Raw genomic sequence first — 115,343 nt, forward strand, 5'->3', positions numbered from 1 at the left:
ATTCAAAAGATCCGATTGTAACCAACGCGATAAAAAACCAAATTTTAAAGGTTTTGGGAGAGAGCCATTGGTAACATGACGGCGGAATGTTGAGACACTCATATGAAGCAGTTTTGCACTTTCACGGTCTGTTAAAAGAATATCATTTTCTGTCATACTAAAATCCTTTCAAAAGTAAAAAAATGAGAACAAATCATAACTATTTATTAACCACATTTTGGTTCATTTTTGAAGGTATTTTATTTATAGAAAACAATATTTTATCATAGTTTTTCTGATGTGATAATTTATGACTCTTATTGAGAAAGAATGAGAGAAAAGAGAGCTAAAGTTATCCACAGATCATGGGGTTATTCACCCCATATCTTAAGATTGACCCGTGACATAAGCCGCCCATTTATCCATATAAACGCTGCGCTGTTCTAAATAGTCAGTCCGACGATAGGCACGCTCTACTTTACCGCCTACTGTATGACTTAGAATAGTTTCTGCGACTTCATAAGGGGCATCGGTTGTTTCAGCGAGCCAATCACGTAAACTAGAACGAAATCCATGGGGGCATGCCTCAATTTTATTGTCTCTCATATATTGAGCCATACAATTTGCAGCGAGGGGACCCCGACCGGTTGCAGAAAAGAAGAAATCATTGCGAGAAAGCAAGCGCGCTTGTTTTAAGATTTCTAATGCTTCTGATGATAGAGGCACGCGAAACTCTTCTGTAGTATCACGTCGACCTTTCATATTTTCAGCAGGGATTGTCCAGATATCGCCATCAACTTGGTCTTTATGAATATGACACAAAGGGTTGGTACGAACGCCTGTCAAAATAAGCAAACGCAAAGCCAGTTGTGTTAAGGTTGATGCTTCGCAAAGTGTTTTATAAAAGGCAGGGACATCTCTCCAATCCATAGCTGGAAAATTTTGCGTTTTATGGCGTTGTTTACCTAAGAGAGCGCGTGCTTTTTCTGTTGCTTGTAAATCAACATCCAAACCCAAAGCAGCCGCATGTTTGAGACAAATATTAAGGCGGGTAAGAGCTTTATCAGCTGTTGCTGCTTTTGTATGCCAAATGGGAGCAAGTGTATTGCGTATCTCTGTTTGTGTAATCTCTGAAACGGGGAGGCAACCTAATTTGGGGAGAATATGGAGTTTTAAGGGTAAAAACCAACGCCCATCTTTACCATCTCCTTTTAGTTCAGCTTTACGGCTTTCAAAAGCATCCAACGCGATATCTTTTAAATAATGGAGATTACTTATTTCCTCACGCTTTTGTTTATTGCGTTCTTTAATGGGGTCACGACCTTCACGAAGAACAGAGCGCCACCCAGTTGCCAATTCACGGGCTTGTTTTAAAGAGACATCTCTCAAGGCACCCAAGCCCATTTCACGGCGCCGCCCATGAATGGTAAAACGGTAAATCCATTGAGCACCTCCATCTTTACGCTTATGAAGTAACAAGCCGGCACCATCATTATATTTGCCAGCTCCCAATGTTGCGACAGCCCTTGCATTAAGACGGTTCATAAGAGCCATTTTTAGTCCTTTCTTATACAAATTTTATCCATACACTCATCCCACTTGTTATGTACAAATGAGTGGTTTTAGTTGATTCAAGATAAACAGATTTGAAATGAGAGAATCTTACGTTATTCGGGATTCTAATTCAATATGAATAACGCTATATTATCATTATAAATCAATGTGTTATCTGAGTTCTGATCAACATCATAAGTTTGCCTTGGAATGTAAGGACCATGTTTCTTTAGAGCCTTTGTTATCATCAGAGCAGCAAGGAACGCCGGTTTGTTACAGTTATTTTGATAGGAAATTACATCTTTATCCCACGCCGGATAAAGTCTATCAGATTCAACTCATTCTCTCTCCATTGCGTTTATCAGAGATAGATAGTGTCGATGAGGAGCACCCATGGTTTGTGCACGCGTTTGATTTGATTAAGGCGCGTGCAAAATACGAACTTTACAAGAATATCTTGAAAGACCCCGATTGTGCAACGGCAGCTTACAATGACTTTAACGAACAGTTGCATGAATTGCGTGCAGAGACGTCTCAACGTCATAACGTGACCAGAATAATACCAACGGATTTTTAAGATGGTTTATTTTCCAGTAGCCGATTACAGACCAGATGTTTCGGTCGTCAACGGTAGCTTTACGGATAGCCTTGTGAATGTTTTACCGGCTGATGGCTGTTACATTCCGATGCCTAGTGCAATGGTTGTGTCTCATGCTTTGGAAGAAAAGCCTTTGGGGTGCATAGCGTTTAGAAGTGGCAATGGTGTTAAGATAATCGTAGGAGGCAAGCAAAAGCTTTACAGTTATGATAGTCAAACCAAGGGTTGGAAGGACATAAGCCAAAGTGGTGTGACTTATCAAGCAAATGAAGAGAATAAATGGTCGTTTGCTCTTTTTAAAAACATGGTTATTGCGGTGAATAAAAATGATAAACCGCAAGTTTTCAAGGTCCTTAGTTCTGAACGGTTTGAAGATTTAGAAGGAAATCCACCGAAAGCGGGATTGGTGAAGGTTTGGGGACCTTTTGTTTGTTTGATGCAATTGACAGATAATCCCAATCGCATTCATTGGTCTGGAGAAGGCGATGAAACTCTATGGGAGACTCAATATAATGTTAGTGGTTATATGGATTTCCAAGATGGAGAATACGTTCAGGGGGCAACAGAAACAACCAATCCCCTTATTTTTCTTCGTTCTGCTATTTATGCTGGTTCTTTGACGTTAGGTTCCAAGAGCCCGTTTGCTTTTCAAAAGATCCAAGACAAGCGTGGAGCGCGCAGTGCAGCCTCTATAGCGTGTCGAGGGAGTGATGCTTTTTTTGCAGGTGATGGTGGTTTTTATCAGATGAGTTTGGATGGTCAACTTTTACCGATAGGTTTTGAAAAGGTTGATAGAACGGTTTTTAAAACATTTGATAAGTTTGCTCTTGATGAGATGCAAGGGGTTATAGACCCCATTGATAACCGGATTTACTGGTCCTTAAAGAGAGGCAATAACGAGCAAACGACCTTTGTCTATGATTGGGGATTGCAGAAATGGTCGACGCTACAAGGGAAGCCTTTCACGTTCTTTCCAGTGTTTACGACAGGTTATACTTTAGAACAGTTAGATGAGATTTCGATCAATCTTGAGGCATTGCCGGCTTCTTTAGACAGCCCTCGTTGGCAAAGTGGCGCGCCAATGCTTGGTGCTTTTGATGATAACAATCGGCTTGTTATGTTTACGGGAGCCCCGATGGAGGCAACGGTTGTTTCACAAGAGATGGGGGCACCGGATGGAAGTTTTAACTTTATTACGAAGATGTTTGCCGAAGTTGATACGACGGAAGGTCTTTTAAGCATTGGAGAGCGTCGGCTTCGCAATAATCAGACGCCGATCATATGGCACAAGGAGAGGGTGTGTTCGTATGTCACGGGTGCTTATCACGGTCGTTCGCGCAATCGTTATCACCGCTTTAAATTGCGTATTCCTGAAGGCATTCATTGGAACCAAATCACAGGATTTAATGTGGATTTACGTCCTTTAGGCAGAGGGTAATGGCAAAAGTCTTTTTGACCACGTCTTGGGATATGGAGCGTATAGCGCCTTATCTGGAAGACATCATTGCATCCTTTAGAGAGTATGTAGAGCGTTTCAAACATGAAATCACGTTGCAGGAACTGATTGAAGCGATTTGCAGTGGCAAGAAACAGTTATGGCTTGTTTTGGATGATGACGAACGCTTTTTAGCGGCATTCACGACCCAGATACAGCAGACAGTTTTAGGAAAGAAGCGCGCACTGATTTGTGAATGTAGTGGGAAGGGCGTTCTTGATCAAGTTGATAATTTGAAATTTGTAGAGGATTGGGCGCGTGAGAATGGTGCTTCTGAAATGGAGATCTTGGGTCGTTTAGGTTGGAAGCGTGCACTAACCAAGCAAGGCTATAGCATAGGTATGCTTTATTATAGGAAGGAATTGTGACATGGGGAGCAGTAGACCAGCAACGACAGAACAGAAGCAGGTGCAGACAAGCGCCCCTCCTGCTTGGATGCAGAATGTCTTTAAGCGTGGGGGTGCAGATGCGTATAACATGTATGACACAGGGATGGGTGGTAATGTTTATGGGGGACCTCGTGTTGCACCTTTAAGTGCTCCAACTTATCAAGCAATTGGAGGTCTTGGAGCTATTCCTCATCAGTATCAGAATTATATGAATCATTTGATGAATACTCCAACATCGTCTGCGAGAAACCTTAACTGGATTGCATCTGGTGGTTTGATGGGACCGAATTCTCAATTTGATGAGGAACTTAAAGAGGGCTTAAGTGAAATAAGAAATAGTATTAATCGACAGTTTTTAGGGAGTGGTCTTTATGGCTCTAGTGCGCATAACAATGAGTTACAGAGGGGGCTTAATGATGAATTAGCTCGTATCAAGTATCGCCAGCGTGATAGAGATTTACAGCATATGATGCAAGCCAATTCGATGATTGATCAACTGAATGAGAACCGCTTAGGCATGATAGGCAACTTATTCCCCTCTTATAATAACGCATATTCGAATATGTTGCAGGGGTCATCTGTTCTTAATGACTACAATCAACGCCTTGTTGATGCCAATAGAGAACGTTGGCTGGAACAAGACAATAGCGGCTGGAATAGGTTGAATATGCTTATGAACGCCGGTCATGGCTTTGCAAGGAATTACGGCACGACGACGAATAATGTGTCAGAATCTAAGATGCATGGTAACGACCCTTGGCAGAATGCTATGATGGTGCTTTTTGGATTAAAGAAGGCTGCGGAAAAGGCAGCAAATGCTGCCGTTTAGTTTGAATAATCTTAGAAAAAATAAATAGTTAAAGGGAAAGTAATGGTTTTTATAGATTTTGACCCGAGATATAAACATTTCGAACTCAAACGAAAAAAAACGACAACAGAGCGATTGCAGGAAGGAATAGATGAAAGTCAAAGACTGGATAAAGATAGAAAATTACCATTTATTCCTCAAGTACCAGTTCTCCCTAGTATGATTTCTATGAATAATCCATATGATGTGTATCACGGTTCTCTAGTTCCGATAGGCTCTATTTATCCTAATGAGGAAAATAAACCTTCGTTTCCAATTCCAAGAGAAAAAATTCCACCTAGTGTAGGAAATCATGCATCTGTTGTAACAGAACCAGTGACACCACAAGAACAGAATTCTAAACCAGAACCTAGTTTTTGGGATAAACTTTCTCGTTTTTCACAGTCTGATGTTAGTAAAAATATTGATGATTTTCTTATGGGGGCGATAACAGCAAGTCCAAATTCATCTGGATGGCAACTTTTTGCCAAGGGGCTGAAGAACTTGCATGAAGGAGATAAACAAAGAGGACAGGTTAACCAGACTGTCGAGTATCTGAAATCTAAAGGGTACAGTGAGGAAGAGGCGCGGTTCATAGCTGGAAATAGAGATGCGTTGAATGCTTTTCTATTACAAAAAGTGAACGGTGGAAATAGGAATTCCCAATTTACCAATGACGGTAGGATGCTTGTGGAAGATCCGAATGCACCAGGTGGATATAGATATATTATGGTTGAAGGTGGTAAATCGTATGAGGAAGCTGAACGTGCAAAAGCTCTATATGCAAATAATATAGTACGGAAAAGTATTTTATTGAAAGATCTCACATATCTTGATGAGTACCTTAAGGAAAAAGGTGGGTATGCAACAGGTCTGATTGCTTGGATTAAAAGCATTGTTCCTGGATTGAAAGAAAATGGTGCAGATAAAGTCGTGAAATCAATTAAGGAACGTATAGCAAGTGATCGTATAGACGAACTGAAGCAATTATCAAGGACAGGAGCGGTAGGACTTGGAAATGTCAGTGATAAAGATCTTGACATGCTAAAGCATTCTTTAGGTGAACTAAGCATTGATATGAATGTAGAATTATTTACGCGGAATCTGAATCAAATAAGAGATGTTATTTCAAGACTATCGCCTGAAGCAAAAGCCTATTTACTAGGTGAAGATGCTAGTCGCTCCTCTGCTAATCAGTCATCACAAGGAGGAAGTGCAAATTTGCCAACTATAAGTAGCAGAGAAGATATTAAAAAACTTGCTATTGGAGAAAGAGTATCCATACCAGACGGTAACTATATATATGACATTATTAGGGATAGATAAATGGTTCATCATAATAATACTCATCAAGATTTTCCAGATTTTGGTCCTGGAATAAGAATTATACGCCGTATCCCTAAAGAGGAATACGAAACATCGGTAGAGGAACCATTTCCAGATTTTGGTCCTGGAATAAGGGTTATACGTCGTATCCCTAAAGATGAATACGAAACATCATTCCAACATCCCGAAATCACGCAAAGTGAAGCTTTTTGGAACTCTTTAAAGCATGGATTGAGTTTTAATTTAGATGATGAGATTGCGGGGATTACAGCGGCAGGACGTGATTCTGATGATCAGTGGGCAATAAGTGCTTTTTTGAATGGGCTTTACAACTATTGGACTGGAGATAAGAAAACCATAGAAAAATATGAGAAAGAAGCCAATAGAATACGTGATTATTATCGTAGGATGAGTGATCAACATTATTGGACTTCTTTTGCTGGAAATGCTTTAGGGGCGGCAATTCCTTCCCTTGCGACTTTAGGAGGAGGATTGTTAGCCTCAGGAGCACGCCTTGTAGCGCCTACACTTGCAAGGAATCTTGGAGGATCAACGTTAGGTCAAGCCTTTTTGAAAGCAGGTCAGTTACCCCCAAGTCGATTTGCAAGTCCATTTTTAGGCATCACGAACAAAACAACATTACCTCATTTGCTTAAAGTAGGTGCAGCATCTGGTGCATTACATGGCGCAGGAGAAGGCGAAGGACTTTTAAATACACTTCAAACCACGGCATCTGGTGGAACTTTAGGAATGGGCGGGGCATTGGCTGGAAATCTTGTAGGCAGTATGCTTGGTTCTACTTTTGGTGGAATACGAAGACTTTTTTCTCCTTCTCATACGAAAGAAGGTGTTTCAAAAGATACGTTAAGAGCAATCAGTAAACATTTAGGCAATGAAGCTTCTGAAGAGCTAGGAGAATCTTTTAAAAAAGCAGTTCCTACCGATTACGTAGCTGATCATAGTCCTTTTTTACAGGATCTTGTTTTTGATATCGCGAAAAGAAACCAAGGGGCTTATCTTGATTTAACCAAGAGAGCTGAACAGAGAGCGCTGGGAGGAGGGGAGCGTATTCATCAGGCGGCTGATAAATACTTTGTTCCTCGTCAAAATGTTACAGGTTTAAAAGATGATCTTATCGCGATTAGGAAAGCAGAACCACATACTCTTTACGAAATAGCTCAAAAAACACCAATAGGAGAACAGCATTATGGTGCTCTTAATGAATTAATGAAGCGTCCATACTTCAAACAGGCTTATAAAGGAGGGCTACAGGAATTCACGAGTGGTGGCAAAGAAGTCAGTTCGTTTTCTTCTGAAAAATTTAATCTCCTTAAAGAAAAACCCAACATGGGAGTTCTCCATGAAACGAAGGTTAAACTTGGTCTTATGAGAGATGAAGCCGAGAAGATAGGAGATAATAGTAAAGTTCATACCTTAGTTGGCATTCAGAAAAAGTTATTAGAGCTTATGGATGATATATCGCCTAAATATAAGAAGGCACGATCATTGTATCACCAATATAGTTCACGTTTAGATGCCATGGATGAAGGTTCCAAAATCCTTAGCAAGTCGGTTAATAAGGATGAGTTCAGTAAAATCTTTGATGAATTACCAAAGGCACAACAAGAATACTTTAAAAAGGGTTCAAGGGCAGAACTTTTACAAGGTATGGGTCAAACAAAAGATGAAGTATCCAAGGCAAAGGAGATTTTTGGTACGAATGATCTGTATAAACGATTTGCAAAGATTTATGGAGCCGATAAAGCTTCTGCGGTCAAGAAGGTTGTCGAAAAAGAAGCTAATTATGCAGATTTTTATAACAGAATACCAGGTCGTGTAGCGGATGAAAAGATATCTTTTATGCATAACGTCAATATGCCAACGGGTAAACATGATGCAGCTGTACAATTAGCAAAAGCTGCTGGGAAGTCTGCTTGGATTCCTTTCAAAGAGGCGGCGTTTAGAGAGCGTCAACGGATTGAAAAGGATGTTGTCAAATTGTTAACAGGGGGGACACAGATTAAGAATGATCAAATTGTAGCTCTCATTCAACGCATGGTGAAAGCGCATCATAATGGATATGTCACGAAAGAGTGGGTGAAAAAGCGTTTTTCTGATTTGTTTAGATTAAGTGGAAACGAGGTTGTGAGGATGTTTAATCGATGACCCGTTATAGTCCTTCAGTAGATCAAGCGATCCGTCAAGCAGCAGCGCGTTATGGTTTGCCAGAAAGCTATTTGTACCGTGTTGCGCAAGTGGAAAGTGGAGGCAATCCGAATGCAAGGAATCCCCGTTCTTCGGCGGGTGGGTTGTATCAATTTATAGACAGCACCGCCAAACAATATGGTTTGCAGGATCGTTTTGACCCCATGCAAGCGGCAGATGCCATGGGGCGGTTGACGCTTGATAATCGCAATCATTTAAGCCGCCTTTTGGGAAGAGCGCCTAGTGAAGCGGAGTTGTATTTAGCCCATCAACAAGGTGCAGGAGGAGCCGCGCGTCTTTTGCAAAATCCCCATGCCAATGCGGCGCAAATTGTTGGCAGCAATGCGGTTGGCTTGAATGGTGGAAACAATGCTATGCGTGCAAGTGATTTTGTCAACCGTGTATTACAGATGTATGGTGGGCAGCCTCATAGAGCAAGTCCTACAGCGCATGGTGGCATTAGAAATAGAGACAACTTGTTAGAGGTTTTAAGGGCATTATTAGCATCACAAGAAGAGGCTTCGGAAGAAGAAGAGAGTGATGAAGATGATAATCCTTTGATGACGCAATTCATGCGGGCGTTTTACGGACCATTTTACCGGAATTAGGATTCACGAGAAATGTCAACGATTTATGATTGGTCGCTTAGAGCGGCGGATAATACGCGTTCTGATAATTTGATTGATTGGTCCGAAGGACAGTATCCTAGCAGTGTGAATACGAGCGCCCGTGTGATGATGCAGCGCGTAAAGGAATACTTGTCAGACACGGGTGGAGAGCTTGAAGGCATTGTGACAAATGATCATGTCCAACAAACGAGTGTGATAAGACTTGCAAGCACTTCACAGTTTTTAGAGTATAAGAATGGTATCGTTTTGCGCTTTATGGCGACGGGCATGAATGTTGGAGCGACCACGATTGTCTTAAATGCTTTAGATGGCAAGCCGGTTTATAAGGCAACGGAAACGGGTTTATCGCTTTTATCAGGGGGCGAAATCCAACAGGGGTGCATTTATACATTGTTTTATAATGGAGATCATTGGCATCTTGTTAATCCTACCTCTATCCCTTTAGAAGAAGAAAGCAGTCTTTATCCCACGGGTTTTATAGGAACGTTTGGAATGCGTGGGATTCCAAAGGATTGGTTAATTTGCGATGGGAAGGCTTATTTACGTCGTGATTATCGTGATTTATTTGAGACGATAGGAACGGTTTGGGGAGAGGGGGATGGCGTTACGACGTTTAATGTTCCCGATTTTCGAGGAATGTTTTTACGGGGGCTTGATGGAGGGCGCAATATTGATGAAGGGCGTTCTTTTGCAAGTGTGCAAACAGATTTAATCGAGTCGCATCAACATCAAGGACAGAGCCTTTCGATGTCTCATTTTACCAGCAACGAAAACTTTTGGGATGGGAATACGACAGATGTATTGGGCTATCGTCTAGGCTTGTTTGGGGGGAGCTCTCTAGCGAATTTTATGGGCATAGAGCGTGAGAATTTAAGGAGTCACGTTGCAAGTCCTTATACTTTTGATGAGAGCCAAGAGGTTGTTTTGGAGAGCACTGGTGAAGGCGAGACGCGTCCAGTTAATGTGAGTGTTCTGTTTGCGATTAAGACATGAGGTGTAAGATGTCGACGATCTATGATTGGTCTTTAAATGCCTCCTTGAATGCCTATTGTGATGATTTAATAGATTGGTCAAAAGGACAACGACCTAGTAGTCTGAATAATAGTGCTCGTGTGATGATGCAGCGTGTGCGTGAATATTTATCCGATACGAGTGGTGTGATTGAAAGCACTTTTACGGTTGATGCTGAACAGCAGACGACGTTGATAAGACTTCAAAGCCAATCGCAATTTTTAGAGTATAAGAATGGGATATCAATTTGTTTTAAAGCGAAGGGTAAGAATGTTGGGGAAACCGCAATTGCCTTGAATGATTTAGCTGCTAAACCTGTTTATAAGGCGACGGAATTAGGCATTCGTGCATTATCTGGAGGTGAACTTCAAAGGGGGTGCATTTATAGCTTGATTTATAGGGATCATGCTTGGCAAGTTTTAAATCCTACGCCTCTCTCTTTATCACAAGCACCGGTTATTCCCATTTATCCGACAGGGACGATAGGAATTTTTGGAATGCAAGTTTTGCCAGAGGGCTGGTTACCCTGTGATGGGAAGGCTTATTTGCGCAGTGATTATCCTGCTCTTTATGAAGCGATAGGGATCAGGTGGGGAGGCGCTGATACTTGGAACAAGTTTAACGTTCCCGATTTGCGTGGTGTTTTTTTACGAGGTGTTGATGATGACCGCGAGATAGACCGCTTTCGTTATCTTGGCACTTTACAAAATGACGCTATGAGAAAGCATGATCATAGTGGTCAATCCTTTACGATTTTGAATGATGAAAATCAGGAAGAGAGTTGGCATGGTGATATGACGATCATCTGGGGATATGTGTTGAATGACCAGCAAAGGTTGAAGCTTGCTGAACGTTTGGGCGTGAGAGCAGAGGATATACGTGTGCACCATAAGCTCGCCTTTCCCCATTCCCACCTTCACATGCGTGATGTTGCATTGGCAAGTTCAGGTATAAGTGAGACGCGTCCGATTAATATAAGTGTTGTATTTGGAATCAAGACGTGAGGTTCAGATGTCCACGATTTATGATTGGTCTTTAACGGCATCTGAGAATGGTGGGGCTGATGCTTTAATTAATTGGTCAGAGGGACAGCACCCTAACACGGTTAATAATAGCGCTCGTTTTATGATGCAACGGGTGCGTGAATATTTATCGGATACGGGCGGCGTACTTGAAGGGATTGTGACGGTTGATAATAACCAAAAGACGAGCGTGATAAGGCTTCTAAGCCAATCGGCATTTTTAGAGTATAAGAATGGCATATCGGTTTGTTTTAAAGCGAAGGGTAAGAATGTTGGGGCGACAACAATTGCTTTAAATAATTTAGCCGGTAAGCCCGTTTATAAGGCGACAGAAACCGGTTTATTAGCCTTATCGGGAGGAGAGATACAAGATGGCTGTCTTTATACAGTTGTGTATGATGAAGAGCTTACGGGTTGGCAAGTTCTCAACCCGACAAGGGGCAAAGTTTCTTCCTTAAAACGCTTACCCACTGGTCTGATAGGGCCGTTTGCAATGGAACGCTTGCCGGATGGTTGGTTGCCATGTGATGGGAAGGCTTATCCGCGGCTTGTCTATTGGGACTTATTTTGTGTCATAGGAACGACGTGGGGAGAAGGAGATGGCGTTACGACGTTTAATGTTCCCGATTTTCGGGGGCTATTTTTACGGGGACTTGATAATGAACGCAATTTAGACCCTTGGCGTTCTTTTGCAAGTATACAACCCTGTTCTTTAAAAGCGCACGAACATTTTATAGGTCCGGAGTCATCAGAAGGTCTTTCTTCTCGAAAAAAACGAGATGTTTCTTCTTCTGAAGCTCACTTGCAAAGGCGCAAGAGAGCTATAGACGAAGAGTGTGTAGGTTTGAGTGGGGATGCCTTGGAAAGGTGTAATCAAGAATTTGACCAAATAGCAGGAAGTCCACAGGTAGAGCTTCCATTTTGGTTTACAGAAAAAGATAAGCCGCCGCGTTTACCTTGGTTTATCAGGAGCCCCTTTGAAAGCTTTTTAAGTTTTTCGATGCCGATTAAAGAGGGCATCTATGACAGAGCGCATCATGAACATCACCTTATGGCAGAGAGGGTTGGTGGGGTTGAAACGCGCCCCGTTAATGTGAGTGTAGTTTATGGGATCAAGACATGAGGAGTTGAAATGTCATTAAAACCGTTTGCGATATCAGAGATTAGCGACCCGTCTCAAGTACGGGTCGTTTTGTATTCGGGGGAAGTATTTGTACATGCGCCGCTTAATGGCGTTTTTGATTTACTGAAAGCAGCTTTGAAAACGGAGCTTAATGGTTCACTGAAAGATTTAGAGAAGCGCTTAGAAACCTTAAGAGAAGAGTTTGAAGATTTGAAAGAGTGTTCATTGGATGAAGCCCTCTGAATGAAGGAATAAAGCAGATGAAGATACCCGATCATGAACATGAATATTTGATACCTGTCGCGACGAGAGAAGAAATGATAGCAGGAACTTCTCAAGACAGTGTTGTTGTTCCGAAGCTTTTAGGGACGGCATCTTTGTATTCGTATGAAACCTTTGCGCCGTTAGAGCAGGTTGTTAATGCAAGGCAAGAAGCAGAAAAAGCCATGGCGCGTGCGAATGGGGCGCAACAAACAGCAGATCAAGCGAAAACTATAGCAGACACAGCAGCGAGTTCAGTTACTGTAGCTTCTGAAGCCAAGACGACAGCAGAGACAGCTTTAGAGCAGGCAAATACGGCATTAACAGTATCCAATGCCGCCAAGACAACAGCAGAGGTATCGAAAACCTCTTCAGAAGATGCCAAGATGAAGTCAGAAGCGGCTGAGAGGTTAGCGCAAGAAGCCAAGCGTATTGCGGATGATACTAAAGGTGCAGCCGATAGAGTGGCGACAACGGTCACGGAAAGCTCTCAAAGAGTGACACAAGTTCAAAGCACAGTAGAGACAGCTTTGACAGAGGCAAGAGAAGCCAAGGCAACGGCAGGAGATGCAAAAACACTTTCCGAACAAACCAAGAGCGCTTTTGATGATGCCAAGCAGGTGATGGGCGAGGTGAAGAATGTTGCAGAAACAGCAGCAACGAACAGTGGGCAAGCTCTCACGACAGCTTCTGAAGCCAAGATGACAGCGGATAGAGCCTCTTCGGTAGCCGGTGATGCAAAAGAAACGGCGTCTAAAGCCCTGTCGGTCGCTCATGGTCTTAAGCAATCGGTTGATCATGTCAAGAATACAGCTGAGGGAGCCAAAAGGACAGCAGAAGGAGTAGAGCAGAGGGCTTTAACAATAGAAGACGTTGCTACACAAGCCAAGACTAAAGCTGGTGAAGCCAAACAATTGGTTGAAGAAGTTAAGACGACAGCGCATTTAGCAGAAACGTTAGCGAATAATGCAAAGCAGTTAGCGGATAGTGCAAAAGACACAGCGGTGGAAGCGAAGAATAAAGCAGAGGATGCTCATGTCCTATCGCAAGAAGCTAAGAGCACAGCAGAGACGGCAGAAGAGAAAGCCGCAAGAGCCGAAAAGAAGGCAGATGATGCGACAGTTACAGCTTCTGAAGCCAAGACTATGGTGCAAGAAGCAAAACAGGCGTTAGAGACATCAACAGCGCAACAAGATGCTTCAGAAGCACTGTCTCAAGCCGCTGAAGCGAAGAAAGTAGCAGATCAGGCAGCAACGTTAGCCAATGAAAGTAAAACGACAGCTGTTGAGGCAAAAGGTTTAGTGGAGGAAGTAAAACAATCGGTAGCGACAGCGACAGCAACAGCAGAAAGCGTAGCTAAGGAAGCTAAAGTAGCATCAGAAAGCGCTGTTACAGTGGCGAATACAGCGAGGACCACAGCAGAAGAAGCCAAGAGTGCAGCGGATACAGCAACAGCAACGGCTCATCAAGCCCAACAGAGTGCAGAGGAGGCTACAAAAGTAGCTTTGGAAGCGAAAGCGGTAGCAGAGTCTGCGGCGCGTTCAGGAGAGACGGCAGGGCAGGTTGATGCAGAAGCGTTGAAGGGCATAGCACAAGAGGCGAAGCGTAAAGCGGAAGAAGCCGAGAAAATAGCACAAGAAGCCAAACAGACAGCAGGTTATGCCAAGCATGATGCGGAGCAAGCGCGTAGTGAGGTGGAAAATGCAAAAAGCACAGCGAATGCAGCGTGGAATAAAGCCCACAAAGCGAATGAAACAGCAGATAGTGCTAAGCTTACAGCAAGTTTAGCAGAAACGGCAGGCGAAGAAGCCAAGAAAATAGCGGAGAAAGCCAATAACTACGCGTATGAAGCAAAAGATGAAGCCGAAAAAGCCAAGGAAATAGCCAATAGTGCAAAATATGCAGCAGGAGAGGCGCAAAAGGCAGCTGAAACAGCGGGTAAAAAAGCCGCGTCTTTAGAAGCAGCCGCAGAAGAAGCCGAAAAAATAGCTAAAGAAGCTAAACAGACAGCTGGTTATGCCAAGCATGATGCGGAGCAAGCGCGTAGTGAGGTGGAAAAGGTAAAAAGCACAGCGAATGAAGCGTGGAGTAAAGCTTACGACGCGAATGAAGCAGCCAATAACGCTAAGACTATAGCAAGATTAGCAGAAATGGCAGGCGAAGAAGCCAAGAAAATAGCGGAGAAAGCCGATGACCGAGCGTATGAAGCCAAGAATGAAGTAGAAAAAGCCAAGGAAATAGCTAGTAATGCAAAATATATAGCAGGAGAGGCGCAGAGGGCAGCCGAAACAGCGGGTAAGAAAGCCGCGTCTTTAGAGGAAGAAGCGGAAGAGGCACAAAAAATAGCCAAGGAAGCCAAGGAGTCTGCTGGTTATGCAAGACATGACGCGGAGCAAGCGCGTAGTCAGGCAGAAAAGGCAGAAAAAACAGCAAATGAAGCGTGGAGTAAAGCTTACGACGCGAATGAAACAGCAGATAATGCTAAGACTATAGCAAGTTTAGCACGGATGTACTCAGATGAAGCCAAGAAAAAAGCCGAGTCGGCAGATTCACAAGCCTATCAAGCCAAGAGCGAAGCCGAAAAAGCCAAGGAAGTAGCTGATAGAGCGAAAAGGACAGCAGAAGAAGCTAAAACAACAGCCGATACGACGAAACAAGAGCTTGGAGGTATCAAGAGTTCCCTAGCAACGGCAACAACAGCCCATACAGTAGCTTCACAGACAAAAGTGCTAGCGGAAGAGGTAAACAATTTACTGAAACAGTCCAATTTAACGGTTCTTTCAATTTCCACACCGTTTCTTGTTGCGAAAGGCAAAGCGGAATTAACCTTGAAAAAAGGAACACGCATAACCTTGGCATTAGGCAATGATATTTTAGTTGCAAGTTATACGGCAGATACAAGAATAAGCGTTCCTCCTCTTTCGGTGGGCAAAGATTATTATGTTTATTTGGTTTCTGATGGAGGACAGTCTCATAAACTTGTTTTATCAGAAAACTCTACGTATCCAAGGGATTACACAGTGAGTAATTCACGAAAGATAGGAGGGTTTCATACGCTCTGTGCGGATGTTGGTACGATTTCCGGTCACCCATTGTCTGGTTATAGAGCAGGGGATATTTTACCCAATTCAGTTTGGTGTCTCAATCACCGCCCGCATAGTTCACCAGAAGGAATGGTTTATGACCCCTCTACAGATCTTTGGGTTGATATTTATCTTCAGTCAGGGACGGGTCACAATACCCGCTCGGCGTATAATGTTCCTATTACGACGAACCGTCTACAAACAGATCACATATCCGATATGCTGCGTGTTAGGAAGGCTTTGCTCAATAATACAGAATTTGCCTCCGCGATGTATGGAAGCAATGAAGGTGGTGGGATTCAAGGCAAAAAAGCACCTTCACCAAAACATTCTGGAGGTTATAAGAATACGGCAAATATACGGATGGTTTCGCATATCGGTTGTGAAGATGGTTGCGGTTATGTTTGGCAATTTGTGAAAGATGTTTGTTTCATGCAAACGGTAACTGGAACCTCACCAAATGTACAGTTTAAAAAAGATATGTATGCATTGTTGGCTGGTGGAGACTGGTCAGATACTACGAATATCAATCCACATCTGCGTGCAATCATTATACGGAATGCCATTTATGAATCGGCTGGCGCCCGTGGCTGTAGTTATCCACGGCATTTTATTTAGGAGGGGTAGATGATAGATTATCCAGAGCATTTAAATAGCAAAGAAGATTATATGAATATGCTTTCCTTTGATAAGGCTGAAACCGTAAGGAGGTTAGAGGTTCTTTTAGAGACGCGTTTTTATTGGGTTTTAGTCAAGGAGTTAAGTGAAGGAGAAGAGGGGATTGAAGATGACACGCATAAGGTTTGTCTAACAACAACCATACCGTTTGATTCAAATGGTGATTTTGTAGAAAAGCGTTGTCAGTATGAATTACAGGAAAGCGAATATGCGCCGCTCTTTCAACTTGGCTTTCGTGTTGAAGAAGTCGAGCAGCTGATCAAAGAACATAGCCAATAGAGATCATAAGAAAACATTTTTATGCCGCCTCACTTTTGTGGGGCTTTTTTTATGGAGCGTCAGATGAGAAAGATATCGAAAGAAGGATTAGAGCTTATCAAACAATGGGAAGGTTTGCGTTTAGAGGCATATCGAGATACGGCATGTGTCTGGACGATTGGTTATGGCCACACCAGCAATGCGGGGAACCCCCTTGTCAAAAAAGGCATGTGTATTAGCCAAGAGCAAGCAGAAGAAATCCTTTGTGAAGACTTAAAGCAATTTGAGAAGACGGTAGAGGAATCGGTCACGGTTTCGTTAACGGATTGCCAATTCGCGGCATTGGTCTCATTTTGCTATAATGTAGGAACAGCTGCTTTTCGCAAGTCAACATTGTTGAAGAAGCTTAATCAAGGGGATTATGAAGCCGTACCTGTTGAATTACAGAAATGGAATAAGGTGGGTGGGAAGCCTCTTGCGGGTTTAGCCAACCGTCGAGCAGCAGAAGCAGGATTATGGGTAAAAGGGTCTTATGTTTCTTCAAATTATCAAAGGGTAGAAACGAAAACGGCAACCGGACTTCTTAAAATAGAAGCACTTGCCCCGATTATAGGGTCTTGTTCTGGTTTTGGTGGCTTGTTAGCAGGCAATGGACCTGTGCAATGGGCATTAGCAGGCATCATGGTTTTAGCGGCTGTAACGGGCATAGTGATTGTCGCCAAGCGGTTTCGGGAGCAACGCTTATGATTTTTTGGCTAAAGAAATATTCTCTGATGTTTACAGCGGCTTTAGCCGTTTTTTTTATGGCTTTAGCCAAGGCGTTTCACCTTGGCAAGCAAAGCGAAAGGCAAAAGCAAACAGAGAATGCTTTAAAGACAGCAACAACGCGGCTTGAGGTGGAAAATGAAGTTAATCAAAAAAGTGATGCTGGTGTGCGCTCTGAACTTTCTCGTTGGGTGCGCGGCAAATAGGTCTGTTTCTTGTGGTGGCTGGTTGCCCATTTATTTGGATAATAAGGATGTTGCGGTCATCAGTTCCAACCTTGCAAGAGATATTTTGAAGCATAACAAGCAGGGAGCCCATTTATGTGGTTGGAAAGATGGTCAAGAAACGAAGCAGCAAAGATAAAGATCTTACAGAAAAAGAACAACAGCTCCTTCACGAGATGATAGAGACCTATCAAGGTTTAAAGATGATGTCACGCATCATGAAATTGATAGCCTTCATTGTCTTTATGTTTGTAATAGATTTTTCCCGTTTTGTGGACGCCATAGAGAATAGCTTCTCACATCTTAAAAGATGGTTAACCAAAAGTTAAATATCAAATCTCTCCTTTAAAAATATGATGAAACAAGAATTTACACAAACATTGTTTGCGTGGATGGGTGGTAAACACTATCTGCGTAAGAAAATTATACCGATTTTAAATAATATTGACCATGAAACCTATGTTGAACCGTTTTTAGGCTCTGGTGTTATTTTCCTAAATAAAAGACCAGCAAAATATTCCGTTATTAATGATTTGAATGGAGAGATCACGAACCTGTTTCAATGTGTTCAAAATGACTTTGATGATTTAGCCAAACGACTAGAATGGTTTGTTTGTTCAAGACAGTTGTTTTTTGAACTTGCGGCGATTGATCCAGAAAGCCTTTCCAAAGTTGAAAGAGCCGCACGTTTTTTGTTTCTCCAACGTTGTGTGATGTATGGGAAAAAAGATTATGTCTCTTTTAGTTTTGGAAGGAAAAGAACGGCAGAGTTTAATCCCGAAAAGCTGTTATCAAGGATGAGGCGTGTTAGACAGAAGCTTCTTGATACGACAATCTTAAATTTGTCGTGGGAACGGGTTATCGAGCTATTTGATGCACCCGACAGTTTATTTTACCTAGACCCGCCTTATCTAGTGAAGAAGAAGTGTTACAGCTCTGGGAATTTTGTTGAAGATGATTTTGTGAGTATGGCAAAAGTTCTCAAAAGCATACAAGGCAAATTTGTCTTGAGTCTAAATGATTGTGATGCGGTTCGAGAGATCTTTAAGGATTTTGACTTTTTAGAATTAGAGACCCTTTGGACCTCTGGTTTTGCTAAAAAACCACCCCGAAAAGAACTCTTGATTCGTAATAATTGAAGAAAATCATAAAAAGATTTGTTAGAATCAGAAGAAATATTTCTTCTCTAATAGGACTTTTTATATGGTTACATCTTTTGGTAAAATTTTACGGAAACTTCGCATTGATCACTCCGAACGCCTTTTAGATATGGCTAAAAAATTAGACATATCTGTAGCATTTTTATCTTCTGTCGAGATTGGCAAAAAATCTGTTCCTGTAGGACTGGAGGAAAAGATAATTGAACTCTATGCTTTAGATCAAGAGGTAGCAGAAATTTTGAGAAGAGAATCGGATGCTTGTCGCAAAAGTTTTACAATCAAGACTTCTGATCCGTTGAGAGGTGAAGCTGTTGGCATGTTTTTTAGAACTTTAAAAGATTTTTCACAAGAGGATTTAGAAGCATTCAAAACATTATTAGAGATGATTAGCGAAGCGCAAAGAAAAGAAAATGCTACTGTTGTAGAGAAATGTTAGAAAATCCTATTCCCTAACTTTTATTTACGCGTCCCTCACTTAAAAAAACATATGAAGAATCAACAGCTTAATAGGAATATAAAGCTATATGGTGGGCGATGAGAGACTCGAACTCCCGACATCCTCGGTGTAAACGAGGCGCTCTACCAGCTGAGCTAATCGCCCAATGCAATGATCAGCAATTGAATGGAGACTCTTTAAGGAAAAATTTTTCTAAACGCAAGAATAAAGATGGTATTTGATAATTTTTTTTAAAAATGCATAATCCTTCTTGACATAAACGCGTGAACCCCTTACACGACCGCTTGTACCAAATTAAATTGGTTCGAAAAAAATGCGCGGGTGTAGCTCAGTTGGTTAGAGTGCTGGCCTGTCACGCCGGAGGTCGCGGGTTCGAGCCCCGTCACTCGCGCCATTTCTTGATTCCTTATGAAATTTCCTTTTTTTAAGTATCCATATGCTATAAGTGAGGTGGTGGAGTATTTGATTGGGGGATAAATATGTTTTTTCTTTCTTTTTATATGGTTTATAAGAATAGGGCTTGCGTCTTTCTTTGCTCTGCGTTACCTATGCCGATAAGAAAAGTATCGCTCTGTATGCCTTTGAAGCAGTATGAATAGAGTTAATAGAGCGATTGTTAAATTTGTCTGTTTGGTCTCGCAATATTGAATCATTGTGTTAACTCAGGCATTTCGTTACGATGGAAGAGGGTTATGGCTTATTTATTGAGCTCTTACTTACCAGTCTTGATTTTCATTATTGTGTCAGCGGTTATTGCTGGAGTTTTGTTGATTACACCTTACATTGTAGCATATCGTTCCCCCGATCCTGAAAAGTTATCGGCTTATGAATGTGGGTTTAATTCATTTAGTGATGCACGCATGAAGTTTGATATTCGTTTCTATTTGGTATCAATTTTATTTATTATTTTTGATCTTGAAGTTGCTTTTCTTTTTCCTTGGGCTGTTTCATTCGAATCAATAGGTATGTTTGGCTTTTGGTCGATGATTGTATTTTTAGCGATTTTGACTATTGGATTTATATATGAATGGAAAAAAGGAGCTCTTGAATGGAATTAAGATCTAATAATTCAACGATTACAGCTCCAAAACCAAAAGGAATCATTGATCCAAATACTGGTGGGCTGATAGGATCTGATGATAAGTTTTTTCGTGATATCAATGCTGAATTATCAGATAAGGGTTTTTTAGTTACCTCGGCAGATGCTTTGATTACTTGGGCACGTACCGGTTCTTTAATGTGGATGAGTTTTGGTTTGGCTTGTTGTGCTATCGAAATGATGCAATGCTCAATGCCTCATTATGATAATGAGCGTTTTGGATATGCACCACGAGCTTCACCCCGCCAGTCCGATGTGATGGTGGTTGCTGGTACGCTCACAAATAAGATGGCGCCTGCTTTAAGGAAGGTTTATGATCAGATGCCTGAGCCACGTTATGTGATTTCTATGGGGTCATGTGCAAACGGTGGGGGATATTATCATTATTCCTATTCAGTAGTGCGGGGATGTGATCGTATCGTGCCTGTCGATATATATGTTCCAGGGTGTCCACCTACAGCAGAGGCATTATTATACGGCATATTGTTGTTACAGAAAAAAATCCGTCGTACCGGATCCATAGAGCGATAGAGAGTTTTCTTGTCATGGTGGATGAAACATTGGTTGAACTTGCTGCTTATTTGGAAAACAAGTTAAAAAATAAGCTTGAAGAGACTGTTCTTGCTTTTGGTGAATTGACCATTGTGGCGCGTCTTGATGCAATTATCGATGTCTTAATGTTTGTTCGAGATGATTCTCGCTGTCAATTTATTAATCTTACAGACATTAGTGGTGTGGATTATCCTTCTCGCGATAAGCGCTTTGATGTTTCTTACCAATTGTTATCTCCTCGTGAGAATTTACGCTTACGTGTAAAGGTTCGTACTGATGAAAATACTCCTGTTGCTTCAGCTTGTACGGTTTATCCTGGTGCAGAGTGGTATGAACGAGAAACGTATGATATGTATGGGATTTTATTTTCAGGACATCCGGATTTGAGACGGATTTTAACAGATTATGGGTTTGAAGGATATCCTTTACGCAAAGACTTTCCTGTGACAGGATTTGTTGAATGCCGTTATGATAATGAAGCAAAGAGGGTGATTTATGAGCCTGTTGTTTTGCGCCAAGAGATGCGTAATTTTGATTTTCTGTCTCCTTGGGAAGGAGGACAGTATACTTTGCCACGTGATGGAAAAGCAGATGAAAAAAAATAATATTGGTTTTGATAAGGCATTATATTAGAGTACTGTATTTCTTAAATAATTAAATATTTTTTAGCGTGATAGATTTTTTTGATATTTGATATGAAGTTTTTTAAAAAGCAAGGGGTTGATTGTGGCTGAGGTCAATGTTCGAAACTTTAATATCAATTTTGGTCCGCAGCATCCTGCCGCGCATGGGGTTTTGCGCATGGTTCTGGAGTTGGACGGTGAAGTTGTTGAGCGTGTAGATCCACATATTGGGTTGTTGCATCGCGGTACTGAAAAATTAATGGAAACAAAGACTTATCTTCAAGCGGGTCCTTATCTGGATCGTTTGGATTATGTTGCTCCTATGAATCAGGAACATGCCTTTGTTCTTGCTATTGAAAAGTTATTAGATATTAAAGTTCCTAAAAGAGGGCAATTAATACGTGTTTTGTTTTCTGAAATTGGGCGTATTCTTAATCATTTGCTTAATGTAACGACACAGGCAATGGATGTTGGCGCTTTAACACCACCGCTTTGGGGGTTTGAGCAACGTGAAAGGTTGATGATTTTTTATGAGCGTGCCTGTGGTGCTCGTCTTCATGCAAATTATTTTCGTCCCGGTGGCGTGCATCAAGATTTACCAGAATCTTTAGTTGAAGATATTGGTGATTTTATTGATCCATTTCTTGTTTCTCTCGGAAAACTTGATGCGCTTGTGACCCCAAATCGGATTTTTAAGCAGCGTAATGTGGATATTGGCGTTGTAAGTATTGATGAAGCTTGGGCACGCGGTTTTTCTGGGGTTATGATTCGTGGAGCTGGTGTTCCATGGGATTTGCGTAAAAGTCAGCCTTATGAATGTTACGATGAAATGGAATTCGATATTCCTGTAGGTAAAAATAGCGATTGTTATGATCGCTATCTTATTCGTATGGAAGAAATGCGTCAATCAGCGAAAATCATGCGCCAATGTGTGGAGCGTTTACTGAGTACTGAAAAAAATGGACCGATTTCGAGCTTGGATCGCAAAATCGTACCACCGACGCGGAGTGAAATGAAAAGCTCGATGGAAGCACTGATTCATCACTTTAAACTCTATACGGAAGGTTTTCATACACCTCCTGGAGAAGTATATGTTGCTGTGGAAGCTCCGAAGGGTGAGTTTGGTGTTTATCTTGTTTCTGATGGGACCAATAAGCCTTATCGTGTCAAGTTGCGTGCTCCTGGGTTTGCTCATCTCCAAGCTATGGATTTTTTAACCAGAGGTCATATGTTGGCAGATGCTACAGCTATTTTGGGTTCGATTGATATTGTTTTTGGGGAGGTTGATCGCTAATGTCCGTACGCCGTCTTGCAGATGATGTTTATCAGCCGGCTGAGTTTTCTTTTACAAAAGAAAATCAGATATGGGTACAAAATACCATAAAAAAATATCCTGTAGGGCGTCAGCAGTCTGCTGTAATTCCATTATTAATGCGCGCTCAAGAGCAAGATGGTTGGGTGACACGTGCTGCGATTGAGCATATTGCTCAGATTCTTTCCATGGCTTATATCCGTGTCTTAGAAGTTGCTACTTTTTATACTCAGTTTCAGCTTAAGCCTGTTGGAACAAAAGCGCATATTCAAGTTTGTGGTACAACGCCTTGTATGTTACGTGGTTCTGATGAATTGATTAAAGTTTGTCAGAAAAAAATTCATCATGAACCTTTTGCGACCAATCAGGATGGAACCTTATCATGGGAAGAGGTAGAGTGTCTTGGTGCTTGTGTTAATGCTCCGATGGTTATGATTTTTAAAGATACTTATGAAGATCTTACAGCTGAACGCCTTGAAGAAATTATTGATGCATTTGAAGCAGGTGAAAGTTCTGAGATAGCGGTTGGTCCACAAAATAGTCGTAAATCGTCGGAACCGATTAGTGGTTTAACTTCTCTTATTGATGATGAGAAAGAAAAAAAGATCTCTCAAGTCTTCACCAAAAAAGGATAAGGAAAGAATGGGAACATAATTAAGTATTTTTCTTGAAAAAATATTTTATTATTCTACCCATGATGGCAACATTTAACGAAAAGTAAGAAGTCTTGAAAAGATATTTAAAAATTGCATTTGAGGAAAAGCGGAAAATGCTATGGGTAATAGAAAAAAGGTGAGGTATGTTAGCTGATAAAGATCGTATCTTCACCAATATTTATGGCTTAAAAGACAAATCATTAAAGGCTGCGATGTTGCGTGGGCATTGGAATGGTCTGAAAGAGATGATTGACAAAGGTCGTGATTGGATCATTGACGAAGTGAAGGCATCGGGTTTACGCGGTCGTGGTGGTGCTGGTTTTCCTACTGGAATGAAGTGGTCCTTTATGCCAAAGCAGAATGATGGGCGTCCTCATTATTTGGTTGTCAATGCCGATGAATCTGAACCTGGAACTTGTAAAGACCGTGATATTTTACGTCATGACCCCCATACTTTGATTGAAGGATGTGTAATCGCTACTTTTGCTATGGGAGCCAATGTTGCTTTTATTTATATTCGTGGTGAATATATTCGTGAACGTGAAGCGCTTCAAGCTGCCGTTGATGAGTGCTATGATGCGGGGTTACTTGGCAAAAAAACGAAATATGGGCATGCTTGTGATATTGTTATTCATCATGGAGCTGGTGCTTATATTTGTGGTGAAGAAACGGCTCTTCTTGAAAGTCTTGAAGGAAAAAAGGGGCAACCTCGGCTTAAGCCACCATTTCCTGCCAATATGGGGGTTTATGGCTGTCCAACAACAGTAAATAATGTAGAGTCTATTGCCGTTGTTCCAACGATTTTGCGGCGGGGTGCTTCGTGGTTTTCATCAATTGGACGAGCAAATAATGTTGGAACAAAATTATTTATGGTTTCAGGGCATGTTAATGCACCTTGTACATTTGAAGACGCTCTTGGTGTTTCATTCCGTGAATTAATTGAAAAACATACGGGTGGTGTTCGTGGTGGATGGAATAATCTTTTAGCGGTTATTCCAGGGGGGGCTTCTTGTCCAGTCGTTCGTGGTGAGGATATGATCGATGCGATCATGGATTTTGATGGGATGAGAGATGTCGGGTCTTCTTTTGGCACAGGGGGAATGATTGTTATGGATAAATCAACCGATATTATCAAGGCAATTTGGCGTATAGCTGCTTTTTTCAAGCACGAGAGTTGTGGACAGTGTACACCGTGTCGTGAGGGGACGGGGTGGATGATGCGTCTTTTAGGGCGTATGGTTGAAGGAAGAGCGCAAAAACGCGAGATTGATCTTTTGTTTGAAGTGTCTAAACAGGTTGAAGGACACACTATTTGTGCGCTTGGTGATGCTGCCGCATGGCCTGTACAGGGGTTGATACGTAATTTTCGTCCGGAAATCGAGCGTAGAATTGATGAATACACGCGAAATGTAGTCCAAAGCAAAAATATTGCTTTAGAAGCGGTTTAATAACGGATTTTGTTCTAAGAGCAACCGAATGCAAATTTTAAGTGGGTTATCCGCAGGTTGGATGGGTGATGATAAATATCAAAGTTGATGGCAAAGAGATTGAAGTTCCTGATTACTACACGTTGCTTCAGGCTGCTGAGGCGGCGGGTGTTGAAGTGCCACGTTTTTGTTTTCATGAATCTTTATCAATTGCTGGAAATTGTCGTATGTGTTTAGTTGAGGTTAAGGGTGGTCCTCCAAAACCTCAGGCTTCTTGTGCTATGGGGGTTCGTGATTTACGAGTAGGGCCTAACGGTGAAGCACCTGAAATTTTTACCAATACGGCGATGGTAAAAAAAGCACGTGAAGGTGTTATGGAATTTCTTCTCATTAATCATCCTTTGGATTGTCCAGTGTGTGATCAAGGGGGAGAGTGTGATCTTCAAGATCAAGCAATGCTTTATGGACGAGATTGTTCTCGTTATACAGAAAATAAACGTGCTGTAGAAGATAAATATATTGGACCTCTTGTCAAAACTGTTATGACACGATGTATTCATTGTACACGGTGTGTTCGTTTTACAACGGAAGTTGCAGGTATTTCTGAGCTTGGTTTGATCGGTCGTGGTGAAGATGCTGAAATTACGACGTATCTTGAAAAAGCTATGACATCTGAATTACAGGGAAATGTTATTGATCTTTGTCCAGTGGGAGCTTTAACTTCAAAACCTTATGCGTTTCATGCCCGTCCGTGGGAATTGGTAAAAACGGAATCGATTGATGTGATGGATGCGCTTGGTAGTGCTATCCGTATTGATAGCCGCGGCCGTGAAGTTATGCGGATTATGCCGCGTACGAATGAAGATGTAAATGAGGAATGGATCTCTGATAAAACGCGTTTTATTTGGGATGGATTACGGACTCAGCGGCTTGATAAGCCATATATACGCAAAGATGGAAAGCTTCAACCTGTCAGTTGGACAGAAGCTTTTGCAAAAATTAAAATGGTGATCTCTAAAATTTTTCCAGAAAAAATTGGAGCCATTGCTGGAGATCTTGCTTCTGTTGAAGAAATGTATGCCCTTAAAGCATTATTGAGCTCTTTGGGCTCAACGCTTTTTGATTGTCGTCAAAGAGGGGGGGCTTTATCGCCAGAGTTTGGACGCTCGAGTTATATTTTTAATCCTACAATTGTAGGTATTGAACAGGCTGATGCACTGCTTATTGTGGGATCTAATCCACGTCATGAAGCAGCTGTTTTAAATGCGCGTATTTTAAAGCGCCAACGGATGGGCAATTTTCCTATTGCATTAATTGGAGAGAAAGTCGATTTACGTTATCCTTATTCTTACCTTGGATCTGGGAGTGATACATTAACGACACTTATTCGTGGAGAGGATGTTTTTTTTAATGTCTTAAAAGAAGCGAAGAGGCCCCTTATTCTTATCGGAGAGGGGGCTGTTTCAGGAAATGAAGGTTTATCTGTTTTAAAAAGTCTTGCTAAATTAGCTGATAATATTGGTGCTCTTAGTGAGACATGGAATGGGTTTGGGGTTCTTCATAATGCAGCATCGATTGTTGGAGGGTTAGACATAGGCTTTACTTCTAAGCTTGGGGTTGCAAATATACTTAAAACCTGTGAAGTTCTATTTTTGCTTGGTGCTGATGAAGTAGAATTAGCCAATACAAAAGCTTTTACAGTTTATATTGGGAGCCATGGTGATAATGGTGCACATGCTGCTGATGTTATTTTGCCTGCATCTGCTTACACTGAAAAATCAGGGCTTTATGTGAATACAGAAGGACGTGTTCAAATGACAAATCGGGCTGGTTTTGCTCCAGGTGAAGCAAAAGAAGATTGGGCTATTTTGCGTGCTTTATCGGATATTTTAGGACAAAAACTCCCTTTTGATTCTCTTCCTCAATTAAGGCAATGCTTGTTTAATGATTATCCACACCTTTGTGCTGTTGATGATATAGTGCCTTCTGATATAAGTGGTCTTAAGGCGCTTGGTTCAAAAATGGTTTCTCTCGAGAGTCAAACATTTACTTCTATGGTTAAAGACTTTTATTTAACAAATCCGATAGCACGTGCTTCTGCTGTTATGGCTAAATGTTCATCTCTTGCAAAAAATCGTTCTACGCAAACTGTACTGTAAAGTAAGGGCAAAGGAAAAAGAATAATGATGTATGATTTCTTTATGACTTGGCTGTTGCCATTACTCATTATAATCGGAAAAACACTTCTTCTTTTGGTCGTTCTTTTGATCTTAGTTGCTTACCTTCTTTACGCAGATAGAAAAATTTGGGCTGCGGTACAATTGCGTCGTGGACCAAACGTTGTTGGTCCATGGGGATTGTTACAGTCTTTTGCAGATTTAATTAAATTTGTTGTGAAAGAACCTATTATCCCAGCAGGTGCAAATAAGGGGGTTTTTCTTTTGGCTCCTTTTATTTCAGCGACACTTGCTTTATCAACTTGGGCTGTTATTCCTGTCAATGAGGGTTGGGAGGTTGCGAAGATTAATGTTGGCTTGCTTTATATTTTAGCTATTTCATCTCTTGAAGTTTATGGTGTTATTATGGGGGGATGGGCATCAAATTCAAAATATCCTTTCTTAGGAGCTCTTCGTTCGGCGGCACAAATGGTTTCTTATGAAGTTTCCATTGGTTTTGTGCTTGTGACCGTTATTTTAGTGAGTGGTTCGTTGGATCTTACAACAATTGTTCTTAAACAAAGTCATGGTTTTGGTACAACTCTTGGTCTTCCTTTTAACAGTTTTCTCGATTGGAATTGGTTGGTCCTTTTTCCAATGTTTATTATATTTTTTATTTCTGCGCTTGCAGAGACAAACCGTCCTCCATTCGATTTGGTGGAAGCAGAATCTGAACTTGTTGCTGGTCATATGGTAGAATATTCTTCAACGCCTTACATGCTCTTCTTTTTAGGTGAATATGTTGCGATTGTTTTAATGTGCGCATTAACAACCATTCTATTTTTAGGCGGTTGGCTGCCTCCTTTAGATGTTTGGTGGCTTAATTGGGTTCCTGGTATCATTTGGTTTGTTTTAAAAGTCTGTTTTGTATTTTTTTGGTTTGCTATGGTTAAAGCATTTGTTCCACGTTATCGCTATGATCAGCTCATGCGGCTTGGTTGGAAGGTTTTTCTTCCTCTCTCACTAGCAATGGTTGTGATAACTGCTGCTTTTTTAAAGTTTACGGATTTCGTTTAAGAGGAGATTTTACGATGTCAGGTTTCATTCAGGCGGCAAAGTCACTTCTTCTATTGGAATTTGTGAGTGCTTTTTTCTTAGCTATGCGCCAATTTTTTTCACCAAAGCCCACGATTAATTATCCTTATGAAAAAGGTTTTGTATCTCAGCGTTTTCGCGGTGAGCATGCATTGCGTCGCTATCCAAATGGTGAAGAACGGTGTATTGCTTGTAAATTATGTGAAGCGATTTGTCCTGCTCAAGCGATTACAATTGAAGCTGGGCCACGGCGCAATGATGGTACACGTAGAACTGTCCGTTATGATATCGATATGGTTAAATGTATTTACTGTGGTTTTTGTCAAGAAGCTTGTCCGGTTGAGGCTATTGTCGAAGGTCCAAATTTTGAGTTTGCGACGGAAACACGTGAAGAACTTTATTATGATAAAGAAAAGCTTTTATTGAATGGAGATCGCTGGGAGCGAGAAATTGCTCGAAATATATTGATGGATGCGCCTTATCGTTAAGTGTATCGTTAAATGAGGTGTCGGATATTTTTCCGATAAATTGTAATCTGGTATGAAGTTTATACCAATTGTTTGAATAATTAAGGAGAAGCCTATGCTAACAGATCTAGCGGCGGCATTTTTCTATTTGTTTGCTTTTATTATGCTAACAAGTGCAGTTATTGTTATTACAGCACGCAATCCAGTGCATTCTGTTTTGTTTTTAATCCTCGCATTTTTTAATGCAGCAGCTTTGTTTTTACTTGCAGGGGCAGAGTTTTTAGGGCTTATTCTGCTTGTTGTGTATGTTGGAGCTGTCGCTGTTTTATTTTTATTTGTCGTTATGATGCTTGACGTTGATTTTGCTGAGTTAAAGAGTGGAACTCTTCGGTATGCTCCTATTGGAGCTCTTATTGGTGTTATTATCGCTGTAGAATTGATTGTTGTTTTTATGAGTAGCTATTTTTCTCCAATCTTGAGAACGCATGTTACGCAACCAATGCCAGATTTAGCCCAGCGAACAAATACACAAGCATTAGGTGATATTCTCTATACGGATTATGTTTTCTATTTTCAAATTGCTGGAATGATTTTATTGGTTGCAATGATTGGAGCTATTGTTCTAACACTTCGTCATAAATTAGGAGTAAAGCGGCAATCTATTGCGGAGCAAGTTTCTAGAACGGTAGAAAGTGCTATTGAAATCAAACAAGTTGAATCAGGCAAAGGTATATAAGGGGGCTATGTAGATGTATATTGATATTACACATTATCTCACTGTTTCTGCTTTGATGTTTACAATTGGTATTGCTGGAATTTTTCTCAACAGAAAAAACGTGATTATTATCTTGATGTCCATTGAGCTTATATTGCTTTCAGTTAATCTCAATTTTGTTGCATTTTCAGCATTTCTTCATGATCTCGTTGGTCAGGTATTTGCTTTATTTGTCTTAACCGTAGCAGCTGCTGAAGCTGCCATTGGTTTAGCAATTCTGGTCGTTTTTTTCCGTAATCGTGGTTCCATTGCGGTTGAAGATGTTAATGTAATGAAAGGCTAACCAGTGATGTATTATACGATTGTCTTTCTTCCGCTTTTGGGTTTTTTAATTGCTGCACTAGGTGGAAAAACGATAGGAGATCGTGCGAGTGAATTGATAACATGTAGCTTTATGGTTGTTGTTGCCATATTATCGTGGATAGCATTTTTCAGTACTGCACTTGGTCATATTCCAGCGATTGATGTATCGGTATTACATTGGATGACTGTTGGTGACTTAAGCTTTAATTGGGCTTTACATGTTGATGCATTAACAGCTGTCATGCTTATTGTTGTAAACAGTGTTTCGGCATTGGTGCATATTTATTCAATTGGTTATATGCATCATGATCCTTCAAGGTCTCGTTTTTTTTCTTATCTTTCTTTATTTACATTTATGATGCTTATGTTGGTCACATCCAATAATTTGATTCAGATGTTTTTTGGATGGGAAGGTGTCGGACTTGCTTCTTATTTACTCATCGGTTTTTGGTTTCAGCGCGATTCTGCTAATAAGGCCGCAATGAAAGCTTTTGTAGTTAACCGTGTTGGAGACTTTGGTTTTCTCTTAGGAATCTTTAGTATTTTTGTTTTGTTCCAATCGGTTGATTTTGCCTCTATTTTTGCAAAAGCTGCCGACAAGAGCTTTATACAAAATGTGACATTTTTAGATTGGCAATTTGATGGGCAGACGGCAATTACCATTACATGTCTTTTATTATTTATTGGTGCGATGGGAAAATCCGCACAATTTCTTTTACATACTTGGCTGCCTGATGCAATGGAAGGACCAACCCCTGTATCAGCGCTTATTCATGCTGCTACGATGGTAACGGCTGGTGTTTTTATGGTTGCGCGTATGTCACCAATTTTTGAACTTTCTTCGACTGCTTTGACCGTGATTATTATTATTGGTGCAACAACAGCGTTTTTTGCAGCAACTGTGGGGTTGGTGCAGAATGATATTAAGCGTGTTATTGCTTATTCTACATGCTCTCAACTTGGTTATATGTTTGTGGCATTAGGTGTTGGAGCTTATGGCGCTGCTGTCTTTCATCTTTTTACGCATGCTTTTTTTAAAGCCTTATTGTTTCTTGGTGCAGGTTCTGTGATTCATGCTGTATCTGATGAACAAGATATGCGAAAAATGGGTGGGTTACGCAAACATATAAAGGTCACCTATTGGATGATGATGGTCGGGACTATTGCCTTGACCGGTGTTGGAATTCCAGGAACACTTTTCGGGACTGCAGGTTTTTTCTCAAAAGATGCGATTATAGAGTCTGCTTTTGCATCTCATAATATTGCTTCAGGATATGCTTTTTATCTTCTTGTTTTTGCTGCCTTTTTAACAAGTTTCTATTCATGGCGGCTTATCTTTATGACATTCCATGGTAAACCACGGGCAACAGTTGATGTGATGCATCATGTTCATGAATCGCCTCCAGTTATGTTGATTCCACTCTTTCTTTTATCTATTGGAGCAATATTTTCTGGTGTCGTTTTCCAACCTTACTTTTTTGGTGAGTTGTATAATGCTTTTTGGAAGGGAGCATTATTTACAAGCAGCCATAATCACATTCTTCATGATGCCCACCATGTCTTTAATTGGGTAAAATGGTCGCCATTTATAGCGATGCTTCTTGGGTTTATCTTAGCTTATTTATTTTATGTTTCTATCCCATCTCTTCCTAAGAAAATGGTTCGTATTATGCCAAGAACATATAACTTTCTTTACCAAAAATGGTATTTCGATCAATTATATAACTTTTTGTTTGTTCGTCCTACCTTTAGAATTGGTTCTTTTCTTTGGAAAGTGGGAGACGGTAAGATTATTGATGGTCTAGGTCCTAATGGTATTGCAGCGCGTGTTGTTGATATTACAAATAGAGTTGTTCGAATGCAAACAGGCTATCTTTACCACTATGCATTTGCAATGCTTATCGGCGTTGCATTGCTCATTACATGGATGATGATCGGGGGCGTAAACTAATGACCGATTGGCCTATTCTTTCTACGGTTACATTTTTGCCGCTTGTTGGTGTGCTTCTGATTTTGTTTATCAAAGATGATAGTGAAGTAGCACGCCATAATATACGTAATGTCGCATTTTTTACGACTCTATTTGTTTTTATTATTTCTTTAATTATTTGGATAGGATTTGATTCTAGCAACCAAAATTTTCAAATGGTTGAAAAATCCAGTTGGTTAGGGGGGGGTATTAGCTATCATATGGGGGTTGATGGTATTTCTATTCTTTTTGTTGTTCTCTCGGCTTTTCTTTTGCCTTTCTGTATTTTAGCAAGTTGGGAGAATGTTAAAGAGAGATTAAAGGCTTATATGATTGCGTTTCTTCTTCTAGAAGTTGCGATTATTGGCGTTTTTTGTGCTCTTGATGCAATGCTATTCTATGTTTTTTTTGAAGGCAGCCTTATTCCAATGTTTATCATTATAGGTGTATGGGGAGGAGCACGTCGTGTTTATGCAAGTATAAAGTTTTTCTTATATACTTTACTTGGTTCAGTGCTTATGCTGGTTGCTCTTATGGTTATGTATTGGGAGGCTGGGACACTTGATATACCAACTTTACTCAATTATCAGTTTCCTGCTCATATGCAAATATGGCTATGGCTTGCATTTTTTGCTTCTTTCGCAGTTAAAATGCCAATGTGGCCAGTTCATACATGGCTCCCTGATGCTCACGTAGAAGCACCGACAGCGGGTTCCGTTATTTTAGCTGGTGTCTTACTCAAATTAGGTGGGTATGGTTTTCTTCGTTTTTCTTTGCCTATGTTTCCTATCGCTTCAGCAGATTTTGCGCCTTTTGTTTTCACATTATCGCTTATCGCTATTATTTATACATCACTGGTTGCACTTGTTCAAAGTGACATCAAAAAACTTATTGCTTATTCTTCAATAGCGCATATGGGGTATGTGACAATGGGTATTTTTGCTGCAAATGAACAGGGGATACAAGGGGCTATTTATCAGATGCTATCCCATGGAATTGTTTCAGCAGCATTGTTTCTTTGTGTTGGGGTTATCTATGATCGCTTGCATACACGTGAAATTTCAGCGTTTGGTGGTTTAGTGAATAATATGCCTAAATATGCTGTTGTTTTCTTAATTTTCACTATGGCAAATGTTGGTTTGCCTGGAAGCTCAGGATTTTTGGGTGAGTTTTTAACCTTAATAGGTGTTTTTCAAGTAAATAAATTGGTTGTTGTTTTAGCAACAACAGGTGTTATCTTATCGGCAGCCTATGCCCTTTATCTTTATCGGCGTGTGGTTTTTGGTTCCTTGGATAAAGAGAATTTAAAAGTATTAATAGATCTTTCTTTAAGAGAAAAATTCCTCCTTTATCCAATGGTTATTCTTACAATATTCTTTGGTATCTATCCAACGCCTATTCTTAAGGCAACGGCGTTTTCCGTAGAAACCCTCATCAATAAACTGCACTAGATAAGGGAAGAATGCACATGCAAACTGAAATAATAGCGCAATTAGTCTTAATTCTTCCAGAGCTTTTAATTGCATTAGGAGCTGTCGTGCTACTTATGATTGGTGTTTATTCCAATACACGTGCTTCTTTAACAGTGACAGGTTTAGCCATGGCACTTCTTGTGGCAACCATTATTATTCTTATAGTTTTTCCGAAAAATGGTTCATTTCAAACCAATGCGCTCGTTATCGATTCCTTTAGTCGTTATATGAAAATTTTAATGCTTATTGGTGCACTCTTTTCTCTTATCATGTCTGTTGGTTTTGCCAATGCACAAAAGTTTAATATATTTGAGTTTCCAGTGCTTGTTCTTTTAGCAACCCTTGGAATGATGTTTATGATTTCAGCGGGTAATATGCTGTCGCTTTATATGGGGTTAGAATTGCAATCTTTAGCTTTATATGTTTTAGCAGCGATTAATCGTAATAATGTGAAATCTTCTGAAGCCGGTATAAAATACTTTGTTTTAGGAGCATTATCTTCAGGGTTGCTTCTTTATGGTATTTCTTTACTTTATGGTTTTACCGGTCAAATTGGTTTTCACGAAATTGCTCTTGCTTTAAAAGGTAAGAATGTACAATTGGGGGTCATTTTTGGAATTGTCTTTATTTTAGCTGGTTTGGCTTTCAAAATTTCTGCTGTTCCATTTCATATGTGGACACCTGATGTTTATGAAGGAGCGCCCACACCGATTACAGCATTTTTTGCTGGTGCCCCTAAAGTTGCTGCAATGGCTTTAATCATCCGTATTATTGTGATGACCTTTATTCCCCTAGGGCGTGTTGATAACGTGATGCCTGCATGGCAACAAATTTTGGTGTTCATGGCGATTGCATCAATGATACTGGGTGCTTTTGCTGCAATTGGTCAAAATAATATTAAGCGCTTAATGGCTTATTCGTCGATCAGTCATATGGGCTATGCACTTGTTGGTTTATCTGCTGGAGATATGCTAGGAGTAAAAAGTGTTATTCTTTATATGACGATTTATCTTGGAATGACGATTGGTTCATTTGCCTTTATTCTTGGAATGCGCTCTCAGAATGGCAATGTTGAAAATATTTATGATCTTTCAGGGTTAGCAAAGACGAATCCTTTTATGGCTGTTGTGATGACAATACAGCTTTTTTCTTTAGCAAGCATACCTCCTATGGCTGGTTTTTTTGGAAAGTGGTATACATTTTCTGCGGCTGTCCACGCTGGACTTACTCCACTTGCTGTCGTGGGGATGATAGCGTCTGTCGTTGGGGCTTTTTACTATTTGAGAGTCATTAAAATTATGTGGTTTGATGATGCAAAAGCGCATTTTGTTGCTTTATCGAATGAGCTTCAGTTTTGTCTTGGTCTTTCTGTATTCTTTATTTTATTTTACGCGCTTTTTGGAGTTTGGTTCGCTGAGCTAGCAGAAAAAGCAGCAACAGCATTGTTTTAATGAATATGGTTTATACTTTATCAGATTTTGCACAAAAACAGGGATACACTGTTGAAGCGTACGATAGTGTTGATTCAACAAATCTCATTGCGCAACGAAAAGCGAAAACTGGTCATCAAGGTAATCTTTGGATTGTTGCACAAGAACAATCACAGGGAAGAGCAAGAAGAGGGAGGACTTGGTCTAGTCCAAAAGGGAACCTTTATTCTAGTCTTTTATTAATTGATGATATTGTTCATCAAACTGCGGCTCAACTTGGCTTTGTTGCTGGAGTAAGTGTGGCAGAGGCAATAAAACAATTGATAAAAGAGGAAAAGCAGACAAACAATATTGTGAGCTTAAAATGGCCAAACGATATTTTTCTCAAAGGAGAAAAAAGCTCTGGAGTTTTGCTTGAGATTTTAAAATTGTCATCACAACAATATGCCTTGGTTATTGGTATTGGAATAAATGTGAAATATAATTATGAAGATGCACCTTATTCCACTTCAAGCTTAAAGAATATCGGTTTGCATATTGATGCAGAACAATTATTTACGGTTTTGACGGAGTGTTTTTCTAAAAATTACCTTCTTTGGAAACAACCAAAAGGATGTGAAATAATCCGAAAAAAATGGCTTTTATATTCCGCTCACCTTGGAAAACATGTCAAAGTGGTGAATGATGAAAAAGTCATTGAGGGTATTTTTGATGGTCTTGATAGTGATTTTAACTGCATCATAAAGCGAAAAGACGGTCAGACAGCCATTATAACAGCTGGAGATGTTCATTTTGGTTCCGCTGATTCTATTAATGCAGGTCGTTATTGAAAAATTATTTTACCATCAGATACCTTAATGATTTGGGAGATGTTTATGGTTGCAGCCAATAAGAATGAATTTGTTTTTTTACCTCTGGGAGGTGTAGGTGAGATAGGGATGAATTTAGCTGCTTACGGATTTGGTCCCCAAAGTCTTCGTGAATGGCTGCTGGTTGATATGGGGGTTAGTTTTGCTGGTTCTGAATTACCAGGTGTCGATCTTGTTTTGCCTGATATTCGTTTCCTAGAAAGTGAAAAACATAATATACGGGGTCTTGTTTTAACACATGCACATGAAGATCATTATGGGGCCGTTCTTGATTTATGTCCAAAGTTACAAGTGCCAATTTACTGTACGCCTTTTACGGCAGGGTTATTGGAAACTAAAAAACAATTAGATTTTGAATCTCAAAAAATTTTACTCAATATTTTTCAAGCTGGTGATTGTTTTCAGGTAGGTTCCTTTGCTGTAGAGGCTATAGCCGTTAACCATTCAATACCAGAATCTGTATCTTTAGCAATTACAACCTCTTTGGGGACTGTGATTCATACTGGTGATTGGAAAATTGATCATACCCCTTCACTCGGGGCTGTAACCGATGAAAAAAGATTTCGTGCTTTAGGCAAAAAAGGTGTTTTAGCATTACTTTGTGATTCCACAAATGCATGTCGGGATGGTATATCTCCATCAGAGCAGCAAGTTCAAGCCAGTCTTTCTGAGATTATTTCCAAAGCTGAAGGGCGCGTTGCGATAGCAACTTTTTCTTCTAATATTGGTCGGATACGTTCTATTGCTCTTGCAGCTGAAGCTGCTGGACGTAAGGTGCTTGTCATTGGGCGTTCCCTTAAGCGAAGTATTATGGTTGCACAAGAGCTTGGTTATATGAATGGTTTAGCGCCATTTGTAACGGAAGATGATTATGGCTATATCTCGCGAAAAGATCTTGTTTTAATTGTCACTGGGAGCCAAGGTGAGCCATGTGCAGCTTTGGCTAAACTGTCACGTGATGGAATGAAAAATATTGCACTTTCCGCTGGTGATACCGTTATTTATTCATCACGAAGTATTCCAGGAAACGAAAAAGCGATTATTGAGGTACAAAATCGTTTCATTGATTTGGGTATTGAAATTATTACGAATGAAGATGCGCTTGTTCATGTTTCAGGCCATCCACGTCGTTCAGAACTTTTACAGATGTATGATTGGATAAAGCCACAAATACTTGTCCCTGTACATGGGGAAGCAATGCATCTTAAGGCTCAGGCAACTTTAGCACGTCAAGCAGGTATTAAAACTGTTACGGATATCAGAAATGGACATATTTTACGCCTTGCACCAAAGCCTGTAGAAGTTATTGATCAAGTTCCTGTTGGCCGCATCTATAAGGATGGTTGCTTAATTGGAGATGAAGATGAATTAGGGATTCGTGAGCGCCGCAAACTAAGTTATGCTGGTCATGTTACTATTTCTCTCCATATAAATAGTAAGCATGAATTATTAGGGGATATAGGTCTAACAATATTAGGGTTACCTGAAAGTAATGGAAAGGGGAAAAGTTTAAAAGATATTCTTTTAGATATCGTAGAAAATACAGTTTATAATATCCCACGCATGAAACAGAAAAATAATGAACTTATTCGAGAGGCAACACGACGTGCAGTGAGAGCGGCTGTTCATGAAATTTGGCAAAAAAAACCTATCTGTACAGTTTTTTTACATCGGTCAAAATAAAGAACTTTCATATTACGTTATTTAAAAAGAGAAGAGCATTTTTATTTTATTGCTAAATAAGAAAAATAGAGAATAAAGCACAATAAATTTTTAAATGATAAGATCGTTATATTTGCAAGTATTCAGAATGCGGCTATAGATGAATAGAGAGTGTGATAAATTGTTCCGATATGATAGATCTGATTAGGAGTTAATTATTTCAATGCGTCTTTCTCAATATTTCCTTCCACTTTTAAAAGAGAATCCTAAAGAAGCAGAAATTGTTTCTCATCGCTTCATGTTGCGCGCTGGAATGATTCGACAACAAACATCAGGGATTTATTCTTGGCTTCCTTTGGGAAAAAAAGTGCTTGATAAAGTTTGTAAAATTATTCGTGAAGAGCAAGAACGTGCGGGTGCAATAGAAATATTGATGCCTACAATTCAGTCTGCTGATCTTTGGCGTGAAAGCGGTCGTTATGATGATTATGGTTTGGAAATGCTCCGCATTAAAGATCGTCAAAAGCGTGATTTACTTTATGGTCCAACCAATGAAGAGATGGTAACAGATATTTTTCGCTCTTATGTTCGTTCTTATAAAGATCTTCCGCTGAATTTATATCATATTCAATGGAAATTTCGTGATGAAATTCGTCCACGTTTTGGTGTGATGCGAGCACGAGAATTTTTAATGAAAGATGCTTATTCTTTTGATCTTGATTATGAAGGCTCTAAAACATCTTATAATCGTATGTTTGTTGCTTATTTACGCACTTTTTCTCGCCTGGGATTAAAAGCAATTCCTATGCGTGCAGATACAGGTCCAATAGGGGGGGAACTCAGTCATGAATTTATCATTTTGGCTGAAACAGGAGAGAGTGCTATCTTCTGTGATAAACAGTTTCTTGAACTTACCGTTCCAGATAGTTCAATCGATTTTAGTGATAAAGCTGTTTTAGATGATATTGTTAAGCAATGGACATCTTGTTATGCAGCAACGGAAGAAATGCATAATGAAGAGGAGTGGGCTAAAGTTTCTGATCATAATCGTCTTTCAGCGCGTGGTATTGAAGTAGGTCATATTTTCCACTTTGGTACTAAATATTCTGCTCCAATGGGAGCAAAAGTTATGGGACAAGATGGAAAAGAGCATGTGGTCTCTATGGGATCTTATGGTATTGGGCCTTCGCGTCTTGTTGCGGCCGCTATTGAAGCTTCTCATGATGAAAATGGTATTATTTGGCCAAAGTCGATGGCACCGTTTGATTTTGGGATTATCAATATGAAACCCGATGATGAAAAATGCACACAGGCATGTGAGTTTCTCTATCAGGGATTAAAGGAGGTTGGTTTTGATCCGTTATTAGATGATAGAAATGAACGTCCTGGATCAAAATTTGCAACAATGGATTTGATTGGTTTGCCAACGCAAATCATTGTTGGCCCTAACAGCATTGCACAAAATGAAGTTGAAATTAAAGATCGAAAAACAGGAATAAAAAAATCTCTAAAGGTTGAAGATGTGCTCAGCCAACTTTCTATAATTTAATAGGAAATGTTATGAAGAGGCTGAAAAACAAATGCTTTTCATCTTATGAGTGGATGATCGCTTTTCGTTATATGATTCCCAATAAAAAACATGTCGTTGCATCTGTTATTTCAATTATTTCTCTTATTGGGATTATGTTGGGCGTATTTGCTCTGGTTGTTGTTATGGCGGTGATGAATGGCTTTCGTACAGAACTTCTCAATCGTATTCTTGGTATGAATGGGCATCTTATTATTCAAACAGTTGATTCTGGTTTTTCTGATTATAAGACTCTTATTTCTTCTTTAGAAACTACAAATGGTGTGAAGTTTGCTTTACCTGTTATTGAAGGTCAAGCGCTTGTTCAAGGTGAAGTTCAAGGTGGCTCTGGCGCGTTAGTTCGTGGTATGCGCAAACAAGATCTAGAAAAGCTTAAAACAGTCTCTCAAAACATTAAATTAGGATCGATTTCTCGGTTTGATCAAGAAGAAGGTGTTGCAATTGGAAGTGGCTTAGCAGAAAAATTAGGACTGACAGTTGGAAGAGATATTCGTATTATTACTCCAGATGGTGATGAGACTCCTTTTGGCGTTACCCCACGTGTGAAAGCTTATAAAGTCGTTGCTATTTTTGAAGTTGGTATGTCTGAATATGATTCAATATTTATCTTTATGCCTCTCCATGAAGCACAAATGTTTTTTAATTTGGGAGATAAGGTTCAGTCTTTGGAATTATTTCTAAATGATCCTGATGCTGTTGATCAAATAAAACCTGTTGTAGAAAAAGCAGTTGAACAACAGGTCTATTTAATTGATTGGCGTACACGCAATCAGGCTTTTTTTTCAGCCTTACAGATTGAACGAAATGTTATGTTTTTCATTCTTTCTCTGATCGTTCTTGTTGCTGCTTTAAATATTATTTCAGGGCTGATTATGCTTGTAAAAGATAAAAGTCATGATATTGCAATTTTACGCACGATGGGGGCTCAACAGAGTGCGATTTTGCGTATATTTATCATTACAGGAATGATGATTGGTTTTATTGGAACTATATTGGGTTTAGTTTTAGGTGTTATCGCGACCGCGAATATTAATCATATCCAAGATTTTATATCTTGGTTATTTAATGTCGATGTTTTTAATCCTCAACTTTATTTTTTAACAAAATTGCCTGCACAAATTGAGTGGAAACAGACCATCTTGGTTGCTATGATGGCTTTATTCTTGTCGTTTCTTGCTGCTCTCATTCCGGCATGGCGTGCTGCTAAGCTAGACCCCGTACAAGCTTTGAGGTATGAATAATGACAGCTATTTTAGAGCTTGTAGAGATTGAAAGACACTTTTTCGAGAGCCATAAGCCGCTCATTGTTTTAGATAAAGCGAATTTTATTCTTAATCGTGGAGAGCTTGTCGCACTTGTTGCACCATCTGGTGCTGGAAAATCAACACTTCTTCATATTGCTGGATTATTAGAAAAACCAACAGCTGGTGATGTGATGTTACGGGGTGTTTCTTGTGCAAAGCGCTCTGATAGTGAGCGAACAGCTATAAGACGGAATGATATTGGTTTTGTTTATCAATTTCATCATTTACTTCCAGAGTTTACGGCGTTAGAAAATGTCATGATACCGCAAATGATAGCAGGATTAAAAAAATCTATAGCAGAAGATCGTGCGCGCAAATTATTGACGTATCTGCGTGTTTCTCATCGTGCGAACCATCGTCCCTCAGAGTTATCGGGAGGAGAACAACAACGTGTTGCTATTGCACGTGCAGTAGCAAATGGCCCTTCGGTTCTTTTGGCTGATGAACCTACAGGAAATCTTGATCCAGTAACTTCAGCTTATGTCTTTCAAGCTTTATCTATCCTTGTTCGTCAGTCGGGTCTTTCTGCTCTTATTGCAACACATAATTACGCTTTGGCTAAGCAAATGCATCGTCGAATTACACTTAAAGAACAAAAGATTATAGAACTTCCTTAAAGCAAGGTACAAATTTTATACGACTAATTGAATAGTTTATATTACTTTATTCAAGGAGATTTTTTATGACAGTTTTTGTCGTTGACAAAAATCAATTAGATGCTCGTCGTCGTCGATTGATTTTTCGTGCATGGCATCGCGGTATTCGTGAAATGGATCTCATTTTTGGACATTATGTCGATGCTCATATTACTGGGATGAATGATAGAACGCTCTCTGAGCTTGAGTATATTATGTCTTTTGATGATCGTGATTTGCTGACATGGATTACTGGAGAAATTTTGCCCCCCTCTGAGGTTGATAGTCCACTTTTTCGTGATATTGCCAATTATCGTACTTGCTTAAGTTATTAATCCAGATGCCTATATTTAAAAAAATTGTTATTCCCAAAAATAATTCTGTTCGTATGATTTTAGATGGCGTTACTGATGGATTTGAAGCCTTTGCGCTTGCTAAATTAAGTTCAGAAATTGCACAAGGTAAACCGCTCCTCTATGTTGTCCGTGACGGAACAAAAATTGTGCATTTACAACAAGTTTTAAATTTTATTGAGCCCAATTTACCCGTACTTCAATTTCCTGCATGGGATTGTTTGCCTTATGATCGTGTGTCACCAGGAATTGCTGTTATGGCACGTCGACTATCAGCATTGGCACACATAGCAAATTTACGTAAAGATCCACATCCTGCAATTATATTAACAACAGCAAATGCGATTATGCAAAAGCTACCTCCTCGTGAAATGATAGAAGCTCAGCTTATTCACGCACGTGTTGGCCAGCGCAATAACATGGGAAATCTTATTCAATTTCTAGAAACCAATGGTTTTGAACGCGTTACGGTTGTCCGTGATGTTGGTGAGTTTGCTGTAAGAGGAGGAATACTTGATATCTTTTCTCCGATGGATGTTGAACCTTTACGTCTTGATTTTTTTGGAGATACCCTAGAAAGTATCCGCGTATTTGATCCAGAAAGTCAAAGGACAACAGGCCAAAAAACTGAACTTTTATTACAGGCAATGAGTGAGGTTGTTCTTACACCAGAACGCATCAGTCGTTTTAAAAGCAATTATACCCGTACATTTGGTGTATCACAAAAAAATAACATGCTTTATGAAGCAATTTCTCAAGGTCGGCGTTTTGCCGGTATGGAACATTGGCTTCCATTTTTTTATGAAAACCTTGATAGCTTTTTTGACCATTGTGGCAACTTACCGATAGTTTTTGAGCATCTCATAGAAGAAGTCTTCATTGAGCGCTATCGTCTTATTGAAGACTATTATAACGCGCGCAAAGAGCGCGAAAATGATGAAAAAAATTCTACTTCTTATCATCCAATAGATCCTAGTCTTTTTTATTTAACGCCAGAGCGTGTTTTGGAAGGTGCGCAACAATCTTCGCAGCGTATTGATTTTTCGCCTTTTAATGTTCCACAAAGTTTGGAACAAACTGTTATTCACACCAATGTTAAACAAGGATATGATTTTGTAAAAGAGCGTAATGCGCAGGAAAAAAATGTTTTTTCAAGTGTTATTGATCATATCGCATCTTTACGCACTGCTGGTAAAAAAGTGCTTTTAGCGTGTTGGAGTGAAGGATCTCTCAATCGTTTGCTACAAGTTCTCGACGAGCATGGATTGAAAAAAATAGATGTTGTAAAATCCTTGCAAACTGTCAAAGCAACCCCACGAGATCGCATATTAGCAGCTGTTATCATGATAGAACATGGTTTTGAGGCTGAAGATTTGGCTATTATAGCAGAGCAAGATATCCTTGGCGATCGTTTTATAAGATCACCAAAGCGGCGTAAGAATAATACAAATTTTATTTCTGAAATTTCTGCTTTAAATTCTGGTGATATTATTGTGCATATCGACCACGGTATTGGCCAATTTGTTGGTCTTAAAACCATCAGAACCACTGGAATTTTACGAGATTGCCTTGAAATTAGATATGCTGGAGGTGATTTACTCTTTTTACCTGTTGAAAATATTGAGCTTCTCTCACGTTATGGCTCAGAAGGAACAGAGGTAACTTTAGATAAATTAGGAGGTGTTGCTTGGCAAGCACGTAAAGCTCGGCTTAAAAAACATTTATTGGAAATGGCAGGGCAATTAATCCGTATAGCTGCAGAGCGTATGACTCGTGCTGCGCCTGCTTTACTTCCACCAATTGGACCATTTGATGAGTTTGTTGCTTGCTTTCCCTATGAAGAAACGGAAGATCAAATGAATGCAATTGATGCTGTTTTGGACGATCTAGCCTCAGGTAAGCCGATGGATCGCTTGATATGCGGTGATGTTGGTTTTGGAAAAACTGAAGTAGCTATTCGAAGTGCTTTTGTTGCAGCATTAAATGGATATCAGGTTGCTGTTGTTGTACCGACAACTTTGCTTTCACGTCAACATTACAAAACATTTATTTCGCGTTTTCAAGGATTACCGGTTAAAATTGGACATGCTTCGAGGCTTGTAAAAGCGAAAGAACTTGCACGAGTAAAAAAAGGTGTTTCAGATGGTACAATCGATATTGTCATTGGAACCCATGCATTATTAAGTGGTGCAGTTAATTTTTTACGGTTAGGCCTTCTTATCATTGATGAGGAACAGCATTTTGGTGTCAAACACAAAGAGCGTTTAAAAGAGCTTAAAAGTGATATTCATGTTCTCACACTTTCAGCAACTCCCATACCACGCACTTTAGGGTTAGCTTTATCGGGTGTACGTGAACTTTCATTGATAACAACCCCTCCCATTGATAGAATGGCGGTTCGTACTTTTATTTCACCCTTTGATGCACTTGTTATACGAGAGACCCTGCTTCGAGAATATTATCGTGGTGGACAAAGTTTCTATGTTTGTCCTCGTATTTCTGATCTGGCTTTTGTAGAAGAATATCTCAAAACACATGTGCCAGAACTGAAATTCGTTGTGGCTCATGGACAAATGCCGGCTGGACAACTTGATGATATCATGAATGCATTTTATGATGGACAATATGATGTGCTGCTATCAACAACCATTATTGAATCAGGTCTTGATATTCCAACAGCCAATACCCTAATTGTGCATCGTGCTGAGATGTTTGGTCTTTCTGCCCTTTATCAGTTACGTGGTAGGGTAGGACGTTCAAAACAACGTGCGTATGCTCTCTTTACATTTCCTGCTGGTAAAGTTTTAACAACTGCTGCTGATCGTCGTCTTAAAGTGTTACAATCTCTTGACACCTTAGGGGCCGGTTTTCAATTGGCAAGCCATGACATGGATATCCGCGGTTCAGGAAATTTTTTAGGTGAAGAGCAATCGGGGCATATCAAAGAAGTTGGATTTGAACTCTATCAAAAAATGCTTGAAGAAGCTGTTGCTGAATTAAAAGATGGAGAGCTAAATGAAGATAAGCAATGGTCACCTCAAATTTCCCTTGGTACAACAGTGATGATACCAGAAAGTTTCGTGCCTGACTTATCATTACGTATGGGACTTTATCGTCGTTTAACAGAGCTTGATGGTTTAGAACAAATTGATGAATTTGCAGCGGAGTTAATTGATCGCTTTGGTCCTTTGCCCCTTGAGGTTCAACATCTTCTTAAAGTCTTTCATATTAAAACATTGTGTCGAAAAGCACATGTAGAAAAACTAGATGTTGGACCAAAGGGGATTGTCATACAGTTTCGTAATAACTATTTCGCAAATAGTGTTGCTCTTGTTCAGTGGGTGGGAAAACAAGGTTCAATGGCAAAAATTCGACCAGATCAAAGTATTGCTCTTATTCGTGATTGGTCCTCAGCGGATGAAAGGCTTGTTGGAGCAGCGAATATTATGACAAAGCTTGTCGAAATGGCAGAACAACATTCTGTTTAAAAAATTTCTTTATTGTTTCAGAGCTGTTACTCATTTTTATAAAATCATTCTATAAAAACAAACAGTTATTGATTTTGTATAAGAATAAAATTTAAGTTTATAATAAAGAACCCTTTATATATTTATTTGGTTTTTATTATATACGTATTGATATAATGAAGAAAATAGATTAGACGGTTGGACCGCATTAAATAGCACTTGCATATAATAAGCTAATAAGCTCCTGTAAATTTTTTAGAAAGAAAAAATTTAGGTAAAGATAGCATGCTTTCTTCATTACAAAAGTGTCTAACTATCGTCTTTTTATTACTCACTTTGATATATGGCGTAAAAAACGCTCACGCTGAGTTTAGCTTAACCGAATTATCTCTTTCTGGTTTAACGCTTGATGAGAAATATAAGCGTATTAAAGAAAGACTACAAGTTATTGAAAAGAGGATGAAATTCATTGAAAAGACATTTGCTGATTTAACACTTTCGCAAATACGTTCTCATAATATAGAACATGATAAGCTGCTACAAGAACACGGAGACCTTAATGAAGAGCGTTATAAGCTTTCTTCAAAACTAAGTGATTTAGCGCAAGAAATGGAGAATTTAGCATATAGAGCGCATAGGGCAAGAGAGTATAGAGTAGGAGAGTATGAAAGAAAATTAAGTAAAGCAACAGAATATCTAAGGTCTCGAAGCGCTTCTGAATTAGGAATGAGTGATGATACAGCAAATGTAGAAACTCTTAACGATAGAGCGATTGATGAAACGATACGACTCTATCCCTTTATGGTTCTTTCTTGTAAAATTCAAGAGAGTCTGTTGGACAGTGATATAGGGGATTTATTACGGAAAGATTTTGGTTGGAGGAAAAAAGATTTTAGATGGGCAAAAGATGCAATCAATTCAATAGATCCTGAATTAATAAAGCACTTTGAAGAACGAATGGTGATTAGTGTCTCAGATTTTGAAGAAGAGATAATTAGTGGTATAAAGGATATGGTGATGCGCAATCCTTCGAATGTAAAATCTGCTCCTTTATTATGTAGAAGCACGAGAGAAATATATAATATAATGCTGCCAGAAAAGAGAAAGAGTATTATGAATCGTATGCGTTCTCATGTTGAAGAATTATTCAATTAAAAATTTACTCATATAAATACAGAAAAATTAAGCTGATATACTAAACAATAGTTAAAACATATTAGTAATAATATATTTTATTTTTTGAGTTATTACTTATTATTTATAATAAAGTAATCTTATACACGTAATATATTATCTATTGTTCTTATCATATAAGATTATATATATATATATTAAATAATAAACTCATATATCTTTTTATGTTTTCTTTTTATGCATAATTTTTTGTGCTTGTAGTTTTTTATTTTTATCTGATTAATTATTTTAATGACGATACATCTCATATCATAAATATTGTTTCATTAATACGATAAGAGAAATATTTTATAGCTCTAAATTGTGTTATATAGGGAAACAAAATGATACTTTGAATTCATTTTTTCTTAAAACTTAAATCATTAACGATTTATATCTTTGATGTTGTGAAAGCTGAAAATAATTTATCATTTTAGAAGCTTCTTTTATTTGAGAAATAACTTAAAATAAATTGATAAAAGCTACATTTTTTATTCACGTTATAAAGCTGAGAGATGATATTTGTACAGAGGTGCAATAATAGATGTATAATATATAAGCATAAATTTATTATGGCTTTGGGCACGTGAGATGATTCATAGGGGGGTATTCCTTTGTTCAGTAGTTTTATCTATAAAACTAACTCTGCTTGTGATGTACAAGTGGATAAATTTTATTGATTCAATATAAGAGAGGTTTGCGCTATTCAGATCTTTCATACAATATAGAAATAGAAAAAAGATAAATTATTATTATAAATTAATATGTTATTATATTTTAAGAAAGTTTATTATAAATAAAATATTTTCAGCAGTTATAGATTTTCTCTCTAAGAAAATGTGTTGTTTAATTAAGAAAAAAGCACTTCTTTAGTAACGTATTTTTAAACTAAACTTTTTAGTTAAACGCTATAGAATATAAAATTTTTATTACAAAAGCGTATCACCATTGTTTTGTAAACAAGGGCAGAAGATTGTTCATTAGCAAAAAGTTCTCTTACAATTATGCAGAAATTTTAGACAATCAGTGGTTTTAATTCATTAAATGTTTCAATAATATCGTAGATGATTTTGTTTTTGTGTATCACACGAGGCACATAAGGAAAATAGTAAAATTTATCTGATATTTTGGAGCTTCATGCATTGCAACAACCTGTTGCTAAGGCTCTATAAGCTTAACATGAAGAGTAATAAATGTAAAAAGTTTAATTAGTAAGTTTTTTAGAGTAGTATTAGACTTTATTTTAATTAATATTGCAATATTGATTCGTTTGTGTAATCTTAGTTTAAATGCACAGAGGTATTTTATAGATAGATTATATCAAATACCAATGTGATGAAGAGGGGAATTATATGGGTGTATAAAAATAGAATGGCTCATCGTATTTTTTCTCTAAATTTGACTTTTTTTTTTATATTGAAGTAAAAATAGTAAAATTAATTGTTATTTCATTATAATTTAATAAATTTAAGTTGGAATTACATTTAATATTTTTTTTAAAGTTACTTAAGAGCGCGTTGAAAGGATTAACTTAATCATGTCGCATAAAAATGTTTATTCTGCTGTTTCAGTATTAGTTGGAGCCGCTGCCCTTTTTCTTATAGCTGGTATTTCTGCAAATGCGCAAACTTTATCACAAGGTTGGTACAAAGTTTGCAGTAAGCAGCATGATGTTGATATTTGTAATACAATGAATACTGTATTATCGAATACGGGACAACCTTTAACGGCTTTTAATCTTGTTGAAATAAAAGGGAAGCAAAATGAAAAACGTATAGGTATTCAAGTACCTACTGGGCGTTTTTTGCCAGAAGGTGTTCACATTAAAATCGGTGACGAGTTCTCTAAAAAAATTCCTTATATTATTTGTAATGGACCAAGTTGTATTGCTAATGATGTCTTAGATGATAAGCTTATAGCAGCTATGAAAAGTGGAACAAAAATGGTTGTAACCACAGTTAATTTTCGTGGTTCAGCTAATCCTATTGAATTTTCTCTTAATGGGTTTACAGCAGCCTATACCGGTCCTGGTATGGAGGAAAAAGATTTCCAACAAGAACAAATAAAGCTGCAGCAAGCCATTCAATCAAAGCAAAAAGAAATTGAAGAGCGTATGCGGGCTGAGCAAGAAAAAGCAAAACAAAAGTAATAAACCCACACTATAGAATTGGTTGAAACGTTTTCTATAATTGTTTATTTGAACCGCCACAGTTTTCTGTGGCGGTTTTTTTAATCCTTAATTTTTCGAAAGAATTCTGCGTTTCCACCAACCAATACGTTCAGTTTTGGAAGAATCATTAGGCGTTGATGAAATAACAACGGATTGATTAATTGTTTCTTCAATTTGGGAAGGAGAGGTTTCTACAACTTCCTCCATCTCGATTACAGTTTCTTGCTCTAATATTTTTTGTATTTGCGTCTCTTTAGAAGATGATTTTTTACGTGTTCCACGTGTTGATTTTTTACTCTTTTCAAGAGCTTTATCTTCTACCTCATGAATAGATTTGTCTGCTTTTTTTGTTTTAGCTTTACGCATCGAACTGGTTGTAGGTTTTTCTTCAAGAGATTTTTGTTCTGCAACATTTTGATCATTCTCTAAAGAAAGCTGATTTTCTACTACTTTTGAAGAACGTGTTTTACGTTTTTTAGGTTTAATACTTGTATCAATTTTTTCAGATTCACCCTGTTGTTGTATATCTAGAGCTTGTGTATTATTTGTTGTTTCTTCAAGTTCAAAAGATTTAGTAGGCGAAATACGACGTTTGCGATGCGCTGCTTTAATTTCTGCCAAAGCTTTCTTAGCAAAATCTCCCACTGGTTCTGCGTAAGGAACGCGAATCTGATGAAAACTATTATCTTGATTGCGTCGACCACCACGACGTCCTCGACGACGTCCTCGACGATAAGAATCATCATTCAAAGTATCTTCTTTTTTATGAACGTTGGAGAGAGAATGATCAGTAATTTCACCGTGACGATTTTTGCGCCTACGCTTTTGGTTTGTTTCAATGGGAGAAGGATTTTCAATAGATTCACTCTTTATGAAAACAGAATCTTCAATTTCTTGCTCATTGGCATCTTCCAATGAAGATCGAGAAATGCTCTCTGCTATTGAGCCTTTAGAAATAACAAGATGTTGCGTTCCAATACTATCATCTGCTTCAATACTAATATTAAGCTTAAAACGAGCTTCTAAATTAACAAGAATGTTGCGTTTATGATTTAATACATAAAGCGCTGTTGCTACGGGTGTGCGCACGATAATATTATATTGCGAATTATGAAGAAGATATTCTTCAATTGAGCGCATGACATGTAACGCAATGGATGATTCAGAACGTATATTTCCTGTTCCTGCGCAATGCGGGCAGGGCTGTGTTGTACTTTCTAAAACCGATATGCGAATACGTTGACGACTCATTTCTAAAAGGCCGAAGTGTGAAATATGACCTACTTGAATACGAGCACGATCGTTTTTTAAACAATCTTTTAATTTTTTTTCGACCAGCTTCACATTGCGTTCTTCAAGCATATCAATAAAATCAATCACAATTAAACCAGCAAGGTCACGCAAGCGTAATTGCCGCGCTACTTCTTCAGCAGCTTCAAGGTTAGTTTGTAAGGCTGTCTTTTCGACAGAGAATTCTTTCGTGGAGCGGCCAGAATTTACGTCAATAGCAACAAGTGCTTCTGTTTGATTAATAACAAGATAACCACCAGATTTTAAAGAAACTTGTGGTTGCAACATTTTATCAAGTTGAATTTCAATATTATTTCTTGCGAAAATGGGTGTAGGATCACGGTAAGGTTGCACAACTTTTGCATGACTTGGCATGAGCATACGCATAAAGTCTTTCGCTTCACGATATCCTTGGTCTCCAGAAACAAGAATTTCACTAATGTTCTTATTGTAAAGATCTCGTATAGAACGCTTGATGAGATTGCTTTCTTCATGGACAAGGCATGGCGCCGTTGACTCGAGTGTCAAAGTGCGAATAGTATCCCATAACCGCATAAGATATTCATAATCACGTTTAATTTCAGCTTTTGTTCTATTGGCACCAGCAGTTCGTAAGATAACGCCCATACCTTTTGGAACAGCTAATTCTTTTACGATTTCTTTAAGACGCTTACGGTCTTGTACGTTCGTAATTTTTCGTGAAATACCACCACCACGTGCTGTGTTGGGCATTAGAACAGAGTAACGACCTGCTAGAGATAAATATGTTGTAAGGGCAGCACCTTTATTACCACGCTCTTCTTTGATAACTTGTACCAACAAAATTTGACGTCGTTTAATGACTTCTTGAATTTTATACTGGCGCCCTTGTTTTCTTTGATAAATTGGGAGCTCTTCACGGATGTCCTCAGCACCGACCATTTCGATCTCATCATCAGAGATATCGGCATTTAATGCTTCTTCTGTATTATCAATTATTGTCGCTTCAGATGTGATGTCACTTTCAATATCGGCTGCTATGACATTGTTTTTTCCATTTTTTTTTGTTCTTCTGGAGCGTTTTTTATTTTTAGTTGCTTCTTCCGTAAAGGTATCTACAGAATTTTCTCCTATAGCTGCTTTTTCCTCTTCTTCAAGAAGAGCAAGTCGATCAGCAATAGGAATTTGATAATAATCAGGATGAATTTCAGAAAATGTTAAAAAACCATGTCGGTTTCCACCATATTCAACAAAAGCTGCTTGGAGAGACGGTTCTACACGCGTAATCCGTGCGAGATAAATATTCCCCTTGAGCTGTTTTCTATGTTCTGATTCAAAATCAAGTTCTTCAATTTTGTTGCCGTGAACAACAACAACACGAGTTTCCTCCGGATGGGAGGCATCTATAAGCATTTTGTTTGACATAAGTTAATATCCTGAAGGCGACATGCACAATTTTATTCAAACGAACGCTATAACTATTCGTAAACATAAAAGGCTGTCTGCCATAAAAGGGAGGTACCAGAAAAACAGGACGGAACACCACGTGCAGAGGCATGACTGCATTTACACCATTTCTCATCATTATTTCCATCTGTTTTTTATGACTCATATTTCTTAAAAGTCTCCGGTAAAATAATCTTTAAAACAGTTCGGATATCCGAACCAACGAATCTTAAGTAATGCAATCCTAATATTATAACATAGAAATTTTTCATCCATAAAAAAGTCTCAACGCATAATAGGCAAAAAACCTCTAAAGACAACTTAATATGAGTTACAGATAATTTAGATGACTATTATCAGCTAGGAAGCATAAATATTCTTTTATGTTGATATCATGCGTTTGGCAAGTAACAATGTAAATCATGTATAATTATAATATCTTTATGACCTTAATTTCGTTTTTGGGTGTTTATTTAGCTTTTATTGAAAAATAGAGAATAAATTGGTGTATCATTTTATATAACCAAGATAAATTATTACAAAGGTAATGTAGAGTATTTTGCTTATGATAAGAGTTTTTTTTACCAAAAAGCTGAAAACAGCTTATGGGGATGTTATTGTGCTCGTCACATACTTTTTATTATCTTTTTTTCTACTCCAAACCAGTGTTCAAGCCGCAGATCCTCTGAGACTTATTAATTTTCGAACCATTGGTGATAGTGTTCATACGCGTATTATTGCGGTTTTTAATTCAAAACCAAATGTTCGTTTACAGATTTTGGACAGGCCAGCACGTTTGGTTATCAATTTACCTACAATTGACTTTTCGATGCAAAATACGCCTTTAAAGAAACGGAATACATTATCCGTTATGCTTTCAGATGTACGTTATGCTTTCTCTGATATACAGACTTCACGCATTATTTTGACAAGTAAAACGGCTTTTGTGGTTGAAAAAAATGTCGTAAAAAAATTAAATAATGGTTTATGGCAGTTGCTGATTGATATTCGTAAAAGTACACAGGAAAAATTTGATGAGATATTAAAAAAACAGCAAAGAAGCAATTTTGATACAAAAACACAGTTAATGCCAGCATATAATTTCCGTGTTGTTCTTGATCCTGGTCATGGTGGTATTGATGGTGGTGCACGGGGTGTTACTGGAATTTTAGAAAAAGATGTGACTTTAGACTTTGCGCGTGCATTGCGAGACGAATTACAAAAGGATTCTCATATTACCGTTGCTTTAACACGAGATTCCAATATTTTTTTAAGACTAAGTGAAAGAGTTAAAAAAGCGCAAGAGTTTGATGCTGATCTTTTTATATCTATTCACGCGGATACGATTGATTTACATTCTCTTCGCGGTGCTACAGTGTATACCATATCAGACAAAGCCTCTGATGCCATTGCAAAATCTTTAGCTGAAAATGAAAATAAAGTTGATTTGCTTGATGGTTTGCCTGCAGATGAAACGCTCGAAGTTACAGATATTTTGATGGATCTTACACGACGTGAAACACATACATTTTCGGTTAATTTTGCAAATAGTGTTATTTCAAGTTTATCAAAGAATCATATTAACTTGATTAATAACCCACATCGGTATGCTAATTTTCAAGTTTTAAGAGCTTCAGATATACCCTCAGTCTTGATAGAGATAGGTTATTTATCCAATAAAGAGGATGAAAAGTTATTAAATGATCCTCATTGGAGAAAACAAATGGCAGCCTCTATTGCTCATTCTATTCGTCAATTTGCTGATTATAGGCAGAAAATGATACAGCCTCTTTAAATTTGTGAGAAAATAGAGTATCAGTATGGGCTTCTAGTGTACCTAGTATAAATAAAAGATAGAAAACAATTTCTCTTGATCTCAATCTTGTGGTGATATCCACTTGGTGTGTTTGAAGTAACGTATTTTTTCTTTAATTAATTCTTAAGAAAGCGATAGCCGTTTTTATGATGATTTTTTTAAGATATCTTCTTCGTTTTTTTATTGCTATTGGACTTTGTGGTGCAATAACGTGGGGTGTTATGACCAGTGGTCAAGCAAATGCACTCCCTGATTATGAAGTTCTTTCACTTTATGAGCCGCCGGTAATGACCCGCGTCCATGCTTCTGATGGCCGTCTTATGGCAGAGTTTGCAACAAAACATCGCCTCTATTTACCGATTCAATCAATACCAAAGCTTGTTATAAATGCTTTTATTTCGGCTGAAGACAAAAACTTTTATCATCATTTTGGTTTAGATCCTGAAGGACTTTCTCGAGCTTTGATCAATAATATTCGTAATATTGGTTCTGGAAGACGTCCAGAGGGTGCATCAACTATAACGCAACAAGTCGCTAAAAACTTCCTTTTAAGTTCAGAAACAACGTTAGAACGTAAATTTAAGGAAGCTATTTTAGCAATGCGTATTGAGAAAACTTATTCAAAAGATCATATTCTCGAACTTTATCTCAATGAAATTTATCTGGGTCGTGGCACTTATGGTATAGCAGCTGCTTCTTTGACTTATTTCAATAAATCCGTCAATGACCTGACGCTAGAACAATGTGCTTATTTGGCTGCTCTTCCAAAAGGACCAGCAAATTATGATCCATTTAAGAATACACAACGTGCTATTGATCGGCGTAATTGGGTTATAGACCGGATGATTGCAAATGGATATGTAACGCGTGAACAAGGTGAAAAAGCGAAAGCTAAACCTTTAGGAGCGACAATACGTGGGAGTGATAGCTATGTTTTTGCGGCTGATTATTTTACTGAAGAAGTACGGCGTCGTTTAATACATCGCTATGGGGCTAAAACACTTTATGAAGGTGGGCTTTCCATTCGTACAACGCTTGATCCGCATTTACAACTTATTGCGCGACGTGCTTTGCACGATGGATTAATTAGATTTGATCATGCGCAAGGATGGCGTGGAGCTTATGCGCATATTGATGAGAAAAGTGATTGGGGGACAGAACTTGCAAATATCACAGGGCTAAGTGATGTTCCTGAATGGCGTTTAGCTGTTGTTCTTTCTACTAATCCCAACAAAGTAGAGATTGGTTTACAGCCACAGCGCGAAGCTTCAGGTATATTATCAAAAAAACGGGAAATTGCTGTTTTATCTGAAGCTGATTCAAAATGGGCACTCCATGTTGTAAAAGAAAATGGTTATCGAAAAACTGTTCAGAGCTTATCTCATGTTCTGCAAGTTGGGGATGTCATTTTTGTTGAAAAACTACCCAATACAAATAATACTTATCGTTTACAACAAATTCCAAAGGTTGAAGGTGCAATTGTTGCTATGGAACCTCATACAGGGCGCGTTCTTGCTATGGTGGGAGGATTTTCTTTTGCCGCATCTGAATTCAATCGTGCAACCCAAGCTTATCGCCAACCGGGGTCTGCTTTTAAGCCTTTTGTTTATGCAGCAGCTCTTGATAACGGATATACACCAGCATCCGTTGTTTTAGATGGCCCCATTGAAGTTCGTCAATATAATGGTGAAGTTTGGCAACCCAAAAATTATGGAGGTACCTTTGCAGGACCTTCAACGTTGCGTTATGGTATTGAGCGTTCTCGTAATCTTATGACAATACGGCTTGCCAATGATATGGGAATGCCTCTTGTCGCTGAATATGCAGAACGCTTTGGGATCGTAGATAAATTGCAGCCTTATCTTCCCATGGCTTTAGGGGCTGGCGAAACAACAGTATTACGAATGGTTACAGCTTATTCAGTTATTGCCAATGGGGGACGCTCTATTAAACCTTCTCTGATAGACAGAATTCAAGATCGTTATGGGAAGACAATTTATCGTCATGATGATCGTATTTGCGAAAATTGTAATACGCATTCATGGAATAATCAAAGTGAGCCCACATTGATTGATGAAAGAGATCAAGTTCTTGACCCTATGACGGCTTATCAGATTACATCGATGATGGAAGGGGTTGTTCAGCGTGGTACTGCGGCACGTTTACGTTATCTTAATCGACATATTGCTGCTAAAACAGGAACAACCAATGACTCTAAGGATGTCTGGTTTATGGGATTTACTCCTGATATTGTCGTTGGTATTTTTGTCGGTTATGATCAACCAGCTCCGTTAGGATATAATGGAACAGGAAGTTCATTAGCTGCGCCTATTTTTGGTGATTTTATGGCAGATGCTCTTAAAGGGAAGCCAGATGTTCCCTTTAAGATGCCAAAGGGCATGATTTTAATGCCAATTAATCGAAAAACAGGAATGCTTGCCGAAAGAGGAGATCAAGATGTTATTATAGAAGCATTTAAACCAGGGACTGGTCCTGCTGATATATATCAAGTTATTGGGAGTACAAATTCTTTTCAAGAAGGTGTTCCTGCAGTAACGACTTCTCCACAAGTCAACAAAGCACTTGAAAGTGGGACAGGTGGGCTGTATTAATCGACAAAATCTCCTTTTGCCATGAGTCATGGTTTTTATCTCTTTTTTACAATGTCGGTTCTGTAAATAGAGTGATAGAATTGTACCATTTTCTGATAGCAGCTATTAAATTTGTATAAAATGCTAAGAGACACAACCAAAAAGAGTTTTTAAAAATACGGTGTTAAATTATGCGAGCAGAAATAGAAACATTAGTTGATGAAATCCAGAAAGCAATACAATTGCTAAGGGGGCATCTTTGACTGGGATCAATCACTAAAGCGTCTCGAATATCTTAATCAAAAAGCAGAAGATCCATCATTATGGGATGATGCACAACGAGCACAGGATATGATGCGTGAGCGTCAACGTCTTGATGATTCAATCAATGGTCTTTTATTATTTACAAAAACACTTGAAGAATGCATTGAGCTTATTGCGATGGGCGAAGAAGAAAGTGATGTTGAAATTATCGCTGATGCAGAAAGATCAATACGTAATCTTAAAAATGAGATAGATAAAAGGCAAATTGATGTACTTCTTTCAGGAGAAGCAGATCCGAATGATACCTATTTAGAAGTTCATGCTGGAGCAGGGGGAACAGAAAGCCAAGATTGGGCTTCTATGCTCTTACGTATGTATATGCGCTGGGCTGAACAGCATGAAATGAAGGTTGAAATTTTAGAAATTCATGATGGAGAAGAAGCAGGAATAAAGTCAGCGACTATTCTTGTAAAAGGGCATAATGCTTATGGAATGTTAAAAACAGAATCAGGCGTTCATCGTTTAGTGCGGATTTCTCCATTTGATTCGAATGCAAAGCGCCATACCTCTTTTGCAAGCATTTGGGTTTATCCAGTTATTGATGACAATATTGAAGTTGATGTTTCAGAGGCAGATGTGCGTATTGATACATATCGTGCATCGGGAGCAGGAGGACAACATGTTAACACGACAGATTCTGCTGTTCGCATCACGCATATAAAAACGGGTATTGTTGTTCAATGTCAAACAGAGCGCTCTCAACATAAAAATCGCGCTACGGCTTGGTCGATGTTGCGTGCACGGCTTTATGAAGAAGAGCTTAAAAAAAGAGAAGAAGAAACCAATGCTGCTGAATCTTCTAAAACAGAAATCGGATGGGGACATCAAATTAGATCTTATGTTCTTCAACCCTATCAGCTTGTCAAAGATTTGCGTACAGGAATTGAAAATACGGATCCACAATCCGTACTTAATGGTAATTTAGATGCATTTATAGAGGCAGCACTCGCACGGCGCATTTATAGACAAGACAAAAAAATTGAGGATATTCGTTAATTATATATCCTTCCTTCAAGCCATGTAGATTTTTTCTTAAGCTGTTCATTTTATTGATGTTGTGATGTTACGATAGTCCTTGATACTTTAAAGGTTTAAAGAGGGATTTTCTTTTTTCTTTCTTCATTTTTTTTCTCACACGCCAATTCTGCTTATGATATTGCAAGTGATAGGAAGAATCTGAAATAAGAAAAATTTGGGATATTCGGGGGACTAATATAAATGTAAAACAATTCATTATCCTTATAAATCAATATATTGTAAAAATTGAATCCGTTGAAAAACTAAAATCAATTAAGGAGGATAACTTTTGCTTTTTAAGGCAAATCAAACACTCAATTTACAAGTTACCATTATGATATAAAAGTGTTGCAGTAGCTAAAACATTTTCAGCATGCCCAGATACGCTTACTTTACGCCATTCTTCTGCTATTATTCCATTTGCATCAATTAAAAAAGTGCTCCGTTCAACTCCCATATATTTGCGTCCATACATGCTTTTCTCAACCCAAACACCATAAGCTTCGAGGGTTGTTTTTTCTTCATCAGAAACCAAGATGACATCAAGTTCATGTTTTACTTTAAATTTATCATGTTTTTTTACATTATCTGGAGAGATTCCAATAACAGAAACACCGATTTCATCAAATTTCATCTTTAATTTTGTGAAATCAAGTGCTTCGCTTGTGCAACCACTGGTGTCATCTTTTGGATAAAAATATAAAACAACAGACTTTCCTTTAAAGTCAGAAAGACATACCATCTCTCCTCCATCGCGCGGCAAATTAAAATCAGGAGCAAGAGCACCTTTCATTGGTCTTGTCATTATTTTCATCTTTCTTTCTTGTGTAACAGGTATAAGATATCAGAGTACACAGAAGAAAAGAACTATTCAACTCTCTAGAATATTATTGTTTTGAAGAGACCTTTATTTCCTAACAAAACTCGCCCTATCACAACAATTGAATTGAAAGAACAAGGTCGACAACATAAACAAAACAGCAAAAGATTATACTGGTTTCATCACAACATGTTTTTTCTTACCAAAAGAAAGTTTAACGGTTCCTTCTGCACTGACATCCCCTTCAATAATAAGATGTGTTTCATCCTCAATAATTTGATCATTTACACGGACCCCCCCACCTTGAACGTGTCGGCGTGCCTCACTATTAGATCTAGCGAGTCCTGCTTGTACTAAAAGAGTGAGCAATCCAACACCTTTTTTTAATTCTGAGGCATTAATTTCAACAGTTGGAAGATTTTCTCCTAGAGTTTTTTCTTCAAACGTCTTGCGAGCTGTTTCTGCTGCTGCATCAGCAAGAACACGTCCATGCAACATTGCTGTAATTTCTGTTGCAAGAATTTTTTTTGCTTCGTTAATTTCTGTCCCTTGTAATAGAGAAAGTTTAAGAATCTCATCCATTGGCAATGGAGTATAGAGCTTTAGAAATCGTGTTACATCAGCATCTTCTGTATTGCGCCAGTATTGCCAAAATTGATAAGGTGAAAGCTTATCCGCATTCAGCCATACAGCCCCATTCAATGATTTACCCATTTTGGCACCGGAAGAGGTTGTCAGCAATGGTGATGTTAACGCATATAATTGCGGTGTTCCTAAACGATGCCCTAATTCGATTCCGTTAATAATGTTGCCCCACTGATCAGAGCCCCCCATTTGCATACGCAATCCATAACGTTTATAAAGTTCAACAAAATCATAAGCTTGCAGAATCATATAATTAAACTCTAAGAATGACAAAGAGTGCTCACGCTCAAGTCTGAGTCTAACGGAATCAAATGACAACATACGATTGACAGAAAAATGTTTTCCTACATCACGCAAAAATTCTAAGTAGTTTAAATTGCATAACCATTCCGCGTTATTCACAATACAAGCATCGGTTTCTCGGTCACCGAATGTCAAATAGTTAGCAAATACCTTTTTAATACCATCAATATTTTCAGCAATATCATTTTGTGTCAGAAGGCGTCGCGCTTCATCTTTGAAAGAAGGATCACCAATCAATCCGGTTCCTCCACCCATTAAAGCAATGGGGCGATGACCTGTTTTTTGTAACCAATAAAGCATCATAATCTGAAGAAGACTTCCAGCATGTAAACTCGATGCTGTTGGGTCAAATCCAGTATAAGCGCTTACAGTTTCTTTTGAAAAAAGATCATCTAAGCCTTTTTCATCTGAAATTTGGTGGATAAAACCACGTTCGCTCATAATGTGTAAAAAATCAGATTTAAAGGCAAACACAGATTTAATTTCCTAATTTAAGAGTGCATTATTTTATAGAATAGGCGATTATATAATGAGTTATTAATGCGTTATCTATCATAACTGACACACACCTCACAAGAGAAAGAGACATATTGGTAACATAAAGATAATAATACAGGTATTATTTCCTTTTTACGTTAAAAAAGAGACTTATCAGTGATAGAAAACAGGTATGCTGTTATTCTCATTTCTATCCTGAAATAAAATTTAGAAAAATTTTAAATGCAAACTGAAAAAATTACTTTGTTATGATCAGAAACGACTTTTGCTAATTTTTTATAAATCTATCGTATTTTCCTAAGTTAGTGAAAGTATTTCAGGAGGAGGAGCGAGAAGTTCATTGGAGATATGGTTATCCAAATAGTGGGCACATCGCTCAATAAGTTCTTCATGACATCCACTGAAAAAGTGATTAGCCTCTTCTAATATTTCTTGTGTGATGATGATACCTTTTTGTGTTTTTAATTTATCGACAAGTATTTGAACATCTTTTGGAGGGGAAACTTTATCGATACCGCCATGAATGATAAGCCCAGAGGAGGGACAAGGTGCAAGAAATGAAAAGTCATAAACATTAGGCTGAGGGGCAACTGAGATAAATCCCTCAATTTCCGGTCGGCGCATTAAAAGCTGCATACCAATCCATGCTCCAAATGAATATCCTGCTACCCAACAATTTTTAGAGTCTGGATGTTGTGTTTGCACCCAATCGAGAGCAGCAGCAGCATCTGAAAGTTCTCCTATTCCATAATCAAATTCACCCTGACTACGACCAATACCACGAAAGTTAAAACGTAAAGTTGTAAATCCACGTTGTTGGAACATATAAAAGAGGTCATAGACAATTTTATGATTCATAGTTCCACCAAATTGGGGATGAGGATGCAAAATAATCGCAATGGGTGCATTTTTTTGTTGTGAAGGTTGATAACGTCCTTCGAGCCGACCCGCAGGACCGTTAAAAATAATTTCTGGCATAAAATGCTCCTTAAATGCAATAAAAGGCTTTCATTGATCTTGGTCGACTTTTACCATAGAATCTCTTAAATAATTATTAGATATTCTTTTTTTAGTGCACTTTTCAAGAAAATTGCGCTATTTTTTTAATCAATTCATAAGATTAATGATTGCGATGTAAAATGGTTATAAAACGCCGATATTTTGATCATAACGCAACAACACCACTCAAAAAAGTGGCACGAATAGCGTTACTGGAATCTTTAGAAATATTTGGTAATCCATCATCTGTTCATAAGGAAGGGCGTGCGGCTAAAACTTTGTTGCAAAAGGCTCGTCGGCAAATCGCTGAAAATCTTAAAACAGATCCAGATCACGTGGTATTTACCTCTGGTGCGAGTGAAGCCGCAATGACTTTGTTAACACCCTTTTACAATATGGGGAATGCAAAAGTTAAATTTTCTCGTCTTTACCTTGGAGCGACTGAACATCCCTCTGTGGCAGAGGGAGGACGTTTTTCTAAAGAGTTGATAAGCGTCATTGCTGTTGATCAAGATGGGCTCATACAACAAGATAAATTAACATCACTCTTAACGGTTCATGATAAAACAAAAGGTTTACCTCTTGTTGCTATTCAAGCTGCAAATAGTGAAACGGGTGTTATTCAACCATTAACAGAAATCGCCGCTATTGTTCGGGATTTAGGAGGCACTCTTATTGTTGATTTGACACAATATGTAGATAAAAATTTTGTGGATATTAATCAGCTAGGAGGAGACTTTTTTATATTGTCTGCACATAAAGTTGGCGGTCCGAAAGGAATCGGTGCTTTTGTTTCATGTGGTAATCTTCTCATGCCACACCCTCTTATTATTGGGGGAGGACAAGAAAAAGGTCTCCGTGGAGGAACAGAAGCATTGCCCCTTATTGCTGCTTTTGGGGCAGCAATAACTGATTGCTTCACACAGGAGGAAATAGAACAGTTAATATATTTACGCAATAAATTAGAAAATGGACTACAAAGAATAAGTAAAAATGTTGAGATTTTTGGCAAAAGAGTTCAACGTTTGCCAAATACAACTTACTTTACCGTGAAAAATATAAAAGCTGAAACGATGCAAATTGCTTTTGATTTAGAAGGGTTTTCTTTATCATCCGGCTCTGCTTGTTCTTCGGGAAAAGTAAAACAAAGCAAAGTGTTGGAGGCAATGGGGTATCATGTTCCAAATGGTGCCATTCGCATTTCGCTAGGGCGTGGCACAACTTCTGAAGATATTGATGATTTTCTGTCGTTTTTTTCTCAAATTATAAGCAGGAAAAAAGGGGAAGATTTATCATCAGAAAGTTATAAAAATTAGAATTATTTTAAAAATAAAATAAGTTTGATTGAAATTTTTGCACTTTACCTATAGCCTAGAGATAACTTGCTTACTTTAATCTTGTAAAAAACAAGACTTTAGTTACCGGTTTTTGACGCCAAAAAATGGAGAAAATTTATGCCGGCAGTACAAGAAACGATACGCCAAGTACGTGAAATAGATGTTGACCAATATAAATATGGTTTTGAAACCAATATTGAAACCGATAAAGCTCCAAAAGGCTTAAATGAGGATATTATCAAATTTATTTCCGCTAAAAAACATGAGCCTGAATGGATGCTAACATGGCGCTTAAAGGCTTACCGCCGTTGGCTGACGATGCAAGAGCCTCATTGGGCGCGTCTTGAATATCCTAAAATTGATTTTCAAGAGCTTTATTATTATGCTGCTCCAAAAAATCATACAGGACCAAAATCTTTGGATGAAGTGGATCCTGAGTTATTAGCAACATATGAAAAACTTGGCATTCCCCTTAAAGAACAAGAGATTTTGGCAGGAGTAAGAAAACAGTCTGATCCCTCCACTTTTGATGACAGTATGTCTGTATCGGGGCAGGTGGCTGTTGATGCAGTCTTTGATTCTGTTTCTGTTGTAACAACATTCAAAAAAGAGTTGGCACGCGCCGGTGTGATTTTTTGTTCTATTTCAGAGGCGATTATTGAACATTCTGAGCTTATGAAAGAATATTTAGGAACAGTTGTACCTATAAGTGATAATTATTATGCGGCCTTAAATGCAGCTGTCTTTACAGATGGTTCATTTGTTTATATTCCCAAAGGGGTTCGTTGTCCTATGGAGCTTTCAACTTATTTTAGGATTAATGAACGTAACACTGGCCAATTTGAACGAACATTGATTATCGCCGCTGAAGATTCCTATGTTTCTTATCTTGAAGGGTGTACAGCACCCCAACGTGATGAAAACCAACTTCATGCTGCTGTTGTTGAGCTTATTGCCCTTGAAAATGCAGAGATTAAATATTCTACAGTACAAAATTGGTATCCTGGCGATAGAGATGGAAAGGGTGGTATTTATAATTTTGTGACGAAGCGTGGAGATTGTCGAGGTGATAGCTCTAAAATTTCATGGACACAAGTTGAGACTGGTTCTGCGATTACTTGGAAATATCCATCTTGCTTACTCCGTGGTAATAATGCGCGTGGAGAATTTTATTCTATTGCCGTTGCAAACGGTCATCAACAAATTGATTCCGGTACAAAAATGATTCATTTGGGAAAAAATACTTCCAGTCGCATTATTTCCAAAGGTATTTCTGCAGGTTTTTCAAATAACACGTATCGAGGACAAGTCACAGCTCATCGAAAAGCACAAAATGCGCGTAACTTTACGCAATGTGATAGTTTGTTAATCGGGAATGATTGTGGTGCACATACAGTTCCTTATATTGAAGCAAAAAATGCAACAGCTCAGTTTGAACATGAAGCCACAACATCAAAAATTTCTGATGACCAACTTTTTTATGTTATGCAGAGAGGAATTCCCGAAGAAGAAGCTATCGCATTAATTGTAAATGGTTTTGTAAAAGAGGTCATTCAAAAACTTCCCATGGAATTTGCTGTCGAAGCACAAAAGCTTATTGGTATTAGCCTTGAAGGTAGTGTTGGATAATTTTATTTAATTAGATAAATAGAAGACTTTATGTAAAAAGGCTGTAACAGTAGCATATAATGCTAAAAATGACCTCTATGCTAATTACAAAAGTAGATGGATGCTAAGGCAAAATAATCCGCATCTGTATCTGAAAAAACAGCCAAAACAGGATTAAATTATGTTAGAGATAAAAAATTTGCACGCCCGTATTGCTGAGACCGATACAAAAGTTATTCGTGGTTTAAACTTGACAGTTCAAGATGGAGAAGTTGCCGCTATCATGGGACAAAATGGAGCCGGAAAATCAACTTTGTCTTATTTACTTGCTGGTCGTGATGATTATGAAATAACAGAAGGAGATATTCTCTATAATGGGCAATCACTTTTAGAAATGGATCCAGCAGAACGTGCTGCATATGGTGTTTTTCTTGCATTTCAATATCCAATGGAAATACCAGGGGTAGCAACAATGGAATTTTTAAAAGTTGCGATGAACTCTCAACGCAAAGCACGAGGTCACGAAGAACTTAAAATTCCTGAATTTATAAAATATGTTAAAGAAGTTTCAGCCAAACTTGAAATAGATATGGATATGCTAAAGCGTCCATTAAATGTAGGTTTTTCAGGTGGAGAAAAAAAACGCGCTGAAATTTTACAAATGGCACTTCTTGAACCTAAACTTTGCATTTTAGATGAAACGGATTCTGGTTTAGATATTGATGCACTAAAAATTGTTGCAGATGGTGTTAATAAACTTCGGGATTCAAAACGTTCATTTTTGGTGATTACCCATTATCAACGGCTACTTAATTATATTATTCCTGATACGGTACATGTTCTTTATAAAGGACAAATTATCAAAAGCGGTGATAAATCCTTAGCGCTTTATTTAGAGGAAAATGGGTATGCTGATCTTATCAGGGAAGCGGTTTGAGGTTATTAAATATGAATGCACAGCAAAACTTGTTAGCGGTTGAAGAAAATATCCTCAGTAATTTTAATCAGTATGTAAACGACTTACCTGGTGATAAAGCTGTACAGGAAATCCGCAAGAAAACTATTGAGCAGTTTCAAATGACACGGCTTCCTTCCCGTAAAATCGAAAGATGGCATTATACCAATCTGCGTACCTTACTGAAGTCTATTAGCAATTTTTCAAAAGTTCAAGACAATCAATTGGTTGATGCATTGCTTTCAGAAAGTGCTGTTTTCTCCATAAACAATGGAAAAACATCGATAGAGTCAAAGGTAGACAATATTACAGTAAAACGCCTTTCAGACGCATTAGAAGATAATTCTGTGCAGATAAATCAAAACATTTCTGATGAAGATTTTATTGGACAGTTAAATACAGCTTTTGTTACAGATGGTTGGCTTTTTCACATCCCTGAAAATACAAAGTTAAGTATCCCCATTGAATTACAAAATATACAAATGGGGGGACAATCTCATATTTTTTCGGATATAAAAGTTGATAAAAATAGTCAAGTTATGTTTATTGAACATCAGGTTGGCAATGATAAAGATACCTTTGTCAGTTCAATATTTTCATTAAGTATTGCTGCTGATAGTGATGTTACGTGGATTCTCATTCGCAATCGTGATTTTAATTCTACACAATTTGGTCGATTTTGTGCTGTTCTTGATCAAAGAGCAAAGTTATCACTTTATGTCATTAATATAGGGAGCCAATTAAATCGCCAAGAAATCGATATTGAATTACAGGGAGAAGAATCTAATTTTCAATTACGCGTCATAAATTTATTATCAGGACAAACACATAGTGATCTTACAATGACTGTTCGTCACGTGGAAGAAAAGTCAACATCAACCGAAATTATACGCAATGTGGTTACAGATAAGGCTGTTGGTGTTTTCCAAGGAATAATACGTGTTTCTCAAAAAGCGCAAAAAACAGATGCACGCATGGCTTGTAATAGCCTTATTCTTTCAGATGATGCAGAATTTAATGCAAAGCCTGAACTGGAGATTTTTGCTGATGATGTTGCGTGCGGTCATGGTGCAACAGTTGCTAATATTAATCATGATTATCTTTTTTATCTTATGGCGCGTGGTATCCCATTTAAAACGGCTCGTGCACTTTTGATTAAAGGATTTATCTCTGAGCTCATTGATGACATCAAGCAGGATAAGATTCAAATCGTTTTGGAGAATATCATTAGTAAATGGCTTGAAAAAAATGTTTAAGGTAGAAAAAATGGAAAATAACGTACAAACATTTACTTATAATGTCGAAGAAATTCGGCGTGATTTTCCTATTTTACACCATCAAGTTTATGGAAAGCGATTAGCATATCTTGATAGTAGTGCTTCTGCCCAAAAACCAATGTCAGTACTCAATGCAATGAATAATTATTATCACTATAGTTATGCTAATGTGCATAGGGGAATGTATTTTTTAGCCAATATAGCAACACAATCTTATGAAAATTCTCGTGAAACCGTTCGTGTTTTTCTAAATGCTCAAAAAGCTGAAGAAATTGTTTTTACGAAAAATGCAACAGAAGCTATTAATACTGTTGCTTATGGTTGGGCGATGCCAAAACTCAAAGAAGGTGATGAGATTGTTCTAACGATCATGGAACATCATTCAAATATTATTCCTTGGCATTTTCTCCGTGAACAAAAAGGTGTTAAACTTATTTTTGTTCCTGTCGATGAAAATGGTGTTCTGCACATTGAAGATTTCCAAAAGGCTTTAAGCGAAAAAACACGGCTTGTTGCTATAACGCATATGTCCAATATATTAGGAACTGTGCCTCCTGTTAAAGAGATTATTAAACTAGCACATCAAAATTCTATTCCGGTTCTTGTTGATGGTTCTCAAGGAGCAGTACATTTAACCGTTGATGTGCAAGATCTCGATTGTGATTGGTATGTCTTTACAGGTCATAAGCTTTATGGTCCCACTGGTATTGGTGTTTTGTATGGTAAAGAAGATAGATTAGAAGAAATGCGTCCTTTTCAAGGGGGAGGGGAAATGATCGAGGAGGTAACAACCGATAAGGTGTTTTATAATGCTCCTCCTTACCGTTTTGAAGCAGGTACCCCTCCTATCGTTGAAGCTATTGGATTAACTGCGGCTATTGATTATATACAAGAGAAAGGTCGTAGCACGATTCATGCCCATGAGAGGTCCCTTTTAGCTTATGCGCAGGAAAAACTTAAAATGGTTGAGTCATTGCGTATTTATGGTCATTCTCCCAATAAAGGAGCTATTATATCATTTACAATTGAAGGAATTCACGCCCATGATATCGCTATGTTTATTGATAGAAAAGGGGTTGCAATACGTGCGGGAACTCATTGTGCACAGCCTTTATTACAGCACTTTGGTCTAACATCTATTTGCCGCGCATCGTTAGCCATGTATAACACTAAAGAAGATATAGATCAATTGGTAGAAGCATTGCAAGAAACAAGGACATTTTTTAATGGCTGAATTAATTGAAGAGCGTCATTCTCCAGAATCTGTTGAAACTGTAAGTGAAGATAAAAAATCTTACATATCAGCAATTCCAGCAGATGAAATTGATCGTATGACGAATGATATTATTGCTGCTCTTAAAACAGTTTATGACCCAGAGATTCCTGCTGATATTTATGAGCTAGGACTGATTTATCGTATTGATATTGAAGATGATCGTTCAGTAAAAATTGAAATGACTCTTACAGCACCGGGATGCCCTGTTGCTGGTGAAATGCCGGGGTGGGTAGAAAATGCAGTCAGTGCAGTTGAAGGGGTTTCGTATGTTGAAGTCACTATGACTTTTGATCCACCATGGACACCTGATTGTATGTCAGAAGAAGCTCAAATTGCTGTCGGATGGTACTAAAAGTATTGTTAAGAGACTCTAATTTAGCCATTCATGAATAAGCTGTTTACTTTTCACAAGCATTTGAATTTAAGGACGATCTCATGAGTTATAATAAAAAAAAACTAGAACTCACTTGGATTGGAAAAGAAAAACGCCCAAAACTAGAGCCTCGTATCTTATTAGAAGATCTTGAAAAATCTTATCACGCTTCGCATCAAATATCATCCCAAGATATTTTTGATAATAAGCTTATTTTTGGTGATAATTTGCTCGCGCTCAAAGCGCTTGAGAAAGAATATACGGGGAAGGTAAAATGTATCTATATCGATCCGCCTTATAATACAGGCAATGCCTTTGAACATTATGAAGATGGTTTAGAGCATTCCATATGGCTCAGTCTTATGAGAGACCGGCTAGAATTGTTACATCATTTACTGGCGGATGATGGTGCGCTTTTTATGCAGTTGGATGACAATGAAATACATTATGCTAAAATACTGTGTGATGAGTTATTTGGACGTAATAATTTTGTTGCTAATCTCATATGGCATAAAAAAAGAGGAAAGGACAATTCTTCTCGTTATTTTAGCACAACCCACGATCATATCTTAGTTTATGCAAAAGACTTTTCAAAATTTTATATTAATCGAATTGAATTAGATGATGTAACAAAAAAAGCATATGTAAATCCAGATAATGATTCAAGAGGTGCATATCGTATTCTTGGGTTGTGGGCTAGACAGCAAGGCGGATCTGAATATGAATACACCACCAAAACAGGGAAGTTTTTTTCTAAACGCCTTTGGCTTGTTAATCTAGAGAGTATGCAGCAGTTAGATAAAGAGGATCGCCTTCTTATTAAAGGAAATAATTTATACCGTAAATTTTTTCTTTCAGAAAATAAAGGAAGTATTCCAGAAACTATTTGGATAGGTCTCTCCAATAATGCAAATGCTAAAGATGAATTAAAAAAAATATTTATTAATCATGAAGTAGAATTATTTAATACTCCGAAACCTGAACATCTTCTTCAAAGAATTATTAAGATATCTACAAATCCCGGTGATCTTGTATTGGATTCTTTTGCGGGTTCCGGCACAACCGGTGCTGTTGCTCATAAAATGGGAAGAAAGTGGATTATGATTGAACTTGGTGAACATTGTCACACCCACATTATCCCTCGTTTAAAACAAGTCATTGATGGAACTGATCAAGGGGGAATTTCCAAAAGTGTCAATTGGCAAGGTGGCGGTGGATTTCGCTATTATCGCCTTGCACCTTCTCTGTTACAAAAAGATCCATGGGGACAATGGATTATTAGTCGCGAATATAATGCTGCGATGCTTTCAGAAGCAATGTGCAAACATATGGGATTTACCTATGCACCTGATGAAAATCATTATTGGATGCAAGGGTACTCAACCGAAACAGATTATATTTATGTCACAACAAGCGCTATGACCCATGAACAACTCCGTATAATGAGTGAAGAGGTAGGCTCTCATCGCACGTTGCTGATTTGTGGTACAGCCTTTGATACAAAATCAGCATCCTTTGAAAATCTGACACTCACTAAAATCCCCCGTGCAGTGTTAGAAAAATGCGAATGGGGAAGGGACGATTACAGTTTAAATGTAGCCAATCTTGAACCAGTGATTGTGGTAAAAGAAAACAACAAAAATAAAGATATTGCGCAAGCAGAATTAGATTTATTTGAATAGTATATAAAAAGCGGAGTTTTTCATGAACACTATTGAAAAAAGGATTTCTGCTCGCTTATCGTTACGTGATCCTCAACGTGAATCTTTAAATATTTTGGTAAAAATCTTAGAAAATATAGAGCTTTCTAAAAATGCTGATTTGGTTGCAGAGTTAGAAGTGATAAAAAATCTTTATCCTTCTGTACAAGATTTTGAACGAAACTTTCCCTCTTTTTGTTTTGCCTTAGCAACGGGTGTTGGAAAAACGCGACTTATGGGGGCTTTTATTAGCTATCTTTATTTAACAGGTCGCAGTCGCCATTTTTTTGTTTTAGCGCCAAATTTGACTATTTATGAAAAGTTAAAACAGGATTTTAGTCCCCAAAGTCCGAAGTACGTTTTCAGTGGAATGAGTGAATTTATTGCCAATAGACCCGTTATTATTACAGGTGAAGATTATGAAAGTGGTAAAGGTATTCGCGTTGATGAACACCATTTTGAAGGACAAAAGCGTTTGTTTGAGAATAGAGATACGGCCTTTATCAATATTTTTAATATTTCTAAAATTAATACAACAGATAATAAAAAAGGCGCACTAAAATCTAGTATTCCGAGAATTAAACGCTTACAAGAAACGATTGGTGAAAGTTATTTTGATTATCTCGCAAATCTTCCTGATTTAGTTTTGTTAATGGATGAAGCACATCGTTATCGAGCTTCTGCTGGTGCGGCAGCAATTAATGAGTTAAAACCTGTTTTAGGAATAGAGCTTACAGCGACACCAAAAACAATAGGTGCAAAACCCGTAGATTTTAAAAATGTTGTCTATAGTTATTCACTTGCAGAGGCTATGAGGGATGGTTTTGTAAAAGAGCCTGCTGTTGCTACACGTAAAGATTTTCAACCTCAAAATTATACATCTGAACAATTAGAACATATCAAATTACAAGATGCAATTCATGCCCATGAAAACGTGAAAGCAGATTTAATTGTCTATGCAAAAGATTATAACAAAAAGTTCGTTAAGCCTTTTATTTTAGTTGTCGCTCAAGATACAAATCATGCACAGAAATTGCGTGATTTATTGGAATCAGATGATTTTTTTGCAGGAGCTTATAAGGGAAAAGTTATAGAGATTCATACAAAACAGTCGAATATAGAAGAAGATCAAAATATTCAAAAGCTGATTGCAATTGAAAATTCTTATGACCCAACAGAAATTGTTATTCACGTTAATAAATTAAAGGAGGGGTGGGATGTTACGAATCTCTATACTATTGTACCGTTGCGTGCATCGGCTTCAGAAATTTTAACAGAGCAAACAATTGGGCGTGGATTGCGTTTGCCTTATGGGTATAGAACAGGCGTGGAAGTTATTGATCGTTTAACAATTATTGCGCATGATCGTTTTCAAGATATTATTGATCGTGCAAACGATCCAAACTCAATTATAAAAAAGCATATTGAGATTGGAACAGGGGGTGATATATCCTCTGAAAAGACAGATATAGTGACAGTTCCAAGTCAAGTAGAAGCTTTATTGATGCAAACGATGGTAACACGTAATTCCGATATAAATGGAGCATCTTCTGATTTACAAGGTATCATATTACGTAATACAGATTCCCCTACATTAACGCCTGAGGAGCAAGAAATTGTAGCGATCGCGTGGGATCTTATCAAAGAGAATGATAAATTGCCAAGTTCTCAAATGCTTTGTTCTGCACAGATACAAGAAAAAATTGCTAATAAAGTTATGAATATTAAGCCTTCATCACAAAAGTCTCTTGTATCAAAAGTGGTGACAATTCTGACAAAACAATTAACAGAACTGATAATAGATATTCCAAATATTATACTCATACCTTCGCGTGATGTTACTTATGGTTTTTATGATTTTGATTTAAAAAATCTAGAAAGCTTAAATTTTCAACCTGTTAGTAAAGAACTTTTAATTCGAGAATTGCGTACCCATAAAAGCATTTTTCTTACTTCTAAGAATGAATATGTAAAAGAGCCTTATCTTGAAAACTACATCATTCGTGGTTTGATTGATAATGACTTTGTCGATTATGATAACCATACGCTCTTATTACGAAAATTAGCTAGTCAGATAGTAGAACATTTCCGATCTTATTTACCCAATGATACAGCTGTTGAGAACGTATTAATTCACTATCAGCACAAGCTTACTAGTTTTATTGTTGCGCAATTAAGAGAACATCAATGGGAAACGCAAAAAGATTATGCGGTTAAAGTTACACGAGGTTTTACAACTTTATCACCTATCCATTATGTGTTACCGCAAGGGACGTCTCCTCTTGATTTTCGTAATATTCCTGCCATTAAAAGTGATATTAAAAAACTTGTATTCAGCGGCTTTAGAAAATGCTGTTATCCTTTACAAAAGTTTGATTCAGTAGAAGGGGAATTACGATTTGCTCAAATATTAGAGGATGATGCACAAGTCTTGAAATGGATGAAACCCGCTCGAGGTTTTTTCAGAATAGAATATGATAAAGGATCGACTTATGAACCGGACTTTGTTGTAGAAACGAAGGATGCCAAATATCTTTGTGAGCCTAAAAAAGCCTCTGAAATGCAAAATCCTATTGTTTTAAAAAAGAGAGAAGCTGCAGTTCAATGGTGTTGTCATGCAACGCGCTATGCGGCGACTTATGGCGATAAAAAATGGTATTATGTTCTTATTCCCCATGATGCTATTAAAGCAAATAGTAGTTTTGAAGGTTTGTGTGCAGAGTTTACCATTTCAGAATCTATACTTGAGAGCTCGTAACTTTTTGCTTCAAAAATAAAACACATAAGTTTTTTAATTGACGGGTGTGAGGTTCAATCAAATGTTTGAATAATTATTTTTAACTTTTTTCTAACGACGTTAAAATAAAAAGAAAAGTGTATAGAAAAGTTATACAAGATTATGCTTTTGTATGGGGATTTGTAGCACATTTACAATTTTTTATAAAAGTACAATCTTATTTTCGTTATGTGAAAAGATCTTTGAGTTATAGTCATAAATTAAAAAAATATTTTGATTTTATTGAGTAATTTGATAAATGTTCTTTTTTTAAAAAACTTAAACAGTTTATTGTTCTTTCATTTAAAACGCCTGAATATAATGAAATACCCAGAGGATAAAAGGGGGAGTTTTTCATATGACTTTAAATTTAACAAACACTGTTTTTAATTTTTTAAAGAAAAACCCAACGAAAAAGTTTACAGCTCGAGAAATTGCTCAATGGATATTTGAAAATTACCCAGAGAAATGCCGCCAAAAACAAAAGCATTCAACGGCGATAATCAATCCCCTTAATAGTGATGCAGCTCTTATTCAGCAAATTGTTGCTGAAATAGGATCGCAGCGCCCTCAATTACAAAAGCGTTATTCAGAAATTAAAACCACTGAAGGACGACCGCGACAATATTATTTTACTAAACAAACAGATAGTGCTGAAATTGACGCAATAGAGGACAATGCAAAGAGTAGAACAGAAGGTGGCTCTGTTAAAGAGCATGATCTTTATCCGTTATTATCTAAATTTTTATGGTCAGAGCTTGCAGTTTATAGCAAGCGCATTAATGAGAAATGTTCTCGTAATAAACATGGTGCAGGCGGAAATAAATGGCTTTATCCAGATCTCGTAGGGATGCAAGATTTAAGCAAGGAATGGAATCGTGAAATCAAAGACTGTGTTTTGCAATATTTTGATAAAAAGACAAAGCTTTGGTCTTTTGAAGTAAAAATTCTCATCAATCGTTCAAATTTACGAAAAGCATTTTTTCAAACAGTTAGTAATTCTTCATGGGCTAATTTGAGTTATTTAGTAGCTAGTGAAATTGAAGGAGTTGATACATTAAAAGAGCTTCGGATGCTTTCAAGTTTGCATGGAATTGGATTTATAAGACTTAATAAGGAAAACTCTTCCGAGAGTGAGATCTTAATTCCTGCCAAAGAACGTAGTGATATTGACTGGGATACTGCTAATAGATTAGTGGAGGAAAACAAAGATTTTCTTGATTATATTAAGCTCATTCGTCAATTTTATCAAACTGGTGAGATGCGTCCTCTAGATTGGGATCATATGTATCTATGAGGGGTATTTTTAAAAAGACTCCATTGTTTAAAAGCCCTTTTTTCAGGGTGATGAAAAATTACTCTAACTATTTTGTTTGACTTATTATATTGATATTGTATCAATTAAATTTTTTTCGCGTACCTCATGAGTGGGGTTGAGTCGGGGAAGAGTAAAAATTCTGTTTTAGGCCTGTTCTATTTTGTGCATTGGGCATGATTCCATTAGATACTAGACTTAATGACTATAATTTATTACAAATTTGCTACTTTAGAGAGTGAAATTCGACTTTTTTGCTTTGTTTATATCAAGCATTAAAAATATTACTTTCTCATATTGAAGTCTTCTTACGGAGAATTTACACTACTATTTCTTTAATTTCTACTGCTGTTCATTTTGATTATTATTAAGTTTTTTATTATCCGAAGTAAACATTCAAAAATATTAATTTTATAAAATATTCACACAGTTTACTCAATTTCTTGAAATAGATTTAGAAAATAAATTTTTCTCACATCTTATAGTAAAGGGGTGTACTATCACAGTTTGCCACAATACTCTCTTTATTTTTCAATAATACCGCACGCTAAACGTGCACCACCTCCGCCAAGCGGTAATGGTTTATCTGATTGATTATCAGCCCCTAAATGAATGACTAAAGAGCGCCCTTTAATTTCAGAGATTTTTTTTAATCGTGGAGCAAGAACGCTCATTATGGCATATCCGTGCTTATCAACATAAAGTGCTGGTAAATCACCAAGATGACCATTGACATTATAAGGTCCTAAATGTTTTCCGGTATGTTCTGGATCATAATGTCCACCTGCGCTTCCACCAATTATGCCATCTTTTGTATCACATGAAGGATTCACATGTACGTGAAAACCATGCATCCCTTCTGATAAAGTAGATAAATTAGGGATGAAAATCAAACCGTACGTGTTTTCTTCAATTTTAATGCTACCAATAGCCTTTTTGAAATTGTTATCTTCTAATTTATAAATATTTACTTGTGTTGATAGTGCTAATACAGAATTTTTATGAATTAAAAATGCCATAAAAAACAATAATGATAATAATATTTTTTTCATAAAATACCTTTATAATTATTTTTAAATAGATTATTATCTATAATTAATAATCTATATTAATAATATATTATATAAATGTCTTAAATTGAACTTTAACAAAAATAATTTAAATAGAAATATTAGTTATTAGAAAGAGCAAATAAATTAAAGTATGTTTATATATATATTTCTAAACATAACTTTCATTTTTTGATCTATAAAAAATGTAGCTTCCATAGACTGATAATTATATCTCGCTTACATTTCTTCAAGAGATGCTTTACAAAATCTACTTTTTTGATGTATAATAAAGAATTAAGCAAACAGTTTTAATAAGTTAGATGTTATTTCATTTATAATATGATAATCGTTTCATCAAAAAAAAGAACATATAATTTGTTGATGATTTAATTGTTTTTCATAGAAAAAATGACGAGAAATTTCTATTCATTATGAAATTTATAAGAGAAAGAATTATTATGATTCATATAAATTTCCCATAAAATACAGCATATACCGACACTTCCTCCCATTCCTGATCCTATCAGTGCTCCTATTATTATTCCGGCAGAAAGTGCTACTCCTATACCCATTGCGATAACTGGACCAAATCCTGGAAGAGCAATATAACCATAAGCTGAAAGAATTGCCGCGATAGCTCCTGATATGCTTCCATTTAAACCGCCAATGAAAGCAAATTCTTTAATAGAATGGCAGCACTTTTTTAAATTTTTTTTCTTACGGCTGTAAAAAGAAACGTTGCTGTAAGTTTTAAAATCAATCATATTCTTTTCTTTCATTTTGAATGCTAACTGTTCCTGAATAGTCAACGGATACGAAAAAATGGGACTTTTTAAATTTTACTAAAGCACGCCAGATGCCATTGTCATCTAAACGCAATCGTTTAATATTCTCAAAACCATTTTGCATAAGACAATTTTTAACTTGTGAAGCAGTAAATGAGTTTTGACCTATTTTAGTGACATTTTGAGTAGAGCTATAGGTAAAGGTTTGACAATAAGGAAGGTGAAAAACTTCACTTATTGAAGTAGTGACTATCAACGAGACACATACAATCATTATAAAAAAAGTACTTAATTTCAAAAATTTATTTAGTGTCATCTTGTTACCATTTGTTAAAACAACACTTCATTAACCTCTGTGTTACTAACAGGTTCCAAAGATGATTTTATTTTTAATATTATACTTAATAATAAAAAGATTTTAAAATCTATTGATTAAATAAAACTGTTTTTTATTATTTATTTTCTTATTAAAATTAATATTATAAAATAACTCTTTAAAAACGGTATTATTTTTCATTTTCTTTATAGTGCAAAATTTAACAGATGTGATTTAGCAAGATATCTTTACAATTTAAGCTTTAGTCTATAATTAAGTTTTATCTTATTTCATATCAATATGCTAAATATATATAATAATTTTTTCTTTCCTAGAAAGAACAAAGATATTTTTCGCATCAGTAGGGCTGTTTTGATGATTTTGTTGGAGATATTTGCATAATTTCCTTGAATCCATAACCCGGATACATTCCTTCGCGCATAAATAAATTACGTAATGGTGGGAAACTATGTAACAAACCAAGCCCAATGCTTCGTATGATATGAACAGGCAACATATGAGAAAGTAGAGCAGAGTTCAGTGTATGAACAGCTCCACTTCGGATTAATATATCTGGTTTGCGACATTTGTTATAATGTGCAACAATCATTTCAGAGTTAGAATTGGATATTTTATTAGGTAAAATATCAATTAAAGTTTGGACATCACGGAATCCTAAATTCAATCCTTGTGCCCCAATAGGGGGGAAAACATGAGCGGCTTCACCGACTAAAATTGTTCGATTAGCAGCAAAATGACGAGAAAGAAGTCCGAAAAGCGGCCATGCTTGAATTGATGTTTCTAAGCTTAGCTTTCCAAGCATTGATTGCATTTTGTTTTCGATCATTTTTGCAATTGTTTTTGGTTCTGTATTCAATAATTCTTCAGCACGGGAAGGATGAACAACCCATACAAGACTAGATCTTCGTCCTGGTAGTGGAACCTGTGTAAATGGACCGTGTTCTGTATGAAATTCGGTTGATGTATTTTGATGAGAAAACTCATGAGAAAAGTTGAGAACAAGTGCTTTTTGTGGATAATTCCACTGTTTGACACTTATCCCTGCTGCGGCACGTGTAAGAGAGTGACGTCCATCAGCTGCAATAACAAGTGGTGCTTGAATGACTCTACAATCAGCAAGAGTAATACATACATGTTTTTTTGTGTGATGAACAGATTTGGCTGCAGAAACAAATCTTGTAATATTAGGCGTATGTGTAACAGCATCGACTAAAGCACTGTTCAATTTTACATTAGGTATATTATAGCCAAAAGCTTTTTCACCAATTTCAGCAGAAGAAAAATGCACCGTAGGAGCATGCACAATTCTAGAAGTTATATCTATAATTCTCATGGAAGATAAAGCTGCTGCATGTTTTTGAAGATTATCCCAAATATTGAGTTTTTGAAGCATGCGTATTGCAGGCATCATAAGAGCAGTTGTCCGTAACTCATCTGTATGAGCAGGGGGCCCAACAAGAAAAACAGAAAGCCCCTCATGTGCAAGACTCAGCGCCGCTAACATTCCGACAGGGCCTGCACCAATAACAGCAATATCTTTATGCTCTTCCTTTTCAAATATCACAATGACTTGAACCTTTCTCCATTGAGAAAATATTTTAACATTTCCAAATGATCGCTCTCTTTTTATTATATGAAGCTCTTCTATTATAGTATGTAATAAATAATGCGATATAAAAAAGTAACCTTTTTATGATTTTTTAAAATGCTGAGTTATATCATCGGTAAAAAATGGCGTATTGATAGATGGTTGAAGACTTTAAAAACGAGGATAAGAAAAACTTGAAACGTAAACTAACAAAGAAAATCAAAACAAATGCTAAATTATTACGCCATAAAAAAGTAACAATGCCACAAGCAAAGGCCTTTTCTGTTCATTTACTAACAGCTTCGGGATCATTTTTAGCGTTTCTTTCTCTTATATCAGCCTCTCAAAAAGAATGGACAGCTATGTTCTGTTGGCTTGGGCTTGCTCTTCTCGTTGATGGTATAGATGGACCAATTGCACGTAAACTTGATGTTAAATACGTTCTTCCAACATGGTCTGGAGAGCTGTTAGATAATATTATTGATTACGTGACTTATGTCTTAATTCCTGCCTTTGCACTCTATCAAAGTGGTTTTATGGGGGTAGGGTTATCATTTTCATTGAGTGCAATTATTGTTATTTCATCTGCTATTTATTATGCAGATACTAGTATGAAAACCAAAGAAAATTTTTTTAAAGGATTTCCTGTTGTTTGGAATATGATGATTTTTACGCTTTTTGTCGTCAGACCAGGAGAGTGGATTACTTTTATCATTATTGTTTTATCGGCGATTATATCTTTTTTGCCAATTTATTTTATTCATCCAGTAAGAGTCCTTCGTTTACGTAGGGTTAATTTTCCCATTTTTCTCTTATGGTGTTTTTTTGGTATTTCTGCCTTCTTTTATCAACTAGAGGCTCCCTATTGGGTTAAAATAGGAATTTCGGTAACAGGAATTTATATATATTGTATTGGTGCAATCATGCAAATATTTCCTCAACTTGGGGAAAAAAATATAAAAAAAACAATGAAATAGTTGTTTTAAGAAGGGTGTGAGATGCAAATTAATTTTGGAGCAGATGATGATATTTCTTTTACGAAAGAAGGGCGAGCTGGTATTATAAAGCTCACACGTCCTTCAGCATTAAATGCTCTTAATCAACGAATGGTTTCAGCTTTAAAAAAAGCTCTCAGAATATGGGAAACAGATGATAATGTTTCTTGTGTCTTAATTGAAGGGGAGGGGCGTGCTTTTTGTGCTGGTGGAGATGTTGTAGAAATCTATCATATGGGGAAAAGTGTTGCTGCTTGTCAATACTTTAGGGATGAATATAGCTTAAATGCTTATATTAAACATTTTTCAAAGCCCTACATTGCTTTCTTAAACGGTATTTGGATGGGAGGAGGGGTCGGTATTTCTCTCTATGGTTCGCATCGAATTGTTACAGAAAATACAGTTTTTGCTATGCCAGAAGGTGCGATTGGATTTTTCCCAGATGTAGGTGCAAGTTTTTTCTTACCATCTCTTCCCAATCATTTTGGCATCTATCTTGCATTAACGGGCGCACGCATAAAGTGGGGAGATTGCTTAAATTTAGGATTAGCAACACACGCCATTGCTGAAACTGAATTCGATATGATTAGAAAAGCTGTTATTGAGCAAGGAGATCCCACTTTAGCTTTAAACGAGCGAGCAATTACAAAAGACTATGAAACAAGTCATGAAATACGTTGTATTATTAACAGTTGTTTTAGTGCCCATAGCTTAGAAGAATGTCTTGAGTTGCTACATAAAAAAAGCAATGAAGATGTTTTATTTGCTAAAGAATGTTATGATATTTTGCAGTCACGTTCCCCGACAAGTTTAAAAGTTATCTGGAAACAAATGAAACAAAATTCATCTCAAACGTTGGAAGATTGTATGAAAATTGAAAACCGCATAGCGCATCATATGATTCATTCACATGATTTTTATGAAGGTATACGTGCTATGTTAATCGATAAGGATAAAAGACCTCAATGGCAGCCAGATAAACTTTCAAATGTGACAGATGAAATGGTAGATTCTTACTTCCAACCTGTTGAACAAGAGTTATTATTGTGAAAAATAATTCTCACAAACATATTTCAAAAATCAATTTAATCTATAACTGTTACTTACGGTTTTTGGCACTTATTTGCTTAGTTCTAGGTATTTGTTATTGGATACGCCTTGTTGGTGTTTTTCCAGGTATTCTATGGCGTTTTGATCTTATGCCTTGGCAGTGGCAATTTGCATCAGTTATATTGGCTATTCTCTATCCTATTGCCTTAGTTGGACTTTGGATGTATTCACTATGGGGCATCATTGTGTGGTGTATTGCAGCATTGATTGAAGCAATAACAATGTATTATTCCGATTTTATTTATCAGCCATTTGTATCATTATTTCATGGAATATTGTTTTTAGCTTTTATAGCACTACAAATTGTGATGATTTTTTTTAAAAGAGTAAAAAATAAAAAACATTGTGATTGAAATTTTCGAGCCAGAATAACAGGCTCGATTTTCAATCTTAGCTAACTTAAGTAGCTCATTTTAAAGATTCGTTCTTCAAAGCGCTGATGCTAGATATACTTCTTCTATAAAGTTCCATAATATATATTATGCGATAATATGATGCAGAAGATAAATCCTTTATCCAAAAAGAAAACCCTACTTTAAAACATCATCATAATATTTATATCATACAATTTACTTTTAAAATAAAATTTGGTCTTTAAGGTATATTCCTTAAAGACCAAAAATAGTGATAATGAAATTACGTATAATAAAATAAGGAAAATTATTGCATTATTTTACAACGTTTCATACGTGCAAGATCACTCAAAACAGCATTACGATTGTTTAAAGCCGAAATTTCATTACTTTCACTGGATTTAGTATCCATAAAAAACAAAGCAGGTACAAATACAACACTTGCTGCTGCTAAAGCCACGTTCTTATTTCTTGCTTTAGAACGCTCTGCAATTGTATCATTAATCTGACGTTTATTAGCAAAAAACTCCCGTTGAATATCGGCACAACTCATTGATCCGTCATGTAATGTTGTCGTTGCAATATTTTTTTCTAAACGCCCCCCACATGCTGTTAAGGAAACCGCTAAAACCACAATACATACACCCCGCTTAAAATTCTTATACATAAAAGCCTCATTTTTGACATAAAAAACACTAAATATGTCAGAAATGAAATAAAATAAAGGATAAATTTAAAAGTATTTTATTTAACTTAAAATATTGCGCATAATAAGCTTATGCATCTGTTTCAAAAGTAAGACCTTGATATGCAGGTTTTACATAGGATGGAACGTAATTTATAACCTTATTGTAATCCAGCGATCTGTCCATATGTGTGAGTATTGCTTGTTTTGGCTTTAAATATTCTATCCACTGTAATGCTTGATCAACAGAAAAATGACTCGGATGGGATTTAAATTGAAGAGCTTCAATGATGAGAACATCCAAATCCATTAATTTGGATAAAGTTTTTTCAGGAAATTTACTAACATCCGTACAATAGGCAACATTCCCAATCCGAAAACCTAAGGAATGAATGTTTCCGTGGTGTTGTAAATGTGTATTGACGCTTATTTCTCCGCCCTGCCCCTGAATAATAAATTGGCTATCTTCATTGATAAGATGCTCTTTTAAAATGGGAGAATAAGATGAATCTTTTGGAGTTTGAAAACAATATCCGAAAGCACTTTTGAGATGCTCTAGTGTAAATCTGTCGGCATAGATATCTATTAAACATTTTTGTGCAAGTGCATAGCTGCGTAAATCATCAATACCGTGGATATGGTCTGCATGAGAATGCGTGTAAAGAGCAGCATCAAGATGGCTTACACGCGCATCGATCATTTGTGAGCGAAAATCTGGACCTGTATCAATAACGATCGTTGTTTTGCCTCCTGAAGGTTTAATACGTTCAACTAATAAAGAACTTCTGTAGCGTTTATTTTTAGGGTTATTCGGATCACATGTTCCCCAATCACCATTAGGTCTTGGCACTCCTGGAGAAGGACCACAACCTAATATTGTAAATCGGTATTGATCACACATATCTTTTGCCTTATTTCATTTTGCTAAATAAACGAAAAGCATTACGCGTTGTTATTTGAGCTGTTTCTTCAATGCTTAAGCCAATTGTTTCAGCCAAAACAGCTGCTGTATAACATACAAAAGATGGTTCATTTGTTTTGCCCCGATGGGGACTAGGTGCTAAAAATGGAGCATCTGTTTCCACTAACAAATGCTCATGGGGCACAATTTTTGCTATTTCACGGATTTCAAATGCGTTTTTAAAAGTAAGAATACCTGAAAAAGAAATATAACCACCAAGTTCAATTCCAGCACGAGCAAGTTGCATTCCAGACGAATAACAATGAAGGATAAAGGGAAAAGCTCCTTCTTTTGTCTGTTCACGTAATATTTTCTCCATATCGATATCGGCATTGCGTGAATGTATAACAAGAGGAATCTGTGTTTCTCGAGAAGCAATGATATGTTCATGAAAAACTTTCTTTTGCTCTTCTGGAGTAGAATAATCATAATGATAATCAAGTCCCCCTTCCCCAAACGCAACAATTTTAGGGTGATTCGAGAGCTGTATAAGCTCTTCCGCTGTAATATTTTGTTCTTCATGCGCATGATTGGGGTGTGTTCCAACGGAACAAAAGACTTGATCATAGCTTTGCGCAATGGCTAACAGCTTATCTAACTTATAAACATGGGTTGAAATTGTTATCATACGTTTAACGTCAGCATCTAAAGCCCGTTGGATAACATTATCCAAATCTTGTGAAAAATCTTCAAAATCAAGATGACAATGTGTATCAATCAACATGATGAGTATCTTCTTTCTTCAAGATATAACGAGGAAAAATTGGTTCTGGTGGTGGAAGATCAAGCCCTTCTTGAATTTTTGAATGACTTATATGATACAATAACCGATCATCTTCAGCAACCGCAAGGCTATCAAGAAGTTTCGCTGCTGATTGGGGTATGAAAGGCAAAAGCATAATTCCTATTCTCCGCAAGATTTCTACAGTTATATAAAGAACTGTAGAAAATCGCTCTCGATCATTTTTACGTAAACTCCAAGGTTGTTCGTTGGCAAAATAGCGATTGGCATCTGCTACAATTGAAAAAATAGCTGAAAGTGCTAAATGCATACTATAAGAAGACATAGCTTGGTGTACAGTTTCAAGTACTTGAAGAGATTGTTCTAAAAGCTGTTTATCTTGAGCTGAAAATGAAGCTGGTTTCGGGACTTGTGCATTACAATTTTTGGCAATCATAGACAAACAGCGCTGTGCTAAATTACCAAGATCATTAGCAAGATCAGCATTAATACGGTTCACAAGGCTTTCATGACTATAACTACCATCTTGTCCGAATGGCACTTCACGGAGAAGAAAATAACGGACCTGATCAAGACCATAGTGTTCAACCATTTCAAAAGGATCAACGACATTTCCAATAGATTTTGACATTTTTGCACCACGATTAAGTAAAAAACCATGTGCAAAAATATTTTTAGGCAATTCAATTCCAGCAGACATTAAAAATGCCGGCCAATAGACTGCATGAAAACGAATAATATCCTTACCAATAATATGCGTATTTGCAGGCCAAAAATCACGTTTTTTTGAATTTTCATTGAAAAAACCTATTGCTGATAGATAATTTGTAAGCGCATCAACCCAGACATACATCACGTGCTTTGGATTCTCAGGAACAGCAATTCCCCAGTTAAAACTTGCGCGTGAAATAGAGATATCTTTTAAACCTGATTTGATAAAACTTATAATTTCATTACGCCGCTCAAATGGAGCAATAAAATCAGGATGTTTTTCATAATATTCAAGAAGAGCCTTTTCATAATGAGAAAGTCTAAAAAAATAACTTTCTTCTTCATTCCATTCAACTGGAGAGCCTAATTCCTTCTCACGACGGATGTTGTCTGGTCCAACTTCCGTATCTTTTTCTTCATAATAGGCTTCTTGGCGAACCGAATACCACCCCGTATAACGACCGAGATAAATATCGCCATTTGCTTCCATCTTTTTCCAAATTTCTTGACAAGCTTGATAATGGCGTTCTTCTGTCGTACGGATAAAATCATCGTTAGAACAATTTAATACTGCAAGCATTTTTTGAAACACCGCACTATTATGATCTGCAAGCTGCTGAGGTGTCATGCCTAATGCAGCTGCGGTTTGTTGCATCTTGAGACCATGCTCATCTGTACCAGAAAGAAAAAATACATTTTTTCCGTTTAACCGTTGAAAGCGGGCTAAAACATCGCTTGCAATTGCACTATAAGCATGTCCAATATGTGGAGCACCATTAGGATAAAAAATGGGAGTTGTTATGTAATATGTGTCACGCATGTCATACTCGTTGTAAAACGCTATAAATAAAAGATATTATGACAATAACGTTTGTTTATCGCATTGTCACGGAAAAACTAATCCTCATGAATGATCTTATGAACTTTAAAAAGCAAGTTAATAACAAACTGCTTTTTATCGAGATTAAACAGTTGTATTTCCTCTATTTCTTGATGAATCTCCCGCCATTTTTCCGCATATTTTTTTGAGAGAAATAAGTCTCCCTTTTCAACGAGCATGATAGCTTTTTTTTGAATTTTATTAAGAATTTCATCACAAAATTGTTGAAATTGGAATGTAGAAGAAACAGATGAAAATGTTTGTGCAAGAGTATGTACAATCATTGCGTTACAAACAGGTTTCTCTAGGAGAGCATCAATTGTTTTAATAATTTCAAAACCGCCATGGCAAACAAGTAAAGCAGCTTTTCGAGGACTTCCTTTAGATTTTTCAATAATCATTTCAATTGTTTTCTCATCAGGTAAATCCTGATTGGCGAAAATATGTGTAATGACTTTTTTCATTTCATCGTTATTCAAGGGACGAAAAGAGATTTTTTGACACCGTGAATGGATTGTTGGAAGCAATTTGCCAGAAGAATGCGCGATAATAACAAATAACGTTTTTGTAGGTGGTTCTTCAAGTATTTTAAGAATTGCATTTGCTGCATTTCTATTCATATCATCTGCAGAATCAACAATAACTATACGCCATCCATTTTCTTGTGATGTTCGGCTTAAAAAATGCATAATATCACGGATATCATCAACGAGTATTCCTGTTTTAAACTTTTGCGTTTTCACATCAAATCGACGTGAAATATACAAAAGACCAGGGTGACTTCCTTGTGTAATTTGGCGCCATGGGGTAGAATAAGGATCGGGTTTCAAGAAAGCACTCTGTTGAAAACTTAAAATGTTCCAAGCAAGATGAAAGGCTAATGTAGCCTTTCCAATCCCATATTCTCCTTCAAATAATAATGCATGATGTAAACGCTCTTCTTTAAGCATTTGTGTCAAAAAATGACGCACATCCTCATGACCAAAGATAATATTGTTCTGGGATGGTGATAAAATTGTATCAATATCATCATATTGGCGTAAGGTATTTACATTACTCATGAAAGCTGATCCAACAATACCTGATGACAAATATTTTTTATTTGATGAGCAATGGCTTCCACTGAGCCAGTGGCATCAATAACTCGAAATCTATGGGGTTCCTGTTTGGCCAATTGAAGAAAAGCCTGACGCCTTTGTTCTTGAATTTCCAACAGATCTTTTTCAAAATAATCAATTTCTTCTGTTTTTTTTCTTCGCAAATTTGCACGCTTCATACCACACATTGCAGGCATATCTAATAAAAATGTTAAATGAGGCAAAATACCATTGAGCGCAATACACTCTAAAACAGAAAGAAGAGAAGAACTGACGGTATCATTGAGTCCTTGATAAACGCGTGTAGAATCAATAAAGCGGTCACATAAAACGATTTTACCTTTTTGCAAAGAAGGTGCGATAACCTCAGTAACATGGTCGACACGTGCAGCTGTAAACAAAACAGCTTCAATCAACGGTCCATACTGTCGCGCCTGCCCCGACAACAAAATATGCCGGATTGCTTCTGCTCCTGGTGTTCCTCCTGGTTCTCGTGTTGTGACAACATCATAACCTTGGTGTGAGAGAGACTCAGCAAGTAAAGAAATCTGCACCGTTTTCCCTACCCCGTCCCCTCCTTCAAATGTAATAAAATAACCTGACACGTATGATCTTAACCTTATTAGCGCGTAACTACAAATATTTTCGTAACCATCCAATTGTTATTTCATAGAATGCATTTTTTACTTTTGCAAAGAAACTTCCTTCCTGAACATTCATTCCGGCAAAAACTGGTTTTTCCAGAAGAACCTTTTTATCTTCTAAAATTTGAATAACGCCAACTGATTGCCCAGAAACGATGGGAGCTTTCAATGGACCATGATATTTAATTTTTGCTTTAACATTTACTTTTTTTTCATTCGAAAGCATAAAACTTATTGGTGTTTTAACAATGAGTGGAACAAAATTTTGTTTACCACCATAAACAGAAGCACGACCAACCGTTTCTTCTTTTGTAAAAATCGTTTTGAGATCAAAAGCCGTCATTCCCCATTGAAGAATGCGTTCTATTTCTTTTGTATATTTTTTACCATCTTGCAAACCATTGATTGCTAAAAAAAGACGTCGATGATTTTTAGAAATGGTGGCAACCATTGAAAAACCTTCTTTTTCACTGTAGCCAAAACCAAATCCTTCTACACCAATTTCCTTAGAAATAAGAGGATTTTTATTACGTTGAAAAATATTATTCCATGTAAAATGAGGCTCACAATAAAGTGCATAATAGTCCGGATATTCCTGAACAATATGACGTGCTAATATAATCATATCACGCACAGTTACAAATTGTCCCTCTTCGGGTAACCCTGTTGCATTAACAAAATGACTCTGAGATAACCCGATTATTTTTGCGCGCTGATTCATCAACTTTGTGAAATGAGCTTCATCTCCCGATATTCCTTCAGCAAGAATAATAGCAGCATCATTTCCATTCACAATAATTAAACCACGCAACAGATCAGAAACACTGATTTCTGTTTTTATCTTTGCAAACATAGTGGTTGTACCGGAAGGTGCTCCACCCTTGCGCCAAGCATTTTCACTGACCTTAAATTTCTGCGTACTTTTTAATAATCCTTTTTTTAATTGATGAAATACAACTTCTGCTGTCATCAATTTTACTAATGAAGCAGGAAAAAAAGGAATAGCACTTTGTTTTTCATAAAGTATTGTCTCTGTATCATCATCGAGTAATAACAATTGTGAAGCAGAAATTTGAAAATCTTCTGCTTTCCCCCACGTGACAAATACCAATATCCCCCATAAGGTCAATAAGATCCTTAATATTGTGTACATAGCTGCTCCTCCCATCCCAAAGATCAACATAAAAAATCTTATATAGGAAAAAACTTTTTTATTTCCGCAAATTGAGGAATTATTGATGACTCAAGAAAAGATTTTATTTTTATTCAGCGTTAGTAAAAGTAAAATGATGCACTTCTTATATTCCACCTAGATTCAATTTTATGTTTTAAAGCATGAGAGACAAAAAAATTTTTTTATTTGTTGTTTTATATTGATAGTAGATTGATTTATTATGATAAATTATAATCTTTTAACGTGTATCTGATTCAAAATACTGTAAGATTCTTTCGTTATATTTCCTCTCATATTGAATTCAATAAAATCGCTTGCTTACGCATCATAAGTAGGGTTCGTATATAGATAAAAATTATTAAAAAAGAGAGTAAAAATACTTCTTATCAACCTCTCAAGTGTTAAGAATTATCGCATAAAACATTGGGGCTTGCAAAGTGTATGACGGTGTCGGTTTATATCTTCATAAGTGTGAAGATGGTGATATCTAAAGGCGTTACAGTTATGCCATTCACAGGCGCTGTCGTAAAATAGACCTGTAGCGTGTTGAAGTATGTCTCTTTTAAATAAGTTCGCGAATTGGCAATGTAAGCGTATTTTGTTTGAGACGCTCTGTTTTTCGTGAGGGAACTTACTCCATTAAAGAACATGATAAACAAAAGCATGAGGTAATATATAATCTCTTCATAAGATATTACCGTGGATACTTTGGAAAGATGCAAGGCCGAATCAAAATAAAATATTTTTTTACTTGTTAAGCTTTTTGTTCCTCTCAAATTGATTGTACAGTTGTTTTGGAGATTACACAAACAGACTGATACAATAATCTACCTTCGTCTAGCAAAAGCTATTACAGTAAGAAAAGTACGCGCTTTATTAAGCAAGCAATATCATAAAACGACGAATAGACCAGCAATGGAGTAGAAAGGCCGTACTGAATTTATAATAATAGCACCCCATCACGCTTTTTGAAAAGGACAACGCGCTTTAAGATGAAAATCTTACACTAAATCCGTAAGTTCTTACCTTTTTTACTAGAAAATTATATAGATAAAAAATCAATGCATTTTTTCTTAAAACAGTTGTAGCCAATTGACCTTTGTTTTTTTGTTTAGCTTATTTATAGAAGCAACTTGATCAAATGGTATCGGCTTATCAACCATGATAGGACCAATTTCTGGCAATTTAACTGCAACAGTTTTATTACGTTGTTCTTGTTCAACAGCAGCTGCTTTAGCTAATTCTTTTTTGTTTCCTGTATTGCGCTGCTCTTTTAACAAAACAGTTTCTCTTTTTTTCGCAATATTTTCCGACGCTAATGAATATGGGGCAGCATTTCCAGGAGTATAAGAGGACATTAAATATGCACCATCATAATAGCCAACAGGTGCTTCAGCAATATATTCTACTTTAACATCTGCAACACCCCTATCTACATACCCCAGTATTGTCGCAGCTTGCCTTGATAAATCAATGATTCTGTCTTTCATAAAAGGTCCGCGATCATTCACTCTAACAACGATTGAAGATCCATTTTTCAAATTAGTGACACGAGCATAGCTAGGTAAAGGCATTGTAGGATGAGCAGCAGTCAAAAGATTCATGTCATAAATTTCACCGTTGGCAGTTAAACGTCCATGAAAATCTGAACCATACCATGATGCTTCGCCAACACGTTTATAAGTTGGATCACTTTGAGGATAATACCACTTTCCTTTTATTTGATAAGGTTTACCAACAATCGCTCGTCCACGCTTTTTTTCTTCCGATTGATTCTTCTTATTGGAGACTTGTTTAGGTAGTACAGAAGTGTTTACGTTAATTGGTTTATTATGATAGGAATCTTTTATTGAAAAATTCATAGTTTGGCTTGCGCAACAAGATACCAGTGACTGAGAAATGACGATCATAGAAAACAATTGAAGTGTTGGTTTAATCATAAAAGTAAATTTCTTTTTTCTATTTGAAGGCATCTATTCAGTCCACTTATTTCTGTTAAGTACTACTGTAAAAACCACGTCACGCTTTTTGTACGCAACGGAAGAATTTACGTTTTTAAATGATTCCCCTCGCGCATATACCACTCTTGAATTGGCCCCTTCTATCAAGAAATTAACGTATTGTTAACCTTTTTATGATCTTCATAAGAAATAAATGTACTATAGTAGATGTTAAAAAGAGTAAAAATTAAATAAATCAACATCTTATAGAAAAGTCATTTCATAATATAAAGTGTGAATAAGTGGTGATTTTAGCAACTTGTTTTGCGAATCATGTAATGCAGTGGGTATTAAAAAATCAACCTATAGATTGAGAAAATTAGAAACCACATGTGCTGCCAACGCAGGTACAATCCTATCGTAATCTTAAAGCTCTTTTTTGTTGGACAGGAGACAGCATAGCATCGCTCTATTCCAAAACAGCTGATAGAAAATGACAGGTTATAGAATCAACAAAAAACTTCAAAAAGAATAAAAACAAGAAAGATTCTTAAATTTTTTATAGCCTATTGATATTAATTTAAATTTGGTGAGCGCGCAGGGATTCGAACCCTGGACCTACTGATTAAAAGTCAGTTGCTCTACCAGCTGAGCTACGCGCTCTCATACAAGCTATCTAGTTTGCACACTATCTAATTTGTAGAAAGTGAAGGGAACATACGGTTGACTTTCCATTTGGTCAACACCTTTTGGAGAAAAATATTATTATTTTCTTCAATTATCAATAATTTTTCGTTTTCACCCCTTTACTTCATCATTGTATAAGTACTCTTTAATCTTATTTTTGAAGTTTCAATAAAGGAAAAATTTCACTGCAAAATATTGCATAGATTCGAAGCGTTAAAATTATGAGAAATTACCCCCTTCCCCTCACATGGATTGTTGAGCATAATGGGTAGAGAAGAAAAAATACCTTTTATTATAATATTATTTTTTATATCTTTATATCTTAGTGTTCAATTTTCAAATATAAATACAGATTTATAAGATAATATATTGATTTATAATAATTTATCATTTTTTCACTTGAGTGATAAGTCTCAAATACTGTAAGCTTATCTCATTTCAAATCTTTTTTATATTGAAACAATAAAAAGCATTTTCTTGACCAATATAAGTGAGAGAATAAAACTATAAAAAAGAAATGAAAATACCTTTTATGCCTCCTTTCAATAATCAAAATTTATCGTAACATTAGGGTTCATGAAAATAGTATATAGCAGTTGACACGTTAGACCTGAAAATGGAACAATGAGCAACAATGGCATTTTGAGAGTATAATTTTATTTATGCATAATGAATATATAACGAAAGCCAGTTTATCCTATAGAATAAAGTAGATATGAAGCAAAAATTTAGTCTCATTGAAAATATCCCGAATGACTATAAATTGTGTTCACTATTAGAGCTGTAGATAATTTTACTAAGAATAAAAAAGCAGAAATAATATGCAGTATGTAAAATGATTTTAAATACCCATAGAGAGTTCTAAATATATAGAATGCCTTCTATTTAACTTTTTTATATCAGAAATTACAAAACATGTAGATATATTTTTAGAAGAAAAGGATAATACTGGTCATAAAATTTGGTGTTAGATAATTCAGTCAGAACTATAAAGTATTTTATACATTATTTAATATTAATGTAGCTATATAGTATATAAATAATAATTTAAATATATCTATAAATAAACATATTACTTTATTAAACTATAAGATCAAAAACAAAGAAAATAATTTTGATTTGGCGATAAAAATTGTAAAAGTGTTATATATACATGTATTTTTACTTTACTAATTTTTATTATTTTGATTGGAATATTGAATGCTAACATGTAAACAGTATGAGCTACTCTTGTTTATTCATAACCATATAAAAGAAACTGGTGTTCCTCCTTCTTTTGAAGAAATGAAAAATGCATTAGAACTTTCTTCAAAGTCTGGTATTCATAAGCTCATTATAGCCTTAGAACAAAGAGGTTTTATACGTCGTTTGCCCAATCGTGCTCGTGCTGTGGAGGTAATTCGACTTCCTGAGAAAATAACATTTAACCTTTCTTTAGCACGTAAAATTTCTCCCAGTATAATAGAAAGAAATAAAAGGGAAATATCAAAAAGCTTGAGTCCCTTTGATGAAGAAGAAAAAAAAAATATCACCATTCCTATTATGGGACGTATTTCTGCAAGCGTACCCGCCTCTGCTATACTGCAGCAAATAAACAGCCTTTCTCTTCCACTCGATATGGTTAATACAGGTGAGCACTACGCATTAGAAGTTAAAGATGATTCTATGATGGAGGCTGGTATCTTTGATAAAGATACGATCATTGTGAAACGTCAAAATACAGCAATAACAGGTGAAATTATTGTTGCGTTTATTGATAAAAAAGAAGCAACATTAAAACGTTATCGACGCAAAGGAGCTTCTATTGCATTAGAAGCTGCAAATCCTCATTATGAAGTACGGACATACGAATCCGAGCGTGTAGAAATACAAGGCAAACTTACCGGACTTATTCGCAAATATTAAAAAATAAACCTTATAGTACGTGATATATATCGCAATAAGAAGCTGTTGAGTATTTTTTTATTGTGCCACATGCAATTGACTTCTTCTCCACAGCCAAAGGATGCCCCCAATTCGGTTTATAAACAATCCAGATCCTTATCGAGCGGATTTCACTTTCCCTTCCCTCCATGTTCTTCACTTATGCAAGGCTTGGCAAGTAAGCTTTAAAATATTCACCACGTACTTTGAAAAGAACTTGAATGCTTTTAAGAAAGCAGCCTTATATCCTCGTCCTCAATGATGGAATTTTACGATATAATAAGACAAAATTGTATGCATGCATAAAAACACATAAAATTTTGTAGAAAAAAATCAAATAACTTTGTAACAGACTGTATTGCATAGGTATAAAAATAAAGAACATTATTTTTATATTAATAAAAGCGTAACTCAATCATTCATAGTAATTGTAGGATCATCATGGTAGTACCTCGTATTAGTTTTGTCTCCCTCGGATGCCCAAAAGCACTCGTAGATTCTGAGCGAATTATTACACGCCTTCGCTCCGAAGGGTATGAGATTTCACGTCAACATCAAGGAGCTGATGTCGTTATTGTGAATACCTGTGGTTTTCTTGACTCGGCAAGGAAAGAATCATTAGCCAATATTGATGAAGCTCTTAAAAAAAATGGAAAAGTTATTGTAACAGGGTGTCTTGGTGCTGATCCTGATGCTATTCGCCAAACATATCCTAATGTATTGGCTATTACAAAACCGCAAGCTTATGAAAGCGTTATAGAAGCTGTTCATACAGCAATTCCTCCAATTCATGATCCTTTTCTTGATTTAGTTCCTCCCCAAGGTATTCGTTTAACACCTCGCCATTACGCCTACTTAAAGATTTCTGAAGGATGCTCTAACCAGTGTAGTTTTTGTATCATCCCTACTCTGCGTGGTAATCTCACTTCACGTCCCATCAGCGATGTTCTTCGTGAAGCTGAAAAACTCGTGCAAGCGGGTGTAAAAGAACTTTTGGTTATTTCACAAGATACGAGTGCTTATGGTGTTGATCTTAAATATCTCGAAAATTCTTGGAAAGATCGTACAATCAAAACGAAATTCTTTGATCTTTGTCGCGAACTAGGCGATATGGGTATTTGGGTACGTATGCATTACGTTTATCCTTATCCCCATGTTGATGAAGTTATCGAACTTATGGCTGCAAAAAAAATTCTTCCTTATCTGGATATTCCTTTTCAGCATGCATCACCGGCTGTTTTGCGTCACATGAAGCGTCCCGCACTTATGGAAAAAACAAACCGTAGAATTGAAAAATGGCGGAAAATCTGTCCAGATCTTACTTTGCGATCAACATTTATTGTTGGTTTTCCTGGTGAAACGAATGAAGATTTTAATATACTTCTAGAATGGCTAGAAGAAGCAAAAATTGAACGCGCTGGGTGCTTTAAATATGAAGAAGTAAAAGGAGCTGCCGCAAATGATTTGGGATTAGAAAATATTCCTGAAGAGGTAAAAGAAAACCGCTGGCATCGTTTTATGGCAAAACAACAACAAATTTCTACATATCTTTTAAAGAAAAAAATTGGAAAAAGACTCCAAGTTCTTATTGATGAAAGTCAAGGAAAAGTTGCCAAAGGACGGAGTCAGTACGATGCTCCAGAAATAGATGGTGTTGTCCATATATCATCACGACGCCCACTGCGTGTTGGTGAATTTGTCACCGTTAAAATCGAACAATCGGATGCCTATGACCTTTATGGTATAGCCGTTTAAAAATTTAACTCCTTCTCTGTCCTCAATGATGAAGATTTCTATCAGCATTGGTTTATAAAAGGTCGGCTACTCACAATCGAACTTGATCACTTATGTAACTCACTTCATGAGAATTTACGAGCAATTCTTGCCCTGAGTGTTGCTATACACTCCCAAAATATCAAGCAGTTATATATTCTCTTAATTTAATACCTTAAATGACGGTGATGGCGGCGCAACAGAATAAAATAAAATCCACAAGGTTCACTATTTTTAATTAACAAAAGAGCAAATCAACAATCGTACTATTTTCCTATTTTTGATATTGCGACAGTCATTGGTTAGTGAAAGAAAAATTTTTTCAAGAGAGTTTGATGCACACGAGAATTTCCTTTGTGATATGCAGGCAGATGTTTTTTATAGATGCAATATAAGAGAATTTGAAACAAAACAATCTGACGTATCTAAATTAAAAAAAACAATAAATTATCATTATAAATAAGTATCTTATCTTAAACTCTTTGAACGTATTTTTTTTAAATATCTAATTATTATTAACACGTTTTAAAATCAAAGAATTTCTTATCAAGCAAATGACTTGGGCGTACATTTGTTAAAGCGCGAATCATCGTATCTTTACGTCCTGGCATTTGTCTTTCTATATTTTTCAGCATTTCTTTCATGGCATTACGTTGCAAACCATCTTGACTACCGCAAAGATTACAAGGAATAATCGGAAATTGCATTGCTTGAGAAAATTTTTCCATATCTTCCTCAGCAGCATAAACAAGAGGACGTAACACAAAAAGATCTCCTTCATCATTTTTAAGTTTTCCAGGCATGGCAGCTAATCGGCCACCGTGAAACAAATTCATAAAAAATGTTTCTAAAACATCATCACGATGATGACCTAAAACTAATGCAGAACATCCCTCTTCACGTGCAATACGATAGAGATTACCACGTCGTAATCGAGAACAAAGTGAACAATATGTCTGCGACTCTGCCAATTTATCTGTAACAATGGAATAAGTATCCTGATATTCAATACGATATGGAATTTTATAAGAACTTAAAAAGTCTGGAAGAATATGCTTAGGGAATCCTGGTTGCCCTTGATCAAGATTACAGGCAAGTATTTCAACGGATAAAAGACCTCGCCACTTTAAGTCTAAAAGAAGCGCTAATAAACCATAAGAGTCTTTTCCACCCGATAAAGCAACAAGCCATTTTTCTCCTGTAGAGAGCATAGAAAAATCATCCAAAGCTTGTCGCATATGACGTAAAAGTCGTTTGCGTAATTTATTAAATTCTACGCTTGAAGGAGCAACACGAAACATTGGATGACAATTATCTGCTTCGCTTATTAAAGGATCATCTCTCCCTTCGTTTTCTTCTATTACTTGATATTCAACTGGAACATCATTCATAATACCATATCCTGCACAATAAACAGCTCGTTTTGCAAAGATAAAAAAATATTAAAGCAAGCTTACATTTATGTTTTTTGAATTTATAAATTAGATACACAAAAAAGAAATGGAACTATACAAATTTATGACTATAAAACATAGCAATAAACTTAATATAGAACCATTTACAAAAAGAACTTATTAACTTCAAATATTGTAAGAATAACACAATATTTTGAAGTTCTCATACTAGAAGAGAGAAACAATTTCTCTTACAGAAAAATTATCGAGAATAAAATTCAACAACCAAATTAGGTTCCATTTGCACAGCATAAGGAACATCTGCAAAAGCAGGAATACGCGTAAAGGTTGCTTTCATCTGTTTATGATCTGCTTCAATATAATCAGGGACATCACGTTCTGCCAATTGCACTGATTCTAACACTAAAACAAGTTGTTTCGATTTTTCCCGAACCTCAATAACATCACCTGGTTTACAACGATAAGATTGAATGTTTGTGCGCCGCCCATTGACATTAACATGACCGTGATTGATAAATTGGCGAGAAGCAAAAATCGTAGGTACGAATTTTGCACGATAAACAACAGCATCCAAACGTGATTCTAACAGACCGATAAGATTTTCGCCAGTATCGCCCCGTCGACGAGCAGCCTCTTCATAGGTTTTATGAAATTGTTTTTCTGAAATGTCTCCATAAAACCCTTTCAATTTCTGTTTAGCGCGCAACTGCACCCCATAGTCAGAAAGTTTTCCTTTACGACGCTGTCCATGCTGACCTGGACCATAATCACGACGATTGACAGGAGATTTTGGACGACCCCAAATATTTTCTCCCATACGACGGTCAATTTTATACTTTGTTGTTTCGCGTTTACTCATCGCATTTCCTTACAAAATAAAACACGAGATCTTAAGACCCCAAGGAAACGCGCCCTCCTCTGCCTTTAAATACTAAAGACTGACAGAATACCTTAACACATCAATATGCAAAGTTATCCACGGGACACGTCAATTAATGCTATTTTCTTGAAAAAATAGCCAGATCATCATTATTGGTCTCGTAACCCAAAGTCAACTCCTTTCATGAGTTTTAAGCCAAATCCTTTAAACAAATTCTCCGTTAAAGAAGTGATATTTTTCGATGTCAACAACGCAAAATCTTGATATTTCTTTATATATTGATGGTGTATTTCTCCCGACAATGGTAATAAAGATCTGATATGTTTGGCGATCGCTTTCGCCGGATCAATCCACTCAACGGACCATAAAGCATGTTCACGAAAGAAATTAATCAAAAAAGGATAATGTGTGCAGGCTAAAACAATAACATCCGTATATTGTCCATTTTTTTCCACAAAACATGGCAGGATTTCTTTTCTTAACTCTTCTGAATCGATAGATTTTCCCCGTAAATAATCTTCAGCAAGTCCAGCCAGCTTTTTACTTCCCACAAGCTGAACATGACACTGTCCAGCAAAAGAGTTAATTAATTCATTTGTATAAGCACGTTTAACTGTTCCAGGAGTCGCTAATACGGAAATAAAACCAGATTTTGTTTGTTCTGCAGCTGATTTAATTGCAGGAACCGTTCCTACAAAAGGGACATGAGGAAAATTCTGTCGTAAATCTGCTATCATCAGTGTAGAAACAGTGTTGCAAGCAATCACACATAAAGCTGGATTGTAGCGTGTCAAAAGATTTGTAAAAATCTTCAAAATACGCTCTTTCAAAATATTTTCTTTCCAATTTCCATAAGGAAATCCTGCATCATCAGCAACATAGATAAATTGCATTTCAGGAATAAGAATACGCGCTTCCCTAAACACTGTTAAACCACCAATACCGCTATCAAAAAAAAGAACAGGTCGTTCATCCATTAGTTTTCACACTTATTTTTAATTTTTTTACGATCACGTTCCTCAGGTGCTCTACTCCCCCGTGGATACTGTGGCGAAAAATGATCCAAAGAAGATATAATGCCTCGCAATAAACGAACCTCAGGTTCACTAAAGTTAGCGCGCGTAAAAACAGAGCGCAAATTTGCAAGCATTACTTCTTTGCGTTCTGGGGGTCTAAAATACCCACGGATATTCAAAGCCTCTTCTAACTGAGATAAAAAACCATGAAATATTGTTTTATTTGCAGGTTCCATCTCTGCGGCACGAAATGCCGTATCGCTGACATTCTCTAAACCAGTTTTCATCCATTCGTAAGACATTAAAAGAACCGCTTGCGCAATATTAAGTGACGCAAAAGCAGGATTAACTGGAAAAGTAATAATTTCATCAACAAGGCTGATTTCATCATTTTCTAGTCCCCATCTCTCTCTTCCAAAGACAATACCTGTCTTATGTCCGATACTTTCACGCTGACGTAATACGCTTGCTGCTTCGACAGCACTTTTTACAGTTTTAAATCCACATCTTTCACGTGCTGTTGTGGCAAAAACATAGTGTAAATCTGCAATTGAATCACGCAATGTGTTAAAAATCACAGCGTTGTTAATGACATGATCAGCTTTACTTGCAGCAGCTCTAGCTTTTTCATTTGGAAACATTTCTCGAGGATTGACTAATCGAAGCTTAGAAAGCCCAAAATTTGCCATTGCCCTTGCGACCATACCAATGTTTTCAGGAAGCTGCGGTTCAACTAAAATAATAATGGGACCATTTGTTAAATTTTCACGATTCTTATTCGTTCCTGCCATCAATCTTACCTAGTTTCACTTAAACTATCTCCCTCTCCACTATTTTTTACGAAACCTTTTTCACAATACTCTAATGCTGTTTAATAATAAATTATAGACAATGTTATCTTTTCATTCAAAGATAATAGTTTCTAAACCTAATAATAAATTTTAAAAGCCATTAAAGTGAACGATATCGTAGCGTTTTTTACATCAATTTTATCTACTTTTAATAGGAAACAGCCCCTGCAAATCATAATCTCAGTTGAATTATGAAATCATAAATCCTAAAAAGGGATATGTACTTTATTCCCAAACTTTTTCCTGCAAAGCTTATCCGTCGTTATAAACGTTTCCTTGCAGATGTTCAACAAGATGATCAGCATGTCCTCACCGTGTCTGTACCTAATACAGGATCAATGCTTGGATTAACAGCTTTCAACTCCAATATTTGGCTTTCTTATCATAACGACATCAAACGAAAATATGCCTATCAATTAGAAATTATTGAAGCCGATAATACTTTGGTTGGCATTAATACTTCTTTACCCAATAAGCTTGCGTTAGAGGCAATTCAAAACGGATTACTACCAGAATTAAGTGGATATAAAACAATTTTAAAAGAACAACGCTATGGGACACAATCACGAATTGACTTTCTTTTACAAGATGACATTCTTCCTGATTGTTACCTAGAAGTCAAAAATGTTCATTTTATTCGTCAGAAAGGATTAGCAGAATTTCCTGATAGCGAAACAAAACGTGGTGCACGTCACCTTGATGAGCTCATAGGAGTTGTACAACAAGGAAAACGAGCTGCTATGCTTTATATTATTCAACGAGAAGATTGCACAGCTTTTACAATTTGTCATGATCTTGATCCACTCTATGGACGTAAGTTTGATTTAGCATTAAAATCAGGGGTAGAATGTTATGCTGTAAAGTGTCATGTAAGTGTAGAAGGCATTTTTCCGATTCAGAGAGTAAAAATAGAAAATAGAAGAAACAATGACTGAGTATATCGAATATAATAAAATCCCTTTAAAATTTAATGGAAAAATCCGCATTTTCGATGATTATGCTTTTGCTAAAATGCGTGAAGTTGGTCGTATTGCTGCAGAATGCCTTGATGCGCTTACGGATATTATTAAGCCGGGCGTTACTACGCAAGAAATTGATGATTTTGTATTCGTTTTTGGTGCTAAGCGAGGAGCACTTCCTGCTGATCTAAATTATCATGGATACAGCCATTCATGCTGTACATCTATCAATCACGTTGTCTGCCATGGCATTCCCAATAAAAGACCTTTGCAAGAAGGTGATATTGTAAATGTTGATGTAACCTTTATCCTTGATGGTTGGCATGGGGATTCAAGCCGAATGTATCCTGTTGGAAAAATTAGGCGTGCAGCAGAACGCTTGCTAAAAATAACCTATGAAAGTCTTATGAAAGGAATCGCTGTCGTTAAGCCTGGAGCAACGACAGGTGATATCGGGGCAGCCATTCAACAGTATGCAGAATCTGAACGCTGTTCAATTGTGAGAGATTTTTGCGGACATGGTATCGGCCAGCTTTTTCATGATGCTCCCAATATCCTCCATTATGGAAACCCTGGAGAAGGAGTCGAATTAAAACAAGGTATGATGTTTACAATTGAGCCTATGATTAATCTTGGTAAACCACAAGTTAAGATTTTATCTGACGGTTGGACTGCTGTTACCCGTGACCGTTCTCTGACAGCACAATATGAACATACAATTGGTGTGACAAATGAAGGATATGAAATATTTACGCAATCTCCTAAAAATATTTTTTATATTCCAAATTCGCATACCTAACGCAACGTAGAGATGTTATGGCTAAAAAATTAAATCAAAAGGAAGGTACTCAAAGTAATCACTTTGCATTAACATCGAGTTCTCCACTCACCCCAGTATCAGAAAGAAAAAGTGAAGAGCCTCAGAAAAACGCACAGCTTCATAAACATTATCAAGGACATCGTGAACGTCTTCGGAAGCGCTATTTAAAGTCAAAAGGAAATGCAATTGAAGATTATGAGTATCTTGAATTATTGCTTTTTCGCACAATACCCCGTGCAAACACAAAACCCATAGCTAAAAATTTGATAGCGCGTTTTGGTTCATTAGCTGATGTGTTGGGAGCGGATATTCACCGACTTCAAGAAATTCCAGGATGTGGTCCCGCCACTGCAATTGATTTAAAAATTATTTCAGATGTTGCTGGACGTCTTGCTCGTGCGCAATTGTTTAAACGCGATATTTTTTCATCATGGGATAAAGTTTTAGCTTATTGTAAAGCTGTTATGGCTCACGAAACACGTGAACAATTTCGTATTTTGTTTCTTGATAAGAAAAACGGCTTGCTTGCTGATGAGGTGCAACAAACTGGAACCATTGATCATACCCCTGTTTATCCTCGTGAAGTTATTTCTCGCGCTTTAGAGTTATCCGCCTCAGGACTTATCTTAGTCCACAATCACCCTTCTGGCGATTCCACCCCCTCTGATGCAGATATAACAATGACATATAGATTAAAAGATGCAGCAAATGCATTAGGCATTATTATCCATGACCATCTTATTATTGCACGAAATAACCATACGAGCTTTAAAGCGTTAAAACTTATATAAATCTTATGGGATAAAAAAGACTTCATTCAACTATGAATAACGAATCAATTTTCTAAATCAATATCTAATATAGCCATTGAGAAATTATAGGAGAGCTCTTCTTCATCTTCATCTCGATAGATAATGCCTAAAAACTCATCTCCCATATAAACCTCACAAGAATCACTCTTTTTAGGCCGTGCTCTGACTTGCAATGCTGAGTTTTGGAATATATTTTTAAAATAATTATTAAGTTTTTTTATTTCATCAGCATTCACTATGCTCTCCTGTTTTTTGAAACGATTAAAATAATTGCGTGTCGCGCAAATAAGACACTCTTATGATTCTGTAAAGTCAGTAAAAAAGCATAATCTGAATATTTACTTAATGTTACATATATTTACAACGTTCTTTATAAATTTATAAAGAACGTTTACAAAAAGAGTCTATCATTATTAAATATACCCGTATAGATTAAAAAATGGCAAAAAAAACTGTATATTTTTAATAATTTTACTTTATCTCCAATTTTAGCATCTGTATTTAGAATGCATATTCGTAAGAATAAATTGATCAATAATTTATAATTTTGTTCCTTTTATAAAAAATATAAATAACAATATTTTTTTTATTTAAAACTACATTTTTTAGCAAAAAATATTTATTACATCATTCAAAAATAATTCTTTTTAATAACTTTTAAAGTATAATTATCTAATCTTAGAAGAGTTACATCTCTGAAAAATATACAAAATAAGCTAATAAGAGTTTATTTTTCTTTTCATTCTTTATAAAAACTTATGTCACAAAAGAAAGATTTTTAAATAAGCTTTTTTAATTTATACGAGATAAAAATATTGGGTATTTCTGTAAATTCTAAAAGCTATGAAGAATTCTTATTTTATAGGATAACGAGAAAGAAAATCGATAACACCTTTTTTATAAACTTTATCGCCTACAGCAAGCATATGATCTCGATCAGGAATTGATATAGCTTCACCACAAGGCAACAAGGCTGCCAATGGCTCTGCAGCACCGCCAATTTCATCTAATGAACCAACAGCAACAAGTGCTGGTTGTTTGATTTTGTAAACTTCAGACGCCGTTAACTCCTGTTTTGATGTAATGATACAAGCAGCAAGAGCACGTCTATCGCTTTTCGTTTGATCTGCAAATTTACGGAACATTAAACCGCGTGCATTGGTAATGGTGGAAATATCTTCTGCTAAAAGGGCCTCAGCAACAGGCTCCCAATTTCCTGCTCCCGTCACCATACCAATACCTAAACCACCAAAAATAACACTGTGTACATATGTTGGATGCAAAAGAGCCATAAAAGCACTAATACGAGCCCCCATAGAATATCCCATAACATGAGCTTTAGATAACTCTAAATGCTGTAGTAACTTTACAGCGTCGCCAGCCATAGCTTGAGGTGTATAAAAGACAGGATCATAACTTTTAACTGAATCTCCGTGACCGCGATTATCAAGAGCAATAACACGATATCCTGCTTCAGTGAGAATACGAAACCAACCCGTTGCATACCAATTCACCCGTGCAGAAGATCCAAAACCATGGATCAACAAAATAGGCGCGCCCTGCCCTTCTTCTCGATAAGCAAATCGCAAACCATTATATTCAAAAAAACGAATATCTTCAGCGGTCATTTTTTATTGCACTTTCCACAAAGTACAGGATGAATAACACGTTGCCCTTTTTGTATCTTTTTTTCAGAAATTTCACCAGCGTTAATCTCAAGTGCAAAAGCTGCAGGAACTTCTGATGAAATGGTCTTTGTTGAAAATGGAGAAGTATTTTCAACAATCGATACAATAATTCCCTCAGAGTTTAAAAAAATCATATCTAAAGGTAAAGGGGTATTTGCCATCCACATAAAAATTTTCTGCTCATCTCCCGATTGAGAACTTTTTAGCTGCTTAAAGAGCATTGCACGATCGCGTGGAAAATCAGTTCGATACATTAAACCAGCTGCTGCTTGAGATGGCGTAAAAGCAATCTCTACCTTATAAAAAACCGGACCTTGCTTTGTATGTATTTCTAGAGGAATCGGATGCACAGGAATCTCTATGGGCTCCTTTGCTACAACAACACGCATATCTAGCATAAAAAGCATCACCAATAAAACAATATGCCCCTTTTTAAAAGGCTTTAACATTCTTGTCTCCACCACAGAAAAATTTTAAATTTTGTTTATAAAATAAAAAGTACCAGAGTTTAAAAGTCAAAAAACAAGAGAATTGCTTCCTTGTTATTTTCTAGTTTCTTTCAACGTAATATGCACAATTTCCTTCATTTGGTTTATAGATTCACGAGAGCTATATTTTCTTTAAAAATCTACTTCTATAGCAATTTATGAAACAATCACCTTTAAAAATACAGAAAACATACTGATTTCACTCGTGAAATTTAATGCGTAGCTAAAGGAATGCCTATATCCGGATAAATCTCTGCTGTCATTAAACCTTTTTCTCCTTTACCAAAACGTACAAGAACAACTTGACCGGAACGAAGCTCTGCTAAACCAAAACGGCGCAATGTTTCCATATGAATAAAAATATCTTCCGTTCCTTGCCCACGGCTAAGAAAACCGTATCCTTTGTCACGATTAAACCATTTAACAATTGCTCGTTCTAGTCCACTTTCTGGAGTAACAACAACATGGGTACGGGCTGGAACTTCTGATGGATGAATTGCTGAAGAACAATCTATGGATTTCACCTGAACGCACTTTAATCCTCGTTCAGTTTTTTCCACAGCACAAATGACTTTAGCTCCCTCCAAAGCTGTTTGAAAACCATCCCTTCGCATTACTGTAACATGCAATAATATATCGGGGAAATGAGGTAAATCAGGTACAATAAATCCATACCCCTTACTACCATCAAACCACTTAATGACACCACTGATTTCGATAATCTCCCCACAAGCACCTATACTATCCTCAGATGGGGAACAATCCTTTAATGCATCCTTACTCGTCATAATAACGTGATCCTGTAGCTTATAAATTGTACGATATTGATTCTCTAGGTTTAAGTAAACATTGCTCTTGTATCAACACGCAAGCCCCAAGATAAGATTTCCCCACATTGTCGTATCTTCTATGTTAATGCCAGAGAATATCAACATGAATATTTATAAAACTATTTGATTGTACACTTTACATACCTTACAAGAAGTGCCCTACAAAAGAGGTCATATAAAAGTTTTTTTACATAATGATATTTTGATTAATGTGTAACTTGCATGATGAAGAAGTTCAATATAAGGTGAAAAAACGACAATTCAATTAAGGAAAATGCGCAATGCAATTGAAGAAAATCCTTACGATAATCGCAGCATTTATGGCATTTACAGCAAATGTTTATGCGAGTGAACCTATTAAGATTGGTGTTTATCTTCCATTAAGTGGTCAAAATGCATTTGGAGGTCAGCTTGAAATTAGAGGTATAGAATTAGCCCATAAAAAAGTTCCAGAAATTTTAGGACGTAAAGTAGAACTTGTTATTATTGATAATAAGTCTGATAAAGTAGAAGCGGCTAATGCTGTCATGCGTTTAACAGCAAGTGAAAAAGTGAGTGGAATCATTGGTAGCTATGGTTCTTCGCTCTCGTTAGCAGGTGGTGAAATATCTGAAAAGGCAAAGACTCCAACCATTGCAACGTCCTCAACAAGTCCCCTTGTTACACAGGGTAAAAAATATTACTTTCGTGCTTGCTTTATTGATTCCTATCAAGGAGTAGGAATCGCAACTTATGTAAGCCAAACTTTACATGCAAAAAAGGCTGCTATCCTTAAAGATATTTCAAGCGATTATGCTATTGGTCTTGCAAGTTATTTTACGCGTGCTTTCAAAAAATTAGGTGGTGAAGTTATCTCAAATTTAAATTATAATTCTGGAGATCAGGACTTTTCAGCTGTTCTCACGCAAATTATCGCCCAGAAACCTGATATCTTATTCATTCCATCTTACTTTTCTGAAGGTGCTATCATCATGAAACAAGCACGAGAATTAGGGGCTAAGTTTCAAATTATGGGTGGAGATGCTATGGATAATCCAGAAACCATTACGATTGCAGGAAAAGCTGCAGAAGGTTTCTTACATACGACACTTCCCTATAGTGAGGATATGCCAAATATGTCAGTAGCTGCGCAAGAATTCACAAAAGAATGGAAAAAAGCTTACCCTGACAAAGAACCAAATATCAATTCTGTTTTGGGATACACGAGTTATATGATGTTCATGAAGGCTATTGAAAATGCTGGTAGCACTGATCGTGAAAAAATTACTATCGCACTTAGCCAATTAAAAGATTTTCCTACCCCCTTTGGGGATATGTCAATGGATAAAAATCATAATCCTAAAATTCCTATTGGTATCATTAAAATACAGGATGGAAAACGTGTTTATTTAGAAGAAGTTAAACCTGCTTTTTAATTAAAAAGTTGTACTTATTAAAATGCAAAAATTGGTTGAGGATCTTTTTCTCAACCAAAAACTTAGAAATTTCTTATTGTCCTATGTAAATTAACAAATGTGGAAGGATGAGAGATGAGCACTGAAATGTTCATCCAGTACTTTTTTAATGCACTGGCATTGGGATCTCTTTATGGGCTTATTGCTATTGGCTACACCATGGTCTACGGTATACTGAGACTCATTAATTTTGCTCACGGTGATATCTTTATGCTGGGAGCATATTTTGTTTTCTTTTCCACAATTGGCTTTATGCCTGCTTGGGCAGCTTTTCTTCTTTTGTTCCTTGCTGCTCTTGTTTATTATTCGGTCTTTATAGGCTTTAAAAGGCGTCCTCCAATTTATTGGATTGCTACTTTTTTAATTCTTGCGCTAGAATTTGTTTATTATTTTAAAATTTCCCCACAAGATTTTACACCGATTTGGGTTTTAGCTCTTTGTTTTTCCATTTTTATTACAAGTGCTGTGGGTGTTGCTGTTGATCAATTTGCTTATAAACCTCTACGCCATGCTCCGCGCATTTCGGCACTTATCGGTGCAATCGGTGTTTCTTTTTTTATTGAAAATCTTGCTACTGTACTCTTTAGTGGTGTGCCGAAAGGTGTACAACAGCCAGATTTTCTTGTAACACCATTTTTATGGCATCTAGGATCAGGAGCAGATGGTATCATCAGAATTGCTCCCATGTCTTTGATCGTTCCCTTTGTGTCATTAATTCTTATTTTATTACTATTATGGATTATCCATAAAACAAAACCGGGTCTTGCTATGCGCGCAATCTCCCATGATATTGAAACAACACGTTTGATGGGTGTGTCTGTCAATAAAGTTATTGCGTTTACATTTGGAATAGGCTCAGCTCTTGCCGCCATAGCAGGCATTATGTGGTCTTTACGTTATCCTCAAATTCAGCCTTATATGGGTGTTCTTCCTGGTCTCAAAGCATTTATCGCTGCTGTTATCGGAGGTATTGGTTCGATACCAGGTGCAATGTTGGGAGGATTGTTATTAGGGTTTATTGAAATTATGATTATCGCATTTTTTCCCGCGCTATCTGGATATCGAGATGCCTTCGCTTTCATTTTATTGATTCTGATTTTATTGATATTGCCCACAGGATTAATGGGTAAAAGAAGTCAGGAGAAAATCTAATGGCGAAGTCAGCGACAACTGTTTTATCGTGTATAAGTATTTTCGTTTTTATAGGTTTTTTATTTTATGCTGATAGCCATTTTAATGACTATACGCTTCGTATCATAAATCTGATTGCTATTAATGCGATATTGGCAATTTCGCTTAATTTGATTTACGGTTTCACAGGTATGTTTTCTCTTGGACATGCTGGATTTATGGCTATTGGTGCTTATGTTTGCGCAATTTTACTTCTTTCCCCTGAACAAAAAGAAATGATGTGGATTCTTGATCCTATTGCTGAACCATTATACCATTTACAGTTACCTTTTTTTATCGCTGTTGTTGTAAGTGGTTTGTGTGCTGCAGTTGTAGGTTTATTGATTGCTTTACCAATATTGCGTCTTGGTGGTGATTATCTTGGAATTGCAACATTAGGTTTTGCAGAAATTATTCGCATTGTCATTACGAACGCAACATCGCTCACAAATGGCTCTTTGGGAATCAAAGGAATACCTCAAAATGCAACATTATGGTGGAACTACGGTTGGCTAGCATTTACTGTTCTCTTTATTGTCCTCTTACTGCAAAGCAATACTGGTAACGTATTACGTGCTATCCGTGATGATGAAATAGCTGCGAAAACTATGGGAATTAACGCTTTTTTCTACCGTAGTTTTTCTTTTACTGTTGGAGCGTTTTTTGCAGGTATAGGTGGCGCATTAATGGCGGCTCTTATTTCAACCATTGATCCAAAAATGTTTAATTTTCTTTTGACTTTTAATATTTTGATGATTGTTGTTGCTGGTGGTCTCGGTTCAATTACAGGGAGCATTATTGGCAGCATTATTATTACAGTAATGCTTGAATGGCTTCGTATTATTGAAAGTCCATTTGACTTAGGTTTTATACATATTCCAGAAACCCCAGGACTTCGTATGGTTGTTTTTTCTCTTTTATTGCTGGTAATTATTTTGTTTTGGAGAAAAGGGTTAATGGGACAACGAGAATTCTCATGGAATGGAATTTATAGCTTTTTGACACGCAAAAAGCTTTCTAATACTGAGGGAAAGCTATGAACGACAACATCCTTTCACTCAATAATATTGTAATGCGTTTTGGCGGATTAGTTGCTGTAAATAATGTTAATATGGCAATTAAACGAGGAAGTATTACTGGGTTAATTGGTCCCAATGGTGCTGGAAAAACAACAGTTTTCAATATGATTTCTGGATTTTATGCTCCTACAAGCGGCATCATTCTTTTTGATGAGAAAAAAATTTCTGGAGCGTCTCCTTATATTATCTGTAGAAGCCATATTGCCAGAACATTTCAAAATATTCGTCTTTTTTCAGGGTTAACGGTTTTGCAGAATGTTATGGTAGGAGCGCATGTTCGACAAAAATATCCTTGGTTTTCTTCAGCTCTATTTTTTTCAAAAGCAATGAAAGAAAAGAAGGAAGTTTATAAAAATTCCTTGGAGCTCCTTGAACAGCTACAACTTGATCACCTTGCCAATCAATCGGCAACAGCTTTACCTTATGGTGTGCAACGACGTCTAGAAATTGCACGCGCGTTAGCCACAAAGCCCAAATTGCTTCTTCTTGATGAACCTGTTGCTGGCATGAATCCACAAGAAAGTGAAGATCTTAGAAAATTCATCGCAAAAGTGCAAAAAGACTTTGATCTTACAATTCTTCTTATTGAGCACGATATGAAAGTGGTTATGGGGCTTTGCCAACATATTTTGGTTATGGAATATGGCTGTTGCATTGCCAATGGTACACCAGATGAAATTCGTAATAACCCTAAAGTTATTGAAGCTTATCTTGGCGGAGATGTTTATGGATATTCTTAAAATAAAAAATCTTTACGTTCATTATGGCGCCATTAAAGCTGTCCAAAATCTTTCTATGTCCATAAAGCGGGGCAGTATTGTCACTTTAATTGGAGCCAATGGTGCAGGAAAAAGCAGTATTGTACGTTCTATTACAGGACTTAATCGCTCTGTTTATGGAGAAATTACCTATAATGGCAAATCTATTATTAAAAAATCACCAGAAGAGATTTTGCGATTAGGGATTGCTCTAAGTCCTGAAGGACGACGTATCATGCCCCATCTCACTGTTTTAGAGAATCTTCATCTAGGTGCTTATATTCGTCACGATAAGCAGGGAATTTCCCGTGATATTGAATGGATATTTGACCTTTTTCCGCGCCTACGTGAAAGAGCAAAACAGTTGGGAGGAACAATGTCAGGTGGTGAACAACAGATGGTTGCTGTGGGCCGTGCACTCATGAGCAATCCTGATATGGTCATATTAGATGAACCCTCGTTGGGGTTAGCGCCACTTCTCGTTCGAGAAATTTTTTCTATTATTCGAAAAATTAATGATATGGGAAAAACTGTTCTTCTTATTGAACAAAATGCATTTGCTGCACTTTCCATAGCTGACTATGCTTATATTTTAGAGGTAGGACATATTTTATTTCACGGTGAAGGAAAAACTATGCTCTCTGATTCGCGTGTTAAAGAAGCCTATCTTGGTGGATAAAGACTACGAATTAAGGAAATAGAGCTCATTCCCTCCACCTTCTAAAAAAGCATTTCTCATAAGGATGAGAAATGCTCCTTTGTGAATTTTGACTATTACATCCACCATTTTTCTGCACTGAATATTCCTGCTTCTTGTTCAATAATATGCGCTATCTGAAAAATGACTTCTTCAGAAAAAGGTTTACCAATCAATTGCAATCCTAGAGGTAAACCATTTGATGACAGACCAGCAGGAACAGAAATTCCTGGTAAACCAGCCATATTGACTGGTACCGTAAAAATATCATTAAGATACATTGCTACAGCATCAGTTTTTATTTTTTCATCAGCAATACCAAAAGCAGGTGTTGGTGTTGCTGGTGTCAAAATAGCATCAATGCCTGAAGCAAAACATTGATCAAAATCACGTTTTACGAGTGTTCTTACTTTTTGAGCTCTTAGATAACAGGCATCATAATAACCAGATGAAAGGACATAAGTCCCCACCAAAATACGCCGCTTAACTTCATTACCAAAACCAACAGAACGTGTATTTTCATACATCTCAATGATGTCTTTTCCAGGCATGCGCAAACCAAAACGCACACCATCATAACGCGCTAAATTAGAAGAGGCTTCTGCAGGAGCTATAATGTAATAAGAAGGTAGAGCATATTTTGTATGAGGCAAAGAAATATCCTTAATCTCAGCACCTGCTTCTTTTAACCAATTTATTCCTTTTTGCCAAAGCTCAATAATTTCTGGAGACATTCCATCCACATGATATTCTTTTGGAATACCTATTTTCATTCCTTTGATTGATTGACCAAGATAACTTTCATAATCAGGAACTGGTAAATTGACGGAAGTAGAATCTTTTTCATCAAAAGAGGCCATTGATCTGAGTAAGATAGCACAATCACGAACATCTCTGGCAACAGGTCCAGCTTGATCAAGAGATGAAGCAAACGCGACAACGCCCCATCGCGAACAACGTCCATAAGTTGGCTTTATTCCTACAGTTCCAGTAAAAGCTGCTGGTTGACGTATTGAGCCACCTGTATCTGTTGCTGTTGCCCCAGCACAAATTTGTGCAGCAACAGCGGCAGAAGATCCTCCCGATGAACCACCGGGTACGAGTTTTTCATTCGAGCCTTTTTTTCTCCATGGACTAATAACGGGGCCATAATATGATGTTTCGTTGGATGAGCCCATAGCAAACTCATCCATATTAAGTTTTCCTAACATCACAGCACCGTCTTGCCATAAATTAGCTGTGACAGTTGATTCATAGTGCGGTTTAAAACCATCAAGGATATGTGAACAGGCTTGAGTATGAACACCATAGGTTGCAAAAAGATCTTTAATCCCCAAGGGGATTCCTTCTAAAAGCCCTCCCTGCCCTTTCGCTAAGCGACTGTCTGATTCAGCAGCCATTTTCATTGCCTGTTCTGCTGTTATTGTTACATAAGCATTCAAAATTGGATTAGCTAATTCTATTGCTTGTAAATAAGCTTCCGTTAATTCTGTTGCTTTGAGATTCTTCTTTGTTAAAGCATCACGAGCTTGCGCAATTGTGAAGGTTGTTAAATCAGTCATATTGGTTCTCAAATTTCAAAAATATAAAAAATTACTCAACAATTTTTGAGACAAGAAAAAAATTTTCTTCTGTAACAGGAGCATTGGCTACAATATCTGCTGCTTTATCACCATCTGTAACACTATCTTCACGCATTCGTAGAGTCATCGGCATCACAGATGTTAATGGCTCAATTCCACTGACATCAACTTCATTCAATTGTTCTACAAAACCTAAAATAGCATTGAATTTTTTTGTCACAGGTTCTATCTCATCATCGTGGAGGGCAATCCTTGCTAAATGTGCTATCCGCTTGACTGTCTCTTGATCAACAGACATACTCTTTACGCCTTTCTGCTTTTTTGTTTATTTATTGATCTTTATTCTGGCTATACAAGGCTGCACTTGTAAGTGCAAGAATATTAGATAACATGAATAAAGAATATAACTATAGATCTGAAACATTAAAAAACGTATTATTCCCTTATGACTGTTATTAATATAGATGAAGTTATAACACATCTTTTGCCTAAACAAACAATAGCAGGCTTAGATTTAGGGACAAAAACTATCGGAATTGCCATTTCTGATATGGGGCTGACTGTCTCAAATCCACGTCCTGTACTACAGCGAAAAAAATTTACAGAAGATGCTTACACACTTATTAAAATTTTTGACCGTGAAAATGTAGGCGTTATTATCATTGGCTTACCTCTTAACATGAATGGAAGCAGTGGCTCTCGTGTTCAAGCAACCAGAGCTTTTGTGAGCAATATGAAAGCTTATACAAAAATTCCATTTGTTTTTTGGGACGAACGTTTATCAACAATTGCTGCGGAACGGTCTCTTTTAGAAATGAATGTATCGCGCGCTAAAAGAGCAAGCCGTATTGATTCGGCAGCCGCCGCTTTTATATTGCAAGGTGCTCTCAATAGAATTCAACACTTTCATCATATGGAAGGATAGAGGACATTGAGCAAATGCCCTGCATTATATCGTGCAATGAGCATCCCGTAAGAAGATCTCCATTGTCCCCCAAGGCGGCTTTCCATATAGGCATTTGCAACATGTTCTATGTCTGTAGAACGTAATGCTGCTGCTGCTGCTGCATAAGCTACCTGTTCAACAAAAAACCTTCCTGCACCTTCATTTGCTGATGCCATATCACCTGCTGACTTAATGATTTCAATTGCTCGGGGTCCCGCTGGCCCAATATCAAGAGCAATTTTTTCCAACAATTTCTGAAACAATCCCGGTGCTTTTTCAGCAATAAGAATGGCATCCTTTACCAATTGATTAGCAGAACTATTTCTCACAATTCGCGCAGGCCCATTATGCAACATTTGTGATAATGGATTATTCTCTATAAAACTTTCAATACCAAGTTGTGCAATAATTTCACCAATAATAGGCACAACCAATTGACTTACATGATAAGCAATAATAGGTGTCATAATACGGGCAAAAGCGGCTTCAGAACGGTCATTTGCTGCATTGTCAAATGCTCTCGCTAAACGCAAAACCAATGCTTGTGAGGCAGCTATATCTAATGCAATATCTGCAAAAATACGTTCTGTCAGTGGAGGTAAAGGCTGATTGGGCATTTTTTTCCGGAAAAAATCTATACCAAATTGAAGAGCCGCTCGTAAAACACCTGCCGATATGACAGATTGATCGAAACGCATCATCGTCTCGATATCTTTAATAACTTTAAGCCCTTCTCCAGCATTTCCCAAAAGCCAGCCATAACTGCCTTGGAAATCGACAACCCCCTCTGGTGTTAAAAGTTCTCCAGAACGCTGAATTAAATGACGAATCGATATAGATCCATTTAATGCGCCATTTTCTTGTATGCGTGGAATAAAAAAACAACTTAAATGACCATTTAAATCTGCACTAACAAGATATCCGTCAGCGGTAGGATTAATAACATTGGTTTTTACAACATTTAAACGATATAGATCACGTTCCATACTTTCATCGAAAGAAATTTTCTTAACACTTGGAAAATTGAAAGCGTATTTTTCAATATCGTCAAATGCACAAGTTAGAGAAGCAGCCTTTTTATGATGAATAGGCTTTGATGAAGAATCATATTGGCGTGATAAAAGTACATTTTGCCATTTTTTGAAGAGCTCAATATCACTAATTAAAACAGCAATAGCTGCACTCGTTATGATAACTTCATTCAAATGTCCTGTTTCTAAACCAGCAGATAAAGCTAAACGAATCGCACGCGCTTGATAGCGTACTCCATTTTCTGAACTCGCATTTTCCCAAAGTGAGGTAACCAAACCTGCTTGTCTAGAATATTGTTGAAGAGCTTGATAGGAAGAATGGATCTCTAATTTTTCCGTTGGTTGCCCCCATTCATCATTATAGCATAATAAAGGCTTATAATGATTCGCTAAGCAAGAAAGTTTCCATGCTTCTCGACTCGCGGCAAAATCCCCTATTTCTTCAAAACTTGCTAACAAAAACTTAGGCAAAGTAGAAGCAATACGAAACATAAGCGTATCGCTAAGAAATGTATTTTTTCGACGAGTATTTTGCGCAGATACAGCACTCATAGGTATATTCCTACATTCAAATCATTCATATCATAGACTATTTGTCTTTTTAGAGTTAAGAAACATTTATCATATTCAAACAAATGCTTGTTTAACCTGTTTAGAGAGAGATAAAGAAGAATGCTATGATTCAAGATAATTTTTTTCCACTTTTCCCTCATCAACATCTTTTAGCTATTAAAGATCTGAGTGTACAAGATCTTAATACATTGCTTGATCGTGCAGAAGCAAATGTTATCCTTTCTAACAAAATTGATAAAATAAAATCTACTTTGCATGGACGGACTCAAATTAATCTCTTTTTTGAAGCCTCTACGCGAACACAATCTTCTTTTGAATTAGCGGGTAAAAGGCTAGGTGCACATGTGATGAGTCTTGCGATCGGCAACTCATCTGTAAAAAAGGGAGAAACATTACTTGATACAGCTACAACTCTCAATGCAATGAAGCCAGATATACTGGTTTTTCGCCATAACAGTGCAGGAGCGGCAGCTTTATTAGCGCAAAAAGTTGATTGTTGTGTTATTAATGCAGGTGATGGTGCTCATGAACATCCAACCCAAGCTTTATTAGATGCTCTAACCATTAAAAGGGCAAAAGGTCGTATTGAAGGATTAACTGTTGCGATTTGCGGAGATATCTTACACTCACGTGTTGCCCGTTCCAATATCTTGTGTCTTAATGCTTTGGGTGCTCGTGTTCGTGCTGTTGCTCCCTCAACACTCTTACCCGCAGAAATCGCTCATATGAGTGTTGAGGTTTTTAACACGATGAAAGAAGGTCTTAAAAATGCTGACGTTATCATGATGTTGCGCTTACAGCATGAACGGATGACAGGCTCTTTTATTCCCTCTACGCGTGAATATTTCCATTATTTTGGCTTACATAAAGAAAATTTAGCCTATGCCAAAAATGATTCTATTATTCTGCATCCTGGCCCATTAAACCGTGGTGTAGAGATTGCATCCGACATAGCAGATGGACCACAAAGTATGATTCATACACAAGTAGAAATGGGAATTGCAGTGCGTATGGCTGTCATGGAGGCTTTATTAGATTCACGCGCAAAGATCAGTGGAGAAAAAAAATGATAAAACCAATTGTTTTTCAAAATGCTCGTATTATTGATCCTTCGCGCACAATCGATGAAATTGGTACAGTTATTGTTGAAAATGGACGAATTATAGCCGCTGGAAAAGAAGCTCTGAATCAGGGATTCCCTGAAGAAGCAGAAGTTATTAACGCACAAAACAAAGCAATTCTCCCTGGACTCGTTGATGCGCGCGTTTTTGTTGGAGAATTAGGGAATGAGCATTGTGAAACAATTGCATCAGCAAGTCAAGCGGCCGCAGCAGGTGGTATTACTTCCTTTCTTATGATGCCAAACACGCATCTAGTTATTGATAATATTGCTCTGATTAAATTTATTACGCATACAGCACAGGAAATCTCATTGGTCAATATTTATCCCGTTGCTTCAATCACACAAGGTTTCAACGGACAAGAAATAACCGAATTTGGTTTGCTCAAAGATGCAGGAGCCGTTGCTTTTAGTGAAGGCAAAAAAACACTTCAAAATTCATCTGTTATGCGGCGTGCAATGACTTATGCACGCGATTTTGATGTTCCATTGATGCATGAAACGCAAGATAAAGATCTTACAGGGCAAGGTGTGATGAATGAAGGACTGCTTGCCAGTTGGCTTGGTCTTTCTGGCATCCCTCGCGAAGCAGAAGTTATCCCACTTGAAAGAGATCTGCGATTAGCAGTATTAACGCAAACACGCTATCATGCCGCTCAAATATCGACAGCACTCTCTGCTGATGCACTTCGTTTAGGTAAAAAACGCAGTGAGAAAATTTCAGCGGGTGTATCTATTAATCATTTATCTTTCAATGAAAATGACATTGGTGAATATCGCACCTCTTTTCGCTTAATGCCCCCATTGCGTACAGAAGAAGACCGTATAGCAATGATTGAAGCAATAAAGGATGGGACTGTAGATGTTATTGTCTCTTCTCATGATCCTCAGAGTATCGACAAAAAACATTTACCATTTAATGACGCGGCAGTTGGCGCTATTGGTATGGAGACCTTATTGAGCGCAGCCTTACGCCTTTATCATGATGAGAGCCTATCTCTTCTACGGATAACGGAACTTTTGTCAACGGCGCCTGCAAAGCTCTTTGGACTCAATGCAGGAACACTCAAAAAAGGTGCTCATGCAGACTTTATTGTGGTTGATCTTGAAGAACCATGGGTTGTTTCGAAAGAGAAGCTCTATTCACGTTCAAAAAATACCCCTTTTGATAATGCACGTTTTCAAGGACGTGTGCTCCAGACCTTTGTGAAAGGGAAATCCGTTTTTAAACTTGATCAACAAACTTAATGAGATTCTTAATGAATGAAGCAGAAATATTTTTTCAGTCCACTCCATGGTTTATTTTCCTCATATCTTATCTCATTGGCTCGATTCCATTTGGTCTTCTTTTTACGAGATTGTTCAAAATTGGTGATATAAGAAAAATCGGTTCCGGCAATATTGGAGCAACAAATGTTTTACGAACAGGAAATAAAAAGCTTGCTGCTCTAACACTTCTTTGTGATATGTTAAAAGGAACTATCGTTGTTTTGATTATAAAGTTTTTTAGTAATCCGCTAGACAATAGTATACTTGTTTCTCTAGCGGGTTTTTTTACTTTCTTAGGACATCTTTTCCCCGTATGGCTTAAATTTAAAGGTGGCAAAGGTGTTGCTACCTATCTAGGGGTCTGTTTAGGAATCTATTGGCCCGCAGCAATTATTTTTATTATTGTATGGAGTGCGATTTTTCTTCTCATGCGTTATTCTTCATTATCTGCGCTTATTGCTGTTACGATCACACCGATATTTGTTTTTTATTTTTCCGCTTCTTATTTCTATTGTATGCTGATTGTGATGAGCGTATTTGTGTTTATAAAACATTCTGCAAATATCAGTAGATTATTAATTGGGGAAGAAAGTAAGATTGGTACGCAACACGGAGATAAATAAAGGAATCCTGCTTACTGATCGTCAACGTCTAAGTTGGTTACGGTTATTGCGCAGTGAAAATATTGGAGCTGTTAGTTTTCGCAATCTCATTGATCATTATAAAACAGCAGAAAATGCTCTGGCAGCGCTGCCAGAGCTTAGTAGAAAAGGTGGTGGTTCTGTATCTATAAAAATAGCAAGCTTAGAAGATGCAGAAAAAGAAATGCAAGAAGCTGAAAGATTAGATATTCGGTTCATCGGTGTGGGCGAACCAGACTATCCAGCTTTTCTTAAGGTTACAGAAGCCCCTCCGCCGCTTATTGCTATCAAAGGTAATATTTCAATTTTTCAAAAAACTTCTATTGGAATTATAGGTTCTCGAAATGCTTCAGCTGCTGGGAAAAAGCTTACGGCTCAATTTGCGCGTTTTCTCGGAGAAGCAGACTTTGTAACAATTTCTGGTCTCGCTCGTGGAATTGATAGCGTTGCGCATCAAGCAAGTTTAAAAACAGGAACTGTTGCAGTCATGGCTGGAGGAATTGATCATATCTATCCTCCTGAAAATAAAAAGTTGCACGAAGATATTATCGCCAACGGTGGGGCCATCATCAGCGAAATGCCCATTTCTTGGAAGCCGCGTGCTATCGATTTTCCAAGAAGAAACCGTATTATTGCAGCTCTATCACTTGGTCTCTTGGTTGTAGAGGCAGCCCTGCGCTCAGGGTCCTTAATTACCGCACGTCAAGCAGCTGAAATGGGACGGTTAATTTTTGCCATTCCCGGTTCTCCACTTGATCCAAGATCTGTTGGTACAAACAATCTTATCAAAGACGGTGCTCTACTCACCACACATCCTTCTGACATTATAGAAACACTTACGCCATTAATTTCACCGCTTCCAAATTCGCAACTCAATTTTTTTGAGGAACCATCCTCTTTACAACTTGAAAAGGAGAATTTTAATTTAGCAGATGAAAAAAACAGCGGTCTCTCTTCAGCAGATGACAATGCAGCACGCGCAGCAGTTCTCTCCGCTCTTTCAACAACGCCAATCGATTTAGACACACTTAGTATCCACTCAGGTGTTTCACTCCCAGCTCTCTACCTCTTGTTGGTAGAACTCGACCTTGCTGGAAAGCTTATTCGACACTCTGGTGGTTGTGTGTCATTGTCGAATCTTGATCTTCCCCAAGAGCCTCAGCACTATTAATAATGCTTTGCCCTTCTTTGGCAACCATATCCAAAAGCAATGCTAAAAGCGGACTATGCGCCTGACGCGCCATCTGATTCATTTGCTTTGACATGTCTGTAATATATTGGATAACTTTTAAATGATTTATAAACATAATCCTCTATCCTTGAGCATTTCCCCTCCTACCTCTCAATAGACGTCTTAGTATTTCGCCGTATGTTTTTGTAATAACAGTGGAAAATAAATCGTGTAATTCTATATAGGGTGTATTCTAATAATGACAATCATAAGTTGTACAATATTCATGTTTTTTATATGGCTAATATTTTTTTATGTGCTCTTAAGCAATTGGCATTAGCTATTCGCGTAAAAGGCGTTTATAAAAAAATTTTTATTTCAATATTTGGGTAAAATTATGAATATCGTTATCGTTGAATCTCCAGCAAAAGCAAAAACAATTAATAAATATCTTGGATCTCAATACAAAGTTGTCGCATCATTTGGACATGTTCGTGATTTGCCTGCAAAAGATGGTTCTGTTTTACCGGATCAAGATTTTTCTATGAAATGGGATATAGATTCTGCTGCCGCTAAACGTTTAAATGAAATAGCAAAAGCCGTTAAAGAAGCCGATAGCCTTATATTAGCAACAGACCCTGATCGTGAAGGGGAAGCTATTTCATGGCATATTCTGGATGTTCTCCGTC

99 protein-coding genes, 3 tRNA genes and 4 pseudogenes (1 of these 106 running past the window's edge) are annotated in these 115,343 nt (G+C 37.1%); 74 read left to right on the forward strand and 32 right to left on the reverse strand.

Annotated features, from left to right (window positions below; all coding sequences use genetic code 11):
- Positions 1 to 156: helix-turn-helix transcriptional regulator (locus ACFILN_RS09080; protein WP_375671409.1), on the reverse strand; the 156-nt coding region annotated here is incomplete at its 3' end.
- 210 nt (positions 157 to 366) lie between these two features.
- Positions 367 to 1,533, reverse strand: a complete 1,167-nt coding sequence (locus tag ACFILN_RS09085) for a tyrosine-type recombinase/integrase (protein WP_375671362.1) — start codon at positions 1,531 to 1,533, stop codon at positions 367 to 369.
- A gap of 172 nt (positions 1,534 to 1,705) precedes the next feature.
- Here ACFILN_RS09085 and ACFILN_RS09090 point away from each other — a divergent pair.
- The 18 genes and pseudogenes from ACFILN_RS09090 to ACFILN_RS09175 all read left to right on the forward strand — a co-directional run.
- Positions 1,706 to 2,110 (forward strand): annotated as a pseudogene (locus tag ACFILN_RS09090) (hypothetical protein); the annotation flags it as partial.
- A 1-nt stretch (position 2,111) separates the two neighbouring features.
- On the forward strand, positions 2,112 to 3,569 hold the full coding sequence (locus ACFILN_RS09095; protein ID WP_375667204.1) for a hypothetical protein: 1,458 nt from the start codon (positions 2,112 to 2,114) through the stop codon (positions 3,567 to 3,569).
- Positions 3,569 to 3,994 carry a hypothetical protein gene (locus ACFILN_RS09100; protein WP_273791515.1) on the forward strand — a complete coding sequence of 142 codons (426 nt, stop codon included), beginning with the start codon at positions 3,569 to 3,571 and terminating at the stop codon, positions 3,992 to 3,994. The genes ACFILN_RS09095 and ACFILN_RS09100 overlap by 1 nt, the downstream gene beginning before the upstream one ends.
- A gap of 1 nt (position 3,995) precedes the next feature.
- The gene (locus ACFILN_RS09105) at positions 3,996 to 4,844 is read left to right on the forward strand and encodes a hypothetical protein (protein WP_375643643.1); all 849 of its coding nucleotides are present in this window, start codon (positions 3,996 to 3,998) and stop codon (positions 4,842 to 4,844) included.
- 42 nt (positions 4,845 to 4,886) lie between these two features.
- On the forward strand, positions 4,887 to 6,188 hold the full coding sequence (locus ACFILN_RS09110; RefSeq protein ID WP_375643644.1) for a hypothetical protein: 1,302 nt from the start codon (positions 4,887 to 4,889) through the stop codon (positions 6,186 to 6,188).
- A complete protein-coding gene (locus ACFILN_RS09115; RefSeq protein WP_375643645.1) occupies positions 6,189 to 8,354 on the forward strand; it encodes a hypothetical protein in 2,166 nt (721 codons plus the stop codon).
- Positions 8,351 to 9,001, forward strand: a complete 651-nt coding sequence (locus ACFILN_RS09120; RefSeq protein WP_375671364.1) for a transglycosylase SLT domain-containing protein — start codon at positions 8,351 to 8,353, stop codon at positions 8,999 to 9,001. The genes ACFILN_RS09115 and ACFILN_RS09120 overlap by 4 nt, the downstream gene beginning before the upstream one ends.
- A 12-nt stretch (positions 9,002 to 9,013) precedes the next feature.
- Complete coding sequence (locus tag ACFILN_RS09125; protein WP_375671366.1) at positions 9,014 to 10,015, forward strand: phage tail protein; 1,002 nt, start codon at positions 9,014 to 9,016, stop codon at positions 10,013 to 10,015.
- Between the two features lie 8 nt (positions 10,016 to 10,023).
- Complete coding sequence (locus ACFILN_RS09130; protein WP_375671368.1) at positions 10,024 to 11,037, forward strand: phage tail protein; 1,014 nt, start codon at positions 10,024 to 10,026, stop codon at positions 11,035 to 11,037.
- A 7-nt stretch (positions 11,038 to 11,044) separates the two neighbouring features.
- A complete protein-coding gene (locus ACFILN_RS09135; RefSeq protein ID WP_375671370.1) occupies positions 11,045 to 12,178 on the forward strand; it encodes a phage tail protein in 1,134 nt (377 codons plus the stop codon).
- A gap of 9 nt (positions 12,179 to 12,187) precedes the next feature.
- On the forward strand, positions 12,188 to 12,421 hold the full coding sequence (locus ACFILN_RS09140; protein WP_375671372.1) for a hypothetical protein: 234 nt from the start codon (positions 12,188 to 12,190) through the stop codon (positions 12,419 to 12,421).
- Positions 12,422 to 12,438: 17 nt separating this feature from the next.
- Positions 12,439 to 16,140 (forward strand): hypothetical protein, encoded by a 3,702-nt coding sequence (locus ACFILN_RS09145; RefSeq protein WP_375671374.1) that lies wholly within the window; start codon positions 12,439 to 12,441, stop codon positions 16,138 to 16,140.
- Between the two features lie 9 nt (positions 16,141 to 16,149).
- Entirely contained in the window at positions 16,150 to 16,479 is a 330-nt protein-coding gene (locus ACFILN_RS09150) for a hypothetical protein (protein ID WP_375654732.1), read from the forward strand.
- 63 nt (positions 16,480 to 16,542) lie between these two features.
- The gene (locus tag ACFILN_RS09155; protein ID WP_375671376.1) at positions 16,543 to 17,205 is read left to right on the forward strand and encodes a lysozyme; all 663 of its coding nucleotides are present in this window, start codon (positions 16,543 to 16,545) and stop codon (positions 17,203 to 17,205) included.
- Positions 17,202 to 17,429, forward strand: a complete 228-nt coding sequence (locus tag ACFILN_RS09160; RefSeq protein WP_012754703.1) for a hypothetical protein — start codon at positions 17,202 to 17,204, stop codon at positions 17,427 to 17,429. Before ACFILN_RS09155 ends, ACFILN_RS09160 begins: the two co-directional genes overlap by 4 nt.
- Positions 17,430 to 17,545: 116 nt before the next feature.
- On the forward strand, positions 17,546 to 17,776 hold the full coding sequence (locus ACFILN_RS09165) for a hypothetical protein (RefSeq protein WP_273791210.1): 231 nt from the start codon (positions 17,546 to 17,548) through the stop codon (positions 17,774 to 17,776).
- 24 nt (positions 17,777 to 17,800) lie between these two features.
- On the forward strand, positions 17,801 to 18,586 hold the full coding sequence (locus tag ACFILN_RS09170; protein WP_375665019.1) for a DNA adenine methylase: 786 nt from the start codon (positions 17,801 to 17,803) through the stop codon (positions 18,584 to 18,586).
- 64 nt (positions 18,587 to 18,650) lie between these two features.
- Positions 18,651 to 19,043: a helix-turn-helix domain-containing protein gene (locus ACFILN_RS09175; RefSeq protein WP_375671378.1), complete on the forward strand. Its 393-nt coding sequence runs from the start codon at positions 18,651 to 18,653 to the stop codon at positions 19,041 to 19,043.
- Positions 19,044 to 19,132: 89 nt separating this feature from the next.
- Here the strand turns inward: ACFILN_RS09175 and ACFILN_RS09180 are convergent.
- Positions 19,133 to 19,208: transfer RNA gene (locus tag ACFILN_RS09180), tRNA-Val, on the reverse strand.
- A gap of 173 nt (positions 19,209 to 19,381) precedes the next feature.
- Here ACFILN_RS09180 and ACFILN_RS09185 point away from each other — a divergent pair.
- The 24 genes and pseudogenes from ACFILN_RS09185 (at position 19,382) to ACFILN_RS09300 (ending at position 47,600) form a co-directional block, all read left to right on the forward strand.
- Positions 19,382 to 19,458: transfer RNA gene (locus ACFILN_RS09185), tRNA-Asp, on the forward strand.
- Positions 19,459 to 19,756: 298 nt separating this feature from the next.
- Positions 19,757 to 20,122 (forward strand): NADH-quinone oxidoreductase subunit A, encoded by a 366-nt coding sequence (locus ACFILN_RS09190; protein WP_005773599.1) that lies wholly within the window; start codon positions 19,757 to 19,759, stop codon positions 20,120 to 20,122.
- Positions 20,113 to 20,694, forward strand: coding sequence for an NADH-quinone oxidoreductase subunit B family protein (locus tag ACFILN_RS09195; protein ID WP_273791282.1), 582 nt, complete (start codon positions 20,113 to 20,115; stop codon positions 20,692 to 20,694). The genes ACFILN_RS09190 and ACFILN_RS09195 overlap by 10 nt, the downstream gene beginning before the upstream one ends.
- Before the next feature lie 14 nt (positions 20,695 to 20,708).
- A complete protein-coding gene (locus ACFILN_RS09200) occupies positions 20,709 to 21,320 on the forward strand; it encodes an NADH-quinone oxidoreductase subunit C (protein ID WP_273791281.1) in 612 nt (203 codons plus the stop codon).
- A gap of 121 nt (positions 21,321 to 21,441) precedes the next feature.
- Positions 21,442 to 22,632: an NADH-quinone oxidoreductase subunit D gene (locus tag ACFILN_RS09205; RefSeq protein ID WP_273791280.1), complete on the forward strand. Its 1,191-nt coding sequence runs from the start codon at positions 21,442 to 21,444 to the stop codon at positions 22,630 to 22,632.
- Positions 22,632 to 23,304: pseudogene (gene nuoE, locus ACFILN_RS09210) on the forward strand (NADH-quinone oxidoreductase subunit NuoE). The gene ACFILN_RS09205 and the pseudogene nuoE overlap by 1 nt, the downstream one beginning before the upstream one ends.
- A gap of 145 nt (positions 23,305 to 23,449) precedes the next feature.
- A complete protein-coding gene (gene nuoF, locus ACFILN_RS09215; RefSeq protein WP_273791278.1) occupies positions 23,450 to 24,754 on the forward strand; it encodes an NADH-quinone oxidoreductase subunit NuoF in 1,305 nt (434 codons plus the stop codon).
- A 68-nt stretch (positions 24,755 to 24,822) separates the two neighbouring features.
- Positions 24,823 to 26,892 (forward strand): NADH-quinone oxidoreductase subunit NuoG, encoded by a 2,070-nt coding sequence (nuoG, locus tag ACFILN_RS09220; RefSeq protein WP_375631155.1) that lies wholly within the window; start codon positions 24,823 to 24,825, stop codon positions 26,890 to 26,892.
- Positions 26,893 to 26,919: 27 nt separating this feature from the next.
- Entirely contained in the window at positions 26,920 to 27,966 is a 1,047-nt protein-coding gene (gene nuoH / locus ACFILN_RS09225) for an NADH-quinone oxidoreductase subunit NuoH (protein ID WP_375631158.1), read from the forward strand.
- A gap of 14 nt (positions 27,967 to 27,980) precedes the next feature.
- Positions 27,981 to 28,472, forward strand: coding sequence for an NADH-quinone oxidoreductase subunit NuoI (nuoI, locus tag ACFILN_RS09230; protein WP_273723184.1), 492 nt, complete (start codon positions 27,981 to 27,983; stop codon positions 28,470 to 28,472).
- Between the two features lie 94 nt (positions 28,473 to 28,566).
- Positions 28,567 to 29,187: an NADH-quinone oxidoreductase subunit J gene (locus ACFILN_RS09235; protein WP_273791276.1), complete on the forward strand. Its 621-nt coding sequence runs from the start codon at positions 28,567 to 28,569 to the stop codon at positions 29,185 to 29,187.
- 13 nt (positions 29,188 to 29,200) lie between these two features.
- On the forward strand, positions 29,201 to 29,509 hold the full coding sequence (gene nuoK, locus ACFILN_RS09240; RefSeq protein WP_273791275.1) for an NADH-quinone oxidoreductase subunit NuoK: 309 nt from the start codon (positions 29,201 to 29,203) through the stop codon (positions 29,507 to 29,509).
- A gap of 6 nt (positions 29,510 to 29,515) precedes the next feature.
- Positions 29,516 to 31,480, forward strand: a complete 1,965-nt coding sequence (nuoL, locus tag ACFILN_RS09245) for an NADH-quinone oxidoreductase subunit L (RefSeq protein ID WP_375671411.1) — start codon at positions 29,516 to 29,518, stop codon at positions 31,478 to 31,480.
- Positions 31,480 to 32,949 carry an NADH-quinone oxidoreductase subunit M gene (locus ACFILN_RS09250; protein ID WP_273791287.1) on the forward strand — a complete coding sequence of 490 codons (1,470 nt, stop codon included), beginning with the start codon at positions 31,480 to 31,482 and terminating at the stop codon, positions 32,947 to 32,949. Before nuoL ends, ACFILN_RS09250 begins: the two co-directional genes overlap by 1 nt.
- Positions 32,950 to 32,966: 17 nt before the next feature.
- Positions 32,967 to 34,421, forward strand: coding sequence for an NADH-quinone oxidoreductase subunit NuoN (gene nuoN / locus ACFILN_RS09255; protein WP_375671379.1), 1,455 nt, complete (start codon positions 32,967 to 32,969; stop codon positions 34,419 to 34,421).
- Positions 34,421 to 35,230 (forward strand): biotin--[acetyl-CoA-carboxylase] ligase, encoded by an 810-nt coding sequence (locus ACFILN_RS09260; RefSeq protein ID WP_375671381.1) that lies wholly within the window; start codon positions 34,421 to 34,423, stop codon positions 35,228 to 35,230. The genes nuoN and ACFILN_RS09260 overlap by 1 nt, the downstream gene beginning before the upstream one ends.
- A 45-nt stretch (positions 35,231 to 35,275) precedes the next feature.
- Entirely contained in the window at positions 35,276 to 36,952 is a 1,677-nt protein-coding gene (locus ACFILN_RS09265; protein WP_273791272.1) for a ribonuclease J, read from the forward strand.
- 202 nt (positions 36,953 to 37,154) lie between these two features.
- Positions 37,155 to 38,480 carry a proline--tRNA ligase gene (proS, locus tag ACFILN_RS09270; RefSeq protein WP_273791271.1) on the forward strand — a complete coding sequence of 442 codons (1,326 nt, stop codon included), beginning with the start codon at positions 37,155 to 37,157 and terminating at the stop codon, positions 38,478 to 38,480.
- Between the two features lie 11 nt (positions 38,481 to 38,491).
- Positions 38,492 to 39,760, forward strand: coding sequence for a lipoprotein-releasing ABC transporter permease subunit (locus ACFILN_RS09275; protein ID WP_273791270.1), 1,269 nt, complete (start codon positions 38,492 to 38,494; stop codon positions 39,758 to 39,760).
- On the forward strand, positions 39,760 to 40,440 hold the full coding sequence (locus ACFILN_RS09280) for an ABC transporter ATP-binding protein (protein WP_273791269.1): 681 nt from the start codon (positions 39,760 to 39,762) through the stop codon (positions 40,438 to 40,440). Before ACFILN_RS09275 ends, ACFILN_RS09280 begins: the two co-directional genes overlap by 1 nt.
- Positions 40,441 to 40,505: 65 nt before the next feature.
- Positions 40,506 to 40,793 (forward strand): succinate dehydrogenase assembly factor 2, encoded by a 288-nt coding sequence (locus ACFILN_RS09285; RefSeq protein WP_273791268.1) that lies wholly within the window; start codon positions 40,506 to 40,508, stop codon positions 40,791 to 40,793.
- Between the two features lie 5 nt (positions 40,794 to 40,798).
- Positions 40,799 to 44,299, forward strand: coding sequence for a transcription-repair coupling factor (gene mfd, locus ACFILN_RS09290; protein ID WP_375671383.1), 3,501 nt, complete (start codon positions 40,799 to 40,801; stop codon positions 44,297 to 44,299).
- Between the two features lie 264 nt (positions 44,300 to 44,563).
- Positions 44,564 to 45,433 carry a hypothetical protein gene (locus tag ACFILN_RS09295; RefSeq protein ID WP_375632244.1) on the forward strand — a complete coding sequence of 290 codons (870 nt, stop codon included), beginning with the start codon at positions 44,564 to 44,566 and terminating at the stop codon, positions 45,431 to 45,433.
- 1,555 nt (positions 45,434 to 46,988) lie between these two features.
- Positions 46,989 to 47,600, forward strand: a complete 612-nt coding sequence (locus ACFILN_RS09300; RefSeq protein WP_273791265.1) for an invasion associated locus B family protein — start codon at positions 46,989 to 46,991, stop codon at positions 47,598 to 47,600.
- 87 nt (positions 47,601 to 47,687) lie between these two features.
- Here the strand turns inward: ACFILN_RS09300 and ACFILN_RS09305 are convergent, their stop codons facing one another.
- Positions 47,688 to 50,315 (reverse strand): Rne/Rng family ribonuclease, encoded by a 2,628-nt coding sequence (locus ACFILN_RS09305; RefSeq protein WP_375631149.1) that lies wholly within the window; start codon positions 50,313 to 50,315, stop codon positions 47,688 to 47,690.
- A 586-nt stretch (positions 50,316 to 50,901) separates the two neighbouring features.
- Between ACFILN_RS09305 and ACFILN_RS09310 the strand changes: the two genes are divergently transcribed.
- From ACFILN_RS09310 to prfB, 3 genes are all read left to right on the forward strand, one after another.
- A complete protein-coding gene (locus ACFILN_RS09310) occupies positions 50,902 to 52,131 on the forward strand; it encodes an N-acetylmuramoyl-L-alanine amidase (protein ID WP_375657771.1) in 1,230 nt (409 codons plus the stop codon).
- A gap of 167 nt (positions 52,132 to 52,298) precedes the next feature.
- On the forward strand, positions 52,299 to 54,764 hold the full coding sequence (locus ACFILN_RS09315; protein ID WP_375664230.1) for a penicillin-binding protein 1A: 2,466 nt from the start codon (positions 52,299 to 52,301) through the stop codon (positions 54,762 to 54,764).
- Between the two features lie 170 nt (positions 54,765 to 54,934).
- Positions 54,935 to 56,063, forward strand: a protein-coding gene (gene prfB / locus ACFILN_RS09320; RefSeq protein WP_375671386.1) for a peptide chain release factor 2 whose coding sequence is annotated in 2 segments (ribosomal slippage) — positions 54,935 to 55,003 and positions 55,005 to 56,063 — 1,128 coding nt in all. Because the reading frame shifts where the segments join, the coding sequence is not laid out codon by codon here.
- Between the two features lie 340 nt (positions 56,064 to 56,403).
- On the opposite strand, the gene ACFILN_RS09325 is transcribed toward prfB, so the two are convergent.
- The 3 genes from ACFILN_RS09325 to ACFILN_RS09335 form a co-directional block, all read right to left on the reverse strand.
- On the reverse strand, positions 56,404 to 56,889 hold the full coding sequence (locus tag ACFILN_RS09325) for a peroxiredoxin (RefSeq protein ID WP_273791260.1): 486 nt from the start codon (positions 56,887 to 56,889) through the stop codon (positions 56,404 to 56,406).
- A 183-nt stretch (positions 56,890 to 57,072) separates the two neighbouring features.
- Positions 57,073 to 58,326, reverse strand: a complete 1,254-nt coding sequence (gene tyrS, locus ACFILN_RS09330; protein WP_375631146.1) for a tyrosine--tRNA ligase — start codon at positions 58,324 to 58,326, stop codon at positions 57,073 to 57,075.
- 321 nt (positions 58,327 to 58,647) lie between these two features.
- The gene (locus ACFILN_RS09335) at positions 58,648 to 59,328 is read right to left on the reverse strand and encodes an alpha/beta hydrolase (protein ID WP_273791258.1); all 681 of its coding nucleotides are present in this window, start codon (positions 59,326 to 59,328) and stop codon (positions 58,648 to 58,650) included.
- Between the two features lie 161 nt (positions 59,329 to 59,489).
- Here ACFILN_RS09335 and ACFILN_RS09340 point away from each other — a divergent pair, with 161 nt between their 5' ends.
- The 9 genes from ACFILN_RS09340 (at position 59,490) to ACFILN_RS09380 (ending at position 71,948) form a co-directional block, all read left to right on the forward strand.
- Entirely contained in the window at positions 59,490 to 60,665 is a 1,176-nt protein-coding gene (locus tag ACFILN_RS09340) for a cysteine desulfurase family protein (RefSeq protein WP_375671388.1), read from the forward strand.
- Positions 60,666 to 60,803: 138 nt separating this feature from the next.
- The gene (sufB, locus tag ACFILN_RS09345) at positions 60,804 to 62,315 is read left to right on the forward strand and encodes a Fe-S cluster assembly protein SufB (protein ID WP_375631144.1); all 1,512 of its coding nucleotides are present in this window, start codon (positions 60,804 to 60,806) and stop codon (positions 62,313 to 62,315) included.
- Positions 62,316 to 62,475: 160 nt separating this feature from the next.
- Positions 62,476 to 63,231 (forward strand): Fe-S cluster assembly ATPase SufC, encoded by a 756-nt coding sequence (sufC, locus tag ACFILN_RS09350; RefSeq protein WP_273791255.1) that lies wholly within the window; start codon positions 62,476 to 62,478, stop codon positions 63,229 to 63,231.
- 11 nt (positions 63,232 to 63,242) lie between these two features.
- Entirely contained in the window at positions 63,243 to 64,505 is a 1,263-nt protein-coding gene (gene sufD, locus ACFILN_RS09355) for a Fe-S cluster assembly protein SufD (protein ID WP_375671390.1), read from the forward strand.
- 10 nt (positions 64,506 to 64,515) lie between these two features.
- A complete protein-coding gene (locus tag ACFILN_RS09360) occupies positions 64,516 to 65,760 on the forward strand; it encodes a cysteine desulfurase (RefSeq protein ID WP_375671392.1) in 1,245 nt (414 codons plus the stop codon).
- Positions 65,753 to 66,154 carry an SUF system Fe-S cluster assembly protein gene (locus ACFILN_RS09365; RefSeq protein WP_375663483.1) on the forward strand — a complete coding sequence of 134 codons (402 nt, stop codon included), beginning with the start codon at positions 65,753 to 65,755 and terminating at the stop codon, positions 66,152 to 66,154. Before ACFILN_RS09360 ends, ACFILN_RS09365 begins: the two co-directional genes overlap by 8 nt.
- A gap of 83 nt (positions 66,155 to 66,237) precedes the next feature.
- Positions 66,238 to 67,857 (forward strand): site-specific DNA-methyltransferase, encoded by a 1,620-nt coding sequence (locus ACFILN_RS09370; protein ID WP_375671395.1) that lies wholly within the window; start codon positions 66,238 to 66,240, stop codon positions 67,855 to 67,857.
- A gap of 22 nt (positions 67,858 to 67,879) precedes the next feature.
- Complete coding sequence (locus ACFILN_RS09375) at positions 67,880 to 70,633, forward strand: DEAD/DEAH box helicase (RefSeq protein WP_375671397.1); 2,754 nt, start codon at positions 67,880 to 67,882, stop codon at positions 70,631 to 70,633.
- Positions 70,634 to 71,009: 376 nt separating this feature from the next.
- Positions 71,010 to 71,948: a COG2958 family protein gene (locus ACFILN_RS09380; RefSeq protein WP_375637629.1), complete on the forward strand. Its 939-nt coding sequence runs from the start codon at positions 71,010 to 71,012 to the stop codon at positions 71,946 to 71,948.
- Positions 71,949 to 72,490: 542 nt separating this feature from the next.
- Here ACFILN_RS09380 and sodC read toward each other — a convergent pair.
- From sodC to ACFILN_RS09400, 4 genes are all read right to left on the reverse strand, one after another.
- Entirely contained in the window at positions 72,491 to 73,018 is a 528-nt protein-coding gene (gene sodC, locus ACFILN_RS09385) for a superoxide dismutase [Cu-Zn] SodC (protein ID WP_273791249.1), read from the reverse strand.
- A 422-nt stretch (positions 73,019 to 73,440) separates the two neighbouring features.
- Positions 73,441 to 73,797 (reverse strand): hypothetical protein, encoded by a 357-nt coding sequence (locus tag ACFILN_RS09390; protein WP_375631138.1) that lies wholly within the window; start codon positions 73,795 to 73,797, stop codon positions 73,441 to 73,443.
- Positions 73,775 to 74,119 (reverse strand): hypothetical protein, encoded by a 345-nt coding sequence (locus tag ACFILN_RS09395; protein WP_273791056.1) that lies wholly within the window; start codon positions 74,117 to 74,119, stop codon positions 73,775 to 73,777. Before ACFILN_RS09395 ends, ACFILN_RS09390 begins: the two co-directional genes overlap by 23 nt.
- Positions 74,120 to 74,477: 358 nt before the next feature.
- Positions 74,478 to 75,704: a UbiH/UbiF family hydroxylase gene (locus tag ACFILN_RS09400; protein WP_375637628.1), complete on the reverse strand. Its 1,227-nt coding sequence runs from the start codon at positions 75,702 to 75,704 to the stop codon at positions 74,478 to 74,480.
- Between the two features lie 182 nt (positions 75,705 to 75,886).
- Between ACFILN_RS09400 and pcsA the strand changes: the two genes are divergently transcribed.
- The 3 genes from pcsA to ACFILN_RS09415 are packed head-to-tail and all read left to right on the forward strand — an operon-like array spanning position 75,887 to position 78,186.
- On the forward strand, positions 75,887 to 76,705 hold the full coding sequence (pcsA, locus tag ACFILN_RS09405) for a phosphatidylcholine synthase (RefSeq protein WP_375664670.1): 819 nt from the start codon (positions 75,887 to 75,889) through the stop codon (positions 76,703 to 76,705).
- A 21-nt stretch (positions 76,706 to 76,726) separates the two neighbouring features.
- Complete coding sequence (locus tag ACFILN_RS09410) at positions 76,727 to 77,773, forward strand: enoyl-CoA hydratase/isomerase family protein (protein ID WP_375671399.1); 1,047 nt, start codon at positions 76,727 to 76,729, stop codon at positions 77,771 to 77,773.
- Positions 77,770 to 78,186 (forward strand): DUF6163 family protein, encoded by a 417-nt coding sequence (locus ACFILN_RS09415; RefSeq protein ID WP_375664668.1) that lies wholly within the window; start codon positions 77,770 to 77,772, stop codon positions 78,184 to 78,186. Before ACFILN_RS09410 ends, ACFILN_RS09415 begins: the two co-directional genes overlap by 4 nt.
- Positions 78,187 to 78,493: 307 nt before the next feature.
- Here the strand turns inward: ACFILN_RS09415 and ACFILN_RS09420 are convergent, their stop codons facing one another.
- The 8 genes from ACFILN_RS09420 to ACFILN_RS09455 form a co-directional block, all read right to left on the reverse strand.
- Positions 78,494 to 78,853 carry a hypothetical protein gene (locus ACFILN_RS09420; RefSeq protein WP_375613428.1) on the reverse strand — a complete coding sequence of 120 codons (360 nt, stop codon included), beginning with the start codon at positions 78,851 to 78,853 and terminating at the stop codon, positions 78,494 to 78,496.
- Between the two features lie 109 nt (positions 78,854 to 78,962).
- The gene (locus tag ACFILN_RS09425; protein WP_375631133.1) at positions 78,963 to 79,772 is read right to left on the reverse strand and encodes an MBL fold metallo-hydrolase; all 810 of its coding nucleotides are present in this window, start codon (positions 79,770 to 79,772) and stop codon (positions 78,963 to 78,965) included.
- Between the two features lie 10 nt (positions 79,773 to 79,782).
- Positions 79,783 to 80,556, reverse strand: coding sequence for a TatD family hydrolase (locus ACFILN_RS09430; RefSeq protein WP_273791049.1), 774 nt, complete (start codon positions 80,554 to 80,556; stop codon positions 79,783 to 79,785).
- Positions 80,546 to 82,105: a methionine--tRNA ligase gene (gene metG, locus ACFILN_RS09435; protein ID WP_375663489.1), complete on the reverse strand. Its 1,560-nt coding sequence runs from the start codon at positions 82,103 to 82,105 to the stop codon at positions 80,546 to 80,548. The genes ACFILN_RS09430 and metG overlap by 11 nt, the downstream gene beginning before the upstream one ends.
- 77 nt (positions 82,106 to 82,182) lie before the next feature.
- The gene (locus ACFILN_RS09440; protein ID WP_375671401.1) at positions 82,183 to 83,226 is read right to left on the reverse strand and encodes a DNA polymerase III subunit delta'; all 1,044 of its coding nucleotides are present in this window, start codon (positions 83,224 to 83,226) and stop codon (positions 82,183 to 82,185) included.
- On the reverse strand, positions 83,223 to 83,867 hold the full coding sequence (tmk, locus tag ACFILN_RS09445) for a dTMP kinase (RefSeq protein WP_273791046.1): 645 nt from the start codon (positions 83,865 to 83,867) through the stop codon (positions 83,223 to 83,225). The genes ACFILN_RS09440 and tmk overlap by 4 nt, the downstream gene beginning before the upstream one ends.
- Positions 83,868 to 83,895: 28 nt before the next feature.
- Entirely contained in the window at positions 83,896 to 85,059 is a 1,164-nt protein-coding gene (locus ACFILN_RS09450; protein ID WP_375631128.1) for a D-alanyl-D-alanine carboxypeptidase family protein, read from the reverse strand.
- 1,094 nt (positions 85,060 to 86,153) lie between these two features.
- Positions 86,154 to 87,053: a septal ring lytic transglycosylase RlpA family protein gene (locus ACFILN_RS09455; RefSeq protein WP_375659994.1), complete on the reverse strand. Its 900-nt coding sequence runs from the start codon at positions 87,051 to 87,053 to the stop codon at positions 86,154 to 86,156.
- Between the two features lie 277 nt (positions 87,054 to 87,330).
- Here ACFILN_RS09455 and ACFILN_RS09460 point away from each other — a divergent pair.
- Positions 87,331 to 87,517, forward strand: a pseudogene (locus ACFILN_RS09460) (hypothetical protein); the annotation flags it as partial.
- 90 nt (positions 87,518 to 87,607) lie between these two features.
- On the opposite strand, the gene ACFILN_RS09465 reads toward ACFILN_RS09460, so the two are convergent.
- Positions 87,608 to 87,683: transfer RNA gene (locus tag ACFILN_RS09465), tRNA-Lys, on the reverse strand.
- 1,224 nt (positions 87,684 to 88,907) lie between these two features.
- Here ACFILN_RS09465 and lexA point away from each other — a divergent pair.
- Entirely contained in the window at positions 88,908 to 89,612 is a 705-nt protein-coding gene (gene lexA / locus ACFILN_RS09470) for a transcriptional repressor LexA (protein WP_273791042.1), read from the forward strand.
- 459 nt (positions 89,613 to 90,071) lie between these two features.
- Positions 90,072 to 91,385 (forward strand): 30S ribosomal protein S12 methylthiotransferase RimO, encoded by a 1,314-nt coding sequence (gene rimO, locus ACFILN_RS09475; protein ID WP_375659993.1) that lies wholly within the window; start codon positions 90,072 to 90,074, stop codon positions 91,383 to 91,385.
- Between the two features lie 533 nt (positions 91,386 to 91,918).
- On the opposite strand, the gene ttcA is transcribed toward rimO, so the two are convergent.
- The 4 genes and pseudogenes from ttcA to ACFILN_RS09495 all read right to left on the reverse strand — a co-directional run bounded on the left by ttcA (position 91,919) and on the right by ACFILN_RS09495 (position 95,505).
- The gene (ttcA, locus tag ACFILN_RS09480) at positions 91,919 to 92,794 is read right to left on the reverse strand and encodes a tRNA 2-thiocytidine(32) synthetase TtcA (RefSeq protein WP_273791040.1); all 876 of its coding nucleotides are present in this window, start codon (positions 92,792 to 92,794) and stop codon (positions 91,919 to 91,921) included.
- A 265-nt stretch (positions 92,795 to 93,059) separates the two neighbouring features.
- Positions 93,060 to 93,677, reverse strand: coding sequence for a 30S ribosomal protein S4 (gene rpsD, locus ACFILN_RS09485; RefSeq protein WP_273722651.1), 618 nt, complete (start codon positions 93,675 to 93,677; stop codon positions 93,060 to 93,062).
- Between the two features lie 170 nt (positions 93,678 to 93,847).
- Positions 93,848 to 94,675: a glutamate racemase gene (gene murI, locus ACFILN_RS09490; protein ID WP_273791039.1), complete on the reverse strand. Its 828-nt coding sequence runs from the start codon at positions 94,673 to 94,675 to the stop codon at positions 93,848 to 93,850.
- A pseudogene (locus ACFILN_RS09495) lies at positions 94,668 to 95,505 on the reverse strand (RNA methyltransferase). The gene murI and the pseudogene ACFILN_RS09495 overlap by 8 nt, the downstream one beginning before the upstream one ends.
- Before the next feature lie 278 nt (positions 95,506 to 95,783).
- Between ACFILN_RS09495 and sfsA the strand changes: the two are divergent.
- The 3 genes from sfsA to radC are packed head-to-tail and all read left to right on the forward strand — an operon-like array spanning position 95,784 to position 98,135.
- Entirely contained in the window at positions 95,784 to 96,500 is a 717-nt protein-coding gene (gene sfsA, locus ACFILN_RS09500) for a DNA/RNA nuclease SfsA (protein ID WP_375659992.1), read from the forward strand.
- A complete protein-coding gene (map, locus tag ACFILN_RS09505) occupies positions 96,493 to 97,323 on the forward strand; it encodes a type I methionyl aminopeptidase (RefSeq protein ID WP_273791036.1) in 831 nt (276 codons plus the stop codon). Before sfsA ends, map begins: the two co-directional genes overlap by 8 nt.
- 17 nt (positions 97,324 to 97,340) lie before the next feature.
- Entirely contained in the window at positions 97,341 to 98,135 is a 795-nt protein-coding gene (gene radC, locus ACFILN_RS09510) for a DNA repair protein RadC (RefSeq protein ID WP_273791035.1), read from the forward strand.
- A 44-nt stretch (positions 98,136 to 98,179) separates the two neighbouring features.
- Here radC and ACFILN_RS09515 read toward each other — a convergent pair whose 3' ends face one another.
- The 4 genes from ACFILN_RS09515 to ACFILN_RS09530 all read right to left on the reverse strand — a co-directional run bounded on the left by ACFILN_RS09515 (position 98,180) and on the right by ACFILN_RS09530 (position 101,120).
- Positions 98,180 to 98,392, reverse strand: coding sequence for a DUF3126 family protein (locus ACFILN_RS09515; protein WP_273791034.1), 213 nt, complete (start codon positions 98,390 to 98,392; stop codon positions 98,180 to 98,182).
- A gap of 618 nt (positions 98,393 to 99,010) precedes the next feature.
- Positions 99,011 to 99,784 carry an alpha/beta fold hydrolase gene (locus ACFILN_RS09520; RefSeq protein WP_273791033.1) on the reverse strand — a complete coding sequence of 258 codons (774 nt, stop codon included), beginning with the start codon at positions 99,782 to 99,784 and terminating at the stop codon, positions 99,011 to 99,013.
- Positions 99,781 to 100,293, reverse strand: coding sequence for a DUF192 domain-containing protein (locus ACFILN_RS09525; protein WP_273791032.1), 513 nt, complete (start codon positions 100,291 to 100,293; stop codon positions 99,781 to 99,783). The genes ACFILN_RS09520 and ACFILN_RS09525 overlap by 4 nt, the downstream gene beginning before the upstream one ends.
- A gap of 251 nt (positions 100,294 to 100,544) precedes the next feature.
- The gene (locus ACFILN_RS09530; RefSeq protein ID WP_273791031.1) at positions 100,545 to 101,120 is read right to left on the reverse strand and encodes a cold-shock protein; all 576 of its coding nucleotides are present in this window, start codon (positions 101,118 to 101,120) and stop codon (positions 100,545 to 100,547) included.
- A gap of 323 nt (positions 101,121 to 101,443) precedes the next feature.
- Between ACFILN_RS09530 and ACFILN_RS09535 the strand changes: the two genes are divergently transcribed.
- The 5 genes from ACFILN_RS09535 to ACFILN_RS09555 all read left to right on the forward strand — a co-directional run bounded on the left by ACFILN_RS09535 (position 101,444) and on the right by ACFILN_RS09555 (position 106,302).
- Positions 101,444 to 102,577, forward strand: coding sequence for an ABC transporter substrate-binding protein (locus ACFILN_RS09535; protein WP_375671403.1), 1,134 nt, complete (start codon positions 101,444 to 101,446; stop codon positions 102,575 to 102,577).
- 114 nt (positions 102,578 to 102,691) lie between these two features.
- Complete coding sequence (locus tag ACFILN_RS09540) at positions 102,692 to 103,768, forward strand: branched-chain amino acid ABC transporter permease (RefSeq protein WP_375671405.1); 1,077 nt, start codon at positions 102,692 to 102,694, stop codon at positions 103,766 to 103,768.
- A complete protein-coding gene (locus ACFILN_RS09545) occupies positions 103,768 to 104,826 on the forward strand; it encodes a branched-chain amino acid ABC transporter permease (RefSeq protein ID WP_273791028.1) in 1,059 nt (352 codons plus the stop codon). Before ACFILN_RS09540 ends, ACFILN_RS09545 begins: the two co-directional genes overlap by 1 nt.
- Complete coding sequence (locus ACFILN_RS09550) at positions 104,823 to 105,605, forward strand: ABC transporter ATP-binding protein (protein ID WP_273791027.1); 783 nt, start codon at positions 104,823 to 104,825, stop codon at positions 105,603 to 105,605. The genes ACFILN_RS09545 and ACFILN_RS09550 overlap by 4 nt, the downstream gene beginning before the upstream one ends.
- Complete coding sequence (locus ACFILN_RS09555; RefSeq protein ID WP_273791026.1) at positions 105,592 to 106,302, forward strand: ABC transporter ATP-binding protein; 711 nt, start codon at positions 105,592 to 105,594, stop codon at positions 106,300 to 106,302. The genes ACFILN_RS09550 and ACFILN_RS09555 overlap by 14 nt, the downstream gene beginning before the upstream one ends.
- A gap of 95 nt (positions 106,303 to 106,397) precedes the next feature.
- Here ACFILN_RS09555 and gatA read toward each other — a convergent pair whose 3' ends face one another.
- Both gatA and gatC read right to left on the reverse strand, forming a co-directional pair.
- Positions 106,398 to 107,882: an Asp-tRNA(Asn)/Glu-tRNA(Gln) amidotransferase subunit GatA gene (gene gatA, locus ACFILN_RS09560; protein ID WP_375657788.1), complete on the reverse strand. Its 1,485-nt coding sequence runs from the start codon at positions 107,880 to 107,882 to the stop codon at positions 106,398 to 106,400.
- Positions 107,883 to 107,913: 31 nt separating this feature from the next.
- Positions 107,914 to 108,201: an Asp-tRNA(Asn)/Glu-tRNA(Gln) amidotransferase subunit GatC gene (gatC, locus tag ACFILN_RS09565; protein ID WP_273791024.1), complete on the reverse strand. Its 288-nt coding sequence runs from the start codon at positions 108,199 to 108,201 to the stop codon at positions 107,914 to 107,916.
- 147 nt (positions 108,202 to 108,348) lie between these two features.
- On the opposite strand from gatC, the gene ruvX reads away from it, so the two are divergent.
- Complete coding sequence (gene ruvX, locus ACFILN_RS09570) at positions 108,349 to 108,828, forward strand: Holliday junction resolvase RuvX (RefSeq protein WP_375625758.1); 480 nt, start codon at positions 108,349 to 108,351, stop codon at positions 108,826 to 108,828.
- On the opposite strand, the gene ACFILN_RS09575 is transcribed toward ruvX, so the two are convergent.
- Entirely contained in the window at positions 108,813 to 110,432 is a 1,620-nt protein-coding gene (locus tag ACFILN_RS09575; RefSeq protein WP_273791022.1) for an acyl-CoA dehydrogenase family protein, read from the reverse strand. The two genes, ruvX and ACFILN_RS09575, sit on opposite strands and share 16 nt — an antisense overlap.
- Positions 110,433 to 110,557: 125 nt before the next feature.
- On the opposite strand from ACFILN_RS09575, the gene ACFILN_RS09580 reads away from it, so the two are divergent.
- From ACFILN_RS09580 to dprA, 4 genes are read left to right on the forward strand one after another with little or no spacing between them, the layout of a single operon-like run.
- Positions 110,558 to 111,523 carry an aspartate carbamoyltransferase catalytic subunit gene (locus tag ACFILN_RS09580; RefSeq protein WP_375631119.1) on the forward strand — a complete coding sequence of 322 codons (966 nt, stop codon included), beginning with the start codon at positions 110,558 to 110,560 and terminating at the stop codon, positions 111,521 to 111,523.
- Positions 111,520 to 112,821, forward strand: coding sequence for a dihydroorotase (locus tag ACFILN_RS09585; RefSeq protein WP_375659989.1), 1,302 nt, complete (start codon positions 111,520 to 111,522; stop codon positions 112,819 to 112,821). Before ACFILN_RS09580 ends, ACFILN_RS09585 begins: the two co-directional genes overlap by 4 nt.
- Before the next feature lie 11 nt (positions 112,822 to 112,832).
- On the forward strand, positions 112,833 to 113,465 hold the full coding sequence (gene plsY, locus ACFILN_RS09590; protein ID WP_375657790.1) for a glycerol-3-phosphate 1-O-acyltransferase PlsY: 633 nt from the start codon (positions 112,833 to 112,835) through the stop codon (positions 113,463 to 113,465).
- Complete coding sequence (gene dprA / locus ACFILN_RS09595; protein ID WP_375631117.1) at positions 113,422 to 114,654, forward strand: DNA-processing protein DprA; 1,233 nt, start codon at positions 113,422 to 113,424, stop codon at positions 114,652 to 114,654. Before plsY ends, dprA begins: the two co-directional genes overlap by 44 nt.
- Here the strand turns inward: dprA and ACFILN_RS09600 are convergent.
- A complete protein-coding gene (locus tag ACFILN_RS09600) occupies positions 114,584 to 114,790 on the reverse strand; it encodes a hypothetical protein (protein WP_005773510.1) in 207 nt (68 codons plus the stop codon). The two genes, dprA and ACFILN_RS09600, sit on opposite strands and share 71 nt — an antisense overlap.
- Before the next feature lie 261 nt (positions 114,791 to 115,051).
- On the opposite strand from ACFILN_RS09600, the gene topA reads away from it, so the two are divergent.
- On the forward strand, positions 115,052 to 115,343 hold the 5' end (the start) of the coding sequence (gene topA / locus ACFILN_RS09605) for a type I DNA topoisomerase (protein ID WP_375664664.1). Its footprint extends 2,282 nt past the window's final position; 292 of the gene's 2,574 nt are visible here — the first part of the coding sequence; it begins with the start codon at positions 115,052 to 115,054; its stop codon lies off the right edge, out of view.

It is taken from the genome of Bartonella sp. CL434QHHD (assembly GCF_042195145.1).
GTDB lineage: Bacteria > Pseudomonadota > Alphaproteobacteria > Rhizobiales > Rhizobiaceae > Bartonella.

Coding starts and splice junctions, on each gene's coding strand:
- ACFILN_RS09085 (WP_375671362.1), bottom strand. CDS start 1,533: ATGGCTCTTATGAACCGTCTTAATGCAAGGGCTGTCGCAACATTGGGA.
- ACFILN_RS09095 (WP_375667204.1), top strand. CDS start 2,112: ATGGTTTATTTTCCAGTAGCCGATTACAGACCAGATGTTTCGGTCGTC.
- ACFILN_RS09100 (WP_273791515.1), top strand. CDS start 3,569: ATGGCAAAAGTCTTTTTGACCACGTCTTGGGATATGGAGCGTATAGCG.
- ACFILN_RS09105 (WP_375643643.1), top strand. CDS start 3,996: ATGGGGAGCAGTAGACCAGCAACGACAGAACAGAAGCAGGTGCAGACA.
- ACFILN_RS09110 (WP_375643644.1), top strand. CDS start 4,887: ATGGTTTTTATAGATTTTGACCCGAGATATAAACATTTCGAACTCAAA.
- ACFILN_RS09115 (WP_375643645.1), top strand. CDS start 6,189: ATGGTTCATCATAATAATACTCATCAAGATTTTCCAGATTTTGGTCCT.
- ACFILN_RS09120 (WP_375671364.1), top strand. CDS start 8,351: ATGACCCGTTATAGTCCTTCAGTAGATCAAGCGATCCGTCAAGCAGCA.
- ACFILN_RS09125 (WP_375671366.1), top strand. CDS start 9,014: ATGTCAACGATTTATGATTGGTCGCTTAGAGCGGCGGATAATACGCGT.
- ACFILN_RS09130 (WP_375671368.1), top strand. CDS start 10,024: ATGTCGACGATCTATGATTGGTCTTTAAATGCCTCCTTGAATGCCTAT.
- ACFILN_RS09135 (WP_375671370.1), top strand. CDS start 11,045: ATGTCCACGATTTATGATTGGTCTTTAACGGCATCTGAGAATGGTGGG.
- ACFILN_RS09140 (WP_375671372.1), top strand. CDS start 12,188: ATGTCATTAAAACCGTTTGCGATATCAGAGATTAGCGACCCGTCTCAA.
- ACFILN_RS09145 (WP_375671374.1), top strand. CDS start 12,439: ATGAAGATACCCGATCATGAACATGAATATTTGATACCTGTCGCGACG.
- ACFILN_RS09150 (WP_375654732.1), top strand. CDS start 16,150: ATGATAGATTATCCAGAGCATTTAAATAGCAAAGAAGATTATATGAAT.
- ACFILN_RS09155 (WP_375671376.1), top strand. CDS start 16,543: ATGAGAAAGATATCGAAAGAAGGATTAGAGCTTATCAAACAATGGGAA.
- ACFILN_RS09160 (WP_012754703.1), top strand. CDS start 17,202: ATGATTTTTTGGCTAAAGAAATATTCTCTGATGTTTACAGCGGCTTTA.
- ACFILN_RS09170 (WP_375665019.1), top strand. CDS start 17,801: ATGATGAAACAAGAATTTACACAAACATTGTTTGCGTGGATGGGTGGT.
- ACFILN_RS09175 (WP_375671378.1), top strand. CDS start 18,651: ATGGTTACATCTTTTGGTAAAATTTTACGGAAACTTCGCATTGATCAC.
- ACFILN_RS09190 (WP_005773599.1), top strand. CDS start 19,757: ATGGCTTATTTATTGAGCTCTTACTTACCAGTCTTGATTTTCATTATT.
- ACFILN_RS09195 (WP_273791282.1), top strand. CDS start 20,113: ATGGAATTAAGATCTAATAATTCAACGATTACAGCTCCAAAACCAAAA.
- ACFILN_RS09200 (WP_273791281.1), top strand. CDS start 20,709: ATGGTGGATGAAACATTGGTTGAACTTGCTGCTTATTTGGAAAACAAG.
- nuoF (WP_273791278.1), top strand. CDS start 23,450: ATGTTAGCTGATAAAGATCGTATCTTCACCAATATTTATGGCTTAAAA.
- nuoG (WP_375631155.1), top strand. CDS start 24,823: ATGATAAATATCAAAGTTGATGGCAAAGAGATTGAAGTTCCTGATTAC.
- nuoH (WP_375631158.1), top strand. CDS start 26,920: ATGTATGATTTCTTTATGACTTGGCTGTTGCCATTACTCATTATAATC.
- nuoI (WP_273723184.1), top strand. CDS start 27,981: ATGTCAGGTTTCATTCAGGCGGCAAAGTCACTTCTTCTATTGGAATTT.
- ACFILN_RS09235 (WP_273791276.1), top strand. CDS start 28,567: ATGCTAACAGATCTAGCGGCGGCATTTTTCTATTTGTTTGCTTTTATT.
- nuoK (WP_273791275.1), top strand. CDS start 29,201: ATGTATATTGATATTACACATTATCTCACTGTTTCTGCTTTGATGTTT.
- nuoL (WP_375671411.1), top strand. CDS start 29,516: ATGTATTATACGATTGTCTTTCTTCCGCTTTTGGGTTTTTTAATTGCT.
- ACFILN_RS09250 (WP_273791287.1), top strand. CDS start 31,480: ATGACCGATTGGCCTATTCTTTCTACGGTTACATTTTTGCCGCTTGTT.
- nuoN (WP_375671379.1), top strand. CDS start 32,967: ATGCAAACTGAAATAATAGCGCAATTAGTCTTAATTCTTCCAGAGCTT.
- ACFILN_RS09260 (WP_375671381.1), top strand. CDS start 34,421: ATGAATATGGTTTATACTTTATCAGATTTTGCACAAAAACAGGGATAC.
- ACFILN_RS09265 (WP_273791272.1), top strand. CDS start 35,276: ATGGTTGCAGCCAATAAGAATGAATTTGTTTTTTTACCTCTGGGAGGT.
- proS (WP_273791271.1), top strand. CDS start 37,155: ATGCGTCTTTCTCAATATTTCCTTCCACTTTTAAAAGAGAATCCTAAA.
- ACFILN_RS09275 (WP_273791270.1), top strand. CDS start 38,492: ATGAAGAGGCTGAAAAACAAATGCTTTTCATCTTATGAGTGGATGATC.
- ACFILN_RS09280 (WP_273791269.1), top strand. CDS start 39,760: ATGACAGCTATTTTAGAGCTTGTAGAGATTGAAAGACACTTTTTCGAG.
- ACFILN_RS09285 (WP_273791268.1), top strand. CDS start 40,506: ATGACAGTTTTTGTCGTTGACAAAAATCAATTAGATGCTCGTCGTCGT.
- mfd (WP_375671383.1), top strand. CDS start 40,799: ATGCCTATATTTAAAAAAATTGTTATTCCCAAAAATAATTCTGTTCGT.
- ACFILN_RS09295 (WP_375632244.1), top strand. CDS start 44,564: ATGCTTTCTTCATTACAAAAGTGTCTAACTATCGTCTTTTTATTACTC.
- ACFILN_RS09300 (WP_273791265.1), top strand. CDS start 46,989: ATGTCGCATAAAAATGTTTATTCTGCTGTTTCAGTATTAGTTGGAGCC.
- ACFILN_RS09305 (WP_375631149.1), bottom strand. CDS start 50,315: ATGTCAAACAAAATGCTTATAGATGCCTCCCATCCGGAGGAAACTCGT.
- ACFILN_RS09310 (WP_375657771.1), top strand. CDS start 50,902: ATGATAAGAGTTTTTTTTACCAAAAAGCTGAAAACAGCTTATGGGGAT.
- ACFILN_RS09315 (WP_375664230.1), top strand. CDS start 52,299: ATGATGATTTTTTTAAGATATCTTCTTCGTTTTTTTATTGCTATTGGA.
- ACFILN_RS09325 (WP_273791260.1), bottom strand. CDS start 56,889: ATGACAAGACCAATGAAAGGTGCTCTTGCTCCTGATTTTAATTTGCCG.
- ACFILN_RS09335 (WP_273791258.1), bottom strand. CDS start 59,328: ATGCCAGAAATTATTTTTAACGGTCCTGCGGGTCGGCTCGAAGGACGT.
- ACFILN_RS09340 (WP_375671388.1), top strand. CDS start 59,490: ATGGTTATAAAACGCCGATATTTTGATCATAACGCAACAACACCACTC.
- sufB (WP_375631144.1), top strand. CDS start 60,804: ATGCCGGCAGTACAAGAAACGATACGCCAAGTACGTGAAATAGATGTT.
- sufC (WP_273791255.1), top strand. CDS start 62,476: ATGTTAGAGATAAAAAATTTGCACGCCCGTATTGCTGAGACCGATACA.
- sufD (WP_375671390.1), top strand. CDS start 63,243: ATGAATGCACAGCAAAACTTGTTAGCGGTTGAAGAAAATATCCTCAGT.
- ACFILN_RS09360 (WP_375671392.1), top strand. CDS start 64,516: ATGGAAAATAACGTACAAACATTTACTTATAATGTCGAAGAAATTCGG.
- ACFILN_RS09365 (WP_375663483.1), top strand. CDS start 65,753: ATGGCTGAATTAATTGAAGAGCGTCATTCTCCAGAATCTGTTGAAACT.
- ACFILN_RS09370 (WP_375671395.1), top strand. CDS start 66,238: ATGAGTTATAATAAAAAAAAACTAGAACTCACTTGGATTGGAAAAGAA.
- ACFILN_RS09375 (WP_375671397.1), top strand. CDS start 67,880: ATGAACACTATTGAAAAAAGGATTTCTGCTCGCTTATCGTTACGTGAT.
- ACFILN_RS09380 (WP_375637629.1), top strand. CDS start 71,010: ATGACTTTAAATTTAACAAACACTGTTTTTAATTTTTTAAAGAAAAAC.
- sodC (WP_273791249.1), bottom strand. CDS start 73,018: ATGAAAAAAATATTATTATCATTATTGTTTTTTATGGCATTTTTAATT.
- ACFILN_RS09390 (WP_375631138.1), bottom strand. CDS start 73,797: ATGAAAGAAAAGAATATGATTGATTTTAAAACTTACAGCAACGTTTCT.
- ACFILN_RS09395 (WP_273791056.1), bottom strand. CDS start 74,119: ATGACACTAAATAAATTTTTGAAATTAAGTACTTTTTTTATAATGATT.
- pcsA (WP_375664670.1), top strand. CDS start 75,887: ATGGTTGAAGACTTTAAAAACGAGGATAAGAAAAACTTGAAACGTAAA.
- ACFILN_RS09410 (WP_375671399.1), top strand. CDS start 76,727: ATGCAAATTAATTTTGGAGCAGATGATGATATTTCTTTTACGAAAGAA.
- ACFILN_RS09420 (WP_375613428.1), bottom strand. CDS start 78,853: ATGTATAAGAATTTTAAGCGGGGTGTATGTATTGTGGTTTTAGCGGTT.
- ACFILN_RS09425 (WP_375631133.1), bottom strand. CDS start 79,772: ATGTGTGATCAATACCGATTTACAATATTAGGTTGTGGTCCTTCTCCA.
- ACFILN_RS09430 (WP_273791049.1), bottom strand. CDS start 80,556: ATGTTGATTGATACACATTGTCATCTTGATTTTGAAGATTTTTCACAA.
- metG (WP_375663489.1), bottom strand. CDS start 82,105: ATGCGTGACACATATTACATAACAACTCCCATTTTTTATCCTAATGGT.
- ACFILN_RS09440 (WP_375671401.1), bottom strand. CDS start 83,226: ATGAGTAATGTAAATACCTTACGCCAATATGATGATATTGATACAATT.
- ACFILN_RS09450 (WP_375631128.1), bottom strand. CDS start 85,059: ATGTACACAATATTAAGGATCTTATTGACCTTATGGGGGATATTGGTA.
- ACFILN_RS09455 (WP_375659994.1), bottom strand. CDS start 87,053: ATGCCTTCAAATAGAAAAAAGAAATTTACTTTTATGATTAAACCAACA.
- lexA (WP_273791042.1), top strand. CDS start 88,908: ATGCTAACATGTAAACAGTATGAGCTACTCTTGTTTATTCATAACCAT.
- rimO (WP_375659993.1), top strand. CDS start 90,072: ATGGTAGTACCTCGTATTAGTTTTGTCTCCCTCGGATGCCCAAAAGCA.
- ttcA (WP_273791040.1), bottom strand. CDS start 92,794: ATGAATGATGTTCCAGTTGAATATCAAGTAATAGAAGAAAACGAAGGG.
- rpsD (WP_273722651.1), bottom strand. CDS start 93,677: ATGAGTAAACGCGAAACAACAAAGTATAAAATTGACCGTCGTATGGGA.
- murI (WP_273791039.1), bottom strand. CDS start 94,675: ATGGATGAACGACCTGTTCTTTTTTTTGATAGCGGTATTGGTGGTTTA.
- sfsA (WP_375659992.1), top strand. CDS start 95,784: ATGTACTTTATTCCCAAACTTTTTCCTGCAAAGCTTATCCGTCGTTAT.
- map (WP_273791036.1), top strand. CDS start 96,493: ATGACTGAGTATATCGAATATAATAAAATCCCTTTAAAATTTAATGGA.
- radC (WP_273791035.1), top strand. CDS start 97,341: ATGGCTAAAAAATTAAATCAAAAGGAAGGTACTCAAAGTAATCACTTT.
- ACFILN_RS09520 (WP_273791033.1), bottom strand. CDS start 99,784: ATGACCGCTGAAGATATTCGTTTTTTTGAATATAATGGTTTGCGATTT.
- ACFILN_RS09525 (WP_273791032.1), bottom strand. CDS start 100,293: ATGTTAAAGCCTTTTAAAAAGGGGCATATTGTTTTATTGGTGATGCTT.
- ACFILN_RS09530 (WP_273791031.1), bottom strand. CDS start 101,120: ATGACGAGTAAGGATGCATTAAAGGATTGTTCCCCATCTGAGGATAGT.
- ACFILN_RS09535 (WP_375671403.1), top strand. CDS start 101,444: ATGCAATTGAAGAAAATCCTTACGATAATCGCAGCATTTATGGCATTT.
- ACFILN_RS09540 (WP_375671405.1), top strand. CDS start 102,692: ATGAGCACTGAAATGTTCATCCAGTACTTTTTTAATGCACTGGCATTG.
- ACFILN_RS09545 (WP_273791028.1), top strand. CDS start 103,768: ATGGCGAAGTCAGCGACAACTGTTTTATCGTGTATAAGTATTTTCGTT.
- ACFILN_RS09550 (WP_273791027.1), top strand. CDS start 104,823: ATGAACGACAACATCCTTTCACTCAATAATATTGTAATGCGTTTTGGC.
- ACFILN_RS09555 (WP_273791026.1), top strand. CDS start 105,592: ATGGATATTCTTAAAATAAAAAATCTTTACGTTCATTATGGCGCCATT.
- gatA (WP_375657788.1), bottom strand. CDS start 107,882: ATGACTGATTTAACAACCTTCACAATTGCGCAAGCTCGTGATGCTTTA.
- gatC (WP_273791024.1), bottom strand. CDS start 108,201: ATGTCTGTTGATCAAGAGACAGTCAAGCGGATAGCACATTTAGCAAGG.
- ruvX (WP_375625758.1), top strand. CDS start 108,349: ATGACTGTTATTAATATAGATGAAGTTATAACACATCTTTTGCCTAAA.
- ACFILN_RS09575 (WP_273791022.1), bottom strand. CDS start 110,432: ATGAGTGCTGTATCTGCGCAAAATACTCGTCGAAAAAATACATTTCTT.
- ACFILN_RS09580 (WP_375631119.1), top strand. CDS start 110,558: ATGATTCAAGATAATTTTTTTCCACTTTTCCCTCATCAACATCTTTTA.
- ACFILN_RS09585 (WP_375659989.1), top strand. CDS start 111,520: ATGATAAAACCAATTGTTTTTCAAAATGCTCGTATTATTGATCCTTCG.
- plsY (WP_375657790.1), top strand. CDS start 112,833: ATGAATGAAGCAGAAATATTTTTTCAGTCCACTCCATGGTTTATTTTC.
- ACFILN_RS09600 (WP_005773510.1), bottom strand. CDS start 114,790: ATGTTTATAAATCATTTAAAAGTTATCCAATATATTACAGACATGTCA.